The 92,786-nt window shown below is 50.6% G+C and carries 89 protein-coding genes and 2 riboswitches; of the genes, 6 read left to right on the top strand and 83 right to left on the bottom strand.

Annotation, left to right across the window (positions count from 1 at the left end):
- Window positions 1-207: 207 nt before the first annotated feature.
- From AB4Z33_RS11160 to AB4Z33_RS11360, 41 genes are all read right to left on the bottom strand, one after another.
- Window positions 208-1,851, bottom strand: coding sequence for an LPXTG cell wall anchor domain-containing protein (locus AB4Z33_RS11160; RefSeq protein ID WP_442050008.1), 1,644 nt, complete (start codon window positions 1,849-1,851; stop codon window positions 208-210).
- Window positions 1,852-1,918: 67 nt separating this feature from the next.
- Window positions 1,919-2,014, bottom strand: a riboswitch (cyclic di-GMP riboswitch).
- A 284-nt stretch (window positions 2,015-2,298) separates the two neighbouring features.
- Window positions 2,299-3,819, bottom strand: coding sequence for a lysine--tRNA ligase (gene lysS, locus AB4Z33_RS11165; RefSeq protein WP_442050009.1), 1,521 nt, complete (start codon window positions 3,817-3,819; stop codon window positions 2,299-2,301).
- Window positions 3,820-3,908: 89 nt separating this feature from the next.
- Window positions 3,909-4,385 carry a transcription elongation factor GreA gene (greA, locus tag AB4Z33_RS11170; RefSeq protein WP_442050010.1) on the bottom strand — a complete coding sequence of 159 codons (477 nt, stop codon included), beginning with the start codon at window positions 4,383-4,385 and terminating at the stop codon, window positions 3,909-3,911.
- A 342-nt stretch (window positions 4,386-4,727) separates the two neighbouring features.
- Complete coding sequence (dusB, locus tag AB4Z33_RS11175; protein ID WP_442050011.1) at window positions 4,728-5,765, bottom strand: tRNA dihydrouridine synthase DusB; 1,038 nt, start codon at window positions 5,763-5,765, stop codon at window positions 4,728-4,730.
- Window positions 5,766-5,827: 62 nt separating this feature from the next.
- Window positions 5,828-6,040 (bottom strand): helix-turn-helix domain-containing protein, encoded by a 213-nt coding sequence (locus AB4Z33_RS11180; RefSeq protein WP_442050012.1) that lies wholly within the window; start codon window positions 6,038-6,040, stop codon window positions 5,828-5,830.
- The gene (gene folK, locus AB4Z33_RS11185) at window positions 5,992-6,546 is read right to left on the bottom strand and encodes a 2-amino-4-hydroxy-6-hydroxymethyldihydropteridine diphosphokinase (protein ID WP_442050078.1); all 555 of its coding nucleotides are present in this window, start codon (window positions 6,544-6,546) and stop codon (window positions 5,992-5,994) included. The genes AB4Z33_RS11180 and folK overlap by 49 nt, the downstream gene beginning before the upstream one ends.
- Window positions 6,524-6,910 (bottom strand): dihydroneopterin aldolase, encoded by a 387-nt coding sequence (folB, locus tag AB4Z33_RS11190; RefSeq protein ID WP_442050013.1) that lies wholly within the window; start codon window positions 6,908-6,910, stop codon window positions 6,524-6,526. The genes folK and folB overlap by 23 nt, the downstream gene beginning before the upstream one ends.
- 36 nt (window positions 6,911-6,946) lie before the next feature.
- Complete coding sequence (folP, locus tag AB4Z33_RS11195) at window positions 6,947-7,807, bottom strand: dihydropteroate synthase (protein WP_442050014.1); 861 nt, start codon at window positions 7,805-7,807, stop codon at window positions 6,947-6,949.
- Between the two features lie 20 nt (window positions 7,808-7,827).
- Window positions 7,828-8,721 carry an aminodeoxychorismate lyase gene (gene pabC / locus AB4Z33_RS11200; protein ID WP_442050015.1) on the bottom strand — a complete coding sequence of 298 codons (894 nt, stop codon included), beginning with the start codon at window positions 8,719-8,721 and terminating at the stop codon, window positions 7,828-7,830.
- The gene (gene pabA, locus AB4Z33_RS11205) at window positions 8,718-9,299 is read right to left on the bottom strand and encodes an aminodeoxychorismate/anthranilate synthase component II (protein ID WP_442050016.1); all 582 of its coding nucleotides are present in this window, start codon (window positions 9,297-9,299) and stop codon (window positions 8,718-8,720) included. The genes pabC and pabA overlap by 4 nt, the downstream gene beginning before the upstream one ends.
- A gap of 17 nt (window positions 9,300-9,316) precedes the next feature.
- Window positions 9,317-10,891 (bottom strand): anthranilate synthase component I family protein, encoded by a 1,575-nt coding sequence (locus tag AB4Z33_RS11210; RefSeq protein ID WP_442050017.1) that lies wholly within the window; start codon window positions 10,889-10,891, stop codon window positions 9,317-9,319.
- Between the two features lie 161 nt (window positions 10,892-11,052).
- The gene (cysK, locus tag AB4Z33_RS11215) at window positions 11,053-11,991 is read right to left on the bottom strand and encodes a cysteine synthase A (RefSeq protein WP_442050018.1); all 939 of its coding nucleotides are present in this window, start codon (window positions 11,989-11,991) and stop codon (window positions 11,053-11,055) included.
- Between the two features lie 162 nt (window positions 11,992-12,153).
- A complete protein-coding gene (locus tag AB4Z33_RS11220; protein WP_442050019.1) occupies window positions 12,154-13,128 on the bottom strand; it encodes a peptidylprolyl isomerase in 975 nt (324 codons plus the stop codon).
- Window positions 13,129-13,145: 17 nt separating this feature from the next.
- Complete coding sequence (gene hslO, locus AB4Z33_RS11225; RefSeq protein WP_442050079.1) at window positions 13,146-14,051, bottom strand: Hsp33 family molecular chaperone HslO; 906 nt, start codon at window positions 14,049-14,051, stop codon at window positions 13,146-13,148.
- Window positions 14,051-14,824, bottom strand: coding sequence for a type III pantothenate kinase (locus tag AB4Z33_RS11230; protein ID WP_442050020.1), 774 nt, complete (start codon window positions 14,822-14,824; stop codon window positions 14,051-14,053). Before AB4Z33_RS11230 ends, hslO begins: the two co-directional genes overlap by 1 nt.
- Window positions 14,821-15,705: a carboxylating nicotinate-nucleotide diphosphorylase gene (gene nadC / locus AB4Z33_RS11235; protein ID WP_442050021.1), complete on the bottom strand. Its 885-nt coding sequence runs from the start codon at window positions 15,703-15,705 to the stop codon at window positions 14,821-14,823. The genes AB4Z33_RS11230 and nadC overlap by 4 nt, the downstream gene beginning before the upstream one ends.
- Window positions 15,698-17,311 carry an L-aspartate oxidase gene (gene nadB, locus AB4Z33_RS11240; RefSeq protein ID WP_442050022.1) on the bottom strand — a complete coding sequence of 538 codons (1,614 nt, stop codon included), beginning with the start codon at window positions 17,309-17,311 and terminating at the stop codon, window positions 15,698-15,700. Before nadB ends, nadC begins: the two co-directional genes overlap by 8 nt.
- Before the next feature lie 40 nt (window positions 17,312-17,351).
- Window positions 17,352-18,290 (bottom strand): quinolinate synthase NadA, encoded by a 939-nt coding sequence (gene nadA / locus AB4Z33_RS11245; RefSeq protein ID WP_442050023.1) that lies wholly within the window; start codon window positions 18,288-18,290, stop codon window positions 17,352-17,354.
- Window positions 18,291-18,625: 335 nt separating this feature from the next.
- Window positions 18,626-19,588 (bottom strand): ABC transporter permease, encoded by a 963-nt coding sequence (locus AB4Z33_RS11250; RefSeq protein ID WP_442050024.1) that lies wholly within the window; start codon window positions 19,586-19,588, stop codon window positions 18,626-18,628.
- Window position 19,589: 1 nt separating this feature from the next.
- Window positions 19,590-20,672 (bottom strand): ABC transporter permease, encoded by a 1,083-nt coding sequence (locus AB4Z33_RS11255; protein WP_442050025.1) that lies wholly within the window; start codon window positions 20,670-20,672, stop codon window positions 19,590-19,592.
- Window positions 20,673-20,677: 5 nt separating this feature from the next.
- Window positions 20,678-22,222 carry an ABC transporter ATP-binding protein gene (locus tag AB4Z33_RS11260; protein ID WP_442050026.1) on the bottom strand — a complete coding sequence of 515 codons (1,545 nt, stop codon included), beginning with the start codon at window positions 22,220-22,222 and terminating at the stop codon, window positions 20,678-20,680.
- 128 nt (window positions 22,223-22,350) lie between these two features.
- Window positions 22,351-23,421, bottom strand: a complete 1,071-nt coding sequence (locus AB4Z33_RS11265) for a BMP family lipoprotein (protein ID WP_442050027.1) — start codon at window positions 23,419-23,421, stop codon at window positions 22,351-22,353.
- A 475-nt stretch (window positions 23,422-23,896) separates the two neighbouring features.
- On the bottom strand, window positions 23,897-25,909 hold the full coding sequence (ftsH, locus tag AB4Z33_RS11270) for an ATP-dependent zinc metalloprotease FtsH (protein WP_442050028.1): 2,013 nt from the start codon (window positions 25,907-25,909) through the stop codon (window positions 23,897-23,899).
- Window positions 25,910-26,008: 99 nt separating this feature from the next.
- Window positions 26,009-26,548, bottom strand: coding sequence for a hypoxanthine phosphoribosyltransferase (hpt, locus tag AB4Z33_RS11275; RefSeq protein ID WP_442050029.1), 540 nt, complete (start codon window positions 26,546-26,548; stop codon window positions 26,009-26,011).
- Window positions 26,549-26,606: 58 nt separating this feature from the next.
- Window positions 26,607-28,019 (bottom strand): tRNA lysidine(34) synthetase TilS, encoded by a 1,413-nt coding sequence (gene tilS, locus AB4Z33_RS11280; protein WP_442050030.1) that lies wholly within the window; start codon window positions 28,017-28,019, stop codon window positions 26,607-26,609.
- Window positions 28,020-28,066: 47 nt separating this feature from the next.
- Window positions 28,067-28,990, bottom strand: a complete 924-nt coding sequence (locus AB4Z33_RS11285) for a serine/threonine protein kinase (protein WP_442050031.1) — start codon at window positions 28,988-28,990, stop codon at window positions 28,067-28,069.
- Entirely contained in the window at window positions 28,974-29,699 is a 726-nt protein-coding gene (locus tag AB4Z33_RS11290; RefSeq protein WP_442050032.1) for a hypothetical protein, read from the bottom strand. Before AB4Z33_RS11290 ends, AB4Z33_RS11285 begins: the two co-directional genes overlap by 17 nt.
- A 274-nt stretch (window positions 29,700-29,973) precedes the next feature.
- On the bottom strand, window positions 29,974-32,505 hold the full coding sequence (gene spoIIE / locus AB4Z33_RS11295; protein WP_442050033.1) for a stage II sporulation protein E: 2,532 nt from the start codon (window positions 32,503-32,505) through the stop codon (window positions 29,974-29,976).
- A gap of 409 nt (window positions 32,506-32,914) precedes the next feature.
- Window positions 32,915-33,421, bottom strand: coding sequence for a S1 domain-containing RNA-binding protein (locus AB4Z33_RS11300; RefSeq protein WP_442050034.1), 507 nt, complete (start codon window positions 33,419-33,421; stop codon window positions 32,915-32,917).
- Between the two features lie 364 nt (window positions 33,422-33,785).
- Window positions 33,786-34,097: an FtsB family cell division protein gene (locus tag AB4Z33_RS11305; protein WP_337103161.1), complete on the bottom strand. Its 312-nt coding sequence runs from the start codon at window positions 34,095-34,097 to the stop codon at window positions 33,786-33,788.
- Window positions 34,094-34,714 carry a spore cortex biosynthesis protein YabQ gene (gene yabQ / locus AB4Z33_RS11310; protein WP_442050035.1) on the bottom strand — a complete coding sequence of 207 codons (621 nt, stop codon included), beginning with the start codon at window positions 34,712-34,714 and terminating at the stop codon, window positions 34,094-34,096. Before yabQ ends, AB4Z33_RS11305 begins: the two co-directional genes overlap by 4 nt.
- Window positions 34,711-34,995 carry a sporulation protein YabP gene (gene yabP, locus AB4Z33_RS11315; RefSeq protein WP_442050036.1) on the bottom strand — a complete coding sequence of 95 codons (285 nt, stop codon included), beginning with the start codon at window positions 34,993-34,995 and terminating at the stop codon, window positions 34,711-34,713. Before yabP ends, yabQ begins: the two co-directional genes overlap by 4 nt.
- A gap of 53 nt (window positions 34,996-35,048) precedes the next feature.
- Complete coding sequence (locus AB4Z33_RS11320; RefSeq protein WP_442050080.1) at window positions 35,049-35,888, bottom strand: DUF817 domain-containing protein; 840 nt, start codon at window positions 35,886-35,888, stop codon at window positions 35,049-35,051.
- 499 nt (window positions 35,889-36,387) lie between these two features.
- A complete protein-coding gene (locus tag AB4Z33_RS11325; protein ID WP_442050037.1) occupies window positions 36,388-36,672 on the bottom strand; it encodes an RNA-binding S4 domain-containing protein in 285 nt (94 codons plus the stop codon).
- A 4-nt stretch (window positions 36,673-36,676) separates the two neighbouring features.
- The gene (locus tag AB4Z33_RS11330; RefSeq protein WP_307207965.1) at window positions 36,677-36,949 is read right to left on the bottom strand and encodes an HU family DNA-binding protein; all 273 of its coding nucleotides are present in this window, start codon (window positions 36,947-36,949) and stop codon (window positions 36,677-36,679) included.
- Window positions 36,950-37,429: 480 nt separating this feature from the next.
- Window positions 37,430-38,911 (bottom strand): nucleoside triphosphate pyrophosphohydrolase, encoded by a 1,482-nt coding sequence (mazG, locus tag AB4Z33_RS11335; protein WP_442050038.1) that lies wholly within the window; start codon window positions 38,909-38,911, stop codon window positions 37,430-37,432.
- 211 nt (window positions 38,912-39,122) lie between these two features.
- The gene (locus AB4Z33_RS11340; RefSeq protein WP_442050039.1) at window positions 39,123-40,820 is read right to left on the bottom strand and encodes a polysaccharide biosynthesis protein; all 1,698 of its coding nucleotides are present in this window, start codon (window positions 40,818-40,820) and stop codon (window positions 39,123-39,125) included.
- A gap of 563 nt (window positions 40,821-41,383) precedes the next feature.
- Window positions 41,384-41,926 carry a stage V sporulation protein T gene (gene spoVT, locus AB4Z33_RS11345; protein WP_442050040.1) on the bottom strand — a complete coding sequence of 181 codons (543 nt, stop codon included), beginning with the start codon at window positions 41,924-41,926 and terminating at the stop codon, window positions 41,384-41,386.
- A gap of 268 nt (window positions 41,927-42,194) precedes the next feature.
- Window positions 42,195-43,853, bottom strand: a complete 1,659-nt coding sequence (gene cbiQ, locus AB4Z33_RS11350) for a cobalt ECF transporter T component CbiQ (protein ID WP_442050041.1) — start codon at window positions 43,851-43,853, stop codon at window positions 42,195-42,197.
- On the bottom strand, window positions 43,816-44,166 hold the full coding sequence (locus AB4Z33_RS11355; RefSeq protein WP_442050042.1) for a PDGLE domain-containing protein: 351 nt from the start codon (window positions 44,164-44,166) through the stop codon (window positions 43,816-43,818). The genes cbiQ and AB4Z33_RS11355 overlap by 38 nt, the downstream gene beginning before the upstream one ends.
- Window positions 44,163-44,840: an energy-coupling factor ABC transporter permease gene (locus tag AB4Z33_RS11360; RefSeq protein ID WP_442050043.1), complete on the bottom strand. Its 678-nt coding sequence runs from the start codon at window positions 44,838-44,840 to the stop codon at window positions 44,163-44,165. The genes AB4Z33_RS11355 and AB4Z33_RS11360 overlap by 4 nt, the downstream gene beginning before the upstream one ends.
- A 220-nt stretch (window positions 44,841-45,060) precedes the next feature.
- On the opposite strand from AB4Z33_RS11360, the gene AB4Z33_RS11365 reads away from it, so the two are divergent.
- Entirely contained in the window at window positions 45,061-46,437 is a 1,377-nt protein-coding gene (locus AB4Z33_RS11365; protein WP_442050044.1) for a stalk domain-containing protein, read from the top strand.
- 12 nt (window positions 46,438-46,449) lie between these two features.
- The gene (locus AB4Z33_RS11370; RefSeq protein ID WP_442050045.1) at window positions 46,450-47,844 is read left to right on the top strand and encodes a stalk domain-containing protein; all 1,395 of its coding nucleotides are present in this window, start codon (window positions 46,450-46,452) and stop codon (window positions 47,842-47,844) included.
- 71 nt (window positions 47,845-47,915) lie between these two features.
- Here AB4Z33_RS11370 and AB4Z33_RS11375 read toward each other — a convergent pair whose 3' ends face one another.
- From AB4Z33_RS11375 to AB4Z33_RS11415, 9 genes are all read right to left on the bottom strand, one after another.
- Entirely contained in the window at window positions 47,916-50,150 is a 2,235-nt protein-coding gene (locus tag AB4Z33_RS11375; RefSeq protein WP_442050046.1) for a sensor histidine kinase, read from the bottom strand.
- A complete protein-coding gene (locus tag AB4Z33_RS11380) occupies window positions 50,128-50,820 on the bottom strand; it encodes a response regulator transcription factor (RefSeq protein ID WP_442050047.1) in 693 nt (230 codons plus the stop codon). Before AB4Z33_RS11380 ends, AB4Z33_RS11375 begins: the two co-directional genes overlap by 23 nt.
- 166 nt (window positions 50,821-50,986) lie before the next feature.
- The gene (locus tag AB4Z33_RS11385; RefSeq protein WP_442050048.1) at window positions 50,987-52,165 is read right to left on the bottom strand and encodes a response regulator transcription factor; all 1,179 of its coding nucleotides are present in this window, start codon (window positions 52,163-52,165) and stop codon (window positions 50,987-50,989) included.
- Window positions 52,166-52,181: 16 nt separating this feature from the next.
- On the bottom strand, window positions 52,182-54,020 hold the full coding sequence (locus tag AB4Z33_RS11390) for a sensor histidine kinase (RefSeq protein WP_442050049.1): 1,839 nt from the start codon (window positions 54,018-54,020) through the stop codon (window positions 52,182-52,184).
- Window positions 54,021-54,067: 47 nt separating this feature from the next.
- The gene (locus AB4Z33_RS11395; RefSeq protein WP_442050050.1) at window positions 54,068-54,952 is read right to left on the bottom strand and encodes a carbohydrate ABC transporter permease; all 885 of its coding nucleotides are present in this window, start codon (window positions 54,950-54,952) and stop codon (window positions 54,068-54,070) included.
- Window positions 54,953-54,970: 18 nt separating this feature from the next.
- The gene (locus tag AB4Z33_RS11400) at window positions 54,971-55,861 is read right to left on the bottom strand and encodes a carbohydrate ABC transporter permease (protein WP_442050051.1); all 891 of its coding nucleotides are present in this window, start codon (window positions 55,859-55,861) and stop codon (window positions 54,971-54,973) included.
- A gap of 147 nt (window positions 55,862-56,008) precedes the next feature.
- Window positions 56,009-57,346: an extracellular solute-binding protein gene (locus tag AB4Z33_RS11405; protein ID WP_442050052.1), complete on the bottom strand. Its 1,338-nt coding sequence runs from the start codon at window positions 57,344-57,346 to the stop codon at window positions 56,009-56,011.
- Between the two features lie 247 nt (window positions 57,347-57,593).
- On the bottom strand, window positions 57,594-57,797 hold the full coding sequence (locus AB4Z33_RS11410; protein ID WP_442050053.1) for a toxin-antitoxin system HicB family antitoxin: 204 nt from the start codon (window positions 57,795-57,797) through the stop codon (window positions 57,594-57,596).
- 12 nt (window positions 57,798-57,809) lie between these two features.
- Entirely contained in the window at window positions 57,810-58,682 is an 873-nt protein-coding gene (locus AB4Z33_RS11415) for an SPFH domain-containing protein (protein WP_442050054.1), read from the bottom strand.
- A gap of 222 nt (window positions 58,683-58,904) precedes the next feature.
- Between AB4Z33_RS11415 and AB4Z33_RS11420 the strand changes: the two genes are divergently transcribed.
- Window positions 58,905-59,261, top strand: a complete 357-nt coding sequence (locus AB4Z33_RS11420) for a MerR family transcriptional regulator (RefSeq protein WP_442050081.1) — start codon at window positions 58,905-58,907, stop codon at window positions 59,259-59,261.
- A gap of 30 nt (window positions 59,262-59,291) precedes the next feature.
- Window positions 59,292-59,609 carry a thioredoxin family protein gene (locus tag AB4Z33_RS11425; protein ID WP_442050082.1) on the top strand — a complete coding sequence of 106 codons (318 nt, stop codon included), beginning with the start codon at window positions 59,292-59,294 and terminating at the stop codon, window positions 59,607-59,609.
- A gap of 72 nt (window positions 59,610-59,681) precedes the next feature.
- Here the strand turns inward: AB4Z33_RS11425 and urtE are convergent, their stop codons facing one another.
- The 23 genes from urtE to AB4Z33_RS11540 form a co-directional block, all read right to left on the bottom strand.
- Window positions 59,682-60,377, bottom strand: coding sequence for an urea ABC transporter ATP-binding subunit UrtE (gene urtE, locus AB4Z33_RS11430; RefSeq protein ID WP_442050055.1), 696 nt, complete (start codon window positions 60,375-60,377; stop codon window positions 59,682-59,684).
- Entirely contained in the window at window positions 60,355-61,131 is a 777-nt protein-coding gene (gene urtD, locus AB4Z33_RS11435; RefSeq protein ID WP_442050056.1) for an urea ABC transporter ATP-binding protein UrtD, read from the bottom strand. Before urtD ends, urtE begins: the two co-directional genes overlap by 23 nt.
- On the bottom strand, window positions 61,103-62,185 hold the full coding sequence (gene urtC, locus AB4Z33_RS11440) for an urea ABC transporter permease subunit UrtC (RefSeq protein ID WP_442050057.1): 1,083 nt from the start codon (window positions 62,183-62,185) through the stop codon (window positions 61,103-61,105). The genes urtD and urtC overlap by 29 nt, the downstream gene beginning before the upstream one ends.
- 25 nt (window positions 62,186-62,210) lie before the next feature.
- Window positions 62,211-63,116, bottom strand: coding sequence for an urea ABC transporter permease subunit UrtB (gene urtB / locus AB4Z33_RS11445; protein ID WP_442050058.1), 906 nt, complete (start codon window positions 63,114-63,116; stop codon window positions 62,211-62,213).
- Window positions 63,117-63,231: 115 nt separating this feature from the next.
- The gene (urtA, locus tag AB4Z33_RS11450; RefSeq protein ID WP_442050059.1) at window positions 63,232-64,494 is read right to left on the bottom strand and encodes an urea ABC transporter substrate-binding protein; all 1,263 of its coding nucleotides are present in this window, start codon (window positions 64,492-64,494) and stop codon (window positions 63,232-63,234) included.
- 351 nt (window positions 64,495-64,845) lie between these two features.
- A complete protein-coding gene (locus tag AB4Z33_RS11455) occupies window positions 64,846-65,964 on the bottom strand; it encodes a foldase protein PrsA (protein WP_442050060.1) in 1,119 nt (372 codons plus the stop codon).
- Between the two features lie 72 nt (window positions 65,965-66,036).
- Window positions 66,037-69,564 carry a transcription-repair coupling factor gene (gene mfd, locus AB4Z33_RS11460; RefSeq protein ID WP_442050083.1) on the bottom strand — a complete coding sequence of 1,176 codons (3,528 nt, stop codon included), beginning with the start codon at window positions 69,562-69,564 and terminating at the stop codon, window positions 66,037-66,039.
- A gap of 370 nt (window positions 69,565-69,934) precedes the next feature.
- Window positions 69,935-70,165 (bottom strand): anti-sigma-F factor Fin family protein, encoded by a 231-nt coding sequence (locus AB4Z33_RS11465; RefSeq protein WP_337103133.1) that lies wholly within the window; start codon window positions 70,163-70,165, stop codon window positions 69,935-69,937.
- Window positions 70,166-70,230: 65 nt separating this feature from the next.
- Window positions 70,231-70,791, bottom strand: a complete 561-nt coding sequence (gene pth / locus AB4Z33_RS11470; RefSeq protein WP_337103132.1) for an aminoacyl-tRNA hydrolase — start codon at window positions 70,789-70,791, stop codon at window positions 70,231-70,233.
- Window positions 70,792-71,013: 222 nt separating this feature from the next.
- Complete coding sequence (locus tag AB4Z33_RS11475) at window positions 71,014-71,664, bottom strand: 50S ribosomal protein L25/general stress protein Ctc (RefSeq protein ID WP_442050061.1); 651 nt, start codon at window positions 71,662-71,664, stop codon at window positions 71,014-71,016.
- A 230-nt stretch (window positions 71,665-71,894) separates the two neighbouring features.
- Window positions 71,895-73,292, bottom strand: a complete 1,398-nt coding sequence (gene glmU, locus AB4Z33_RS11480) for a bifunctional UDP-N-acetylglucosamine diphosphorylase/glucosamine-1-phosphate N-acetyltransferase GlmU (RefSeq protein WP_442050062.1) — start codon at window positions 73,290-73,292, stop codon at window positions 71,895-71,897.
- Between the two features lie 178 nt (window positions 73,293-73,470).
- A complete protein-coding gene (gene spoVG / locus AB4Z33_RS11485; protein WP_307208009.1) occupies window positions 73,471-73,758 on the bottom strand; it encodes a septation regulator SpoVG in 288 nt (95 codons plus the stop codon).
- Window positions 73,759-73,888: 130 nt separating this feature from the next.
- Window positions 73,889-74,287 carry a RidA family protein gene (locus tag AB4Z33_RS11490; protein ID WP_442050063.1) on the bottom strand — a complete coding sequence of 133 codons (399 nt, stop codon included), beginning with the start codon at window positions 74,285-74,287 and terminating at the stop codon, window positions 73,889-73,891.
- A 19-nt stretch (window positions 74,288-74,306) separates the two neighbouring features.
- Window positions 74,307-75,131, bottom strand: a complete 825-nt coding sequence (gene purR / locus AB4Z33_RS11495) for a pur operon repressor (protein ID WP_337103127.1) — start codon at window positions 75,129-75,131, stop codon at window positions 74,307-74,309.
- Between the two features lie 82 nt (window positions 75,132-75,213).
- Complete coding sequence (gene ispE, locus AB4Z33_RS11500) at window positions 75,214-76,068, bottom strand: 4-(cytidine 5'-diphospho)-2-C-methyl-D-erythritol kinase (protein WP_337103126.1); 855 nt, start codon at window positions 76,066-76,068, stop codon at window positions 75,214-75,216.
- 131 nt (window positions 76,069-76,199) lie between these two features.
- Window positions 76,200-76,385 carry a small, acid-soluble spore protein, alpha/beta type gene (locus AB4Z33_RS11505; RefSeq protein ID WP_442050064.1) on the bottom strand — a complete coding sequence of 62 codons (186 nt, stop codon included), beginning with the start codon at window positions 76,383-76,385 and terminating at the stop codon, window positions 76,200-76,202.
- Between the two features lie 191 nt (window positions 76,386-76,576).
- A complete protein-coding gene (gene veg, locus AB4Z33_RS11510; RefSeq protein ID WP_307208015.1) occupies window positions 76,577-76,858 on the bottom strand; it encodes a biofilm formation stimulator Veg in 282 nt (93 codons plus the stop codon).
- 220 nt (window positions 76,859-77,078) lie between these two features.
- Window positions 77,079-77,963, bottom strand: coding sequence for a sporulation peptidase YabG (gene yabG / locus AB4Z33_RS11515; protein ID WP_442050065.1), 885 nt, complete (start codon window positions 77,961-77,963; stop codon window positions 77,079-77,081).
- A 101-nt stretch (window positions 77,964-78,064) separates the two neighbouring features.
- Window positions 78,065-78,979 carry a 16S rRNA (adenine(1518)-N(6)/adenine(1519)-N(6))-dimethyltransferase RsmA gene (rsmA, locus tag AB4Z33_RS11520; RefSeq protein ID WP_442050066.1) on the bottom strand — a complete coding sequence of 305 codons (915 nt, stop codon included), beginning with the start codon at window positions 78,977-78,979 and terminating at the stop codon, window positions 78,065-78,067.
- Between the two features lie 4 nt (window positions 78,980-78,983).
- Window positions 78,984-79,532, bottom strand: coding sequence for a ribonuclease M5 (rnmV, locus tag AB4Z33_RS11525; protein ID WP_442050084.1), 549 nt, complete (start codon window positions 79,530-79,532; stop codon window positions 78,984-78,986).
- 165 nt (window positions 79,533-79,697) lie between these two features.
- A complete protein-coding gene (locus AB4Z33_RS11530; RefSeq protein WP_442050067.1) occupies window positions 79,698-80,846 on the bottom strand; it encodes a ubiquitin-like domain-containing protein in 1,149 nt (382 codons plus the stop codon).
- A gap of 254 nt (window positions 80,847-81,100) precedes the next feature.
- Window positions 81,101-81,286: riboswitch (cyclic di-AMP (ydaO/yuaA leader) on the bottom strand.
- Between the two features lie 184 nt (window positions 81,287-81,470).
- Window positions 81,471-82,244: a TatD family hydrolase gene (locus AB4Z33_RS11535; protein WP_442050068.1), complete on the bottom strand. Its 774-nt coding sequence runs from the start codon at window positions 82,242-82,244 to the stop codon at window positions 81,471-81,473.
- A gap of 7 nt (window positions 82,245-82,251) precedes the next feature.
- On the bottom strand, window positions 82,252-83,559 hold the full coding sequence (locus AB4Z33_RS11540) for an HD domain-containing protein (RefSeq protein ID WP_442050069.1): 1,308 nt from the start codon (window positions 83,557-83,559) through the stop codon (window positions 82,252-82,254).
- Between the two features lie 274 nt (window positions 83,560-83,833).
- On the opposite strand from AB4Z33_RS11540, the gene AB4Z33_RS11545 reads away from it, so the two are divergent.
- Window positions 83,834-84,088 carry an AbrB/MazE/SpoVT family DNA-binding domain-containing protein gene (locus AB4Z33_RS11545; RefSeq protein ID WP_012772023.1) on the top strand — a complete coding sequence of 85 codons (255 nt, stop codon included), beginning with the start codon at window positions 83,834-83,836 and terminating at the stop codon, window positions 84,086-84,088.
- Window positions 84,089-84,214: 126 nt separating this feature from the next.
- Here the strand turns inward: AB4Z33_RS11545 and rsmI are convergent, their stop codons facing one another.
- The 10 genes from rsmI to AB4Z33_RS11595 form a co-directional block, all read right to left on the bottom strand.
- Window positions 84,215-85,099, bottom strand: coding sequence for a 16S rRNA (cytidine(1402)-2'-O)-methyltransferase (rsmI, locus tag AB4Z33_RS11550; protein ID WP_442050070.1), 885 nt, complete (start codon window positions 85,097-85,099; stop codon window positions 84,215-84,217).
- Window positions 85,096-85,764 (bottom strand): tRNA1(Val) (adenine(37)-N6)-methyltransferase, encoded by a 669-nt coding sequence (locus tag AB4Z33_RS11555; protein WP_442050085.1) that lies wholly within the window; start codon window positions 85,762-85,764, stop codon window positions 85,096-85,098. Before AB4Z33_RS11555 ends, rsmI begins: the two co-directional genes overlap by 4 nt.
- 155 nt (window positions 85,765-85,919) lie before the next feature.
- Window positions 85,920-86,321, bottom strand: coding sequence for an initiation-control protein YabA (locus tag AB4Z33_RS11560; RefSeq protein ID WP_442050071.1), 402 nt, complete (start codon window positions 86,319-86,321; stop codon window positions 85,920-85,922).
- A 50-nt stretch (window positions 86,322-86,371) separates the two neighbouring features.
- On the bottom strand, window positions 86,372-87,175 hold the full coding sequence (locus AB4Z33_RS11565; protein WP_442050072.1) for a PSP1 domain-containing protein: 804 nt from the start codon (window positions 87,173-87,175) through the stop codon (window positions 86,372-86,374).
- Between the two features lie 3 nt (window positions 87,176-87,178).
- Window positions 87,179-88,156, bottom strand: a complete 978-nt coding sequence (holB, locus tag AB4Z33_RS11570) for a DNA polymerase III subunit delta' (RefSeq protein WP_442050073.1) — start codon at window positions 88,154-88,156, stop codon at window positions 87,179-87,181.
- A 20-nt stretch (window positions 88,157-88,176) separates the two neighbouring features.
- The gene (locus tag AB4Z33_RS11575; protein ID WP_442050074.1) at window positions 88,177-88,620 is read right to left on the bottom strand and encodes a YaaR family protein; all 444 of its coding nucleotides are present in this window, start codon (window positions 88,618-88,620) and stop codon (window positions 88,177-88,179) included.
- A gap of 17 nt (window positions 88,621-88,637) precedes the next feature.
- On the bottom strand, window positions 88,638-88,967 hold the full coding sequence (locus AB4Z33_RS11580) for a cyclic-di-AMP receptor (protein WP_337103113.1): 330 nt from the start codon (window positions 88,965-88,967) through the stop codon (window positions 88,638-88,640).
- 55 nt (window positions 88,968-89,022) lie between these two features.
- Window positions 89,023-89,679, bottom strand: a complete 657-nt coding sequence (gene tmk / locus AB4Z33_RS11585) for a dTMP kinase (RefSeq protein ID WP_442050075.1) — start codon at window positions 89,677-89,679, stop codon at window positions 89,023-89,025.
- A gap of 105 nt (window positions 89,680-89,784) precedes the next feature.
- Window positions 89,785-91,317, bottom strand: a complete 1,533-nt coding sequence (locus AB4Z33_RS11590; RefSeq protein WP_442050076.1) for an aminotransferase class I/II-fold pyridoxal phosphate-dependent enzyme — start codon at window positions 91,315-91,317, stop codon at window positions 89,785-89,787.
- A 111-nt stretch (window positions 91,318-91,428) separates the two neighbouring features.
- Window positions 91,429-91,620, bottom strand: a complete 192-nt coding sequence (locus AB4Z33_RS11595) for a sigma factor G inhibitor Gin (RefSeq protein WP_337103110.1) — start codon at window positions 91,618-91,620, stop codon at window positions 91,429-91,431.
- A 232-nt stretch (window positions 91,621-91,852) separates the two neighbouring features.
- On the opposite strand from AB4Z33_RS11595, the gene AB4Z33_RS11600 reads away from it, so the two are divergent.
- Complete coding sequence (locus tag AB4Z33_RS11600; RefSeq protein WP_442050077.1) at window positions 91,853-92,383, top strand: transposase; 531 nt, start codon at window positions 91,853-91,855, stop codon at window positions 92,381-92,383.
- Window positions 92,384-92,786 lie beyond the last annotated feature (403 nt).

The raw sequence follows: 92,786 nt of genomic DNA on the forward strand, positions 1-92,786 counted from the left end.
TCTATAGTCCTATCTATAGTCCTATATTACCATATGATTCTAGTAAATCAATACTATCTAGCAAAAAAATAGATCAAAATTTTACAAAAAGGCGGGGACCGACACTCCAAAACCTCCTCAGTTCCTTTATAAACAAGACCAATCGACAAAAAAACTGCCCCGATTACCGTAAAGGCTATCAGGGCAGTTGCTTAGCAATTCTTAATTCTATGCTTTTGTTGATTTTTTCTTTTTGAACGTAAGCAATCCAATCAACAGCAGGCCAAGACCTGCCATATAAGTAGGCAACGAGCTTGTATCGCCTGTTTTCGGAAGCGTTGCTAATGGAACTTCGTTGTCTGTAACAGATGCTTCGTCTTCTTCTTTAACTGCATCCGTATCAGTGTCAACCGATCCTTGCGGTACCTCGTTGTCACCCTCTTCGACAACTTCCTCTTCACCTGCGTCTACCGATCCTTGAGGCGTATCGTCTTCGTCAACAACAACTTCTGTTTCCGGTGTTGCTGTTGGCTCAACTGTCGGAGTCGGTTCTACCGTTGGTTCCGGTGTCGATTCTGGCGTTTCTACCGGCGTAGGAGCTGGCCTTGGTGTTGTTGTTGGTTGTGTCGTTGGTTCCGTTGTCGGCTCTACCGTTGGTTCCGGTGTCGGAACTGGTGTCGGTTCTGGCTTTACTGTCGGCTCCGGTGTCGGTGCCGGCGTTGGTTCTGGCGTTGCTGTAGGCTCCGGTGTCGGAGTCGGCGTTGGTTCTGGCGTTGCTGTCGGCTCCGGTGTCGGAGTCGGCGTTGGTTCTGGCGTTGCTGTCGGCTCCGGTGTCGGAGTCGGCGTTGGTTCTGGTGTTGCTGTCGGCTCCGGTGTCGGAGTCGCTGTTGGTTCTGGTGTTGCTGCCGGCTCCGGTGTCGGGGTCGCTGTTGGTTCTGGTGTTGCTGTCGGCTCCGGTGTCGGAGTCGCTGTTGGTTCTGGTGTTGCTGTCGGCTCCGGTGTCGGGGTCGCTGTTGGTTCTGGTGTTGCTGTCGGCTCCGGCGTCGGAGTCGGTGTTGGTTCTGGTGTTGCTGTTGGTTCCGGTGTCGGTACAATTACAGTCTTCTTCACGAAAAACTCGATTTCACGGATTTTATCCGTCTGAGCTGTCGAGGAACCGGATTTGGTCCCGCTTGCTCCGTAGGATGTCGTCTCCGTTTTATATTTGTTGCCCGATTTCCAAGTAATCTTTACGCACACGACATCATGTTTCAATAAATCCGTGTCGTTGATTACGTTCCAATTAACAGTCTTCTTGTTGTTCTTTAATTCGCCGCTCACGACTTTTTTGCCGCTAGGTCCTACTTCAAAGCTATTAGAATTACCTACCGTATATTTATAGCTGGCATCGTAGCCTTCCGTGCAGCCTGGAGCCGGCAGTTCCTTGTAGTAAAATTTCACATAGGATATTGTTTGTTCTTTATAATAAGTTACCCATTTCCACTTACCGTTGACTTTTTCGTATTTCTCATAAGCATACTGAGGCGCCTGAAGGCCACTTCCGCTAATAGCACCGCCGTCATACTCATAGGTTTTAGTTGCACCATCCGATAACCCTTCAACTTTCACGCAAGTAATGGCATAACCATCTCCCGCATTCCAGTTCAAATTGGTTTTATCGTAGTCGCGGGAACCGCTAACGACTTGGTCCCCATCATCGGATAGGGAAAAATTATAGTTGTAAAAGAAGACCTCATCCACATAATCGCCGCTGCAATTGCTTGCCGCCCCACCGCCGCTTCCATGGGCAAAAACCGTACCAGCCGTACCGATCGTTAAGATGACGACCAACTTCAACAATAGGGCTGACTTCAACCACTTCTTCTTAATCATAAATACCCTCCCCCATAATATATGACGTCATGGCTTCCGCAAAATAAAAAAGACCGCCATGACAGTTCATGGCGGTCGGACGATCATAGCATCGATAGCTTAACGATGCCTTAGACTCCTGGCTTTGCGTCCCAACCTTTCGGATGGTTTGCGATTTACATGAGATATTGTTGTTTTGTTAGCTTTTTTGCATAAATATGTAACAATTGTGATTCGCAAGTCCTATTCTATTACTGTTACTATGAAGGTGTCAATACTAGATTAGCATTTTGAGAACATAAATTTCACGCCATTAAATGTATGCGTATTCATGCGTTTGTTCGACAAATTTCATCATGATAATTAGTAGAAGAAATAAGAAAAAGCGCGGCCGTCAGACGGTTATTCACCATCAACACGGCCACGCTTCTATAGTTATTTATATCTTGCTTCCATATAGCTCGTCTCTTACTCGCCAGAGCGATGATCTCTCATATGCGGGAACAACAGTACGTCCCGGATCGAAGGCGCATTCGTTAACAGCATAATGAGACGGTCGATGCCGATTCCCAAACCGCCAGTAGGCGGCATGCCGTATTCAAGGGCGCGGATGAAGTCATCATCCATCTCATGCGCTTCGTCGTTGCCGTGCTCTTTCTCTACGAGCTGTGCCTCGAACCGTTCGCGCTGGTCAATCGGATCGTTCAGCTCGGTAAAGGCGTTCGCGTGCTCGCGTGCTACGATGAATAGCTCGAAGCGGTCCGTGAAGCGCGGATCGGCTTCACTCTTCTTCGCCAGCGGCGAGATCGCAACCGGATGTCCGGTAACGAACGTAGGCTGGATGAGCGTATGCTCGCCAAATGTTTCGAAGAACGCGTTCAAGATATGACCAAACGTCATATGCGGCTCAACCGCAACTTTATGCTCTTTAGCAAGGCGATGTGCTTCCTCGTCGGTCATCTCCACGCTGAAGTCGACACCTGTAAGTTCCTTCACGAGATCTACCATCGAGACGCGGCGCCATTGCGGAGTCAAGTCGACTTCTTGGCCTTGGTACATAATCTTCGTTGTGCCAAGCACCTCTTGTGCGATATGCGCAATCAGATTCTCGGTCAGAGCCATAATATCTTTGTAGTCAGCGTAAGCCTCATACAGCTCGATCATTGTGAACTCAGGGTTGTGACGCGTCGAGATACCCTCGTTGCGGTATACGCGGCCGATCTCATATACCTTCTCCAAGCCGCCCACGATAAGACGTTTTAGATGAAGCTCGATCGCAATACGCATATAAAGCTGCATATCTAGCGCATTATGATGAGTGATGAAAGGACGAGCAGCAGCTCCGCCCGCTATCGAGTGCAACGTTGGTGTCTCTACTTCTAAGTAACCTCTCGAATCGAGATAACGGCGCATCGATTGAATGATTTTGGACCGGGTAATAAACGTTTGTTGAACGTCCGGATTCACAATCAGGTCGACATAACGTTGACGATAGCGCAGTTCGACGTCCTTCAGGCCATGGTACTTGTCAGGCAGCGGAAGCAACGACTTCGTCAATACGTCAACATCTTGCGCTTTGACGGAAACTTCGCCTGTATTCGTCTTGAACACGACGCCATGTACGCCGACAATATCACCAATATCAAGCAGATCGAAAGCAGCGAACTTATGCTCTTCGACCGTGTCCTTGCGGACGTAGATTTGAATCTTGCCGCTCAAGTCCTGGATATGCGCGAAGCCTGCCTTGCCCATGCCGCGCTTCTGCATAATACGGCCGGCGATGCTCACTTTAACCGCTTGGCCTTCCAGCTCTTCCTTCGTAGACGCTTCATAGGCTGTTAGTATATCTTTGGCATTATGAGTGCGCTCGAACTTCTTGCCGAATGGGTCAACGCCTAAAGCGCGAAGCTCGTCTAGTTTGTCTCTGCGGATCTGCAGAAGCTCACTAAGCTCCTGCTCCTGTCCCTGCTCGTTATTCTCATGTTCCACTTTCGTTCATCTCCCTGATACGTAAGGGTAACCGATAACGTTCAAAAAGCTTCCGGCAAGGAAGCTTTCTAAACCATTCATCGCAAACCTTATTTTTTGATATCGACAATTTTATATTGAATGATGCCGGCTGGTACGTTCACTTCTACAACGGTGCCTTTTTTCTTGCCTAGAATCGCCTTGCCAACCGGACTTTCATTAGAAATCTTATTTTGGAGCGGATCGGACTCCGCAGTGCCTACAATCGCATATTCCATTGTGTCGCCGAATTCCATATCTTCAACCGTTACAATCGAACCAATGCTCACCGTATCGATATCGATATCATCGTTATTGATGATACGCGCATTACGAAGCATCTTCTCAAGCGTAATAATACGGCCTTCGATAAATGCCTGCTCATTCTTCGCGTCCTCGTATTCGGAGTTCTCGCTAATATCGCCATAACCGATTGCAACCTTGATCCGCTCAGCGACTTCGCGGCGCTTGATCGACTTTAAGGTTTCCAGTTCCTCTTCAAGCTTCTTTAAGCCGTCCTGAGTCAGAATGATTTGCTTATCGTTCATCTTTCCGATTCTCCCGTCGTGTGACTTATTTTCATACCGTGTATGAATTCACTGTTACCTAATATATTACGCTTCATTGCCATCATACCTTGAGTCATTTCACTTTAAAGGAGTCTCTTGAGAGCCTCTTTGGATTATATTGCACGATTATATTTCAAAGTTGCCCCCAATGTCAATCAAAGCCAAACGTCCCATTGAAACCGTTTCACTTAGGCGTGAATCCATACATTCCGCATCATGCCGACATCTGTCGAACTTTGTCGATGCAAGTGCCGCTGCCTCCAAAATGAAGCATGCTCCGACATGGCGCTCCATTAAAAGCAGCGGCAACCGGCGATCCATTTAATGAATGATCTCTTCCGCTGCGGTATGGACGGATGAAGCGCCATTCTGCTCCTGCACGGCCTCTTCCTCCAATGAACGAATATAATTTTCCAAAATCGCCACCATGCGATCGCGGTCCGTTTCTTCCATAATAACGTCCTTCACGCGCGCGCCGCCTGGCAAGCCCTTCAAATACCATGCTAAGTGCTTGCGCATCTCGCGCACGGCTACCGCTTCGTTCTTCAGCGCGATCAGTCGGTCAAGGTGCAAGATCGCGACTTCCATCTTCTCGCGCGGTGCCGGATCGCCCAGAAGCTCGCCCGTTGCCAAGTACTGAATCGTACGATAGAGCATCCATGGGTTGCCCAACGCGCCGCGTCCGATCATAACGCCGTCGACGCCGGTGTGATCCAGCATCCTTCTCGCGTCTTCTGGCGAGAATACGTCGCCATTCCCAATTACGGGAATAGATACCGATTGTTTGACATCCCTTATGATGTCCCAATTCGCCTTGCCCGTATACAGTTGCTCCCGCGTCCGTCCATGTACGCTAACGGCTTTGCCGCCTGCGCGCTCAACCGCACGAGCGTTCTCGATCGCATAAATATGCTCGTCATCCCAGCCGATACGCATCTTCACCGTAACCGGCTTTTTCACTGCGTCTACGACAGCAGATACCATCTCATAGATTTTGTTCGGGTCAAGCAGCCAACGAGCGCCGGCGTCGCATTTCGTTACCTTCGGTACGGGGCATCCCATATTAATGTCTATAATGTCTGCATTCGTCTGCGTATCGACAACCTTCGCCGCCTCGACCAGCGACTCACGGTCGCCGCCGAATATTTGCAAGCTAAGCGGCTTCTCGCGCTCGTCAACGAACAGCATCTCCATCGTTCGTTTATTTCCGTGCAGGATCGCCTTGTCGCTCACCATCTCCGCGCATACAAGTCCCGTTCCGAATTCCTTTGCTATTAAACGAAAAGCAGGGTTGCACACGCCTGCCATCGGCGCCAGCACGACCCTATTCTTCATCTCGATGTCGCCGATTTTCAGCATGCCGTTCCAAACTCCTCATTGATATTATTTGATCCCAAGCGCCCTGTGCCGGACGTCAGGCTTTATTCACGGTTATCCGACATTAATTCCTCATAGTCGATCCCAAGCGTGCTCGCGATATGGTTAAGCAGCTTCGGGTCTGTCTTCCTCGTACCGCGCTCAAGCGAGCCCAATACCGCAACAGATACGCCAAGTACTTTGGCCAGCTCCTGCTGTGTGTAACCCTTCAGCTTCCGAAAGGCTCTGACGCGCTGCGCCAATTGATTGTTTTCCATAACGTGATGCCTTCCTTTCCATCCTGAAGCGCGCTGCCGGCCGCACGTGCAACCTCACTCTGCAGCGTATGCGATACTTCGATAACATCGTTTAACGGCACAAGCACGAATGACCGCTCCATCATGCGCGGATGCGGCAGTGTCAGCTCCTCTTGATCCATTCTGACATTATCGTATAGCAGGAGGTCGAGGTCAATGGTTCTCGGTCCCCAACGTATCTGCCTAACTCGCCCTAGCTGCAGCTCATATTCGAGGAGCTTGCGCAGCAGTTCGATCGGACTGAGCGAAGTGCGGATCGCTATCGCCATGTTCAGAAATGCAGGCTGATCTGTATAGCCGACAGGATCTGTCTCATAGATGCCCGACACACTCCGTACTTCAATGGTTGGTTCATGGTCAATCAGTCCGATAGCCTCCATCAGAAGCTGCTCTCGCTCTCCCATATTCGACCCTAAAGCGACGTACGCTTCGAATGACTGCCCGTTAGGCGGGAATCGCTCTTCCATGTGCATCCCGCTTTCTCCGCATCTCGATCGTTACCCCGTCAAAGTGGATATCGAACGGAGGATGCGGCTTTGTTACTCGAACCGTCACTTCATTTACCATAGTATAAGCTTCCAGAACCCGTGATGCAATGTGACCTGTTAAAGCTTCAATCAGCTTGAAAGGAGGTCCTTCCACGATCTCTTTCGTGAATGCATGGATCTCCGCGTAGTTAATTGTATAGTTCAAATCATCGGTCTCAGCAGCTTGGCCAAGCTCCATATGCAGCACGACATCGACGTAAAATTGCTGCCCCAGCTTATTCTCTTCGGCAAAAACGCCATGATACCCGTAGAAGCGCATCCCTTTAATCGCCATTTGGTCCATTTCCGTCACTCCCCTCACAGGCAAACGTCTTATTTCTTACTTTGTTGTCTTAAATTTCAAAATAGCGTCCGTCATCAAAGCGGTCTGCTTCATCTCGCGAACGTCATGCACCCTTACGATATGACTGCCTTGCGCGATACCAAGCGCGACTGTCGCGGCTGTGCCGAATGCCAACTCTTCCACGGGCAAGCTCAGCGTGTCGCGAATAAACCGTTTGCGCGATGTGCCGAGCAGCACCGGATAGCCCAGCGCCGACAGTTCGGATAAGCGAGCAAGCAGCTCCAAGTTGTTCTCGTACGTTTTGGCGAACCCGATACCGGGATCGAGCCATACCTGAGTCTCCGAAACGCCGGCCGTCTTCGCGATCTCGACACTGCCAAGCAGATCAGCCAGCACATCGGGCACGAAATCGTTGTAGTCCCGCGCATGACGGTTATGGTTAAGAATAACGGGACAGCCGAACTCTGCGGCCACTGCCGCCATCTCGGGGTCACCCTTCAAGGCCCATATATCGTTAATAATGTGAGCGCCCGCTTCGAGCGCCTGACGTGCAGCAGCAGCCTTATACGTGTCTATAGACAGCGGTAAATGCGGAATTTCCTTCCGCACCGCTTCAATAACAGGAATGATGCGCCGCAGCTCCTCATCAAGAGGAACGGGCTCGAAACCCGGACGCGTCGATTCGCCGCCGATATCGAGAATATCCGCCCCATCCTCCACCATAGCAAGCGCGTGGGCTACTGCAGCATCCACCCCCGTATACTTGCCGCCATCAGAGAAGGAGTCAGGCGTCGCATTGAGAATGCCCATAATTAATGTACGTTTGCCAAGCTCCAGCCGAATGCCGCCGTTCAACTCATATAACCAATGTCTATTATGCGTGCTGCTCTTGCTCATGCTGCCACTCTCCTTAACCGTTATTCATTCCCGACAAGTCGCGATGTATCCGCACGATAGAGCGCTAGCAAGCCTCTCGTCAGATCTCCCGCATAACCGTCGCCAACTTGTACAGTCTCGTTCCTGCTCGCAATGTCGGATAGCGTCGTAATCGGTATAAGCTCCTGTATGGAGTTAGTCATCCATATTTCATCAGCCCGTACAAGCTCTTCCCATGTAAAATGTCCTTCATGCACCGCATGCCCCGCTTCCCGTGCAAGCTCGATAACACGCTCGCGCGTTACACCGGGTAAGATGCCCGTATCAATAGCCGGCGTGCACAAAATGCCGTCCTTCACATAGAACAGATTGCTCACAATGCCTTCAGCGATCCAGCCTTCCTTCGTCAGCATAAGCCCCTCGGCTCCTGACGGAGGAGAAGAGGCAAGCAGCTCACGCTTCGCAATAATATTATTCATATAATGGAGAGATTTGAATCTGATGTCGCCTTCCGGCGTGTTCCGCCGCGTCTGCAGCAGCCTCAGCTCTCTTCCATGCATAGGAATCGAATCATTGACCGGCGGCAGCGACTTCACGAGCAGCAGCACGCTCGGCTGCTCGTAATCGCCCGTTGGCAGACCAAGCTCGCCAACACCTGCGCTTACCGTCAGACGGACATAACCGTCCGTCAGGCCGTTCGCAGCCAGCAGCTCCGTCACCTGTTCGCTAATTCCCTTCTCATCGCCGCGATACAGAATGCCTAGCTGTTCGCAGCCAGCCTGCAGCCGCCTTAGATGGCGGTTCAGCAGGTAAGGACGGCCGCCGTAAGTACGGAACGTCTCGAACAGGCCCAAACCGTACAAAAAACCGTGATCGTAGACCGAGATCACGGCTTCGCCTGCTTCCTTAACAGAGCCGTTCAAGCTGACTTTCATCGCGCGGCTCCGGTTTTATTTTGCAAAAAGTTACGAAGCATCGTCAGGCCATGCTCCGTGATGATCGATTCAGGGTGGAATTGAACGCCCTCAATCGCGTATTCCTTATGACGAAGACCCATAATCTCGCCTTCATCCGTTTCAGCCGTAATCTCGAGACAGTCCGGCAGCGTCTCGCGTCGAACGATCAGCGAATGGTAGCGCGTCGCCGTGAACGGGGATGGCATGCCTTCGAAGATCGACTTGCTGTCATGATGAATGAGTGAAGTTTTGCCGTGCATCAGCTTCTCCGCGCGGACAACCTCGCCTCCGAACGCTTGTCCGATCGATTGGTGGCCTAGGCATACGCCGAAGATCGGTATAACGCCTTTGAAATGGTCGATGAGCGAGAGACTGATTCCCGCTTCATTAGGCGAGCAAGGACCTGGCGAAATGAGAATATGGTCGGGCTTCAGCGCTTCAATGCCCGCTAGGTCGATCTCGTCATTTCTTTTGACCACAATCTCTTCGCCAAGCTCTCCCAAATACTGAACGAGATTGTACGTAAAGGAATCGTAATTATCAATTACAAGGATCATCGTCTAAGCTCCCCCTCTTATCCGTTGTTTGCTCCGGCCAACTGTTCGCTATACTGAACGGCCTTCCACAACGCCTTCGCTTTGTTCAGAGATTCATAATATTCGCGTTCCGGATTCGAGTCGATCACGATACCGGCACCTGCCTGTATATGAGCAACGCCATCCTTGATAGCCATCGTTCTAATAATAATATTAAATTCCATATCGCCGTTATAGTCAATCCAGCCGAGCGATCCCGTGTACGGACCTCTGCGTACCGGCTCAAGCTCCTCTATAATTTCCATCGTTCGAATCTTCGGTGCTCCTGTAATCGTGCCTCCCGGGAACGTAGCCGCAATGACGTCATATGCGTCCTTGCCTTCGGCAAGAACCCCTTCGACTTGCGACACGAGGTGCATCACATGCGAGTAATACTCGATGACCATAAGTTCCTTCACTTCAACCGTCCCGTACGTCGATATACGGCCGAGGTCGTTGCGTTCCAGATCGACGAGCATAATATGCTCGGCGCGCTCCTTCTCGTTAGCGACAAGCTCCTCTGCAAGCTGGCGGTCTTCTTCCTCTGTCCGCCCTCTGCGCCTCGTGCCGGCAATCGGCCTCGTTGCCAATCTGCCGTCCTGCAGCTCTACGAGCAGCTCCGGTGAAGCCGACACCAGCTGGAAGTCAGGGCAGCGCAGGAAGCCCATGTATGGCGACGGATTGAACAGTCTGAGCCATTCGTACAGCTCTTCCGGTGACGTATCAATCGCACGGCTTTGACGCTGGGACAGATTTACCTGGAACACATCGCCTTGGCCGATATAATTGCGAATCGCTTCTACGGCGTCCATATACGCCTGCTTCTTGAACGGTGAGCTAATATCGTTCATTTGTTCGATGTCGATATGAAGATGATCCGCTTCCGTCAGCTTAAGGCGCTTCTCCTTGACCGCCTCCGCCTTGCGGCACGCTTTCTCTTCTTCGAACCATGTCAGCCAGTAGTCTGTCATCCCCTCGGCGCGAGACAGCGCACGATCGTAGGCTTCCAGCAGCTCCTCCTCACTGGCGTTCGGATCAATTGGCATATGGACAGCACAATAAACGACAGAGCGCTCATGATCAATAATCCATAGTTCATTCATTCGCATGAACAAGTAATCCGGCAAAGTCAGATCATCGTCCGCAAGCTCCGGCAAACGTTCTATCGAACGTATCACATCATAGCTCCAGTAGCCGACACAGCCGCCGATCCACTTCGGTCCATAAGCTAGACGCGGTCCGACTGCGCCCGCCATCCATTCCCTCATCACTTCAAGCGGCTTGCCATGCCAGTTGCGCCGGCTTTGCTCCTCTAGCGATTCGTAGGTGACGGACTCGGCAGTCAGTCCTTTGCCCCGAATAATGGCATCCGGATGCAAGCCCAAATACGTATACTTGCCATCCTTCCCGCTCTCCAGCACAACGGCATACGGTGATGCGTCCTGCCATGCTTCTTCCCAAGAAGTGACTATGCCGCTATCACGGCTCTGAATCGGCAATTCCTTAAGCAACGGAAGCGTCGTATATTTCCGCTCGGCGTGCCACCGGACCCACTGCTTTCTATCGGTGACCATCACCCTCAACCCCCGTTCATCTGACTTATTTTGCCTAGTATACAGAATAGCGCGGCAAAAGAAAAGGGCGTGGCTTCTTTCTTGAAGGGCCCAGGCAGTAAATGGAGAAAAGCCTCCCACTCCGAGGAATGGAAGGCTTGAATTGCAGCTATCGTTATGGATTAGTTGTCGAAGTTGAAGAGCGGTGTGCTCAGGTAACGTTCACCGTTACTTGGAACAATCGCTACTACGCGTTTGCCTTCGCCAAGTTCTTTGGCAACTTGAAGCGCTGCGAAGATCGCTGCGCCGGAAGAAATACCGCAAAGGATACCTTCTTCTTTCGCTGCGCGACGCGCGTATTCAAAAGCATCTTCGTTCTCAATTGTAATAACGCCGTCATAGATCTCACGGTCCAGGATGTCAGGCACGAAGTTAGCGCCGATACCTTGAATCTTATGAGGACCTGGCTTGCCGCCGGAGAGCAACGGGGAAGCCGCAGGCTCAACCGCGTAAATTTTGATACCGTCGAAATTCTTCTTCAAGATTTCGCCAGCGCCTGTAATCGTACCGCCAGTGCCGATACCAGCGATGAAAGCGTCCAGCTTGCCGTCAAGCGAGTTGATCGCTTCTACGATCTCAGGACCAGTCGTTTCGCGGTGAATCTTCACGTTCGCTTGGTTCTTGAATTGTTGCGGCAGGAAGTACGAAGGGTTCTCTTGCGCAAGCTCTTCCGCTTTGCGAACCGCTCCGTTCATGCCTTCCGATCCTGGCGTCAGAACAAGCTCAGCGCCGTAAGCGCGAAGCAGGTTGCGACGCTCAAGGCTCATCGTCTCAGGCATTACAAGAATAGCCTTGTACCCTTTCGCTGCTGCGACAAGAGCAAGCCCGATGCCTGTGTTGCCGCTTGTTGGTTCAATAATCGTATCGCCAGGCTTAAGTACGCCTTGTGCTTCAGCTACTTCGATCATGCTGATTGCAATACGGTCTTTCACGCTTGCGCCTGGATTCTGGTACTCCAGTTTCACGTAAACTTCTGCGCTGCCTTCAGGTACGAGACGGTTCAAACGGACAAGCGGTGTATCGCCGATTAGATCTGTAACACTATTCACGATTCTAGCCATGGAAATGATTGCCTCCCTATTCCGACTAAATTAGTAGGTTATTAAACTAATTCCATCTTAACAATGTCTTGCATCCGTTGTCAATAGCGACTTTATCTATATTTTGCCTGATTACTCAGCTATATCCTAGCCATCCCATTCATCGTCCTGATAAACGAGTGGCTACTTGTTCTTAACCGCTTTATATTTGACAAGCAGCTTCTCCTCTTGTGCACTCATCGGGCCTGCTAGCTCCAAAGCAAGCTGCTTGCGAACCGTATCCTTCAGCCGGCTTTCGGTCATGGTCGTTGTCATTCTGCGCTCCACAAGCCGAATGATGGCGAAGCCGCCATCCACGGCAATCGGCCCAGCCATCTCGGCAATCTGCAGACGGCTTGCCGTATCCATCATCTCGCTGTCATAGAACGGGTCGTCCGCATCAATAAGCCCGAGATCGCCGCCATCTTCCGCCGTGAACGAATCCATCGAATACGTTCGCGCCATCGTAACGAAATCTTCCCCTTCCGTTAGCCGCTCCAGCACCTCGTTAGCTTGCTGCTCGTTCTCCGTCAGTATCCACTGAAGATGCAATTGCTCTTTGGGGGCGAACTCTTCCTGATGCTCAGAAATATACTGTTCCACCTCGTAATCGGTAACATCGATACTGCGAACAACGATTTTTTCCATTAATAAGCGATATCGAACATCCTCCAGCAGCTGTTCCTGGGTATAGCCTAGCTGCTCTTGCATGACTTCATAAAACTCAGCTTCGCTCTCGTAGCCTTCAGCCATTAGTTCCAGTTCTCTAGTCTGCTCCTGACTCGATACTGTCAAATTCGATTGAGCTGCTTCCAGCTCAATCGCTTTGTGGAGCATCATCGTCCGCAGTACCTCGTCTCCGTACTGCTTTTGCAGCTCRGCTTGCAGCTCGGCCATCGTAATTGGCTCGCCATCAACCGTGGCAACAACTTGCCCCATGTCCGAAGGAGAACTGCCGTCCGCATCGCCCACACCTTCCGACTCTTCATTGCCTTGTGTTCCGTCACCGACTAGCGGCTGCTGCGATGGCCACACTCTGACGACCACAACGACAGCAAGCACAACCATACATACGGCTTGAAGGATGACAACGGCCTTCAGCACCTCGTATTTCTTCATTCCCCTACTGCCTCCGATTAATGGATCGGCTTCGGCTTCGCTTGATCAAGCAGTTCTTCTAGCTTATCCCGTTCGAAGGTATACGCCTCGTTGCAAAAATGGCAAACGACTTCCGCTTTTCCGTCTTCTTCAATAATTTGTTGCAATTCAGTCGCGCCAAGGCTAATCAGGTTCCGTTCCATTCGCTCGCTCGAGCATGGGCAATGGAATTCGATGTCCATCGTATCGTGAATCTTAAGACCATCCTCACCAACAAGTCTGATCAATATGCTCTCCGGCGTCTCGCCTTGTGCAAGCAGCGATGTCAACGCAGGCATCCCCGCAAGCGCCTGCTCCAACCTCGTAATATCAGCATCCGTAATACCCGGCAGAAGCTGAATGATATAGCCGCCTGCTTGAATGACCGAATTATCTTCTTCAACCAACACGCCGAGTCCTACCGCTGTATTCGTCTGTTCGGATACCGCAAAGTAGTAAGTGAAGTCTTCGCCAAGCTCGCCTGATACAATCGGTACGCTTCCAATATAGGACTCTTTCAGCCCCAAATCCTTAGTAACGTAAATAAAACCATTACGTCCTACTGCGCCTGCCACATCCAGCTTTCCGAGCGCGTTGCTCGGAAGCTGCACCTGCGGATTGTCTACATAGCCGCGTACTTGCCCCTTCGCATTAGCATCCACGACGATCTGGCCTACGGGACCGTCGCCTTTCACTTGAATAATCAGCTTCTCTTCGCCTTTCAGCATCGCACCCATCATCGCGCCAGCCGTAAGCGTTCGCCCAAGCGCCGCCGTCGTCGTTGGATACGTTGCATGCCGTCTGCGCAGCTCTTCGACAAGCTGAGTCGTGCGCACTGCGAATACGCGCAGCTTTCCATCCCAAGCCGTTCCGCGCACCAGCACATCCTTCATCAGCTCATTCATCATGATCCCTCCTGATTGCGTTCATATATAATACGCAGCCCTTCAAGCGTCAGAAGCGGATCGACTTCTTCAATCGTCTCCGATTCGGCAGCGATCAGCTCGGCCAAGCCGCCTGTCGCCACAACGCGAGGAGATACGCCGAATTCCTTACGAATGCGATTCACAATTCCGTCTACTTGCCCGGCATAGCCGAAAATAATGCCAGCCTGCATCGACGTCACGGGATTGCGCCCAATAACGCTCTTAGGTCTCACAAGCTCGATCCTCGGCAGCTTAGCAGCGCGCTGGTACAGCGCTTCCGTTGATATCCCGATGCCCGGCACAATCGCGCCACCTAAGTAATTGCCCGCTTCGTCAATATAATCGAACGTCGTCGCCGTTCCGAAGTCCACCACAATAAGCGGCGTGCCATACTTCTCGATGCCCGCTACCGAATTCACGATCCGGTCGGCACCGACCTCCCGCGGATTCTCGTAGCGAATGTTCAGCCCCGTCTTTACTCCAGGCCCGACAACAACTGGCGTCTTGCGCAAATATTTGAGACATAGCTGTTCCAGCGTACGCATCAAAGGCGGAACGACAGACGAGATAATAACTCCGTCCATCTGGTCAAGCTTCACGCCCGCGAACTGAAACAGATTGTGTATGTTAATACCGTACTCATCAACCGTAGCCGATCGGTTCGTGCTGAGCCGCCAATGATGAAGCAGCTCCTTGCCCTTGTATATGCCGAGCACGATATTTGTATTCCCTACATCGATGACGAGAATCAACGCCGCTCGCCGCCCTTCTTCTCATTCAGATCGAGGCTAATATCCAGCGCCTGGAACGAATAAGTCAGTCCGCCAACGGATATCACGTCGACACCGGTGGCTGCAATGCCATGAACGGTAGCCAGCGTAACGCCGCCGGATGCTTCAACGATAACATGCGGTGATGTTGCTTTAATATGGGCAACCGCCTCTGTCATACGCTCGTTCGGCATATTGTCCAGCATAATGATATCCGCGCCGACATCAAGCGCCTCTTGCACCTGTTCCATCGACTCGGTCTCTACTTCAATCTTCATCGTATGCGGAATTTGTCTCCGTGCGGCTTCAACGGCAGCTCGGATGCCTCCTGCGCCCTTGATATGATTGTCTTTAATCATTACCGCGTCATACAGCCCGAAACGATGGTTCGAACCGCCGCCGACCCGAACCGCATACTTCTCCAGCATCCGATGACCCGGCGTCGTCTTGCGCGTATCGACAAGTCTTACCGGCAAGCCGGCAAGCGCCTCAACGAACTTAGCGGTCTTCGTTGCGATGCCCGATAGGCGCTGCATGAGGTTGAGCGCTAGCCTCTCCCCCGTAAGAAGACTGTGCGTGCTGCCCTCGACAATCGCAATAACTTTGCCCTTCTCCACACGCTCGCCATCCGTTGCCATGGCCTGGAACACAAGCGATGGATCAACAACCTCGAATACGAGACGGGCAATGGGTAGACCAGCAATAATGCCGCTCTCCTTCACATGGATTACAGCTTTCGACAACGAGCCGCGCGGGATCGTCGTCTCTGTCGTAATGTCTCCGCTGCCTATATCCTCTGCAAGCCAAGCGCGAATCTGATCGCGCATGATCGCATCATATCCGCCTGTCGTCCACTCATACATCTTCAATACGCTCCTCCGTAATGCCATGTAAACGGTGCAGCACCGTATGCTTGCGCCAATTCTGATCGTCTCGCTGCGGGAAATCCTCACGATAATGCGCTCCGCGGCTCTCTTGCCGCTGCAACGCCGCCTCAGACGTAAGAAGTGCGCAAGTAAGCAGATTCGCGAATTCGTATTCCTCCGCTTTCGTTAGTACCGATTGATAGATCGGAAGCTGACGCTTCAGCTCCTCGATTCCTTTCTCAAGGCCTTTGGCGTTGCGCCGCAAGCCGGCATACCTAACCATAATTTTTTGCAGCTTCAGCCTTTTCTCGACAATCGCCTGTGTCGGCGCGCTTACGCGGCCCGGCTCATTCTCGATTACAGCCACAACGTCGTTCTTCGGCAACTCGTTGATCCGTTTCACAATACGACGGCCGAAGACGATCGCCTCGGACAGCGAATTGCTGGCAAGCCGATTAGCGCCATGAACACCTGTCGAGGATACTTCGCCGCAGGCAAAGAGCCGCTTTATATTTGTTTCCCCATTTAGATCGGTTTTGACTCCGCCCATCATATAATGCATTGCCGGCGCAACCGGAATCCAATCTGACGTCAAGTCGAGACCATACCTCAAACAGTATTCATATATGGTAGGAAAACGATGCTTCACCATTTCTGGCGACTCATGAGTAATATCTATGTAGACAAAAGTCGATTTCGTTTCTTCCATCTCGCTGACGATGGCTCTTGCCACAATATCGCGCGGCGCAAGTTCCAGTTGCTCATGGTAACGTTCCATGAAGCGCTCGCCTTTAATATTACGCAAATAAGCCCCTTCTCCGCGTACCGCTTCCGATATGAGGAAGCGCGGCGCGCCTGGATAACAGAGCGAGGTAGGATGGAATTGAATGAACTCTACATCCTGAATGTAGGCACCGGCGCGATAGGCAATGGCGATACCGTCACCTGTAGCAACTTCCGGATTCGTCGTATACCGATACAATTGGCCTGCTCCGCCCGAGCTGAGAATGACTGCCTTGCCCCGCACGAATACACGCTGTCCGCTAGGCTTCTGTACGATCGCGCCGCAGCATACGCCGTCATGTGTCACAAGGTCGATCACGAAGTGATCGTCCCATACTTCAATCTTCGGATTGTTAACCGCATTGGCCGACAACGCTCTTACAATCTCATAGCCGGTCGCATCCCCATTGGCATGCAAAATACGGCGCTGGCTATGAGCACCTTCCTTCGTGAGCGCGAACTCGCCGTTCTCCACATCGAACTGCGTCCCCATCGAGATGAGACTCTGCACGCCTCGCGGCCCTTCATGGACAAGCGCATTCACCGCTTCTTCGGAGCATAAGCCTGCGCCAGCTATTAACGTATCTTGCAAATGATAGGCAGGCGAATCCTCGTCCGATATAACCGCGGCAATGCCTCCCTGCGCATAGCGGGTATTGCTGTCGAGCAGCGACTTCTTCGTAATCATCAATACCGAGTTGTCCTCGCTAGACCGTATAGCGGTAAAAAGACCGGCAATGCCGGCCCCGATAACGATGACATCCTTATCCACAACAGGCAGCTCGTCCAGCTGCACATCAACCAAGTATCTAGGAATCATGATGACGCTCCTTTGAATTTGAGCATAGGAGTAGCGCATCCTACTTTACAAGTAGCATGCGCTCCAAGGACAAACGGGCTTGATCCGCAATATGCGGCGGTACGTAGATTTGCGGTTGCATCGTCTCAAGCGCTTTGACGAGCTTCTTCAAATTATTAACCTTCATGTTCGGACAAACCAAATATTTCGAAGCAAAGTGGAACGTCTTGCCCGGGCTGTCGAGTCGAAGCTGGTATCCCGTGCCGTCCTCTGTGCCAACGATAAACTCTTGGCAATCTGATTCTTTGCAATATTTAATGATAGCGGTTGTACTTCCAACGAAATCGCCAAGCTCTACCACTTCTGGACGGCATTCCGGATGAACGACGAACTGCGCATTCGGATACTTTGCTTTCATCTCTTCAACATCCTTGACGGTGAGCATGTCATGGGTGTTGCAGTAACCTTCCCAAATGATCATTTTCTTGTCGGTATTCTGTTGCACGTAATGGCCAAGGTTTTTGTCCGGCACCCAGATCACTTCATCGCCCTCTACCGAGTTAACAACCTTCACCGCATTCGCCGATGTACAGCAAATATCCGTCTCTGCCTTAATCTCGGCCGACGAGTTGATGTATGTCACAACCTTCGCGTTCGGATGCTGAGCCTTCAGCTTGCGCAAGCCGTCGACGTTAACCATATCTGCCATTGGGCAGCCGGCGCGTTCGTCCGGAATGATGACCGTCTTGTTAGGAGCAAGAATCTTCGCGCTTTCTCCCATGAAGTGAAYGCCGCAAAATACGATGACTTCTGCATCGGTTTGCGCCGCTTTCTGTGCCAGCAGGAACGAATCGCCGCGGAAATCGGCTACTTCCTGTATTTCATCACGCTGATAGTAATGAGCCAAAATAATGGCGTTACGTTCTTTCTTTAATTGCAACAGCCTCTCCCGCAGTTCCCGGTTTTGTTCCGCCTTGCGTTCCAGCGCTAATGCTTCCACAGTGGATCCTCTCCTCTTATGAGGGATGGGAGTCAACTCCCATTCCGATATGCGGCAAGTGCTACTTTGTGAATTGATGCACATACTCAGAAAGTCGCTTGCCTATAGTTTAAACCAAAAGGGATAAATTCATTTGATTAAGATTTAATTTACACTTGGTAAATGGCTCTGTCAATGCGTAAACGCCTTTTTCTAGAACCATTTTTGAAATTGCTTTGTCGAGTGAGGTTTTCACTTTTGTTCAAGGTACAATTTGCTCTTATAGACCGCCAAAATAAAAAACTGTCTCTAGGTTCATCTAGAGACAGTCTTCAACAAATCGAGGACCGAATTCATTACCGTCTAGCCGGATCGTACGGCTCGCCGAGCGCCGCAGGGGCATTCGAGCGGCCGATGCCGCCAGCGAGAACGATCAGCGTCAGCACGTACGGCAGCATGTAGAAAAATTCAGCCGGAATTTGCTTCGAAAATTCGAATAGCTGGGCAAAGTTGCGCAGCGCTTGCGCAAAACCGAAGAACATCGCCGCTCCCACTACGCCAAGCGGATTCCACTTGCCGAAGATGAGCGCCGCCAAAGCGATAAAGCCTTGTCCGGAAATCGTGTTGTGAGCGAAGCTGCTTGTCGTCGTCAGCGTAATTGTCGCGCCGCCGAGACCGGCTAACGCGCCGCTCAGCATAACGCCGATGTAACGATACTTCGTCACGCTGATGCCTACCGTATCGGCCGAGCTCGGATGCTCGCCAACTGCACGCAGGCGCAGCCCGAACGGCGTGCGGAACAGTACAAAGTAACTGATGCCCGCAAGAATAAGAGCTATATAAGTAGTAGGATATGAATTGAACAATCCGTTGCCGATAATCGGAATGGACGATAACCCTGGTATTGCCCATTTCTCGAAGACGAAGTCGAGCATCGTCGTTTGGCCCGAATCATTGTACAGACTTCTGGTCAAATAGATGGCAAGTCCGAGCGCCAAAATATTAATAACGACGCCGACAACCGTCTGATCCGAGCGAAACGTAATCGTTGCAACTGCGTGCAGGAGCGAGAAGAGCACGCCATATATCGCTGCCGCGGCTAATCCGATCCAAGGAGCCGATTCTTCCAAGCCTGCTTGGATCGCATAATCGGTAACGACTGCCGCTGCGAAGGCGCCGGACACCATAAGACCCTCAAGGCCGATATTAACGACGCCTGACCGTTCGGAGAAAAGACCTCCGAGGGCGGTGAAGATGAGTGCAGTCGAGAACACGAGCGTAATGTTGAGCAGTTGCCCAAGTACTTCAATAACGTTCATCCTACACCGCCTCCTTCCGTTTTTCTGCCCGTTTGCTTAAAAACGGCTTCAAGAAAAACTTCACAATGCCGTGGGAAGCGACGAAGAAAATAACCGACCCGATCACGATCCGCACAATTTCCTGAGGCACTTCAGCGCCAAAATTCATGCCAGCGGAGCCATATGACAAGCCGCCGAACAAGATCGCGCCGAGCAGCACGCCAACCGGCGTATTGCCGCCAAGCAGAGCAACCGCGATGCCGTCGAAGCCATAACCCCATGTTGCGGCCATAACCGTCTGATAACCGAAGACGCCCAATATTTCGAACACGCCGCCAAGTCCCGCGAAGATACCGCTTATGAACATCGACTTGATAAGTGTGGTCTTCACGTTCATGCCGGCATACAGCGCAGCATCTGGATTGTGGCCGACCGCACGAAGCTCGTAGCCCTGCTTCGTCCGCCATAACAGGACATAGAACACAACGACACAAATAATCGCAACTAACGTCCCCCAGTGCATACGGGCATTGCCCATCAGCTCAACGAGCCAATCAATCGACAATCTTGCAGAATCATGCACATTCGGCGTTTTCTGCTGGCCTTGCTGCACAAGGAACTTCRCCACGATAAAGTTCGATAGGAACAAGGCGATCCAGTTCAGCATAATCGAAGATATAACCTCGTTTACGCCGCGCTTTGCTTTCAAGTAACCGACGATGCCTGCCCAGATCCCACCGAACAACGCACCTGTAACAACAGCAAGCGGCGCATGAAGATACCACGGCAACTCCAAACCAACACCGACAAGCGTCGCGCCGGTCATCCCCATCATGAATTGGCCCTCTACACCGATATTAAATAATCCCGTACGGAAGGCAAAAGCAACAGCAAGTCCCGTGAAGATAAGCGGTGTTATCGCACGGATCGCTTCACCTATATCATACGGACTGCCGAATACCATCTTAACGAGAGAGGTGTATGCCAATATCGGATTATAGCCTCCCGCAAGCATAACTAGCGCTCCGCATAATAAGCCAAGTACGATAGCGACAAGCGGGATGCCGATCGATGACTTGACGAAAATCTTTTTGAAAGTATCCACTTGTCCTACCCCCTCTTCTCAAGCCGGCTTTGTTCAGACTGATTGCCGGCCATCATCAGGCCGAGCTGCTGATCGTCGCGGTGCTCTGCGTCTACCTCGCCCATAATCGAGCCTTCATACATCACGGCTATCCGGTCGGATAGCGCGTACAGCTCATCAAGCTCGAAGGAAACGAGCAAAATGGCTTTGCCTTCATTGCGAGCATCTACAAGACGTTTATGGACGTATTCGATTGCACCGATATCAAGACCCCTTGTCGGCTGTACCGCGATAAGCAGATCAGGATCACTGTGCAGCTCCCGAGCAATTATTGCTTTCTGCTGATTGCCGCCTGATAAAGCACGAGCATGCGTATGTATGCCCGATGTACGAACGTCGAATTCATCGACCAGCTTCGTTGCAAGCTTATCCATGGCTCCATAGTCGATGAATATGCCGCGGCCAAACTCCGGTTCGAAATAACTTCCTAATATCATATTTTCACTAAGCGTGAAATCAAGCACGAGTCCGTGCTTATGACGATCCTCCGGAATATGTCCTACTCCTGCAAGCGATACCGTCCGAGGCGACTTATTCGTTAAATCCTGATCATTCAGCTTCACGCTGCCGCCGATTACTTGCCTCATGCCTGTAATGGCGTAAATGAGCTCACTTTGTCCATTTCCGTCAACCCCGGCAATGCCTACTATCTCGCCTGCGCGCACGTTGAAGCTGACACCATTCAACACTTGCTTGCCCTGTTCGCCTTTCATTTGCAGCGAATCAACAGAGAGCACGGTTTTGCCCGGCAAATTTTTTGTCTTCTCCACTTGGAACGACACATCTCTGCCAACCATCAGCTCCGCAAGCTTGCGCTCGTCCGTTTCCAACGTGCTCACCGTCTTCACCACTTTGCCCCGTCGGATAACCGTTACCGTATCGGCAAGCGCCATAACTTCCTTCAGCTTATGCGTAATAATGATAATCGACTTGCCCTCAGCAGCCAAACTGCGTATGATCTCAATCAGTTCTTCGATTTCTTGTACCGTTAGCACAGCCGTTGGCTCATCGAAAATAACGATTTCCGCTCCCCGATATAGCGTCTTCAATATTTCGACCCGCTGCTGCATGCCAACGGTAATATCTTTAATCCGAACTTGCGGATCTACTTTCAAACCATAACGTTCGGATATGTCCCGAACCTTCTCATTCGCCAGCTTATAATTAATGGTCAAGCCTTTCTTCGGTTCATTGCCAAGCACGATGTTCTCCGCTACCGTAAACGGCTGAACAAGCTTAAAATGCTGATGCACCATACCAATGCCAAGCTCAATCGCTTTGGCTGCTCCATCGATAACCGTTTTCTCGCCGTTCACGTAAATCTCGCCTTCATCCGGCTGATACAGCCCAAACAAGATGTTCATGAGTGTTGATTTACCTGCGCCATTCTCGCCTAGCAGCGCATGTATCTCGCCTTTTTTGAGCTCAAAATCGATCGAATCGTTGGCCACTAGCCCAGGAAATCGTTTCGTTATTCCTTTTAACTGTACAGCCGCCAAGTTCCGGTCCATTCCTTCATCATCTCCCCGGTTCATTTCCCGTATTGAGTTCTATTTAACAAAAAGACAAGACCGGCCTAGAAGCCGGTCTTATATTCCTTCGTCTCTCTTGCCATATTATCTTCCTGCGGCCTGGATCTTTATTTGGCAGCCGGATCTACAGGTACTTTAATTTCGCCGTTGATGATTTTTTGTTTGAACTCTTCGACTTGTTTGAGAACAACTTCAGGAACGTTTTTGTTCGTCTCAGGCAAGCCTACGCCATCATCCTTAAGGCCAAGCTCTTGAATTGTGCCGCCAGCAAATTTACCGTCGATCAAATCTTTCGAAATTTTGTATACAGCCGCTTCAACGCCCTTCATCATCGAAGTAAGCGTTACTTCATCGCCGAATTCAAGCGATTGGTCTTTGTCRACGCCGATTACCCATACATCGTCGCCTGCTTTTTTGCGAGCTGTCGCTTCATTGAACACGCCATTACCCGTCGCGCCTGCTGCATGGAAAATAATATCGATGCCTTTGTCGTACATCGTTGCTGCAGCGATCTTGCCAAGATCCGGCTTGCCGAATTCACCCGTGTAGTTCACGTCTACGACGATTTCCGGTTTAACAGCCGCTACGCCTGCTTTGAAGCCGGCTTCGAACTTCTTAATAACCGGAATCTCCATGCCGCCAACGAAACCGATTTTGCCTGTTTTGGTCATCAGACCAGCCACTACACCAACGAGGAACGATCCCTCGTTCTCAGCGAACGTAATGGATGCTACGTTAGGAGCTTCTACAACGCTGTCGATAACAGCCAGATTTGCATCCGGGTTTTCTTTCGCTACCTTAGACAACGCATCATTAAACAGGAAGCCGATACCCCAAGTGAGGTTGTAGCCGTCCTTCACGAACTTGTTCAAGTTCGGCTCCATATCCGCGTCGCCTTTGCTCTCTAAGTATTTAGTCGATGCGCCTGTTTTAGCCGTTAGATCCTCTAATGCTTCCCACGCACTTTGGTTAAATGATTTGTCATGAACGCCGCCAACGTCGGTAACCATACCGATTTTGAAGTCTTTCCCGCTGCCGTCCGATTTCACTTCTTCTTCTTTGGTTCCGCCGTTGTTGCCTCCAGCACCTTCGTTGTTATTGCCTTTCGCTCCGCAAGCCGATAACACAAGCGTTGCGGCAATAATAAGCATAAGCATCAAACTAAACGTTTTCTTCATACTTGTTCTCTCCCTCGCACCTGATTTGGCAATACCTCGCAACCCCGCATACTTCTTTATTCTTGCTGATTTTGGCCGCTATTATTTCATTATAGTTACAAAAAAATAAACGTCAACGATTTAATGTTAGGTTTCTTAACATAAAAATCAAGTAGACGCTTACATGTAACGATAATGTTACATATCGACCGTATGTTGTGATTCTAAGGTGAGGTTCGCTAATCTTTATGCTGAAATCACTTACCCAATTATAGGCTATTCCCGAACATTAATAAAGAAAAATATCGGACAGATCATCTTACGCTATAGTTTAATTGCTTATTTTAACACCCATTTATCCCTATTATTCTTACTTGTTTAATGGAAATAATGTTTATTTTATATCATTGCACCTTTTAAAAAAATAAAACGGCAGATCGGAGTAATTAAACTCCGATCTGCCGTATGAATCAGCATCTGCACTAGACAGCTGCCATTATGAATTGTTCTTATCCGGATCTTCTTCCGGCGTATCTCTCTTCTCAAGAACCGGTGCGTTCGTGTTAGCCGCCTCATCCTCGCGAGTCTGAATGCGAACCTTCACATCGCCAACCGTCTCAATGATCGGAGCAGAAGTTGGTTCTACTGCAACCGAATCAGAAGAAGCGGAGCCTTCGCCCTTAAGAGCGCCCGTCTCGATCAAGGACTTGATTTGATCCATCTCAAGCGTCTCTTCGTTAAGAAGCGTTTGGGCGATCAAATGTACTTCCTTGCTCTTCTCGGACAATAGCTTCTTCGCACGAGTGTAGCACTCGTTCATGATTGTCTGCATCTCTTGGTCGATCTCGTACGCAATCGCATCCGAGTAGTTCTGTTCGTGACCAATATCGCGACCTAGGAATACTTGGCCTTGCGTATTGCCGAATTGCATTGGACCAAGCTTGTCGCTCATACCGTATTCCATAATCATGCTGCGAACAATGCTCGTCGCTTGCTTAAAGTCGCTGTAAGCGCCTGTACCGATCTCGCCGATGAACAATTCCTCGGCTACGCGTCCGCCAAGCAAACCCGTTACTTTATCAAGCAATTCTTGCTTTGTTACAAGCATACGATCTTCCTTCGGAAGCATGATGACGTATCCGCCAGCGCGTCCGCGAGGAATAATCGTTACTTTGTGAACGGTATCGGCATGCTCCAAGAAGAAGCCAATAATCGTATGTCCTGCTTCGTGATAGGCAACGATCCGTTTCTCGCGATCACTGATGACACGGCTTTTCTTCTCCGTACCAACGATGACGCGGTCAATGGCTTCGTCAACCTCATTCATCGCAATATCTTTCTTATTGCGGCGAGCTGCAAGCAGCGCCGCTTCGTTAAGCAGATTCTCCAGGTCCGCGCCTGTGAACCCTGTTGTACGCTTAGCGATAACATCAAGACGAACATCCTTGGACAGCGGCTTGTTGCGGGCATGAACCTTCAGCACCGCTTCTCGTCCTCTCACATCTGGGCGATCAACCGTAATTTGACGGTCAAAGCGTCCTGGACGGAGCAAGGCCGGGTCAAGAATGTCCGGACGGTTCGTTGCAGCAATAATAATGATGCCTTCATTAGCCCCGAAACCATCCATCTCAACGAGCAATTGGTTAAGCGTCTGCTCGCGCTCGTCATGACCGCCGCCAAGACCGGCGCCGCGCTGACGGCCTACCGCATCAATCTCATCGATGAAAATAATACATGGAGCGCTCTTCTTCGCATTCTCGAACAAGTCCCGCACGCGCGATGCGCCGACGCCGACGAACATCTCGACGAAGTCAGAACCGGAAATGCTGAAGAACGGCACGCCTGCTTCGCCTGCAACGGCGCGAGCCAGCAACGTCTTACCTGTACCTGGAGGCCCGTTAAGCAATACGCCCTTCGGAATGCGAGCGCCTACCAGGTTGAACTTACGCGAATCCTTCAAGAAATCAACGACCTCAACGAGCTCTTGCTTCTCCTCGTCGGCACCCGCGACATCCTCGAACGTGATCCGTTTCTTCTCTTCATTGTATAAGCGCGCACGGCTTTTGCCGAAATTCATTACTTTACCGCCGCCGCCCTGTGCCTGATTCATCAGGAAGAAGAACAGGACGAAAATGATGACGAATGGAATGATGGATGTAAGGAATGTAAGCCAAATGCTTGGCTGATCCATTTCCTTGCTCTCCATCTTAAAGCCGTACTTCTCTTGCCATTCTAAAATTTGCTCCTCGGCTCTAACGCTAATTCGGGATACGAATTGGTCGCTTTCGGCCTTCTCTGGCGCTTTAATATATTTACCAGTTACAAAATAAGTCTGGTTCTCGTACTTCAAGCTTAATTCCGCTACATTGCCTGATTCAATAGCAGTGCGGAGCTCATCGTATCTCAAACCAACGGTCGTCTTATTCTGGCTGCTGATAAATTGAAAAATCCCAACGGTCACCAAAAAGATGATTAAATAAAAACCTGTATTACGGATGATCCGATTCATCCCCAACCTCCTCTCAGGCGCTTAAAATATTTTACCATAGCATGACTTTCCATAACAATAGAGGTAGATGGAGAGGGCATGTACGGTTAATCGCGTTGTTTATTTTTCATAAACCTCAGGTTTAAGGACACCGATATACGGAAGATTCCGATATTTCTCAGCGTAATCCAGGCCATACCCGACAACAAATGCATCCGGAAGCGTGAAGCCCTTGTAATCCGCCTCGAGCTCGACCGTTCTGCGTGCCGGCTTGTCAAACAGCGTGACGATCGTAACCGACTTCGCATTGCGTCGCTCAAGCACATCAATCAAGTAGCTTAGCGTCAGACCGCTATCGATAATGTCCTCCACGATCAGAACGTCGCGTCCTTCGACCGATACATCAAGATCTTTAATAATCTTGACGACACCCGACGATTTGGTCGATTGCCCATAGCTCGATACGGCCATGAAGTCAATCTCCAGAGGCACATCAATCTCCTTAACGAGATCCGACATAAAAATAAATGCGCCCTTAAGAACGCAAATAACGAGCGGATTGCGACCCTCGAAATCCCGAGTCAGCGTCTCGCCAAGCTCCTTCACCTTCGCCTGAATTTGTTCTGCATTATAAAGCACTTCCTGAATGTCGTTACGCAAAATACAGATCCCCCTACGCCTTAACTATGTTTATGAGTGTACCAGTGCATCTTATTCGTTAACCGCGAGTTGCCCGAATGTACAGTACGTCTTGCGTGTCAGGCGCCGTTAGCGCGTGAGAGGATCTCCGTATGCCGGGAATCCATAGCAATCGTCCTGCCGCGTCGAACAGCAGCGGATAAAGTTGTCGCTCCGATGGAGCAAGCTTCTCGTCAACGAACATATCTTGCACTTTTTTCGAACCATTTAATCCTAAAACTTGAATTCTGTCACCGGGACGACGGTTGCGCAATGCGAGCGGGTAAGCAAGCTGCGCTAGATCGAAGCAAGCCTCGTACCTCGAAGCCGGCTTGCGGCTATCGATGCCTCGAATACGTTCGAACTGAAAGCGCCAGCCCGTTACCAAGCTCATATCCAACAATGCCGCATTCACTTCAAAGCTGTATTCATCAGCAGCCCCCTCTTGCGACTGCTGCGAAGCCTGGACGAAACGAAGACTATCGTATTCACGAACGCATCGAACCCCAGCTCCCGCATCCATTCGCCAGGTGCTCGGAGCGTGAATCGCCGCGGCAAGCCGCATCGTTTCTACCTGTTCGAAGGATATGTTTTCCGTGTCCGTTGAAAGATACCTTAATATTAGTTTAATCAATCTCCTTTGTAAAGCGACGTGAAAGCCGCGTAAATCGGCACAGCTTACCGCACATTCTCCCTCAGAGCTAGTCACAATCTGCGAAAAAAGCGATGCCGTCTGCTGTTCCATCCATTCGTCCTCCGCTCCTGCCACATCGGCAAGCCGCTGCAGCGACCCAGGAAGCTGTGGATTGAACTGCGTGAGGTAAGGCAAAATATCCAGACGTATTTGATTACGAAAATAAGTGCGTTTGTCGTTGCTGCTGTCTATGCAGTAGGGTATGTCATGCAAGACGCAGTAACGAACAATGTCTGACTTGTTCATACGCAGCATCGGCCGAATAAGTTCCACGTTTTTTTCGCGGCGTTTGGAGACCATTCCGGCTAGTCCGGTGAGCCCCGTTCCGCGCAGCAGGCGCATCAGCACCGTCTCTGCTTGATCATCGGCATGGTGCGCCAGCGCAATGCGCGATGCTCCGAAGCGCTCTGCGGCTTCGTACAGGAATGCGTATCTCCGCTCTCGCGATGCCGCTTGTCCGTTCATTCTCGTTTCTTCTATATAAGCCGGCATATCGAGCGTTATCGCCTCGAACGGCACCCCTAATTGCGCGGCATAGTCGCGAACAATATCATGCTCCCGCTTCGACTCTTCCACGCGAAAGCCATGATTCACATGTGCGACGCTAATGCTTAGCTTGCCAGCCTTCATGAGCATCGACAGCATATGCAGCAGCGCCATCGAATCCGGTCCCCCCGATACGGCAGCTACAATGCGATCTCCATCATTCCATAACTGCCGTTCGGCTGCCGCTCTCTCTAGTTCCTGTTGCAAATTCATAGATAATGCTGCCTCCGTTTCTATCTCCTCGCCTCACGCAGTACGTATCACAGCATGTTGCGAAGCAGCCAATATACCGACGTGACCAGCAAGATGGCCGATGCTGCCGCCAGCCCCTTGAGCCAGCCCGGGGTAGAAGATGTCCGATGAATGTCTCTTCGGTGCATAAGCACGCGCCAAGCTTCGTGACCCTCCTTCGCGTTCATGAACCCGCCGGCAAGCGCCTTGCGGATCCAACCGGCAATCGGCATAAGAGCTGTACTGCCTTCTACGATCTGCTGCAGCTCGGCGGTCGAGCGATTCTGTGGCAGCAGCTCCAGCGTCAACTGATGCAGCTGCTTGGGTTCATGCAACTGAATGCACAGCACTGCAAAGGAGAACAGATCATACCGTTCATCTGCCGATCTGGGGCCGCCGTTCCAGTAACCTCGGTCGTAGATCTCGGTGAATTGACGGACGCTTTTGCCCTTCGCTGTAACTCCGCCGAAATCGACTAGCTCGACATGCCCGTAATCGCCGACAAGCACGTTCTCGACCTTCAGATCGCCGAATACCCAGCCCGCTTCATGCAAATGAGAAAGCTTGCCAAGCAGATTAAGACCAACGAGCGGAAACCATTCCGTTCCTTGCTGCTTGAAGTAGTCGCTGAGCGTCAGCCCTCTCACATAACGCATGATATAGAAAGGATACTCCTTTCCATCCGGACCATACAAGTCGTCCACATCGTACAGAAACGGCTCCAACCCGTTTCGCTTCTGCTTCGCGATGGACTGGAGCACATTAATTTCCGATTGAAGATCGACGGCATCTGCGCCGACCTTCAGCGCATACCACGAACGATCCCGCTGTACGAGATATACTTTGCCGTTAGCCCCCTCGCCAAGCAGCTTCTCCACGCGGTAGCGGCCTTGCTTCCACTTGCCGGTTACGGTCACGCCTCGCCGAAGCTCCCATTTAAACGACGTAGCCACTCATCATCCCATCCGTTTCGTCTCTGCTCTGTTTACCATAATCGCCTTGACGGTAAAAATCAATAACCTGCATGATCGCCGGTCCCGTCGGCGTCGTTCCGCCCATTTGCAACTTCGGAAATATCGCTTGAACGCCGTTCAGATGCGTCGTCCAGCCTAGATCCATCACGCAGTCGTCGCCATGCCGCGATGCTGGAAAATGAAATACCGATATTTCACTCTTGCCCTGCCGCGCCTGCAAGCTGAGCATCAGATCACGAATCGCTTCTTCCACGGCCGCCAGCTTCGGCTTCATGCTGGCACTGGCGTCTATCAGCAGCGCCACCTGAAGTGACGACGTCTCGCCAAGCTCGTCGATGACGCGAACGACCTCGCCGCGCTTCTCCGGCGGCAATGACTCGATCGAACCGTTGCCGAGCACCTGCTTCAATTCCTTCTGTACAGCAAGCTGTATCGTCTGCACGACCGTCTTGCGCGTCATCATCTGCACCGTCTGCGACAGCTGGCGCATATTCACAAGCCGGCTTAAGCCGCCCCCGGCGCGTGCGATCTCATCAATCTCCGAAGCGCCAAGCTCGCCCGCATCGCCTTGATCGAGCACGCCGACCACATTAACCGAAATGCCCTCCGAATGCGCATGCGCAGCCGCCACTACGGGACTGAGGCCTACGTTCGAGCATCCATCCGTTATCAATAAAATTTGCTTCATCCTAATCCCTCCTAAGAATCGCCTTCCTATCAGCTTTTCCTTTTTTGGGAGAGATAAACCGCTAGACTAGCAAAAAGGTTGTTATTCTCTCGAATCTATATGTATATCATCGGCATTATCCTGAATCGGATGAATGAATCCTATAGCCTATCCTGCCTCAGCTTCCTTGTTTCGCTTCTCATCTGCAATGACAACGCCAAAAGCATGATGTCACGGCAACTGGCCTTACAGTCGCTGCGACATCATGCTCTTCGAAATGATTAGCCTGACCTGCTCAGCTCACCGTCCTTGGACGCTCGACCTTCGAGACGCCGGGCCAGCGGAATGACGCCCACTCCGGCATATGCTTGTCGATGCGGGCGACAAGCACCGTCATATCGTCGACGATCTCTCCTTCGTGATAACGAACGACCCTCTCCAGCAACGCATCGGCCATCTCCTGCGGATCATCCGTCTTCAGCTCGCCAATAATCCGCTTCATCCACATCTCCTTGTTGACCGCGTGGCCGGGCGCATCATAGATGCCGTCGCTCATCATCACGAGCGTATCTCCAGGCAACAGCTGCACGGAAATCATATCGACGTCGATATCTTGCAATATTCCGATCGGCAGGTTGTTGGCCGTTATCAGAATAACCTCGTTGCCCCGCCTAATGAAGCTTGGCGTAGATCCGATCTTCATGAATGTCGTCTGCGCCGAATACAGATCGACAATCGCAAGATCCACCGTCGCGAACATCTCGTCCGACGAGCGCAGCAACAGCACCGAATTGACCGACTTCACGGCCAGCTTCTCATCCATGCCAGACTGCAGCAGCTGCTGCAGGATCGACAGCGCCGCGCTGCTCTCCTCGCGGGCTCGCTMGCCATTGCCCATGCCGTCGCTGATCGCCACCGCGAACTTGCCGTTGCCAAGCTCGGTCATCGTGAAGCTGTCTCCCGACAGCCAATCTCCGCCCTTCGCCGCGCCGGCAATGCCCGTCTCTACCTCGTATTGCTTGGCCGAGCCGAACATGACAAGCGTCGGCTCGCCGCTCTTCAGCGGCGGAACTTCCGATTTCACGGCGATATGCTCGCCTAGTATATCGCTAAGCAGCGGCGCAATAATTTTGCGGCATTCATCGAACCCCTTCCCGAACGTGTGGTAGACCTCAATATCTACATTTCCCTCCTCCAGATTCACAATATCAATGCCTTGTATCGATAAACCGAGGCCCTCGACCGCTTCACGAATCTGCTCTTCCTGCAGATGCAGCGTCTGTCCCTCGCGCTTGATTTCCTTCGCCAAGTCTTCCATAACCTGCGACACGCCAACCAATTGATCGGCGACAAGCTGCCGCGAGTCGAATATTTGCTTCTTCCAGTGCATATTATTTTTGTATAGCTCGTACTGCTGCTGCATATCGGAGAGCACGAGCGGCGCCTTGACGCAATGAGCCGTCCATGACTTAGGCATATCCTTAGCGCGCGGAACACGATCTTCTTCCACGACCGTCATCATGTCGGTCATCATTTTATACGTATGAAAATACTTATCCTCCCAGCATGCGTCCCTCCTATGGCAGGACGCGCACGTCTTCTGCGCAACGGCGCCCATAAAGTGATTGATCTCATCATCGCGCTTCACCTCTCTCACGCTTTGGTTCAGTTGACCGAAGCTGCGCGACAGCTGGCGGAATACATCCGAGTATTGCGTTACGCGGTCGGCCGTTACTTCCCGAACCCGTCTCGCATACTCATGCTGCGACTTCGCATGCTCGTTCGTACCCGGCACGTAACGCGAAATGGTGCGGATCATCGCCCGCGGCGTCAGCATCAGCATCGTAGCCGCGGCGACCGATTCCCATGTCGATGACATCACATCGGCCTGGCTGCCCACATAGATCGATAGGATCGACGTTCCGAGCAGCATCCCGAAAGCAGTGGCCATTTTGCCGCCCTCGCGAAGCAAGCCCGCAAGTAAACCCGCAAACGCCAGAAGGCTCATCTGAACGATAGCGCCGTAGTCGGCCAAGCTCAGGATAAGACCCGCCACAACGCCGACGGAAGCGCCAAGCGGAGCGCCGCCTGCCAGCGCGAACAGCAGCAGCATATACCGCGACATGACATGCTCCGCGGACAAGCCGTAGACCATCCACCCGACAGCGCCTGTCATCACCGACGCCAGCAAAATCATCAAACATATAATTTCCTCGTTTTTTAACGAGGCTGATTTCTTCGTCATCGTAAGCACCGGTATCGCCTGAATGAACACGAGCGTAAGCACGAAGCTGAGCGCCGCCTCGACGACCACCATCATGAAGTTGTACCAACTGAGCGAATCGCCTATGAATACGCCGAACAATTGGACAAGCAGCGTCGCCGCGAACACGACGATCGGAGCCGACGACAATTCCGCCCGTTCATACGATTCCAATCCTTTAACAATTAAGAATAAGACCGCAATCTCCATCGCTATCCACATCGGCGCCGGATCGGCTGCGAACCAACTGCCGGCAACGAGCGATATTGCCACCCACAAATAGATATCTCTCCGCAAAAAATAAATGACCGCAAAATACGCTGCCGCGAACGGCATCAAAGACTCCAGAATGACCGCCCTTCCAAGCAGAAACGCCACGCCAACGAGCAGGAATGTCCATTTCTTCGCCAAGAGCACCTGGATGAAATGCCGCGCTGCCGCCCACTCTCTCCCTTTCCGCATCATGACCTGAATCAGATTTGTCCGATTTCCTTTGGGAAGCTGCACCACATTTTCCTTTTCCACTAACTGACACCACCATTCCGAGTTTATTGTGTTTCTCATTATAGGAGGTTGTCCGAGTGAAGTTTGTCAGTTAACGTAACAGGGCAAAAAGTTTTTTCCGACAAAAACAATTGCAAGCGCACTCATTGTCATGACAACTGCAACACCAGCGCCAGCAAGGCTTTGCCATGCTATTGCAGTCTGCCTCTGACAAAATCGGCTCAACAAAAACCGTCGCCAGCTACCTTTCATAACTGTCAAATGGTGGGTGTAACCTGTCGGTATTGATGGAGGATCGGAGAAAAGTTTTTGGACAAGCCGATAAGCGGACGCAATCCGACAACCTTGTCCTCTTCTCTAGAACAAGTACCTACAAAGCGCGCGGATTAGGACGACAGCCTTACCAAAAAAGCAAAAAAGCAGAACCATATCGGTTCTGCTTGTGTGTATGATAGGATAACGATTCAGCTTATACCCGCTTGGCTCCGCGTCCGCCGCGTTTGCCCTCCGTGTTCTTCTTCAAAGAGGAGATGCGTTCTTCGCTGTCTTTCAGGAAGCGCGACATTTTATCCTCGAATGACGGTTTACCGTAAGCCGGTCTGCCAGACGATTGCTTGTTGAAGGGACGTCCGCCTCGGTCTTGTCCTCCACCTCCGCGGTTGAAACGTTCTCCACCACCGCCGCCTGCACCCGGTCCGCCTGTACGCTCACGTTGTGGCGGTGGCTGTTGGCCTTCTGGTCGGTCAATGGCTTGCTTAATGGAAAGCCCGATCTTGCCGTCTTTGTCCACGTTGATCACTTTGACCTTCACAACATCATCGATCTTGAGGTGATCCTTCACGTCCTTGACGTAATTATCAGCGATTTCCGAAATGTGAACGAGACCTGTGACACCTCCCGACAAGTCGACAAATGCCCCGAAATGCGTAATGCCTGTCACTTTTCCTTCTAACTTCGCGCCCACTTCAATTGCCATAAAATAAAATGTTCCTCCCTAAAAGTTTYGCRAAACATAAAGCTGAATTCGATGATAGTCGAATTGGTGTGAAGCAAAACTCGCTTCGAAAGCATAAACCTAAGTTTTGCGAAACATAAAGCTGAATTCGATGATAGTCGAATTGGTGTGAAGCAAAACTCGCTTCGAAAGCATAAACCTAAGTTTTGCGAAACATAAAGCTGAATTCGATGGTAGTCGAATTGGTGTGAAGCAATAAGCATAATATCAATTCCATAAAATATGATTCTTTAGAATCAATTTTATTAGAAAAGTATCGCTACTACCGTGATTATAACCGAACGGAAGAAGTAAGGTCAACAGACGTTCACCCGATTTCGCCGCCCTATCTTACAACCTGTATCTGTGTCTCGCCCTTGTATACCATGCCATGATCCTTGGTTGCAAGCTGCGAAATATATTCTGGATCGTTCAGTCTCTCGATCTCCTGCTTCATTGCTTCGGTATCGGTCTTCGCCGTTTCCAATTGCTGCTGAATAGTCGCCAACCTCGAATTCGTCGCATGCTGCTCCTGCAGCTTGCCAACGAGCGTGTAGGTCGCCCAGCCGATAAAGAGGACTACGAATAACAGCCACATCCTAATCCGGCGCTTCGAGCCAGCATTTGTTGTTTGCTTGTTCACTGCAGCAGTCGTCATGTACGCGGGGGCCTCCTCAACCATTTGCTCCACAATTGGGTAATCGTAAATCCGAGCTTGCTCGCCCGTTCCTGAAGTCGCCATTTGGCTATATAGGGACTGAGCCAGCGCGCCAGCGGGCGCACGGCCGGGCTTGTCATCCAAACAAGCAGCCGCCAAAATGGACGAACCAATTGTAACACAATTTTTAGCAGGAAAATAGTGAGCGCAGACCCAAATCCTAAAATTACCTTAACCAATTTGTAGAGCAAAAGGAGGGGTTTTACAATGATAAAATCCAATAGTTTAAGGATAAATGCAATGATCGCGCGCACTGCGCGAACGAGCCATTTCACAATGGCGATCACGATTTTGCTCAGTAAAAAGTAATATACGATGACGCCGATAGCTAGTCCAATGAATACGTACGCCCGCACCTCGCCATTGTTGCTTGCGTACAGTACCCGAAATACGGCCAGCGCCGCGGCCATCCAATAAACGATGTCGAGCACCGGCAGCCACCAGCGAGGGAACTTCAGCTCGTTCGATACGACGCGATATCCGTCGAAGACGACGCCCATCCCAATCCCCGACAGCAGCATGGCGGCCATCGTCATCCATTGTACGGTTAAGGTCACTTGAACAGCTTGCCGAACAAGCCTTTGGTCTTCGTAGAGGCGTTGCCGTCCAGATAGGCGAGCGAATGGACGAGCCCCTCTATTGCTACAAGGCCTTGCTCAAGGCTTAAATGCTTCATATGCAGGTTCTGTCCCTTGACCGTTAAGAAGCCTAGCTCGGTCTCTAGCAGAAACTCCTCGCTATCGAAGCTCTCTACGTTAATGACGCCGGTCAGCTCCAGCAGCTTGCGGTTTAACATCTTCACTTCCTGACGCTTCTGGCTCTTGTTTTGGTCCACCATAGACTCGTCCTCCGCTAATCGCTATATTTTAAATTCGCCGTTTACGCTTGAGACTAGCTTATGGGCGTGGGACGAGTTTTAGAACTAGCTTTGACATGCTTAAGCTGGGCAACGATAATGACGCTGATGACGATGAGCAGAAACCAGGAGCTGATCTTGCTCACATGGACGAGCGTCCACGCCGTCTGCTGATCGGGGTATGTCCATGCGCCCAGCAGCGTTGATATATTTTCGGCAATCCATATGAACAGCCCGATAAGAGCGAATGACAACACCATCGGCATCCGATAGATTCGTTTATCCACCGTATAGGAAACCGTCGTCCGCCAGAACACTATCAGCAGCGCCCCCGTCAGCAGCCAGCGGAAATCCGGCAAGTAGTGATGCGTGAAGAAGTTAGCGTAGATCGCCGCGCAGAGCGGAAGTGATAAGTAAAACGGAGGCCAGTGCTTCAGCGTCAGATCCATGCGCCTCCATGCCTGACAGAGGTAGCTTGCGACGCTCGCATACATGAAACCCGAATAGAGCGGTACGCCGAACAGCTTCGTCCAACCTTCGTCGGGGTATGACCACGAGCCCATGTGGACTTTATACAGCTCAAGAGCAAGACCGATGAGATGGAACACGCATATGACCTTCAGCTCGTCGATCGTCTCCAACTTCGTAAGCACCATAACCGCTTGCATCAATAGGCAGACGAGCAAAAGGAAGTCGTAGCGAGGTATGTACGGAACATCGACCACCTTGGTGAAGGCCATAGCCGCAAAGATTACGACAGGAAACAAACAGGACAACGCCTCCTGCCAGCCAAAATGTACGAGAAAGCGAAATGCTTTGTTTACCACATCAGAATTTTCAAGTGCTTTACAGCGATAAAGCGTAAAGAAGATCATTCTGATTGGCGATAAAAACTTCCGCTTAAACGCGGTCGCACATCCTCGAAGTTCTACGATAGAAGTTTTTCTCATAGACGCCATTGTTGCTCATCTCCTCCCCATCTAACATGCTTACGCTGTTCCACAAGTAGGGAGTACGATCCGTACGGGAAGAAGTCGCATTTTTTGTGGGAGAGGAGGCTGATTGGCTAGTCGCGACGGGCTAACAGCTTAATTTTAACTTTAATGGCATTTTGGGCAACTAATCGGGGGTAGGGGTTGGCAGATGTCGTTTAGTTCGATTTGGGGACGTTAAATTCGAGTTCTTCGGCTTATTAGGCGTGAAAGTGAAAATTAGTTCGATGAAATGCAGCTATTCACCGCATATTCCGTATTCGCTCTGATTTAGTTCGACAAAATGCCACTACAGAGACTTGGGCGCTTGGAGATATAAAAAAAACCGCCCGGCAAACGTAACGTTTACCAGGCGGTTTCGTGCGCATATGCGCTTATCGTCTTATTTCTCCCACTCAAGAACATTCTCGCGCGGGCGCTGCTCTTCTTTCACCAAAGTGTACAGCTCTCCGGCTTCATCCTTCCGGGTCGATTCCGAGATCCGCTCGACGCGTACCGTCACAATCTTCTGCCCGTACTGGATTTGGAGCTCATCTCCCACCTTAACGGTGCTGCTCGCTTTCGCTTCGCGGCCATTGATCCATACGCGACCCTGCTCGGATACATCCTTCGCAACGGTGCGGCGCTTGATCAATCGGGACACTTTGAGAAACTTATCGAGGCGCATTAGACTACTTGATAGCTTCTTTCAGCTTGTTGCCCGCTTTGAAAGCAGGGATTTTCGCTTCAGCGATCGTGATTGGATCGCCGGTTTGCGGGTTGCGGCCAACGCGGCCGGAACGCTTGCGAGTTTCGAAAGTACCGAAGCCGATCAATTGTACTTTGTCGCCGCCAGCAAGTGCGTCAGTTACTTCGCCAAGAAAGCCGTTAAGTACAGCTTCTACGTCACGTTTAGTCAATCCGCTTTTTTCTGCAATGTTGTTGATCAGGTCTGTTTTGTTCATCATTAAATCCTCCTAATTTCATACCGTTATTTGGGGTCAGCGTTCTGCACGCCGCCATGGTTGGAAATTTTTACTCCACATGCAGAATACATATTCTGCTCGAGAGCAAAAAAATCCTGCCGCTATTTGAAATTTTTTTGTACATAGTGAGGAATAAAGGCGATTTGTGACGAATCGAGCGTAAACGGCAGTGCCCACAATGGGGGCACAAGCTATCGTTTCGCGTAGAATTCTATGGCCATTATAAGAGTGAAACTTATAAAATGCGTAGAATTCAAGCGTAAACGGCTGTGCCGATTTTGGCGGCATATGCTATCGTTTCGCGTAGAATTCTATGGCCATTATAAGAGTTAAACTTATAAGATGCGTAGAATTCAAGCGTAAACGGTTGTGCCGATTTTGGCGGCATAAGCTATCGTTTCGCAAGAAATATAAGCACGGTATAGACACCAAATCTATACTTTCTCTTATATTTGAGAGCTATGATTGGCGCTTTGCCTCTTCCCACCAGCGATCCATTTCTGTTAAATCAGTTTGGTCAAATTGTTTGCCGCTTATACGAAGCTGCTCCTCAATATACGAAAATCTGCTATAAAATTTTTTGTTCGTACGAGAGAGAGCCTCCTCGGGATCGGCATGGATGAATCGCGATGCGTTCACAACGGCGAACAATAGATCGCCGAGTTCCGCAGCCTGCTCCTCCTGCGACTTGTCCGCAATCGCTTCGCGAAGCTCAGCGAGCTCCTCTTCGATCTTGGCAAGCACAGGGCCGAGCTCATCCCAATCAAAACCGACTTTAGCCGCTTTTTTCTGCAGCTTATAAGCCTTCATAAGAGCTGGAAGATCGGACGGAATACCGTCAAGCACCGATTTGCGGCTAGCATCGGTCCCTTTCATCCGCTTCTCTTCAGCCTTCATTTGCTCCCAATTGCCTAGCGCTTCCTCGGCATCGTCCGCGTTCTCGTCGCCGAACACATGCGGATGGCGGAATATGAGCTTCTCGTTCAACGACTGGATCACATCGTAAACGGAGAACGCGCCCATCTCCTCTTCCATCTGGCTATGCAGCATCACTTGGAGAATAACGTCGCCGAATTCCTCCTGCATGCCGTCCGGGTCATCGTTATCGATCGCTTCAAGCGCCTCGTAAAGCTCCTCGATAAAGTTTTTCCGGATCGACTGATGCGTCTGCTCTCTGTCCCATGGACAACCTCCGGGACTGCGAAGAATCGATACGATCTCATGCAGCCGCTCAAACGTGCGATTGCGAAGCGAGGCGTCGTCCGAACGCGGAATCCAGATGAGCGACAGGTTGCCGAAGCCCGGCGTACGGTCAAGCTCATAGAGCGGAACACGAACGATCTGCTGCTGGCCAGATACGCCAAGAGCATGGCCTACGACGACTTCAAAATCGTCGGGATAACGCTCCATTAAGGCAAGCTTCACGTCGGAAGCAGTAAAAGCATCATACACTTGTCCAATAACAGTATGCAACTGCGGCTGCACCATTGACGGCTGCAAATCGGTCGCGTCGAGCAGCGCAAACCCTTCAATCGGGTCGAATCCAAGGCTCACGAATGCTTGGTCGAGGAAGCTCTCGCCTCCTAGAATAAGCAGCTCAACACCTGCTTCCGGACAGTTCTCGCGCAGCAATTGAACGGTACGCTCGGCGACCATTGGATGACCGGGAACGGCGTATACGATCGGTGTTCCCGCACTCGCCTCGCGTATAAGCGTGTCGGCAATGGCCGCGTATACATCCGGGAACGATTCAAGCTGCTCGTAGATGGAGTCGAATGACTCGAACTGGATATTGTTATCGCGAAGCATTGCCATCATCGGGTGCTCAGCGGTACGGACATAGAGGCGCTCCGCTTGCTGCAGCCTGCGGAATGCGCCGAGCGTCAGTTGATCGGGATCTCCCGATCCAAGCCCGATGACCGTAATTGAAGTTGTTGCCATATGTAACAGCCTCCTAAATTCAGTTCGTATTGATGATGCGTATGGTGAAGCGGCAATGATGGTCAACACCCGCTATTGATGGCGGATGTAACTAGTTGTCGCTACGTGTCGGTGATGGTGATCATGATGGTGACGGTGAATAGCGAAAGGTTGTTTCGTTATTTCGGGTGAGACAGATGGGCTAGGCGGAGTGTGCCGCCCCGAAAGGGAGCTAGCGCGCTGGCGGGATCAGCCGCCAGCGCCTCAGCCGGGCGGCCCATTCGCCGCCGCCCGGCAACGCGCGCCATTCGCGCGCGCTAACAGCGCCGCCGCGCAATGCCGCGGCGCTGAAGGCGCAAGCGCCGACGGCTACGCACGTCAGCGCAAGCGCAGCCGCTGCCGCCCGAGGCGGCAGCAAGCCTCCGAGCGCGGCGCCCAGCGCGCGCTCGATCAGCACGAGCGCCGCGGCCATGACCGCGAGCGCGAGCATAAGGGCGGCGGCGGAACGCACGCCGTCCCGTGCCTTTGCTGAGCGCGCCGCCGACACCGGCGCGCTGCCTGCGCTTCCGGCGGCGAACATTCGCCAGCCGATCCGCGCGCCTGCTTGCGCGGCGGCATAGCGCACCGCAGCAGCGCTCAGCAGCGCTGTCGCGCCTAGTGCGGCAATGCCGGCAACTGCCGCACCTTCTGCTCCATAGGCGGGCACAAGCGCCGCATTAAGAACAACCTTGAACAGCGCCGCGGTTAACAGCAGCAGCGCCGGAGCCCGCACAGCGCCAAGACTCTGAAGCACCGGCGCAGCTATCGCATTGACGCTGCCAGCGAGCGCCGTAACACTTACGAGCATGAATATAACCGTTCCTTTCGAATCGGCATACAGCATAACATTAAGCGGCTCTGCCAACAAGACTAGACCAAGGCATGCTGCAGCTCCTATCCCCCAAGCCGCGCGCATGGTTACGGCAAGCTGCTGGCTTAACTGCCCATACGCCCCGCGCATTCTGGCGAGCGCTAAACCCGGCACGATTGCCGCTGCAGCCGCTCCCGCCATCATGACAACAAGCTGGACAAGCGGCTGTGCTCGACTGTAGACGCCGAATACGCTCATCGCTTCCGCCTCGGACATGCCGCTCTCATGCAGCAATCTCGGTACAGTGAACGCGTCCACCACGCCAACCGCCGGCACAACGATCGCGCCTAAAGCCGCAGGCATCGCAACAACGGCCAGCCGCTTCATATCCTTCCACAGAGTTCCACCTTTACGCGGAATACGATCCTTACTCCCATCGCGCCACGCATACAGCGCCAGGAACAGAAGCGCTGCGACGCCTCCAACGGCCGAACCGCTCATCACACCCGCCGCAATATCAGCCTCCCCCCACCCTGCCGTCCAGCTCAGCCATAATACGAATACCATAACGCCAACACGAATAAGCTGCTCAACAAGCTGCGACATCGCCGACAACGACATTCGGCCATATCCTTGAACATAACCTCGCAAAGCTGCAACAACCGGAACGAACAGCAACGCAGTCGATACCGCGCGGATCGCCCTCGCCGTCTCCCTGTCGCCTATCAGCACGGATAGCTCGTCCGCTCCCGCCCATGTCAGACCAAATACGATAATGCCCGTACATCCAAGCAGCAGCATCGCCGCTTGCAAAATCCCCCGTACACCGCCGGAATCCTCGCCTCTGCGAAGCCTCTCTGCAATTAGCAGCGATACAGCCGTAGGCAGACCCGCCGTTGCCAGCACAGCCGCAAGCTGGTAGAACGGATAAACGGCGTTATAAATGCCGAATACCCTATCCCCTGCGATATTTTGCAACGGTATTTTCTGAAATACTCCGATAAGCTTGGATAAAAGGGCCGCCCCGGCCATAAGCATGACGCCGTTCTTCCAAAACCTGCCGGCCGGCTTACGATCCATTGTTCCACGCCCCCGCCTGTCGATCCTGTATAGTTAGTTAAAGCCTATTATACCTCACAAAAGGGGGTTATGAGCAAAGCAACAACGGTCAGCCGAACGTCCTTTTCATGCAATAACAGGAATATCTCCTGTTAAAATCCGGATTTTCTCCCCTCCGATCTACATTAGCTGGAATATATCCTGTTATTTTCTGCAAAATTCGATCCTAAACCGCCACCAAACCCTATTAACTGGACAATTTCCATCTATTCTTTAATTCTTAGCATTTTCTCGATAATAACAGGAGATTTTCCCGTTAAAGCATCGCTTCTATGAACCAGTATCGCTGCAATCACACCAACCCTTTTTCAAAGCTATATAGAAAAAAAAGCCCCCCGGCTCAGATTGCTCTGTTCCGAAGAAGCTGTTCTCTCGCCCGCTTATGTGCTTGTACGCCGCTTTCTTCCTGTATAGCCCCGGGCCACCATTCAGCCAACAAGGCTGACTATGTTCCAACCCTCTGCCTAGCTGTAGAGGAGCTCCTGCTGCTCCATCTGCAACCCGGAAAGGCTGGGCTACTGCTGCTACTGCTCCATCTGTTTTGCTAGGAATCCCGCAGCTGTCTCCGCCATCTTCGTTTCCATATTTGCCATCTTCACAGATTCGTCCTTGCTTAGCAAGACGACCGTGCCGATCGGGTCACCGCCAGCGATGATCGGCGCTGCTACGACGGAGCTATACGTCTCCTGCAAATCCTTCACGACCTCGAATGTGCCTCCGCTCGCTTCAACGAGCGTTTTCCGGTTTTCCATGCAGCTCTCCAGCACCGAGCCGATCTGCTTGTCCAACAGCTCTTTTTTAGACGCGCCGGCCACGGCAATGACCGTGTCTCTGTCGGTAATCATCGTTACATGGTTCGTGCTTTCGAACAACGACTCGGCATACTCCTTCGCGAAGTCGCCAAGCTCGCCAATCGGCGAATACTTCTTCAATATAACTTCTCCATCTCGGTCTACAAATATTTCCAGAGGGTCTCCCTCGCGAATACGCAATGTACGGCGGATCTCCTTCGGAATCACCACACGCCCGAGATCATCGATGCGACGTACAATTCCAGTTGCTTTCATTTCATGTTGCCCCGCTTTCCTAGAGGATTTTGAGTCTACTGGACATCTGCTGCTCGTTTATAACGAAGAGGAAAGATCCTTGAAAGTGATTTTGAATCTGACCATAGTATTCATCGACTCCCATATTCTTATGCACGCCGCTCGGTTGCAGCCAATCGCCCCATATTTCTGCAAAAGGCTCTATTTAAGCCTATTTCCACGGCTTTATTGACCCGATGAAGGTACTGGAAAATCAAGGCTTAGCGCTAGTACAGCCCGCCTAGAGAAGTCACTTCGATTTATCCTGCTGTGAGACCTGCAGATCCCGCTTATCCCCCGCATTATGCTGTACCTGCTGCTCGCTCCTCACCATCAGCTTCCAAATGTGCTGCGCAGCTTCAAGCACCGTCTTCGGCTTCAAGCCGCCTGCGCCCTGAAGCACGCGGAAGGGTCGCGCAAGCCGCGGAAGATGAAGATCGGCTTTCGACAGCAAGCTGTCGTCGAATAGCAGATCGGTCGTCCCTTCGGCCAGCAGTCCGCCGTCCTTAAGCAGCAGCACACGCTGCGCCCATTCCGCGGCAAAATCAACATCATGTGTTGCAACGATAAGCGTGATGCCCGTTTCATGCATCGCCTCAAGCAGCCCCTGAAGGTCGTCCCTGCTCTTCGGATCGAGGAAGGCCATCGGCTCATCGAGCACGATAATGTCCGGCTCCATCGCAAGCACGCCCGCAATTGCCACCCGCCGCTTCTGACCGTAGCTGAGCTCGAACGGCGACCGATGACGATACTCCAGCATATGGACAGCCCCTAGAGCCTTCTCCACGCGATGCCTGATCTGCTCATCCGTCAGCCCCATATTTCCCGGACCGAATGCAACGTCCTCCTCGACGGTAGTCGAGAATATTTGATCGTCAGGGTCCTGGAATACAACGCCAAGCCTGCTTCTAAGCCGCTTTGCTCCGCCTTCGGCCAGCGATTCTCCCAGCAGCCTAACCGATCCCTCGGACGGCTGCTCAAGCCCGCTGAGCAGGGATATGAGCGTTGACTTGCCCGCTCCGTTAGGCCCCATCAAGGCAACCTTATCTCCTTGTTCGATACGGAAGCTGACGTTATGCAGCGCCTCTATAGCGCCATATCGATAGGAAACGCCGAGCACCTCAATAGCCGCCTCCATGTCTCCCCTCTCCAGCATGCCCAATCTTCCCCTTTCGCTTGCATGATGCTTATGAGGCCCGCTGCCGTCATTAGGCCCGTTCGTAATCGGCGCTGCATCATGGCCGGCGAACCCACCGCGCGCCATGATTGAGCGGTATATCCGCTCACTCCGTCCTTGCGAGCGAAGGAAAAGGACGCCGAGCAGCTCTCCGAAACGCTTATATGTTCTACGGCTCCATAACCAGCCGTCAAGCACAAGACCTCGTGAGCGCTGCGCCTTCACCATGCTCTGAGCCTCCGCTTTAAGCAAATAGAAGTAGCGCAGCATCAGACTAATAATTTCGATCAGCACAGCCGGAATGCCGACAGCCCGCAAGCTCTTAATCAATAGAAACTGGGGCGTCGTTGCGCTCAAATACGTAATGAGCAGATTCGCGCACACGATCTTCAATAAAATCAATTCCGCTTGGCGAATGCCTTCCGCGCTCGCTGTCTGACCGAGTAGAGTAAATACCGGCTCTCCAGCCGTATGGAACGGCAGCAGCACGACCGCGCCAAGCCCAAAAGGAATAATGAGCAGCAGCCGCTTCATGATTATCCGAAGCGAAACTCCCGCCCAGAGCAGCCCGAATAGAAAACATCCTGCCGCCCCCAATAGAGCCGCAGGATGTCGCAACAACACAGCTACAACTAATAACCCGAATACCGTCAATAAACGCCGCTTTGCTTGCCTTAGCGTAGATCGTGTTGCCTTAGAGCCGTCCCGCTCCATCTCCATGTGACTGTGCATTCGCTCTCCCCCTCCGTGACGCCAGCCCCTTCATGGAAGCCCACAGTACAACGGCCATAATGCCCGCACCGATCACACCTGCTAAACCAACACGAACCGCCGCCCACGGTACGCCCGCTACCTCGTAATCGGGAATCGGCGCCCATTCATGAACAGCTCCCGCTTGGTCAATGAAGCCATGGTCTTCCGCAACCCGCTCCAGACCGTCCGGATGCGGCGATGCCCAAGGCGACAGCAGCCCAGCTATAACGAGTGTAACGACGAGCAGAACGATCCACTTGCCCTTGCTTCCCGTAATTTGGAATTCGCTCATTGCAATGCCGCTCCCTTCACTTGCACTTTGCTTCGCTCGAGCAAATAGCCTGTCACGAGCGTCGTAATGAGACCTTCTCCGATGCCGATCAGCATATGCCAGCCAACCATCGCTTTCAAGGCTAAGCCAAGCTCGAACGTGCCAGACCAAGCGAGCAGCAGCCCTACCCCTGCCGATGCCGCTACAATAGACAGCCATGAAGCGATGAACGTAATGAATATCCGACCTTTGCCGCCAAAGATCTTCATGCCTGCCTTATATACGCCATAACCGACAAAACAACCGATGAAGCCCGTACACAAAATGTTCGCCCCAAGAACCGTAATGCCTCCGTCTTGGAATACAAGCGCCTGAATAATTAATACAGCGGCCATGACGATCGTCCCGATCCAAGGCCCGAACAAAATACTCGTTAACGCTCCGCCGAGAAAATGCCCCGATGTCGCACCGGCAATCGGGAAATTGATCATTTGCGCCGCGAAAACAAAAGATCCGATCAGCGCCACCATCGGAACCTGCTTGGAAGACGAAACCGCGAGCTTCGTCTTATTCAGACTGTAAGCTACAGCCGCAGCCCCCACCGCTGTCGTCGTGATCCATGCTTTTGCATCCAAAAATCCGTCAGGTATATGCAATTGAAATCCCCTTTCCAGTATCTGCATGTCATCTTTCATGACACCCTTCTTTTGCCTTATTATCAGATAGGCGGATTTTTTCGTCAAGACATATCCAAGTGAGGAAGTGTGAGCCGAAGAGGCCGCATCTATTTCATTTGAAACTGAGGGAGTAGAGGAAAGAAAGTCTGACATTATGAATTAAATTCGCGCATAGCAACTTATTAGGCTAACCTCGCGTCTATACACGTATCCAATTTTGTTAATTTAAGGAGACCCTATGAGAAAATTATACGTACTAATCGCTATCCTTCTTTCCGCCTCCTTGCTCTCAAGCGGGAACAGCACCTTCGTGTATGCCGCGAAGACAACGATGTTCACCGCATTGCCGCTCACTGGCATCATTGATATCGATGACCGAAGCCATGCCGACAACTTCTACGCGCTTCAAAACGACGGAACCATTTGGATTGGAAACGGCAGCAAACCAGCCATAAGAGGCCCGCAAGTTCCCAGCGCTGTTAAAATTTCCGGTCAGCTTATTCTTACCTCAGCCGGCGAAGTATGGACATGGGAGAACGCTGGGGATACCCCGAAGCGTATTGTCGAATTGTCCGGTATAAAAGCTATAAGCTCACGAGATGCCAGCATGGCTATTAACAACAAGGGGCAGGTTTACGTTTGGGGCAATACTTGCCTAACTTCTCTCATAAGACCTGACTTTGAGGATAATCGGGGTCTATGTGCTAACGCCTACCACAACAGCCCGACTCCGGCCGATGATAAGCTGGCGAGCATGCCTAAACTCGCCATTGAGGGAGCGAAAGGGATTAAAGCATCCCTGCAATATATAATGATTCTAATGGCCGACGGCAAAACGGTTAAGGTATACGGCAATACCACAAGTATGAGTTACGGTATGTATGAGCGTGTTTTCGATAAACCRGTCGTCGATTTCGACGGTTACGACAAAGACTATACCGGTTACTCCACCTATATCACCATTCCTAATGACATCTCGAAAAATGCGGGTAACTATGTCCAGGTGAGCCAAGCCTATGGAGGCAGCTATAAGCTTCTAATGCACAAAGACGGTACCGTATGGGGAGATTCGGTCTGGAGTGAAGATCCTACACGGCGCATAGCTCCGCTCAAGGATATCATTAAGGTTGCGGCTGTCGCCTATAACAGCGGTACGGCCTTGGACAAATACGGAAAAGTATGGACATGGGGCACCCGCACCAACATTCCGTACCAAGAAACGTCAGAGAAACTGCTGACTAACGTCAACGCTAAGCCCTCTCAGAAACAGCTGTCCCTACGGATCAACGGCAGGTTCATCGTTTCCGATCCCGGCCCAATCCAAACGAACGGAACGACCTTCGTGCCGATACGCTCTTTATTCGAATCAATTGGCGCGAAGATCGGCTACAACAACAATAACATCACCGTCTCTTACCGTAAGCAACTGCTTGCCTTCAAAGTATACGACACGAAAGCGACCCTCGATGGCAAGAGTGTTGTGATGCCTGCAGCGTCACTTTCCTATCAAGGAAGGACCTACGTGCCTCTCCGCTTCCTAGCGCAAGCGTTCGGCGCTAAAGTAGCATGGGACGATGCAATTGGCGGCGTCTCCGTACAATTTCCCGTTAACTAAAGGAGAGGTACAATGAAGCGTTTAATATCTGCAATAGCTTTCCTTCTAACATTGGCTTTGCTTCCACTAGAGAGTTCGACTGCGGCAGCAAGCGCAAAAACAACGATGATTACCTCATTGCCTCTCACCGGCATCATTGATATCTTTGATCGAGGCAACGCCGACCATTTTTACGCCTTGCATAGCGACGGTACGATTTGGATTGGTAACGGCAGCAAGCCCGCCGTAAGGGGGCCGCAGATTCCAGGAGCTGTTGAAATTTCTGGGAATCTCATTCTAACCTCGGCAGGCGAAGTATGGTCATGGGACGAAGCTGGCGGTACGCCTAAGCGAATTGCCGAATTGTCCGGCATTCGCAGCATAAGCTCCGGAGGCGGATTTACACCTATTAACTTGGCATTGAACGACAAAGGAGAGGTATATGCGTGGGGAAATACTTGCCTAACTTCTCTCATAAGACCCGACTTCCAGGGCAGCGGAGGACTATGTCAATCCGTTTTCCACAGGTGGCCAACTCCGACCGATGACGAGCAGGCGAGCATACCTAAATTCGCTATTGAGGGAGCAAAAGCGATTAAAGCATCCACGCAATATATTCTGATTCTAATGGCTGACGGCAAAACCATTAAGGCATACGGAAACACCGCAAATGTGACTTACAGTATGTATGAATATGTTTCCAATGAACCGATCGTAGACTTTGACGGCTATGACAAAGATTATATGGGCATGTCCACAATGTTTACCGCCATTCCGGATGAATTCAGTAAGTTTAAAGGTAACTATGTCCAGATAAGCCAAGGCTATGGAGGCAGCTATAAGCTTCTATTGCACAAAGACGGTACCGTATGGGGAAATACGATCTGGAATGACGATCCTATTAAGCGCATCACCCCGCTTAAGGACATCATTGAGGTTGCCGCTGTGGCCCTTAACAGCGGTACGGCCTTGGACAAATACGGAAAAGTATGGACATGGGGCGACCGCATCAATATTCCTCTTCTAGATACGACAGAGAAGATACAAACTAAAGTGAATGCGATACCGTTACAAAAGCAAATATCGCTCCGGATCAACGGCAAATTCATCGCATCCGATCCCGGCCCAATCCAGACGAACGGAACGACCTTCGTGCCGATACGCTCTTTATTCGAATCAATTGGCGCGAAGATCGGCTACAACAATGATAACATCACCTTCTCTTACCGTAAGCAACTGCTTGCCTTCAAAGTATACGATACGAAAGCGACCCTCGATGGCAAGAGTGTTGTGATGCCTGCAGCGTCACTTTCCTATCAAGGAAGGACCTACGTGCCTCTCCGCTTCCTAGCGCAAGCGTTCGGCGCTAAGGTGCAATGGAATAACAACATTGACGGCGTTGATGTGCAGTTCCCTGCGGCGGGCTAGCTTATCAATCCAAAAGGCGCGGCTGCGCATGTTTCGCATGAAGCGGAATTTGTGCAGCCGCGCCTCTTTCATTAGCCTTCCAGCTTCAGAATGACAATAACCTTGAACAAGTCTCCGTCTGTCTCGATAACGAGACGGCCCTCATGGAGATCGACGATCGACTTGGCGATCGCCAGACCAAGGCCCGAGCCATCCGTATGCCGGGACGTGTCGCCGCGTTTGAACCGTTCAAGCAGCTCCTCTCCATCCTCGCTATACTCATATTTGGATATATTTTTGAACGTGACATGTACGTGTTGGTCTTCTGTACGCATCGCTATATAGGCTCGCGAATGATCCAATGAGTACTTCACCATATTGCCGATCAAGTTGTCGAACACGCGCCACAGCTTTTGGCCGTCTACCCTCGCATACACCGGCGTTTCAGGCATAGAGATACGGAATTGAACGCTAGAGCCTTCAATAACATCGTTATATTCACCGAGCGCCTGCTGCAATAACTGGACAAGATCGGCCTGTGCAAGCGTTAATTCCACGTTGCCGCTTGCCATCTTCGACACTTCGAACAGATCGTCGATCAGCACCTTCAGCCGCTTCGACTTCTGATCGATGATATCGATATAAGCCAATCTTTCCTCGCTCGATACGTCTTCCGCTTTCAATAGTCCCGTATACGTAATGATCGATGTAAGCGGCGTCCGCAGATCATGGCTTACATTCGTTATTAGCTCTGTCTTAAGCCGCTCGCTCCGCGCCTGTTCATTCTGCAGCGTCCGAACGCCTCGTTTCAATACGTTCATATTGGCAGCCATCGCAGCGAGCATCGATTTCCCGCTTACCGGTAGCTCCTGACCCATGCTGCCGGCTGCCAATTCGTCTGCCGCTCTCGCTACTCGGTTCAGGTAGCCTACTTTCTTCACGAGGACAATAACAACAGGAATTCCTATGAATACAAGCAGAGTCAAATAAACAATTGCCGTCGCGGAATCTAATTTAAAATAGCTGCCATAGAACAGCAAGTTGCTGGCGGCGCCCAAACCAAATACAATCAGCAACAAAACCATGAGCAGCACACCTGTGCTTTTGATGAGAAATGCATCTTTCATACCATTGTATAGGTGTACGAAGTAAGACCTCACATGCTTGCCCGTCCGGTACGACAAGCCTTGCTTCCATTGATGCTTGGCACTCTCTCTATCCAGTCGCTCTGCCGCCAGCAGTTGCGCTTGCATGATTACAGCAGCCCAGCATACGGAGGCAATTATGATTATGACGGTAAGCTTCCTGCCGTAGATCCATGGCTGCTCGAATATCATTTGGAATTGATCCGACACGGTAAGTGGCAGCCCCATTGCGAGTAACCCCGTTGCCAAGAGCAGCAGACCTTTGGCATCGATAGGCAGCTTGCTGTAATAGAGCGCCCAGTTCCCTTGCTCTGCCGGCATTGCCTTCACCTTCTTGAAGTGATAGACACATCCGATAAACGCCGCTAAGCCGAACACGGCATAGAGAAGCAATAGGATTTGCTCCTGTCGATAACGATCTGCTTCGTCAACGATGCGACTCTTATCCGACACCCCTACAATCCCTTCATACGAGTCGAATGGGGGGTGGATCAGATCATGGTTCGAAATCCATTCATGAAAGGGTAGATTAGAAGATACCGTATAGCTGGTCGTGAACTTGTCGTCAGCAATCATCTTGCGGTTAGCTAATTGTTCCTGCAGAATGCCAAGATTCGTAACAACTTTTCCATTCATGCTATTTTTGAAGTAATAATCGAACTGCATCTTGAGGTCGTTATATTCGCCGCGGAAGTTTTCCCGCTCCTCATAATAAATTTCAATCCTTTGTTCCTTTTCTTTCATGAGTACGGTTCTGACATACTCGTCATCCTGGAATACYCTTGTGGCTTCTTTTATTCTCTGATCCCGCTCCGCCGTGTAGAAATCTACCGCTTCTTGATTGCCCGCCGCCAGCGCTTCCTCAATCCGAGGTTCGTATTCGTTCTTGACATTAGCCATCGTATCGGTGAACGAACCAAGCCCATTGCGATACTCGTAAATCTCATCCTCGCTAACCGCAATAGACGCCTTCGCATCCTCGGGCGATACCGCATTCAGCTCGAACAAGTTCAAAAATTGAGCGAAACCGTCCAGTTGGTTTTGAAATTCCGGCGTATRGTAATAATTGCGATGCATATAGTTGTCGCTCAAGGAGATCAATGTCAACGGTCCGCTTAGTCCGACAATGAATAACAGCGCATAGACAAACACGGATAATCTATTTCTCCATTTTGTATCCAATTCCCCACACCACCTTCAAGTATCTCGGATTTTTGGGATCGATTTCGATTTTTTCGCGGATTTTGCGGATATGTACGGCAACCGTGTTCTCAGCATTGTAGCCCTGCTCATTCCATACGCGCTCGTAGATCTCGTTAATGGAGAAGACCCGCCCGGCATTCGTCATAAGCAGCTCCACAATTTTATATTCGATCGGCGTCAGCTTGACCGGCTCACCGTGAACGGTCACTGCCTTAGCCTCCTTATCGAGGCCAAGTCCGTTCAGATCAATCGCCTTGCGTATACCTTCATAAGCTCCTAAGTTCACATATCTGCGCAATAGCGACTTTACGCGGGCTACAAGCTCCATTGGATTAAACGGCTTCGTCACGTAATCATCCGCCCCTACGTGAAGCCCTAATATTTTGTCGACATCCTCGCTCTTAGCGCTCAAGATAAGAATCGGTATATTCTTTTTCTCGCGAATCTTATAGGTAGCAGCTATTCCGTCCAATCTAGGCATCATAATGTCCAAAATAATAAGGTGAACAGGATGCTCATTAATCATATCCAGAGCTTCCATACCGTCCTTCGCCTTGCGTACGAAGACGCCCTCGTTCTTCAAATAAATCTCGATCGCATCGCGGATTTCCTGATCATCGTCTACGACAAGCACAACGTACTGCTCCATGCCCTTCCCCGCTTTCCCGGCAGCTATTCTCTTTCCATATTTTAATAGTAATCGAGATTTCTTAATATCCTTTCACGATAATTATGAAGAACTTCTTAATAAAAAGAAAAACGAGCCTGGGATTTCTTCAACAGCTCGTTTCTTGTTGATTCAACCTAAATACCCGCTACTCCGCCTGCACGGCATCGCTCTTCTGCCTGAACTCCGATGGCGTTTCGCCGTATTTCTTGCGGAATAGCTGGGAGAAGTGTCGAATATCCTGGTATCCAATTCGTTCCGCGACGTCGGCAAGCTTAAGTTTCCGATTAAGCAGCAGCTGCTTCGCCTGCTCCATTCGCAGACCGATGACATATTCCTTAAAGCCCAGGCCCGTCTTCTGCTTGAACAGCTGACTGAAGTAGACCGGATTCAAGTAGACGATAGAAGCCACCTTCTCAAGCGACAGATCGGCATGATAATGGGTGCGTATATATTGTTGGGCGACTTCAATGGCTTGATCGCCGCCGCTCGCATAATGCTCATATACCTGTGTCGAGGAAGCCTGCCTCATCCGGTGCACCTCGGTCGGTATCGCATTCACATCCTCGATCTGCTCCGTATGCATGATCTGGAAAGGGACGCGCAAGTATTTGATGAGGTGTGAGCGCAATTCCTCGAGCAGCGAGGCCAGCGTACGCCCCTCCTCAAGCGTAATGAGACCGAGCAAGCTCTTGTTATCATGAATAGTCACGAAACCCTTACCGTAACGACCGATCAGCTCACTAAGCACATTCTCGATAATGAAATGTTCCAAGTGGACTACCTTCTCGCTATCCATCTTCACCATAATGAGATGAAAGTGAGGATGGCTTTCCATGAACGGGGTTACATCGATACGCCCAATGTCGAGTCCCGACGCCCAGCGCTGGAACACCGCCTCGCGCAAGTAGTTGCGGTTCACTTTCAGAAGCTCGACGTCCAACGTCAATTCCTTCTCGCGCATAATTTCCTCGCCCAGCTTCTCGATCATCTCAATCAATATTTCTTTACCGATTGGCTTGAGTAAATAATTTTTTGCGCCAAGCCGAACCGCTTCCTGGGCATATGCGAATTCAGAATGAGCCGAGATGACGACCCACTTCATATGCGAATAGCTGTCTGCCGTCAGCTTCATCAGCTCCAGCCCCGACATGCCCGGCATCAATATATCGGTTAGCACGACATCGATCCGATCACTGCGCAGCCGCATTACCGCTTCTTCCGGATTGCTCGCCAGAAAAACCGCGTGATCTTTAAAGTGGTTCTCAAGCGTCCGCTTGATCCCCTCCCTGATTACCTTCTCGTCATCTACAATCAAAATATTCATCTTACCATCCTCCTTCCTATAAGACGGGAAGTGGCATAACGATTACAACCGTCGTCCCTTCCTCCTGTACGCTATCAATGCGAAGCCCGTAAGACTCGCCGAACATAATGACCAGCCTATGATGAACGTTGGGAAGACCAATCCCGCGCCTTACAGGCTCGATTCCCGGCTCGCTCTGAGTACTTCTGCTGAATACCGGCTCTTTAATCAATCGTCTAATATGTTCAAGCGTTTCCTCGCTCATGCCTATTCCGTTGTCAGATATAACGATACGCAGCTCTCTAGCTTCCTCATCCGCCTTCGCGTATACCCGCAATATACCCGGCCGACCCTGATCAAGCGGTTCAAGACCGCTCTTCACCGCATTCTCGATAATCGGCTGCAGCGTCATCTTCGGCATCGGAGCGTCGAGCCAGCGATCCTCGACCTCAATCTCCGTCGCTACCCGGCCTTCAAGCCGATTCTCAATAATGGTCATATAATGTCGCATCTGATCAAGCTCCTGCCGCAGCGTCGTCTTGGATGCTTCCTCCCAGTGGCTGCTGTAGCGGAACATTTGCGACAAAGAAAGAATCACGCGTCCAAGACGGTCATTCTCCCGCTCGTCCAGCATCCAGTAAATCATATCAAGCGTGTTATATAGAAAATGCGGGTTCACCTGGGACTGCAGCGCCTGCAGCTCTGCGTTCTTCTCACTAATGGAGGAGAGTGTTATTCGTTCGATCAATTCGTCCATCCGCAGTACCATCCGATTGAAGGACGATACGAGGCTGTTGATCTCCTCGTACGAATTGACGTTCACCGCACCGCGGAAGTTACCCATCTCAACTTGTCTCATCTCACGAATGAGCAGCTTGAGGGGCTTCGCGATATTGCGCGAGATTAAGCTTGCCAGCACTGTAGACAGAACGATGACGGCCGCTATAACGATCAATAAATATAGTCTAGTCTGTGCAAGCTCCGCGCTTATATCCGCTTTCGGAGTTAATCCGAATACGGTCCAATTAGCCATCGCCGCGTTAGCCGATACAATAAGCTGATCCGTTCCGTTGTCGATGACGATTTCGTTTCCGACTGGCCTAGGCAACCCGTTGAAGGACGGATACTGCTTCTGCTTATCATCGTCGGTGGAGATACCTGGATCGGTCGTCGCAATGACACGATTGTCGGGATCTACGATATAAACTCTACTATTGGGGCTGATCGTAACGTTAGACAAGGCCGACATAATCGGCTTCGGATCGGTCTCGATTAGAAGAATGCCGATTGGCTTGTAATTGTTGAAATCATACAGCTGACGACCAAAAACGAATACGGTATCCTGCTGCAAAATGCTATTAATCAACGATCCCTGCGACAACCCGAGCCAAACCATTTTCCCGTTCGATTCGACGAGCTTCCGGTACCAGTCGGTCGAGCTGTAGTTGCGATCGACGATGCCGGCGAATCGGCGTTCATAGCTGTACACCTTGCCGCCCGTCGATATAATATGAATGCCGATAATATCATCCCGCGAGTAATACGCCGCCCCGAGCAAATTCGTAATCGATCGTTCGCTAATGAAGCCGACCGCTTCATCCACTTCCTCGCGATCCTTCTCCATTACGAGCCGCGTCAGCTCGGAGTTGCTGCTCAGCGACTTCGTGACACTGTCATAGCCCTCCAGTAGCAGATCGAACAGTCCAACCGTCTGCGAAATATTTTTCTCGGCAAGATCGCTGATCTTTGAATGAATGATTTGGGTCGTCTTCTGGTAATAGAGCACGCATACGAGAATGAGGAGGGTCATCGTCGATATGAGAAATAACAGAAACAGCCGGCTTCGAATGGAATGCCGGTTCCACCTTCGCAACATGTCCGCTCCCCCTCTCTATTGCTGAAATGACAAAAACGGCGAAGGGATTAACCCTTCACCGCACCTGCTACCATGCCCTTCGTAATCTTATCGGCAAGTAGGAAGTAAATAATGATTACCGGCAACGCGCCGAGTACGAGGAACGCCCCGATGGCACCGTAGTTGACGGAATATTGGCTTACGAAGCTGTTCACCCCGAACGGCAGCGTCTTAAGCGCTTCGGACGAAATGAATGTGGATGCGAGTATATATTCGTTCCAGATGTTGATGAACGTTAAGATACATACGGTCATCATCGGCGGTATCGATACCGGCAGGATGATATTCCAGAATATCCGGAACACGCCCGCTCCGTCCACAACGGCCGATTCCTCGATCTCATGAGGAATGGTTCTCATGAAGCCGCTGAGAATGAACACGGCAATCGGTGTTTGGAATGCGATATACGGCAAAATGATCGATGCGTGCGTATTGAGAATGTGGATGTTCTTGAAAATCAACATCAGCGGGAGCAACGTTGCCTGCATCGGAATCATCATCCCGATCAGGAAGATCAGCATGACCGCCTGCCCGTATTTCCAACGGAAGCGGCTAATTGCGAACGATACGAGCGAGGCTAACAGCAATACCCCGACCATTGTAATCGTCGTAACGAACAAGCTGTTGTACAAATATTTGAAGTAATTGCCCGACTCGACAGCATTGGTGAAGTTGACCCACTGCGGCGATGCCGGAAGAGCGAAGAAGCTGCCCGACAATATTTCTTCATTACTCTTAAGCGAATATATGGCTAGCCAGAGGAGCGGATACAACTGGGTAACGAGCAGAATGCCGAACAAAATATACGATACGATTTTGCCGATACTAAAGCTCCGTTTCCCTCTCACTCTCGCCTGTGGCTTAATTGCGCCGGCCCCGATTGATTGACTCATGGTTGTTCCCTCCTTACGTTACGTGTATTTCCGTTCTACTTTGTTGAAGACGAAGTTGATAATGAACGTTGCGACCAAGCAGACAAGCACGAGGAATGCCGCAATGGCACTTCCGTAACCGTACTTCATCGACAGGAACGACATATTGTACATATGTGTCGAGATGAGGTCGGTCGCATGCGCTGGACCGCCGCCCGTCATAACCATCGTCAAGTCGAACGCTTGTAGGGAACCTATAAATGCAAGAACGATCGATATCTTAAAGATCGGAATATTCATTGGGAAGGTGATGTACCAGTCGGCCTTGAGCCCGTCGGCACCATCGATCTTAGCCGCCTCGTACACATCGGCCGGAATGTTCTGAATACCAGTAAACTGAATGAGCAAGTGGTAGCCGAAGTATTGCCACAGGGCTACGAAATACAAGCTGTACATCGCAATGCTCGGATCTGTAAGCCAAGCTTGCGTCCAAGAGCCTAATCCAACTGCTTCTAGAACCTGATTGAGCATACCGCCCATCGAAGCCGGGTTATAGATGGTTTTCCATAGTTGCCCGATAATAACGACCGACAAAATAATCGGCAGAAAATAACTCGATACGAGGAAATTCGGTTTTTTCACATAACGGTTCAACAAAATAGCAATAAACAGCACGACTGGAATCTCCGCCATAGAGAACACGGCAAACATCAAGGTGCGGCGTACAGACGGCCAGAACACGGCATCGTCAAAAAACATCGTTTTAAAGTTGTCCAAGCCAACGAACGTCGACTCCCCAATACCGTTCCAATCCAGCAACCCGCTGTACATCGATACGATGATGGGTACGAATACAAGCAGTACGTATAGCAGCAAACATGGTAGTACGAACAGCGCAATAGTAAATTTTGAAACCTTCAGTACGTTCATCTCGCGCTCCTCCTTATACAAAATTGCAAAAACAATCAACAGTTTTGGTTCGCTCACTGGCGAAATGTGAACACGATAACGGAGGGGGTCTTAAGCAAGAACCCCTCCGCTCCGCGTTATCTCTACTTTTTTATTTAAAGCTTAGTCTTATTTCTTGTTGCTTTCGTAAGCCGATTGATGCTCTTTGGATACTTTTGCGGACTCGACTTTTTGAACGAACAGGTTTTGGATGCTAGTCAAGTGACCTTGAGCTGTACCAGGGTTCATCGTGTTATCGAACGCAAGGTCTCCGCCTTTAACGTCTTTGAACATGCCCAGAACTTCCATTGCCATATCGGAGTAGCCGGCAGCTTTGAAGTCGCCTTCTACTTTTTGTGCAAGACCTACTGCGCCTTTAACTTCGAAAGCTTCTTTAGGGAAGTTCAGCATGAAGTAGTTCAAGAAATCTTTTGTTTCTTCCAGGTGCTTGCTGTCTGCGGAGATCGCGAACGCGCTGCCTGGTGCAAGCATGAATTCGTTAGGATCGCCTTTGCCGTTTACAGTAGGGAATTTGAAGACGCCCACTTTACCGTTAACGGACGAAGTTTCGATGCCGCCAGTTGCCCAGCTGCCCATGTAGTACATAGCTGCTTTGCCTGTTTTGAACAGGTTCTCGCCGGCATTGTAGTCGAACGATGTTGCGCCTTCTTGGAATGCGCCAGCTTGGATCAAGCTTTGGAATGCTTCAACAGCTTCCGTGAATGCTGGATCTTCGAATGTTTTCTTGCCGTCAATAACTTCTTGCAGGAAGCCAGGGCCGTTCGTGCGAAGCAATACGTTCATGAACAAGAACGAACCTGTCCAAGTGTCTTTCTCACCGATTGCCATTGGCTGAATGCCTTTAGCTTTTAAATCTTTAACGACTTGTACCATTTCTTCGAACGTTGTTGGCACTTTCACGCCAGCTTGGTCGAACAGCTCTTTATTGTAGTACACAAGGCCGATGTTGTTACCGTCCGGCAAAGCGTACAGATTGTCGTCGAACGAGTAGAAATCAAGAATACCTTCTTGGAACGTGTCCTTCAGACCATTCTCCGCTACCATGTCGTTCAGCGGAGCGAACAGCTTCGCATCTACGAAAGGTTGCATTTGTGCAGCAGGGTTAACAACCGTAATGTCTGGAACTTCACGCGAAGCTGCTTGTGTTTTGAGCTTTACTTTTTGTTGGTCCGTATTTAGCGAGTCGAGTTCGATCTTCACGCCCGGATGATCTTTTTCGTATTGAGCTACGATTTTTTTCATCATGCCGTTTTTCGGATCGGTAGGGTCCGGATAAATGTTTTGGAACGTGATTGTGATGTTGTCTTTCTTACCGCCGTTGTCGGTACCACCGTTCGTGCCAGTGTTCGTGCCTTCGTTGTTGCCGTTGTTAGCTCCGCATGCCGCAAGGCTAAGCGCCAGCGTACCTGCCATAGCTACTTTCAATATGCCATTCATTTTGTTCATTTGTGTATCCCCCTTATTTGTGGATGTGTTCATTATGCTCTGATCTGCAACCCCTTACAATGCGCGAACTTAGGATAAGAGGTGTGTTTTCTTTAGGTCGTTTCGTTTTTCCCACATTACATAAATAGTATTGTTGTGAGGCCTATGCAGTATGCGGTAATAATGTAATGCTTCTCCGCTCCAATATTTGAAAATAAAAAAGACAGGTGACCGATTAGGTTTCGGTCACCTGTCTTCTCTTTCAATTTCAAGCTTGATGCTCATCATCTGAATCGCTCGGAGGCATAGGAGGACGTGCTGCCTTCAACCGGCCTGCCTTACCTAACGCCTCGCGCAGCAGAAACTCAATATGGCCGTTCACGCTGCGGAATTCGTCCGCAGCCCATAGCTCAAGCGCGCGATGGAGTTCGGGATCTAATCGGAGCGCGAATGCTTTCTTTTCTTTTCCCATTCGATTAGCCCGTTAGGTGTAGAGCGATCCGGTATTAATAACCGGGGTAGCCGAACGATCCGATACGATCGCTACCATCAGATTGTTGACCATTGCCGCGCGCCGCTCCGTATCAAGCTCGATTCCGTTCTCCTCCAACTGCTTAAGCGCCATATCCACCATACCGACCGCCCCTTCGACGATCTTCTGTCTTGCTGCTACGATAGCCATTGCCTGCTGCCGCTGCAGCATGGCGCTTGCAATCTCAGGCGCATAAGCAAGATGCGTAAGTCTCGTCTCCAGCACTTGTACACCTGCAACAACAAGCCTTGTTTGCAGCTCCTTAAGCAACTYGGCCGCTACTTCATCCGCATTGCCGCGCAGCGTCAATACATCATCCGCTCCGTAAGTGTCATACGGATATTGAGCCGCAATATGCCGCACCGCCGTCTCGCTTTGAATCTCGACGAAACGCTCGTAATTATCGACATCGAACGTTGCGCTCGCCGTATCATGTACTTTGAAGACAACGACTGCGCCAATCTCGACCGGATTGCCTTCGGCATCATTGACCTTCAGCGTCTGGCTATTGAAGTTGCGCACCTTAAGCGACACTTTTCTCTTGTTTGTCAGCGGTGCCACCATCCATAGTCCGCTTTCTACGATTGTTCCCAAGTATGTCCCGAAGAACGTTACGACCTTAGCCTCATTAGGCTGAACAATGCTTAAAGACGTCAAACAGATTATCGCAAAAAAGAAAAGAAATATGCCGATTCCGATCAGCAATGGAGACGGATCGATCTCCGATGCTCCGTTAGCGATCAGAAGAATACCGCCTACCGTCGCAATAATCGCCACCAACAATGCCATATAACCGCTTACGTACCACGCCTTTTTCTCTTTCATAAGCATCACTCCTTATATTGTTTTGATATTTTTATGATATCACTTTTTACAAATAGTTGCAAATGGTTTAGTTGACCAAATTTAGTGATGGCGATAGCCGGTAAAAAATCTATTGACCCTGACATTAATGTCAGCGTTTATACTTACATTAAACCATTCCAAGAGCGAGGCGCATTATATGCCAACTCTGCTTGGAACGTCATACCCCGGGGGCTTTTTATGATGCAAATTGGTCAATTATCGCGCGAGACGGGAGTCAGCATCCGTTCCTTGCGCTACTACGAGCAAAAAGGGCTTATTACGCCTATCCGCCAAACAAACGGCTATCGCGAATATTCGCCGCTTACCGTCCAAACCGTCGAGACGATCAAGCTGTATTTGAATTTGGGCTTGTCGACGGAACAGATCGCCAGCTTCCTTACGTGCGTCCTTCAGAATAAGGAGGCGTTCTGCACACAGGTGATGCCGATCTATCAGCGAAAGCTGGAAGAAATCGAGCGTCAGATTGTTGAGCTTAATCAAATTAAAGCGAATTTGATCGATCGTATCGCTTCGCTTCAGCAGGATACAACACCTTAACCATCTTTTAATGAAAGGAACGTGATTACAATGGGTCTTCTGAATGCCGAGAACGAAGCCGTTCTACGCGCAACCATTAACGAAGGAGTTACTCTTGTTGACTATAACGCACCTTGGTGCCCGCCTTGCAAACCATTGATCCCTATATTGGAGGAGCTAAACGAGGCCTACGCTGATTCCATCCGCATCATTAAAGTAAACTGCGACGATCTACCCGGCGCTGCGTCGGAAGCAGGGGTGATGAGCATGCCGACCGTTATTCTCTACAAAAACGGAGTGCCCATGGAGAAACTGATTGGGCTGCGGCCGAAAGCTGCCTATCAAGCCATTATCGACAAGCATTTATGATCGGCTTCCCTAAAATACACAAAGAGCGCCGCTCCTATCCAAGGAGCGGCGCTCTTCCTATTCCCACAACGATCATACCGTCAAATATTTGCGAACAACCTCGTCATTCAGCGCATCCAGTCCGCCTTCCCAAGCGATAGCGCCCTTCTCCAAAATGTAGAAGTAATCACCGATGCTCTTGACGAACTCCAAGCTCTGCTCCACGAGCAGCACGGCTGTCTTGCCGTCAGACTTGATCGAGCGGATAACGTCGCGAATATCATCGACGATTGACGGCTGAATACCTTCGCAGGGCTCATCAAGCAGAAGCACTTCCGGCTTAGAGGCCAGCGCCCTTGCGAACGCAAGCTGCTGCTGCTGCCCGCCGCTTAGATCACCGCCGCGCCGCGTGTACATCGTTGGCAATACCGGAAATTTCGCAATCGCTTCTTCGGGAATCGCCGTCACCTTCGTCTTCGATGCTTCCAGCCCAAGCAGCAGATTCTCATATACCGAGAGCTGCGCGAATATTTCACGGCCTTGCGGAACGTAGCCAATGCCGCTTTTTGCCCGCTGCCCAGGCGCACGCTTCGTCAGATCCGCTCCATTATAGGCAACAGAGCCGCCGCGCGATTTCAACAGCCCCATAATACTCTTCATTAGTGTCGTCTTACCGACGCCGTTGCGGCCGAGCAGACAAACAACTTGCCCCGGCTTCACCTTAAGCGTCACATTGCGCAAAATAATGCTTTCGCCATAACCCGCCTCAAGCTGTTGAACGGCTAACATCGGCATCCCGCCTTTTCCCTAGATACACTTCCGCTACGCGATCATCGCGCTGTACCTCATCCATCGAACCTTCCTTGAGCAGCCTGCCCTCGTGCATAACCGTCACCTTGCTGGCGAAGTTGCGGACAAACTCCATGTCATGCTCTACAACTACGATTGAACGCATGCGGGCAATCTCATGCAGCAGCTCGCCCGTCTTATCCGTTTCCTTATCGGTCATTCCGGCTACAGGCTCGTCAAGCAGCAAAATCTCCGGCTCTTGGAGCAGCATCATGCCGATCTCCAGCCACTGCTTCTCTCCATGCGACAAGCCGCCTGCACGCCAGGATGCCTTGCTCTGCAGACCGATCATCTCTAATTGATGTTCGATCCGCGACCGCTCGTCATCGCCCATCTTCGCGAACATCGTCGCGAACACAGATCGCCTCTGACGCATCGCAATCTCCAAATTCTCATGCACCGTCATTGAAGGGAAAATCGATGGCGCTTGGAACTTGCGCCCRATGCCGAGCTCGGCAATCTGATGTTCCTTCTTCCGCGTAATATCGATCTTCCCGTCAAACGTCACCTTACCGCTGGAAGGGCGAACTTTACCACATATCACATCCAGCATCGTTGTCTTGCCTGCTCCGTTAGGCCCGATCAAGAAACGAAGCTCTCCTTTCTCCAGCTTGAGATCCATTCCTTGAATCGCCTTGAAGCCGTCAAACTCCACCGTCACATCATCACACTGCAGGATTGCGGACTCCCTCATGCTCCTTCTCCTTCCTTTTGTTGCGGAATTTTATTTGACTGATTAAGCCCGAAATGCCTTTCGGCATAAATACGACGACGACAACGAATAATCCACCCATGAAGAACAGCCAGCCTTCCGGATATGCGGTACTGAATTCGCTTTTCGCCCAGTTCATAACGATAGCTCCAAGCGCAGCGCCGATCAGTGTGCCCCGTCCGCCAATCGCTACCCATAACACCATCTCAATCGACGGTACAATGCCAAGCATGGATGGAGATATAATACCGACATGAAGGATGAACAGCATGCCTGCAATACCCGCGATGCCCGCAGAGATCGTGAAGATAACCATTTGATAAATCGCCGGATTGTAACCGATGAACCGTACGCGGTTCTCACCGTCGCGAATCGCGCGCAGCACCTTGCCGAAGCGGCTGCCGACAATATAACGGCATAGGATGAACACGGCGATCAGCACGGCGGCCGTAATCCAATACAGCATGCGCTTCGTATCCGCAGATCCAAGGGATGCGCCAAGAATCGTCGAATAACCCGTAATCCCGTTCGTCCCCCCTGTGAAGGCTTGTTGCCCGACGAGCAGCGTCGTCGTAATAATAACGAGCGCTTGGGTCAGAATCGTGAAGTACACACCTTTAATCCGATTACGAAATGTAACGTAGCCGAGCACAAGGGCGAGTATCGATGGGATGAGTATGCCCATGGCAACCGCAAATCCGAAGTTCTCGAACGGTTTCCAGAATAACGGCAGCTCCCGAAGTCCGCTCCAGCCCATGAAGTCAGGCGGCTTGCCTCCGCTTGCCTCTAGCTTCAAGTACATGCCCATCGCATAAGCGCCAAGTCCGAAGAAAATGCCGTGTCCGAGACTTAAGATGCCGGTATAGCCCCATATGAGATCAAGGCCGAGCGCCACAATCGCAAAGGCCAGAAATTTCGCCAATAAGTTGAGTCGAAAATCGCTTGCGAACATCGGAGCAGAAAATAATGCCGCCGCCGCTGCTGCGTATCCGACTAATAACCAAATGCGCTGAGGTGTCCATTTTTGCTGCAGCATATGGTTTCCGCCTTTCTATCCGTATTTAATCGAGTGAGCGCGAGCGCATAGCGACGAATCCCATCGGTCTCCATTGCAGGAAAGCTACGATGCAGACGAACACGAGCACTTTGCCAAGCGATGCGTTGGTCCAATATTCGAACAGTGTATTGAACATGCCTATTCCCATTGCGCCGAGCACCGTGCCGACCAGCTTGCCGACGCCGCCAAGGACGACGACCATAAAAGCATCGACGATATAATACGTGCCGAGGGAAGGACCAATCGAACCCATCAGCGTGAGCGCACAGCCTGCAATGCCTGCAATGCCCGATCCGATCGCGAATGTCATCGCATCTACGCGGCGAGTCGATACGCCAAGACAAGCAGCCATATCGCGGTTCTGCATAACCGCTCGCATTCTTCTGCCCTCATGACTGCGATAAATATAGAAATACATGGCGACGAGGCAGGCAATAACGAGCCCAATAATGAACAGCCTTTTGTACGGCAACAGCGTGCCGTCCATAATCTGCAATCCTCCATCGAGCCAGGAAGGGCTCGTTACAGCGACATTCGGCGCGCCGAAGATCGAGCGAGCGAGCTGCTGCAGCACGAGGCCGACACCCCATGTAGCAAGCAAGCTGTCGAGCGGCCTGCCATACAAGAAGCGAATAAGCGACATTTCGAGAATAAGGCCGAAGACGAATGCGATTGCGAAGCTTACCGGAATGGCAAGCACGAAGTACCAATCGAACATCGACGAAGGGAGATATTCCTTGAATAGATTTTGGGTTAAATACGTGGAATAAGCGCCGATCATAATAAGCTCGCCATGCGCCATATTAATGACCTTCATAAGGCCGAACGTAATGGCGAGCCCAAGAGCGACCAGCAGTAGAATCGAGCTGATGCTCAGCCCATTGAATAACTGCAGAAGATACACATCCATAATACCGCCCCTTGGTTGTCATCTTGGTTATTAAAAACAGAGGGGAAGCATTCGAAGCTTCCGAATACTCCCCCGTGTACTGCTGCGTCTAAGCGTAGAAGACGTTACTTATACCCTATTCGGTAGGTTGTATGCTCGCGGCCCAAGCGTATCCTTTCAGGTATGGGTCCGGTTTGACCGCTTCGCCTGAGTTCCACAGCTCCTTGAACTGTCCATCCGACTGAACTTCGCCAATCCGCACCGTTTTGTAAATGTGTTGTGTCTCGCCATCGATCTTCACTTTACCTTCCGGAGCATCCCACTCGAGATCCTTCGCCGCTTCCTTGACCTTGGCTACTTCAGTCGATCCTGCTTTCTCAACCGCTGCTGCCCACAGGTAAACCGCCGTGTATCCCGCTTCGATCGGATCCGCTGTTACGCGCTCGTCGCCGTATTTCTTTTTGTAGTTCTCAACGAACGTTTTGTTCGTTGGCGTATCTGTCGTTTGGTAGTAGTTCCAAGCAGCCAGATGGCCTTCCAGCACATCGACGCCGATACCGCGAATTTCTTCCTCTGCGACCGATACGGACAACGTTGTAATATCCTTCGATGTAATGCCTGCATCCTTAAGCTGCTTGAAGAAAGCTACGTTGCTGTCGCCGTTAAGCGTGTTGTACACGACATCCGGTTTCGCTTCCTTAATCTTGCTGATGATTGTTGCGTAATCCGTATGGCCGAGCGGCGTATACTCTTCGCCTACAAGCTCTCCGCCTTCAGCTTTCAATTGCTCTTTAATAATGAGGTTTGCCGTGCGAGGGAATACGTAATCCGAACCGAGCAAGTAGAACTTCTTGCCGCGATTCTCAAGCAGCCACGATACGGAAGGCACGATCTGCTGGTTCGTCGTCGCCCCTGTATAGAAGATGTTCGGAGAAGCTTCAAGACCTTCATATTGCACCGGATACCAGAGCAGTCCGTTAAGCTCCTCGAATACCGGCTTCATCGCTTTCCGGCTTGCCGATGTCCACCCGCCGAATACGGTTGCTACTTTATCTTCTGAGATGAGCTTGCGGGCTTTCTCTGCAAAGGTCGGCCAATCGGATGCGCCGTCTTCAAGAACGGGAATGATTTTTTTGCCTAGTACCCCGCCTGCTGCATTGATTTCATCGATTGCCATCATTTCTGCGTCGATTACCGAAACTTCGCTTATTGCCATCGTGCCGCTCTGGGAGTGAAGAATACCAACCTTAATGCCGTCCTCTGCCGCCGCTGGAGCATTCGTCCCCTCCGACGATCCTTCATTCGTCGAAGCCGGCTCATTGTTATTGCCGCATCCTGCCAGCACCAACGTCAATGCCACTAATAATAAGCCGAATTGATAAAACAACCTCTTTTTCATCTCTCCACTCCCCAGTTCTCTTTAATTTTTCTCTATTTTCCGAACGTTTCCATGGATTTCATTTCCATCGTTCGCATCCTTATCATAATATGGCCTCAGCTTTCATGTCAATATAGTTTACATTAAAAGTTTTAAATGAGTCCAAGTTACCAAAAATGATGCTTTTTACTAACAAATCGTCGATATTGCGTAACTTTAACTAACATAAATATGACCTTGGTCGTGGTTTTATGATCAAATTCCGAACGATCGTGTATTTGTGAGCGCTCATTCCTATACGGCGACACAAAAAAAGCTGCCCCATGATATGAAATCATGGAACAGCTTTATGTGGCTTATCCTATTGCATTATTATTTCGCTGCTGGAGCTTCGGTTGCTTTCGGAGCATCCGTTGCTGCCGGTGCGTCACTTGCCGCTGGAGCGTCGCTCGTTGCAGGAGCATCGCTTGCTGCAGGCGGTTCAGGAAGAGTTACCTTCACTTCGTAGCCAGGCAATTCATCCGTCATGAACTTGTCCATATGCGCATATGCGACAGCGTTCTTCACGGAGTCCTTCGTTGTTTCGTCCAGTTGGTCGAATGTTTTCACATCGCGTTTCTCAACTTGGATCAGGTGGTAGCCGTATTCAACCTCAACCGGTTCGCCCAGCACGCCAATCTCTTGCTTGAACGCCGCTTCCTTGAACTGCTCTACCCATTTGCCTGCAACCTCGTTCTCATACAGGCCGCCTGTTTGGTTAGAACCTGGATCGTCGGAATATTCCTTCGCAAGCGCAGTCCAATCTCCGCCAGCTTTTAGCTTTTCTTTTACTTCGTTAACGCGTTTAAGAGCTTCTTCCTTCGTGCGAAGCTCTTTCTCCTCGCCAGTCGTCTGATCCTGCGTCGTTGTAGCGACTAGAATGTGGCGAGCACTAATCGTCGTGTAATCAGCCGTATTTGCCTCATACTCGGCTTTCGTCTCTTCGTCCGTTACTTTGGAATTCATATGAGAGACAACGGTAGCCGTCAACATTACGTATGTCGACATATCGTCATCGGAAACTTTTTGCTCTTCGATAGCGGTTTTTAGATCCGGATTATCTTTCAAAGCCGTCTCATAATCCTTCATTTGCGTAGCGACATCTTCGCGAGCCTTCTTAAGCGTGTCTTCGGAAGCTTGCGAAGCAATGATCTTGTACGATACGAATTGCTCAAGCAGCTGCTCCTTGAACGGCTGATATGCATCGATGATCTGAGCGTAGGTAGGCTGCATAATTTTGAACACCGACAAGTAATTGTCGAACTCTTCCGCTGTAACCTTGCCGCCATCCTTATAGGTTGCGACTACGTCACCTTTGCCCGCTCCCTTGAATTCCAAGGTATAATCGTCTTTTTTCTTGCCGCATGCCGCCATGACCGTCGTAGCAAGCACCACTGAAATAACGAGCAGTGCGCTTCTGCGCCATGCCGATTTGCGTGAACTTTGCAACATGTTGAATCCCCTTTCAAATTATGAACTTGTTTGTATTGTATCAGAAAAAGAACTCAAAAAGCGAATTCTCGCCTATGGTGTCACATTCTGCAACTGTGCTTGCGCGCGAAGCACATCCTTGTATGCCTGCAAAAATTGCTCCATCATATGAAGCTTCTGCTCCATCGCGAGGCCTTTGCCCCTCAGCATGACGGTCGGATATTCGTCCTGCTCGCCGCCCTGCTTGAACCGGTTCTCGAACTTGTGACATAACTTGTCGACCTTCGTCCGATCGATGCGCCGCTTCTCGCTCGCAGCGAACCGAAGCGTCAGATCGTCGCCCTTCTGGCTAATTTGCTCAATGCCGTACAAGCCGCCGTATACTTTCAGCCTTGCGACTGCCATTAAGTTCTGAACAGCCTGCGGCAAATCGCCAAAGCGGTCAATAAGCTCGGCATCGAGATCATCCGATTCCTCGAAGGAGCGGATCGTCGCTACCTTCTTGTAAATCTCGATCTTCTGTATGCTGTCGTATATATAATCTGAAGGCAAGTACGCATCGATGCTCACATCGATCAGCGTGCTGACTTGCTTCTCCTCTACGATCTCTACGCCGTCCATCTCCGCCTTGCGCTTGGCAATCTCATCCGCCAGCATTTGCGAATACATATCGAAGCCGACCGATGCAATGAAGCCATGCTGCTCGGCACCGAGCAGATTACCCGCTCCGCGAATCGACAAATCGCGCATTGCGATCTTGAAGCCCGAGCCAAGCTCGGTGAACTCCTTGATGGACTGCAGGCGCTTCTCTGCTACTTCCGTCAGCACCTTATCGCGCTGATACGTAAAGTAGGCGTAAGCGATTCGGTTGGACCGACCTACACGTCCGCGCAGCTGGTACAGCTGTGACAGACCCATTTTGTCCGCATCATGAACGATAAGCGTGTTGACATTCGGAATGTCGACGCCTGTCTCAATGATACTTGTGCTTACCAGCACGTCGGACTCCCCGTCAAGGAAGTCGAGAATCGTCTTCTCCAGCTCCTGCTCAGACATCTGTCCATGGCCGACGGCCACTCTAGCATCCGGCACAAGCGCGTTAATCTGCTCAGCCATCTGATAGATGCCTTGTACACGATTATAGAGATAATAGACTTGCCCGCCGCGCGCAAGCTCGCGCTCGATCGACTCCCGCACAAGGGCAGGGCTGTATTCGACCACATACGTCTGCACCGGAAAACGGTTCTCAGGCGGCGTCTCGATGACCGACAGATCGCGCACCCCAAGCATGGACATATGCAGCGTTCTCGGAATCGGCGTCGCTGTCAGCGTCAGCACGTCCACATTCGTCTTAAGCTTCTTCAGCTTCTCCTTATGGGACACCCCAAAGCGCTGCTCCTCATCGACGATAAGCAAGCCTAGCGATTTGAAGATTACATCTTGCGACAGCAAGCGATGCGTACCGATCACGACATCGACTCGGCCGTCCTTGAGCCCTTTCATCGTGTCGTTCTGCTCCTTGCGGGAACGGAAGCGGCTCATAACCTGTACGTTGATCGGATAGCCGGAGAAGCGCTCCTTGAACGTCTCGTAATGCTGCTGAGCAAGGATCGTCGTAGGAACAAGCACAGCGACTTGCTTGCTGTCCATCGCCGCTTTGAAAGCCGCGCGGATCGCAACCTCCGTCTTGCCATATCCGACATCGCCGCACAGAAGACGGTCCATCGGCTGGTTCTTCTCCATATCCTTCTTAATCTCTTCGATTGCTCGGAGCTGATCGCGTGTCTCATCATAAGGGAACATCGCTTCGAATTCCTGCTGATATGACGTATCTTGTCCGAAGGAATAACCAGGCGCTGCCTGACGCTGCGCATATAGCTTGATCAAATCATCGGCAATATCCTGCACCGATGCTCTGGCCTTATTCTTCGCGCGCGTCCATTCGCTGCCGCCAAGCTTATTAACCTTCGGCTCCCGCTCCTCCGAACCGACATACTTCTGAATCATATCTACTTGCTCAATCGGAACAGACAGCTTATCGCCGCCAGCGTATAGGATATGGAGGTAATCCTTATGGATGCCGGCAATCTCAAGCGTGCCGATGCCAACGTATTTGCCTATCCCGTGATTCTGATGTACGACATAGTCGCCGACCTTAAGCTCCGTATAGCTCTTAATTCGCTCGGCGTTGTCTACCTTCTTGTCAATCCGGCGCGCCTTGCGCTGCTTCTGCGAGAACATCTCGCCCTCTGTAATGACGACCAAATGCGAAGAAGGCAGCTCAAAGCCCGATTGCAGGTTGCCCTCAATGAGCATCGGCGGTTCAATGCTGTAATCCTGAAGCACGCGGCGCATGCGATCCATCCGCTCGGCGCCTCCGGCAAGCATAATAACGTTCGCACCGGTCTTCTTCCAGCGATCCATCTCCGCCTTCAGCACATTCATCTGACCGTGGAAATTCTGCATCGAACGACTCGTCATGTTCAAAATGTTCTGCGGCTGCGTATGCGGAATTTGGCGCAGGAACAGCGATAAGAACAAGGTAGGGAACGGACGGGTATGAAGAATCTCTTCCGTAGCGCGCGCAAGCGAAAGGCCAGGCAACGACTTGCCGTTCTGCAGTAGATGCAGCGACCATTCCGCCTCATCCCGCTCGAGCTGCTTAGCCGTCTCTATTAACCGTGTCGGCTCGTCTAGCAATAGCAGCGTATCGCTTGGCATATAGTCAAGAATCGTCTGACGTTCCGGGTACAATAACGAAATATATTTATAAATTTCAGGGAAATACACATGCTCGCGCAGACGCTCCAGTTCGCCGCCAATCTCTGCACGCAGACGTTCCTTCGCCATACGGTCAGTCATCTTAGCAAGCTGCTGCTCAAGCAGTCCTTGCGCATGGCGCTCCGCCGCTTCCATCCGCTTATCGTCCGCCAATATTTCTTGGCAAGGCGGCACGATAAACGCTTGCAGCCGATCCTGTGAGCGCTGGTCTGCGGGATCGAACGTACGGATCGAATCAATATCGTCTCCGAACCATTCAATTCGGTACGCTTGGGTAGTCGTCAGCGGATAGAAGTCCACAATACCGCCGCGCACACTCATCTCGCCGCGCGACTCTACGCGGTCGGCGCGCACATAACCGAGCGACATCATTTGACGCAGGAACGCCTCAAGAGGAATTGAATCTCCTACTTTAACCTCTATTTGCGCTTCAGCCATCACACTGCTGATCGGCAAGTAGCGGCGAACGCCGGAGAATGGCACGACAACAATCCCGCGATAGCCTTTGGACAGCTTGATCAGCACATCCATGCGCTGCGCCAGCGTCTCGGGACTCGAGATCGCTGCTTCGGCAGCCATAAGCTCATTCGCGGGATATAACAATACTTGTTCTTGCGAAAGACATTCTTGCAGATCCTCCGCAATCTTCTGAGCGGAGAACATATTATGTGTCACGACCAGCATCGGGCGGCCCACATCTTCCTGCAGCGCTGCGATGAGCACCTGACGGGAAGATCCGGCTAGCCCCGAAATCATCTGCTCGCGCATGCCTTTGCGAATACCGGAAATAATTGACTGTACATCCGAATCCGCGGCAAAAGCTTTAATCAGCGCTTTCAACGTTTGCGGCACCCCGTTTCTATACACGATCGGCTGGCCATGAAGCGCTGAGAGGAACGTGATCCGCTCAACCTGCTTCAAACCTCCGATTGCATTAACACAAGCAGACTTGCAAGGTATGAGAGCGATCTATAGTAGAAGACAGCTGCAGCCGTCTCTACAAGCGCTCAACATGAATTCAACCCTAAATGACTTCGCCGTCATATAGGCGGCGAAGTGATTGTCTTGAATATGGAGCATCAACGACGATCGCCATTGACGCCATGACATAAAATATAAGTCTGGTTATAAGACGAAATATATTTCAAAAAAAGCCTTAACCATGGTCAAGGCTCTTGTCCGTCTCATCTACAACCAATCAACCAACCCATTATTGCAGCGGGCTCGTTACGAGAGAAAGCTCCGGGTTAGCATCAAGCGCCTCCCGGCAGTAATCGCATACGACCTTAACGGTTACATCCCCGCTTGGGTCATACGCTATTATATCGCTGCGCTCCTCGGGGGTCAAGAAATGGAAACCGAGCTGCTGCTCCGTTATTTCCGCCGTCGATATGGTGCCGATCGATGTTTTGCAATGCCGGCAAATATAGTTTACAGCCATATGTATGCCTCCTGAAGAGTCGTTATTACCCTTCAGTATGCCCAGCAGGGGCAGATTCTAACAGGCTAGCGGTTAAACTTTGCCATCGTCTCCTCGAAGGGAGCCTTAAGTCCGAACTCAACAGCGTCGCAGGTCTGTTCAATCATCGCTGCCAGCTTATCTTGCTCGCTCTTCGGGAAATTGGACAACACATAATCGGCAATGTTCATGCCTGGCTGCGGACGCGATACACCCATACGGATTCGATTGAATGATTGTGTGCCCAAGTGCTGAATGAGCGACTTAATGCCGTTGTGGCCGCCTGCGCTTCCTTGATAGCGAAGCCTAATCTTGCCTATCTCCGTATCCAGGTCATCATACAGAATCAAACCTTCTGCCGGATCGGCCTTGAAATAGTCGAGGAACCCGCGTACCGACTCCCCTGACAGGTTCATATACGTCATTGGCTTAATAAGTACAACCTTGGTGCCTTGCACGTTACCTTCTCCGATTAACGCCCTGCATTTATTCGTCGTGACTGAGATTCCCCAGCGTCTAGCCAGTTCGTCGATAGCCATGAAACCGACATTATGGCGTGTCCCTTGATATTGCGTTCCGGGATTGCCTAGTCCTACGATCCACTTCATCGTTAGCTGTACTCCTTTTAACGTTATCTATAAGTACTCCCCTATAAACGGCTCTTGCTCTTTTAAACGAATCATAAGTTTATTTTCGACTTTACGCAAGCTATCTTCGACGTATCGGTACCCATTAGCCTTCTAGGGTGCAAAAAACTGCCCTGAGTTTAACTCAGGACAGCCTCTCACATCTCTATATGCCTTGCGCTTCATAGCGAACTTGAAAAAGAATCAGATCGTTTTCAAGTCCTCCAGCTGCGCTTCCTTCGATCTCGATTCCGCCTCGGCCAGCTCGACCGCCGCATCCTCTCTCTCTTCCTCGCTCAGCTCTTTCTGAGGCGCAAGGACGGTCACGACAACCATCTCCGGCTCAGACTTCGCCTCTACGCCTTGCGGAAGCTGCAGATCGCGTACGAGCAAGCTTTCGCCTACGCCAAGCGACGAAATATCAACCGCAATCGCCTCCGGAATATCTCCCGGCAAGCATTGCACCTCTAGCTCATGGAGAATGACTTGCAGGATGCCGCCTTCGCGAACGCCCGTCGAATCGCCCTCCGCTTCAATACGGACATGAGCTCTTACGTTCTCATTCATATTGACCTGATGGAAATCGACGTGAAGCAATTGACGGTTCAGAGAGTCTCTCTGCACTTCGGAGATCATCACGGAATGTTTGCCTTGTGCCCCAATCTCAATTTCCACAACCGCATTCGGATGCGTGCGAAGCAATCCTTGCAGCTCCTTCTCATCGACTGCCACAAGGGCAGATGCGCTCAATTGCTTGCCGTAGACAACGCCCGGGATTTTACCCTGCTGCCGCAGCTCGCGCAACTCGCCTTTCGTGGAAATATTCCTTTGGTCTGCCTTCATTGCTATCGCCATATGGGTATCCTCCTAAAATGGATATTCCATATAGCTTTACCCAATCATGCCGTATATTAATCACTAAGAAGAAACGCTTGACGGCGTCTTTTCTATAGACGTCATCGTTTCGTCGAAACGTATAGAGAAAGTATGAGCAAACTCATATACTTTCCTATACGTCAAGGTGAAACGGCTGTCGCCATCCTTTGACGGCGCAGCGCGTTTCATTCCGGAAGTGAACGAAGCTCTTACTTCTGCGAGCGTTCCTTCTTCGCTTTCGCGCGGGAACGAATCTTCTCCGCATAACCTGCCTTATTCTCCTGGCGCGCTCTTGCGATAGACAGGTCGCCAGCAGGCACGTCATGGGTAATCGTCGAGCCAGCGACGACGTAAGCACCCTCTCCAATCTTCACAGGAGCGATCAGATTCACGTTGCTGCCGACGAACGCATTGTCGGCGATCTCCGTAACCGCCTTGTTGAAGCCGTCATAATTGACCGTAATCGCGCCGCAGCCGATATTAACGTCCTTTCCGACCTTCGCATCGCCAACATAGCTAAGATGCGATACTTTGCTTCCGTCGTCCAGTGTCGCGTTCTTAAGCTCGACGAAGTCGCCGATCTTACAGCCGCGTCCAAGCTTCGAGCCGGGACGCAGGTTCGCATAAGGGCCAACTGTGCTCTCATCGCCTACAACCGAATCGGCAACTACCGAATATTTTACCGTTGCGCCGTTTCCTAGCACACTATTCGTAATGTCTGCCTGCGGTCCAATGACGCAGTCTTCGCCGATAACCGTATTGCCGCGCAGCATCGTACCCGGATACAGAATCGTATCCGCCCCAATCTGAACGCCAGCCTCAATATACGTCGAAGCCGGGTCGATAATCGTTACTCCGCCAATAAGGTGCTCACGATTAATTCGCGAACGCATATAACCTTCAGCCTCGGCAAGTGCCACACGATCGTTCACGCCGATTGCTTCCGCCAAGTCAGCCGTGCAGTAGCCTTGCACCGACTGTCCCGCTTCGCGGAAGATACCGATCACATCAGTCAAATAATATTCGCCTTGCGCGTTGTTGCTCGTTACCTTAGACAGCGCATCGAACAGCTTGCGATTGTCGAAGCAATACGTCCCCGTGTTGATTTCTTTCACTGCCGCTTCAGCCGGCGAACAGTCCTTCTGCTCCACAATGCGCTGTACGGCGCCATCTTCGCCGCGAATAACCCGACCATAGCCTGTCGGGTCTTCGAAGGAAGCCGTAAGCACCGTTGCCGCTGCGCCGGACGACGCATGCAGCTCCAGCATCGCTTCTATCGTAGACGCCTTCACGAGCGGCGTATCGCCGCAGATGACGATCGTCGTGCCTTCTTCGCCGCCAAGCAACGCTTCAGCCTGACGAACCGCATGTCCAGTGCCAAGCTGCTGCTCCTGCAGCACGTATTCAGCCGCATCGCCTAGATACGACTTTACGGTTTCTGCGCCGTGACCAACAATAACAACCGTCCGCTCACAGGAAGCCGCCTTTACTACATCAACGACATGTCCTACCATCGGTTTGCCGCATACCGGATGGAGCACCTTATATAATTTCGATTTCATACGTTTGCCCTGACCAGCAGCAAGCACAATCGCCATAACCTTCAACGTAAATTACCTCCCAAGCCTCATTAACAAACTTCTTTTATGACTATATCCCATTATACGAATGCCGACAACTATCACTCACAATCCGATCCGACAATTAGAACGGCTAGTATACAAAAGAGAAGAGAGCCGTATGGCCCTCTTCTCCAAAAAAAATATTAATTGTGAAGCCCCTTGATTAAGCGCCTTCTTCGATTTCAATAACAACTTCCTCTGCTGCACGCTCGTATTCAGCCAATACGGCAGCTTGGATTTTCTCCCGGGTGGTTGAAGAGATCGGATGAGCGATATCCCGAAACTCTCCGTCCGGAGTACGTTTGCTTGGCATTGCGACGAACATACCATTGTTACCATCAATCACGCGGATATCGTGAACGACGAATTCATTGTCAATGGTAATGGAAGCGATTGCCTTCATACGCCCTTCGGAATTTACACGGCGGAGTCTGACATCAGTAATTTGCACTTGTGTTCACCACCTTTGCCTATCAGAGACTTGGTGTATACTTCCACGTTTTTGTGCAAAATCCTTCTATTTTTTTGGTAAAATCATGCTAATTTAAAAATATTTTTTTGTACATGAATGTTTTTCGTTGTCATTCGACATTTGTCGATGAAATGACTTCGATTTCGACAAGAACATCCTTCGGAAGCCGCGCCACTTCTACGGCCGAACGCGCTGGCTTATGGTCGCCAAAATACGAAGCATAGATGCCGTTGACCGTTGCAAAATCATTCATGTCTTTCATAAATACGGTCGCTTTCACCACATCTTTGAACGTTGCTCCAGCTGCTGCGAGCACCGCCTCAAGATTGCGAAACACTTGATGAGCTTGCTCCTCAATACCGCCTTCGACCAATTGGCCGGATGCGTCGAGAGGAATCTGTCCGGAAGTAAATAATAGTCCCCCTAGCTTGATCGCTTGCGAATAAGGGCCAATCGCCGCAGGAGCTTTATCTGTAGCTACTACTTGCGGTACTTGTTTTGCAGTCACGCTTGTCACAGCCTCTCCGTTATTTGAAATAGTTGCCCGGAAGAACCGTCGTCTGCTTCGTCTTCATGTCCACAGCTGTCAGCTTCGCCAAGGAAACGTAGTCTTCCAATAGCCGTTCCTCCAGCTCAACCTCGCCAGATTCAACGAATACGCCGACACCGGCTACTGTTGCCTTGAACTCGTAGAGCAGATCCATCATTCCTTGGATCGTGCCTCCCGCCTTCATGAAGTCGTCAATAATTAGCACGCGCGATTGCTCCTTGAGCGCTCTGCGGGCAAGCGACATCGTCTGAATACGCTTCGTCGAGCCCGATACGTAGTTAATACTAACGGCAGATCCTTCCGTAACCTTGTTGTCGCGTCTAACGATTACAACCGGAATATTGAGACAGGACGCCGTCGCGTAGGCGAGCGGTATCCCCTTCGTCTCGACCGTCATAATGACATCGATTCTGCGGTCGGCGAACGCTGTTGCGAACATTCTGCCAACGTCAGCCAGCATCTCCGGTTGTCCGAGCATATCCGTCATATACAAATAGCCGCCGGGCAATACCCTCTCGGGCTGTTCCAACTGACGGCAAATACCATTCATAATCGATAAAGCGGTCTCTTCCTTCATCTTGGGCGTATACTTCACGCCGCCCGCAGCCCCGGCATGCGTATGCAGCTCACCGAAACCTTCCTCTTCGAACACTTCTTTAATAATGGCTAAGTCTTCACTTATCGATGACTTCGCCGACTGATAACGATCAGCGAAAGCTGTCAACGAAATTAACGTGTGGGGACGACTTAGCAGGTATTGGGTCATTTCTACCAATCTTGCGCTACGTTTCAATTTCTTCAAACACATCTCCCCCCACTAAATCCGAATAATATAATGTCAATATAACATTTTTATACGGATTTAATCAAGAAGAACGTCAACCCTATGTAAGCATTCTTACCACATAGACTTCTTTGCAAAATCCGCGCAAGCCGTTATAGATACGAGGAAGCTTGGCTTCCTTCGATACGAGTCCGAATACGGTCGGTCCGCTTCCCGACATCAGCACGCCGTCTGCACCAAGACGAATCATGCTTTCTTTAATCTGCTGTACTTCCGGATGAACCTCCAGCGTCACGTCCTCCAGAACGTTGCCAAGCCCTTCGCAGATGTCATTGAATGAGCCTCTCGCAAGCGCATCTCTCATATTCGGAATCGAGGGATGGACCTTCAGCTCATTCGCTCTCAGCCTGCCGTATACATCAGCCGTCGATACGTTAATCGGAGGCTTCGCCAGTACGACCCAGCATTGCGGCGGGTTGTCGATATGCTCGAGCAGTTCGCCTCGTCCGCGGGCTATGGCCGTTCCGCCCGTTACGCAGTAAGGCACGTCCGAGCCGAGCTCTGCACCCAGCTCGCGCAGCTCCTGCTCGGAGATCCCGAGCTTCCATAGCCTGTTCAGGCCGCGCAGCGCAGCGGCTGCGTCACTGCTGCCGCCGGCGAGCCCTGCAGCAACCGGTATTTTCTTATCTAAATGAATATAGACGCCCTTACGCACGTCATAACGGTCTTTAATCAGTCTTGCCGCTTGGAAGGCAAGGTTCTTCTCATCTAGCGGTATATAGCCAACCTGGCTTGATATGATGATCGTATCGCGCGGGAGCTCTTCCATCTCCAGTCGGTCCGCAAGGTCAACCATCGTCATAATCATCTCGACCTCGTGGAAGCCGTCCTCGCGCTTGCGAAGCACGTCGAGCACTAAGTTAATTTTGGCAGAAGCCTTCTCATATATTTTCATAAAGGTGCGTTCTCCGTTCGTTCGTAAGCTTATCCCTCATTATAGCAAACGAACGCAATAAAAGCTAAGCTCTCTAAGCTAGCCATAGACTGGCCGCAGGAGGCTTAGCTTTAACCCAAGCGTAAAGCGAATTATGGCCGATTGGACTTGGCAGCAGCCTGCTCTGCAAGCTGAATGGCCCGCTTGACCATATTGCCCGCATCTTTGGCCTTGATACCTCYCCAGCCTTCCTGCTGCACGGTATCGTAAAAGCCCAAATCCTTCGCCAGCTCATATTTCAGTTCCTCCGACATGACACTTCGTCTTCTGCGGCTCATTCGCTATCCCTCCAAGTTGTGAATATGATGAACTCCAATAACGTCCCGCTTTACGACAGTAGTATGCTTCAAACGATTAAAGCTCATTCGCTACAGGGTGCCTACGCATCGTCCGTAAAAAGCAGCGGGCAAAAAAAAAGACGCAGATGTGATCTGCGTCAGCTAGCCGATTACGGCGTAGGTATATCAATCTATTGTTGAAGATAAGCGATTCGGACTTGACCTAGGCCTTCATCATTGCACACGGTCACTTCAACCGATTCGGTCAGAATATCCGCATAACTGTATGAGACACGCTTGAACGCGTGCTGTTCTTCATCCAGCTTGACAATGAAAACAGAAGGGTAGATTTCTTCTAACGTTCCGGTTCGTTCGATGGTCTTTCGTCGGCCACCGTTAGCTCGAAGACGGATTTTGGAACCAACATGAGCTTCCAAACTGCGTTTTATATCCAATAGCGCATTTTTTGCCATTGTCCACTACCACCTCTTTCCTTGTCCATTATAACCAAAAAAAGAGGGTTTGTCAAACAAAGCAAAATATTATATCAGCCTCATTATTTACTTGTCAACGGTGTTTTCACCCATTTTTTAAAAATCCATGCATAATTTATTTCGTTTTATCCATATTAAGAAGTTGTCGTAAACGCCGCGCATCAGAAATAAGCCTCAAAAATCGCCATGAAGAAAAAAATTATGGGTTCAATGTCGCTCCGACAGAAGTAATCTTGGGCTTCGGCAAGCCAACGCGGAATCGCCCTAATGTCTCAATGCCGCCTACGCCGTCTATGCCGCTAATCGTGCCGTGTATGACATCGGACAGATTAACCGTATCGCGTATCGATGTATAGCTCGCCTTAATCGCGATATAGACCGGGTCGAGCGCATGAATCAATATGCGGCCGGGGGAGCTTGCGAAGTTCGAGCCTGCCTGCAGCAGCGCCTCGAAATGAGATTGGCATGCACCGGCAATAACGACGAGGCCGTCGCGGTTCTTCTCATATTCCCTCGCCACGCGAACAGCATTAACAAAGTTTTGCGAGTTTTTGTAGCTGCCTAGACTATATAGGTCCTCTTGCATCCGATTTTTAAGCACGCCGTCATGGCCGGTTATAACGACGATGTCCGGCTTCACTTGGGGAAGCAGTCGGTACAGCACGTCAGCCATCTGAGATTCATGGACGTGCAGACCATGTGAGGGCACATGCATCGTGTTATAAAGCTGCATGCTCTTCTTCAAGTAGTTGTTGTCCCCATCCAGGTGCAGCACCTTTCCGGGCACTTCGAAGAAGGGCTGGCTCTCCTGCGTTGCAAGCCGGATATTATCGACGGTCCGGGCCGCCTGGCGTTCTCTCTGATTGTGCATGCGCTGCAGCGAATCATTAACTTTGATACGAACTTGCTGAACCGCTCTTGTCGACTCCGGGTCGCGAACGACCGACAGATCGGGAATAGGCGCATCCGCAAGCAATCGGTAGTCCGTGCCTTTCAGGACGGCATGATGTGTTCGAACAGCTTCAACTCGGAACAGCACGTCACCGCCATACGATTTGCGGACGACCAGGTCCCCTTGCTTCATGGGTAAATCACCTCTTCGTCTATCCTATGGGCAGACAGGGCGAATGGTGAGTATTATTATGTGCTGCGGCAGGGCAGATTGGGAGGAGAGCCTTAGATTGCTTAGCCTCTCCAGCCGGCTTCCAGCATCGCGCGGCTAACGCTTGCGAATTCCTCCAAGGACAACGTCTCTCCGCGACGCGTAGGGTTTATTCCAATACCTGTGAGCAGCGCTGTCAGCGCCTCACGGTTGTCCTTGCCAACGAAAGCGGTCAAGTTGTTGAACAGCGTCTTGCGGCGCTGGGCGAAGCTGGCTTGAACGACGCGGAAGAAATGATCCTCATCCGGCACGTCAACAGCCGGCTTGTCGCGCAACGACAGCTTGATGACCGCCGAATCGACGTTCGGTTGCGGAATGAATACCGTATGCGGCACAATGCATACGACCTTCGGCACGCAGTAATATTGCACGGCTACGCTGAGGCTGCCATATTCCTTGCCGCCCGGCTTGGCCGCCATCCGATCGGCGACCTCCTTCTGAATCATAACGACGATATGCTCCAGCGGCAGGCGCTCCTCGAGCAGCTTCATTAAGATCGGCGTTGTCACGTAATAAGGCAGGTTAGCAACGACGCTAACGCCGCTTACATCGCTGAAGCGCTCCTGAAATACTTGCTTTAGGTCCAGCTTCAGCACATCGCCGTGAATAACCTCCGTATTCGTCTCTTCGGACAACACGTCACGCAGAATCGGAATAAGACGGTTGTCGATCTCGACCGCCGTTACAGTGCCCGCAGAAGCGGCTAGCCTTTGCGTGAGCGCTCCGATACCCGGGCCAATCTCTAACGCGCCTTTCGTCTTGTCGAGTTCTGCTGCCTCGACAATCTTATTTAATATATTTTGATCGATCAGGAAGTTCTGGCCTAAGCTCTTCTTGAACGAGAAGCCGTACTTCGCAATAATTTCTTTCGTCCGCTTCGGCGTTGCCACTTCGATAGCCGCTCTGCCTGACGCTGCGGTATTTTCTTGTCCGTTCATATCGCTATCCCTCCAGTTGCTGTTCCATCTCGCGCATAGCTTCGTCGAACTCTGCCTTCGAGATGCGGAAGCTTGTACAACGCTTATAAAATTGCTTGCCGTTCGCATAGCCAATACCAAGCAGCTTGCCTACCAGCAATCTGCGATTAGCCGCATCGGGATGCACGATCAATCCCGCTTCCATTAAGTGTTCCCAGGTCACCTCGCCAGCCGTATCCGTTGTCTCCGTTCGAAGCTCAGAGAGCGCCTGGCGAATAGCTTCGGGGCTTGCGTTCTCAATGCCGATATCGCCCTTGTACAGCGCCTTCTCCTGCGGCAGGAACGCATGTTTGCAGCCGGGCGCATGCCTTGCCACAATCTTACGGATGCGTTCCCCTGCATGATCGGGATCCGTGAATATAATTACGCCGCGGCGTTCATTCGCCAGCGCTATGCGGCGCAGCACCTCATCGCCTATCGCCGAACCGTTCGTCTCGATCGTATCGGCTTCTACTGCGCGCTTCACCGCGACGGTATCATCCTTGCCCTCTACGACAATGATCTCCTTAATCACTAAGATCATTCCCTTCCTCATTTACTTAAATAACTCTGCAACAATTGCTGCCTTATTTGCGTCAATAAAACTACAAAAAGAAGAGGCTTAGCCTCTTCTTATGATGGCATATTTAATTGTACATTACGATAAGATGATGATAAACAGTTAGCTGCCGATAAAGCACTAAGTGGATGACGGTTTGTTCGGTCCAATAACGTACACGGTGTAACCCTTCTTGCGTCCGAACTTCTCCGCAGTCTTCTGACTGCCGAAATACACGTCGATCTTATTGCCCTTTATTGCGCTTCCCGTATCCTCTGCCCGGCGGAATCCGATGCCTTCAATGAATACCCACCAGCCGATCGGGATTACCTTCGGATCAACCGCGATCGTTCTTCCTTCCGTCACTTTCGTTCCGGACGCCGTAATGCCGTATTGAGGGTGGCTTTCGTCCTTGCCCGTCGATTCCACGCCAGCGGAATACGCAGTTAACGTGACGTTCTTCAAGATGCTCTTCGCCTTAAGCGTTACACCGTTCTTCGTCAACGTCTCCACAGTAGGACTACTGTTAGAGAGCACGGTTACCTTCGGCTCAGGCTTCTTCGTACCGACTGCCACGACTTGATCGACAGCAGCGGTCTCGATTACTTTGCTGACCATTTGCTTAGAAACAAGCACGCCATCCTCGTACTGCTTCTGAATATGCTCAACGATAAGGCCTTGCTTACCGGTCTGGATCAGCTTCTCCTTGCCGACCTCCAGCGTCGGATCTTCTTTCTTCACGATAGAGAATGGCATCGCCCGCTCGCTCTCCGATACTTTCGTATCGACGCGTACAACGGTTACCGACATATCCTCTTCGACAGATGAGTTAAGCGACGGTACTACTTTATCATGATTACGAACAGAAATATTTAATTGCTCGATCGCCGCTTGCACAGTTCCTTCTGTCGTGTACACCGTTGATGTCTTGCCATCCGCCGTTACATTGACCGCCACCGCATGATTAATTTCAACGCGATCGCCGTCTTTAATGGCTGCATTCAGAGGCACCGAAACCTTGTCATGCTCGCCAATCGTAATAGCTTGTTCATCCAGTAGGCGTTGCAGGACCCATTGCTTTGTTTCTACAACGGTTTCTTGTCCATTCACTACTACGGAGACGCTTTTGACAGCCGTTCCGTACAACAACACCAGTAACATGAAAGTCATAGCGATTGAGATAATAGCACTGAGTAGTATCAAACGCAAATTTTCATGCTTCCATCGCATTGCGAAAGACATGCTGGATGATCGTTTCCCATGGGTGTCCTTTACCTGGATTGTGCCCATTTCATCGGTCCTCCTTCATAGCCCCGCCGCCAAGTGTTACGCATGATTACAACTGACGCGACTATAGTATATTGGCGTGCGAGCACGCAATCCAGTAATTCTACTTCTTTTCTCGATCCTCTCACCTCCATGACTAACCCTATGACGACGATTTCCCGATTATTCGAAAATAAAAAGAAGCCGTCGACAGAGGATCTGTATCGTGGCTTCTCGGATGTCTACACGAGATATCATAAAAATGGGTGCACGAGGTTGATCGCTCTCTATGAACGCTTACGAGGTTAGCTGACGGATTCGGGCAAGAGAGCTGCCCTATTCGAAATCGCAATGCTCATGGCAATGGCTTCGAAATTCACCCCTGAAAAGATCAAAGCGCGGTCCTTCAAATACCCGCACTTGGGTCCCCCGTTCTCCTTCCGGAGATTAAGCGCAAACTGGAAATCCAATACAAAAAGTAATAACTCTGAAATGAATCATACCTTCACGGGCGGTCTGTTGTAAAGAAGCGATAAAAGACGATTTAAGCGAAAAAGCTGGTTAAAGTCGGAAAAGATTAAAGATTTCCTGAACAAAATCCAGTTTTATCGCCTAAAAGGTCATTGAATCTCTCGTTTCCTACCGTTTTTAAACAATACCAAAACATTTTTTACCGTTTTCGGTCGTAATTTTGGCTATTTCTTCCACGGATTTACCCAATAGCTCGGCAGCAGACTGGGCGACAAGAGAGACGTAAGCGGACTCATTTCGCTTCCCTCGGAACGGGTGAGGGGTCAAATAAGGGGCGTCCGTTTCGATCAATAATCGATCCAATGGAACTTGCTTCAGCACCTCTTTTGGCACGCGTGCATTTTGGAATGTAACCGGTCCCCCGAACGAGATATAGAAGTTCATATCGAGGCAGGCTTTGGCCGTCTCCCAACTGCCGGAATAGCAGTGCATGACGCCTCCAACCTCTGCCGCATTCTCCTCGCGCAAGATCTTAACGATATCCTCATGCGCATCCCTATTGTGGATGACGATCGGCTTCTTCACCTTTCGCGCCAGCCTAATCTGCTCCCGAAATACACGATGCTGCACATCCTTAGGTGAAGTGTCCCAATGGTAATCAAGTCCTATCTCGCCTATTGCGACAACTTTCGGATGCTCGCATAGACGTTCAATCCATTCCAAGTCGTCTGGCGTCATATCGATGCTGTCGACAGGGTGCCAGCCAACCGCTGCGTAGATAAAGTCATAAGCTTCCGCAAGCGCAATCGTTGTCGGGATCGTCTCCCGATTGAAGCCGATATTGAGCAGCAGATCAACGCCCGCTTCTCTCGCTCGCTCAATTACCTCTTTACGGTCCTCGTCGAACTTATGTGAGTCTAGATGGGTATGCGTATCAAATAAATATGTCATGTTGATGTTATACTCCTTCATTAAGCTGAAATAGTTGTTTCAAATGAGGACTAATCTGCGAAATATTCATCCTGAGCGGCTCCTCTGGAAAATACAAATGATACTGTCCCTGATGTAAACCGGTGATCGATCTAACAATGTCGGATTTAGCCGATATTTCACTTATTTCATCCTGATGATCCAACAACAAAATCGGCGCTTTTTCTTTCTTTTCACCCTCTTGTCTGTCGGGACGATACACGTCATACGGCAGATCGAACGGGAAATCCAGCTCCATATGGTACTCCGGAATCATGCCGATTGAGAGGAACAGCAAACGTATTTCTTCTAATAAAGTAGGCTCAGGATCATCGATCGTTATGTACTTGTATAATCGTCGATTCAGGAAGCGGTCGCATAGGTCGGCCAGCAGTGAATCGTCCTCTTCGGCCCATTGCATGAAAGCCGTCTGCGCAAGCGCTTCATCCAGCTTCAAATAATCGCTGACGGCCATCGTATTATCGAGCAGCCGCTTGACCGACTCTGGCATCCATAAGAAGGAATAACCCTTCTCGTACAGCTCTTTCGCCCGGCGGAAAATTTGCCTCAAAATAATTTCCGAGCTCCTCGTAACCGGATGGAAGTAAATCTGCCAATACATCTGGTAACGCGACATCAAATAATGCTCCACCGCATGCATGCCGCTTTCCTTAACCACAATTTGCCCTTTGTAAGGCCGCATCACCCGCAAAATGCGCTCCAAATCAAAATTACCGTAATTTACTCCCGTAAAATAAGCATCTCGGAGCAAATAATCCATCCGGTCCGCATCCATTTGGCTTGATATCAAGCTGACAACGATCGGTTTTGGATATTTTTTCTGAATGACGGCAGCAACGTGGCTCGGAAAATCTTCGGATACGGCCCGCAATACTCGATTGATTTCCGTATCCTCCAAAATAATTTTGCACGTCCATTCCTCATGATCGGTATCGAATACCTCTTCAAGCGAATGGGAGAACGGACCGTGACCGACATCATGAAGCAGCGCCGCGCATAATGATACGAGCCGCTCTTCCTTCGGCCAGTCATGGAAGCTATTGCGCTCGAACTGCGAAATAATTTTTCTCGTAATTTCATATACGCCCAGCGAATGGGAGAAACGGCTGTGCTCTGCGCCATGGAATGTTAAGTAGGACGTCCCTAATTGCCGAATTCGGCGCAAACGTTGAAATTCTTTGGTGTTAATAAGGTCCCAAATCGTTTGGTCTTGTACGTATATATAATGGTGTACGGGATCCTTGAATACCTTCTCTTCCTGAAGCGGCTCTCTCATTTTATGATCATCTCCTTCGTTCATAGTTTCGACACATTATGTCGAATTAATGTCGAATAGTGTCGTTTAATAGTTTCCAAATTGTCGAAGCTGTTGTATTCTATTACAGAGTAGTATGCCCCCATTTCGTAGTCAAATGCCCGTAAATACGGATATTTATAGTAAATTTTTAGGTTGACTATTTTGGGAATCGTTGGTATTATTATAGACATAAACCTAAGAAACATGTCGAACGATGGCGAAACAATTTATCTAAGAGAGGGATTGATAGATCATGATGAAATCAACAGGGATTGTCCGTAAAGTGGACGAATTGGGACGAGTTGTTATTCCGATTGAATTGCGCCGTACGCTAGGAATCGGAGAGAAGGATGCGCTAGAGATTTACGTGGACGGAGAGCGCATCATGTTGAAGAAATACGAGCCTGCATGTATCTTCTGTGGTAATGCAGAGAACGTTTCTTACTTCAAAGGAAAAATAGTTTGCCATATTTGTTTATCAGAAATGCCTTCTCCTGTGACAAAATAAAAAAAATAGGTTATAATCATTTATATCCACATGTTAATTCTAACCTTTTTATACTCCTTGATGCCTTCCTGCGCTAGAACCCGGCCAGGAAGGTCTTTTTTTGTCCACTTATCCACAATCCCGATTCTAGCGATTAACCTCGTTATAGACATCCCGCTTCGGCAAGCCGCGATCGACAGCCGCCCTCTTAATTGCTTCTTTGCGATCCATGTCTCTCTCATAATGCGCAACATGCGCAGCAATATCAAGCTCGGACCACCAAGCACCTTCTGCTTCTTGTTCACTCGCCTCAGATTCGCTTAAACCTGCAATAACGATTACGAATTCACCGAGCGGCGGATGTTCTGCGAACCAAGCTATACATTCGCTCACCGTTCCACGCACTGCTTCTTCATGACGCTTCGTCAATTCGCGAACTAATGCAATCTGGCGATCGCCAAGACTGTCCAATATGACGTCCAGCGTCTTCGTAACGCGATGCGGCGATTCGTAGAGCAGCAGTGTGTCACGCTTTCCGCCCCGCTCCTGCAGCCACTTCGTAAGCGATTTGCGGTCACGCGGGGGAAATCCGGCGAATGTGAAGCTGTCGGTCGGTAGCCCGGACATAATAAGCGCCGAGAGCGCAGCATTAGCGCCAGGAATCGGAATTACCGTTATACCATTATCGATCGCATCGCGTACGAGATCGGCGCCTGGATCGGATATGGCCGGCAGCCCTGCATCGCTGACCAGCGCAATGGACTGTCCATCCTGCAGCAGCCGGATCAATTCCGGTCCGCTCGCGTTTTTGTTATGCTCATGGTAACTTACCGTTCGTGTGCTGATTTCGAAATGCGTTAGAAGCTTTCGCGTCTGCCTCGTATCCTCGGCTGCAATAAGCTGTACTTCCTTCAACGTCCGAATGGCACGATAAGTCATATCCTCCAAGTTGCCGATTGGCGTACCTACGAGATATAAGCTGCCATAAGGCTGTTTGGCGTTGTCCGTGCCAAAGCTCTTCTGTACGTTCATACGATTTGCACCCCGTTCTCATACACCATTATCGGCGGCAGAAGCTTAATATCAGGTTTCCCGTCACGCATTGCTTCTATTAATATCATGTTCGCCTCCGCATTCGCGTGAGGATAGACGAATTGTACCCGTTTCGGCTCCAGCTTCCACTTGCGCATCGTCTCTACGATATCAAGCAGCCTTGAAGGGCGATGTACCATCGCTACCTTGCCCCCAGGGCGCACTAGCCTGGCGCTCGCCTGCATCACATCGTTCAACGTGCAATGAATTTCATGCCTAGCAATCGCATAATGCTCATTCTCGTTCTGATCGCCTGCTGTTACAGGCATGTACGGCGGATTGACCGTAACCGCATCATAGACGCCGTTACCCGCTTCCTTCGCATAAACCCGCAAATCCTGCTCGATGACCTGTATCTGCTCCTGCAGTCCGTTCATCTCGATACTCCGCCTTGCCATATCAGCCAATCGCGGCTGAATTTCGACTGCGTCGATCTGTGCTTTCGTCCGTGTGCTTAGCAGCATCGGAATAACGCCATTGCCTGTACATAGGTCAACAATCTTGCCCCGTTTCGGAATATTGGCGAAGCGTGACAGCAGCACCGCGTCAAGCGAGAAGCTGAACACTTCCCTGCTCTGTATAATTTTTAACCCATTCTCCGTCATTAAATCATCTAGACGCTCATTAGACGCCAAGATTACAGATTCAGACACGTCAATGCCTCTCCTTTATTAACCCTTAAAATTTAAAGTACACATTCTGATGTGGTAATAAAAATGCCGCCCTTTGCGGTAAGGACGGCTTGTCAATACGGATTGCATTATTTATTTAGAAAGGATAGACAAAACAAGCAATCTCCCTCGGTCCGCAAATGCCCGTAATACACATTGCAAATATGGAAGCCCTCATGATACAGCCGCGCTAAATTATCATGGCCTTCTCCTACAGCGTTGCCTGCCGCAATTAGAACATCCTCATGGGCAGTCCGCGACTCGAAGAGTACAGGCTCACGTTCAGCGCCGACAGGCTTCAGCAGCGCTTCTCGCGCTGGCGCAGTTTCGCGCTTGAATACTTTACGGAGCTGGTGGTTCTCCATGCTTAAGCGTTTATTCTCCTCCAGCAGCTCTTTCATCTTCTGCTTCAGATCATTCAGCTCTTCATGGAACTTAGCGAACCTTGTATCCAACTCATCGATCTGTACAATTATATCTTTCTTCTCCAAGTTCCCACCCCAGAGCTTCCAGCATAAGCATCTCTGGCAGCCTATGCCTTCTATTTAATAACGACATCGTCAAATGGCAGTTCCTTCGGCTTGCCCGGTGTATCAAACAAACTTACGAATACACTCTTCGCTTGCGCATTAATGCCTGTTACTTTTCCTTCACCAAGTGAGGTAATGACGATTTTCCCTACCGCCGGCAGTTCCTCACGAACACTCTCGTAATTGTCATGCTCATATTTCAAGCAGCACATGAGGCGACCGCATAACCCGGATATTTTCGTAGGATTGAGCGATAGGTTCTGGTCTTTGGCCATMTTGATGGATACAGGCTCAAAGTCGCCCAGCCAAGAGGAGCAGCATAGAACTCGTCCACACGGACCGATGCCGCCAAGCATCTTCGCTTCGTCGCGGACACCGATTTGTCTAAGCTCGATTCGCGTGCGAAACACGCTTGCGAGATCCTTGACGAGTTCACGGAAGTCCACTCTGCCTTCTGCCGTAAAGTAAAAAATAATTTTGTTGCGATCGAAAGTAAACTCTACGTCAACCAGCTTCATTCTAAGCTGATGGCCTTTGATCTTGTCCAGGCACGTAGTGAATGCATTCTTAGCCGCTGCACGGTTCTCGTCGACGACTTTGGCATCGACATCGTTAGCAACGCGTATCACTTTCTTAAGAGGAAGGACGACATCCGATTCACCAACTTGCTTCTGTCCCACCACCACTTTACCGTATTCGATCCCCCGCGCTGTTTCAACAATAACATGCTGGTCCTTGTTCACGGGATGCTCGACCGGATCAAAGTAATAGATCTTGCCCGCTTTCTTGAAGCGGACACCGACGACATTATACAAGGATTAGCCCTCCTGTAGGTTTACCAATAGTTGCTCAAACGCGAGCTGAGGCGTGACATTCGCTCGTATACGCTTGCTCGCTTCAAGCGTATGCTCAATGCAGGACACCCAGCCTGCAAATGATCGATGAAAAGCATTTTTGCCTATCCAATCCAACTGATCTATAAAAACGATATTTCCTTGCCTTCCGGCTTGGAACTGTATCAAATCTTTAAACCATAATACAAACATCGACAGTAGCAATTGTGTATGCTCTGACAGTTCTGTCTTAAATAACTGTTGCCCAGCAGTGATCATCGCCGTGGTGAATCGGGTTGAACTCTCCTTGCCTAATTGTATCACTAGATTTCTTATTTCTGCAAACTGATTCTGCTGGAGAAATTGTCTAGCGCCGCCCAGTCCAGAGCTCATCTGAACAGCCGTCCGCGCAAGCAGAGCAGGCGCCCCTTCCGCAACTAGCGCTTCCAGCATAGCTTCTGGCGACATAGGGAGAAATGGTACCCACTGCGTCCGTGAGCGAATCGTAGGCAATACCGCTTGTCCATTATCGGTTATTAATATGGCCACAACAGGCGATACCGGCTCTTCAAGAAACTTAAGCAAGCTGTTAGCAGCCGCCTGCGTCATCTTGTCTGCCTGCTCGATCATATAGATCTTCCACTTCGTACCGCTATTCCGATAAGACATATCACGCTGCAGCTCGCGAATCTGATCGATCTTAATGGATTGACCGTCAGGCGCGATCGTAATGAGATCCGTCTGATTGCCATGTTCGAACTTACGGCATTCGAGGCATAGACCACATGCATCATCACCGCCTGCCGTACAGAACAGCGCCTTGGCGAAGGCGCGAGCCATAGCCATTCGTCCCGTACCGGACGGCCCGTGGAACAAATACGCATGCGATATTTTGCCGCTGCCTAGGGCATGCTTTAGAATACGCAGCGCTTTCCATTGGTCGCTCATTTGATCAAGACTCATACTTATTCCTTACCTTTCTATCAGAACAACAGGTTAATCAGCATTCCGCGAATCTCGCCGATCTTACTTAGAAGATCGATTCGTCCTTCCTCGCTTTCGAGCAGCTCCTCTGCCATTGCGATAAGAGACTCATCGATCTCATCGAGAAGCTTATATCGCTTCACGCGTCCTCTGCGATCGAACCCTTTAATTTCTTTCAATACGACTCCGCGTCTGACCGTATCCTCTAGAAACGACTTCACCATCTGGCGGTACAGCTTGAGCTCCCGCACCGTCATTAGCTTTGCAAGACGCTCGCCTTGACGATGAATGTCCTGCAGCTTCTGCTGCATCTGCTCTTGCGTGCGCTGGTCATTCTGCTGCACCATCACATCACCGAAACTCTTCGCCTGCACTGGCTTAGAAGTTTGGTCCGCATTCGTTCTATTCTGTCCGACGGGTCGGAATCCATGATCTATCTTCATCTTTTAATCACGCCCAATCAGAAATGTTCGAACCGCTCGACCGGAATGACGAATACTGCTGCACCGCCAACCTGTACTTCAACAGGGAATGGGATGTAAGAATCTGTTGAGCCGCCCATAGGCGATACCGGCGTAACCAACTGATCGCGCACCTTACAGTTCGATCCGATGACCTGCAGCACCTCATGAACGCGCTCGTCCTCTATACCGATCATGAATGTTGTATTGCCCGCTCTCAAGAATCCACCTGTACTTGCCAGCTTCGTCGCTCTAAAGCCTTCACGAACAAGAGCATTCGACAGTCGATTGCTGTCCTTATCCTGAATAACCGCAATAACTAATTTCATCTTCATTCCCCCTTGATTACTATTAGATTACGTTATTTCATTCTTCTTGATCTTCTTAAAGTTTGACATCGGTTGCAAAAAATCCTTCAAAACGACGATCAACGACTTCCAAAACGTCCATAAACACATTTTCGGGCGTTTGCTCGGCATTCACTCGCACCATACGATCCGGGTACTTCTGCAACAGCTGTATATATCCCTCGCGTACACGTTCATGGAAAGACTGCTTCTCCAGGTCGAGCCGATTCACTTCTCTCTCCGCCGACTGCGCGATCCGTGCTAGACCTACTTCCGGCGAGATATCCATATAAACCGTCAATTGCGGCATCAGCTCTTGAATAGCAAAGAGGTTAATATTCCATACCTCTTCAACTCCCAGTCCCCGTGCGTAGCCTTGATAAGCAAGACTGCTGTCAACAAACCGATCACAGATGACCGCTTTGCCTGCTTCAAGCGCCGGCAGCACCTTTTCCACCAAATGCTGACGCCTTGCAGCCGCGTAAAGCAGTGCCTCCGTTCTTGCATCCATCGCTATGTTGCCCCGGTCCAAAATAACGGTGCGGATCTGCTCGGCTATCGGGATGCCGCCAGGCTCGCGCGTAATGACGACTTCCTTCCCTCTCTGCAGCATCGTATGCGCCAGCCGTTCAATCAGTGTCGTCTTGCCGGCGCCTTCGCCGCCTTCTATTGTAATGAATACACCTTGTTTCAATCTAAGGCTTCTCCTAACCATAAAATAATATTGTCTATCCTAACAGCGGCATATTGTCCGCTTCCTTCCATTCTAACAAAGCGTTCCAGCCAGTACAATGAACAATTACTCATATACGCCTATTGTATTCATAACCGGATCAACCGCACCTTGAAACTTAGCTCCTGCAGTCGCCAACCGCGCTATCTGATCGATCAACGCTCTTGTAAGCTTCTCCCCTGGATATACAACGGGGATGCCTGGAGGATAGGGAATGACCATCTCCGCTGCCCTATAGTTCTCCGCCTCGTTTAACGATATACGTTTCTGTATCGCATGCTTAGGTATTGATCTTGCAAATGAAACCGGTTGTGAGATACGTTCGGCCCAATCTGATGTATGCACCATGCTGTTAGACGGTGTGTCGGGCTTCTTACGAGCTCTATCGTCATCGGGTAAGGTTAACTTGCTCAACATGGCAATCGCTGATATAGCCTCCTTGAGCCTGCTCGTATGCTCAGAAGAGATATGAATACCAAAGATAAGGACTACATGTCTCGGATCAGCCATCTCAGCCCAGCAGCCATGCTGCTCCAATTGCTTCTGCAGCTCGAATCCGGTCAAAGTGCCGCTGCGATCATACATAACGATTCTAAGAGGGTCGCAATAGCTTATTGTAGCGGTGTGAGGATCACTGTCGGTCGATACATCCATTACTTCTAACGGAGAGCCATATTCACTGGCCCAGCTACGGAACGATGCGGCTTGCTCCAGTGCCCCTGCGAATAGAGAGGGACCGAAACGATCAATCATTGCTCGGGAAATATCGAGCGAAGAGAGGATTGGAAACGATGGGCTAGAGCTTTGAATCATCGCCAGCGACTGCCTTAATGCTTGCCTAGGCAACCGTTCCCCCTGTACATGAAGCATCGCCCCCATTGTAAGAGCTGGCAATGTCTTGTGTGTGGATTGTACGACCGCGTCAGCCCCAGCAGCGATCGCAGAAATTGGAAGCTCAGGATGCAATCCATAATGCGCTCCATGAGCTTCATCGACGACTAACAGCTTATCGCAGCGATGTATGGCTTCAGCATAAGCGCTTAGATCTACACCCATCCCGTAATAGTTCGGATTAGTAAGAAACACACCTTTAGCGTCAGGATATTGCTGAAGCGCCCGTTCAACATCCTGGAGAGAAGGGATTACCGCTAGAGCAGAACGCTGCTCATATTGCGGCGTCAGGAAGATCGCTTTTGCTCCAGCAAGCTTCAGCCCATTTATAACAGACTTATGTACATTTCGTTGAACAATGATTTCATCGCCCGGCTCACAAATAGCAAGCAACAGCGCTATATTGCCAGACGTACTGCCGCCTACAAGAAAGAATGTCTCCTCCGAGCCGAAGCAACTCGCAGCAAGCAGCTGCGCTTCTTGAATAGAACCCTCAGGATGATGCAAATCATCGGTAGAGGATAGCTCCGTCACATCGAGCTTCATTATTTCTTGATAATAAGCTATATATGACTCATCATTCTCTTCACTATCATTCACCGCAGATATCGCTTGACCGCCGCGATGTCCGGGAACGTGCAGGCTGACGGGATCTGTATCGGCATGTTTCCTTACATTTTCAAATAAAGGCGCAATAAATGGCTTCATTATAATAAGACTATCCTTTCCTTCAAAGCTGCTCGATTAAATGCTCTATACGCTCTATTGTAGCTTATCGGCACGCAAAAAAAAGAGCAACTCTCTGTAGCAAGAGGCTGCTCATGCATTTTTTTCAATAAAAATTTGCTTCATCTGGTGAATGAAGAAAGGATACTTCGCATCCTTCACATCCGTTCTCACCATCTCGTTCTCGCAGTCGGTACAAATAAATTCGGATACAATTCGAATCCCTTCGCCCTCGGCCTTATGTTGACCGCAAATAATGCAATGAAGATCGCGATTATCATTCATTATAATCCCCGCTTTCTGATGCCTGMCTATATAGCTACTATTATGTCGCATAATCTATCTTTTTATACTTGTTTCATAGCCCATTTCAAATATTTATATATCGTATGCGCCCACTCCGCAGATGGTTCCGCCATTTCAGTCAAAAATGTTTACTGCTCGCTCTCCATATACGTGCACAATAGTCCGATATAATAACGAGAATGTATGATTCGCACCGAAAGGACGTTCGTGAATGCGCCAATCGCTAACCGACCAACGAAACGCTACAATTTATCAGTATATGCTCGTTAAACGCCAGGTTATTCGGCCTGAGCTGATCATGAGCCACCTTCTTATATCGGGCTTATTGCTCGCTTTCCAAATGCTCATGTATCAAATGGACGGGCTTTTCTCATGGCTATTCGGCTTTGCCGTCGTACAAGTCTTGCATATCGTTATTATGCTGCTCACGTTTATTAAAGTAGAGGAAGCTGCCGATCGCAAATGGATCTGGAGAATCAATCCGCCATGGATCGGTTTCAAACCAGCTAGCGATATTACACTGCTCGTCTACCGGCGTGTTCATCGTCAAATGTTCTGGCTTGGCCTCTGCATCATCGGCCTCCTGTATCCGTGGATTAACGAATCGCTAATGATTAGCATCGTATGCTGGCATCTATGGCTTCTCATACCAAGGCTGATGTTATCCTTCGCCCTTCGCAAGCAACGCAAGGACGGCGTTGTAAGGCTCGACTCCAAGGAAGCCTCGTATTATCATCGTTAACTCATTTCATGCCCTGGGGACATCTCGTCCCCTTTCCTGGCTAACGAATCAAGATATCTCTATTCATCGCTTACCTACACAGTTGAGCACTTAACGAATCTAGAGGTATCTATTCTGTAACTTTAAAGCACATTAAGGAACTCAGAAGACCAATAAGGTTATCAGAGTTCTTTACCATGCTCGTATAACCTTATTTAGAACAATTAAGGTTCATAGGATTCGTTAGCATTTGTTTGAATATCAAAAAACCAACCTGCTTCCTCGCCTTTTCATCGATCGAAGGTTCAGTTACTCTCCCAGGCTGGGAGAGGTAAGTCGCCATTTCTGCGCACAACAAAAAACCAACCGCATCTACATGCGGTTGGTTCCTCGTGCTTGGCGACGTCCTACTCTCCCAGGACCC

It is taken from the genome of Paenibacillus sp. 2TAB19 (assembly GCF_052115185.1).
GTDB lineage: Bacteria > Bacillota > Bacilli > Paenibacillales > Paenibacillaceae > Pristimantibacillus.

Coding starts and splice junctions, on each gene's coding strand:
- pth (WP_337103132.1), bottom strand. CDS start 70,791: ATGAAGTGGATCGTAGGACTAGGCAATCCCGGAACGCAATATCAAGGG.
- yabG (WP_442050065.1), bottom strand. CDS start 77,963: ATGAAGCAAGGGGACCTGGTCGTCCGCAAATCGTATGGCGGTGACGTG.
- urtA (WP_442050059.1), bottom strand. CDS start 64,494: ATGAAAAAGAGGTTGTTTTATCAATTCGGCTTATTATTAGTGGCATTG.
- yabP (WP_442050036.1), bottom strand. CDS start 34,995: ATGGTGGACCAAAACAAGAGCCAGAAGCGTCAGGAAGTGAAGATGTTA.
- AB4Z33_RS11400 (WP_442050051.1), bottom strand. CDS start 55,861: ATGAACGTACTGAAGGTTTCAAAATTTACTATTGCGCTGTTCGTACTA.
- urtC (WP_442050057.1), bottom strand. CDS start 62,185: ATGCTGCAGCAAAAATGGACACCTCAGCGCATTTGGTTATTAGTCGGA.
- AB4Z33_RS11355 (WP_442050042.1), bottom strand. CDS start 44,166: ATGAGCGAATTCCAAATTACGGGAAGCAAGGGCAAGTGGATCGTTCTG.
- AB4Z33_RS11300 (WP_442050034.1), bottom strand. CDS start 33,421: ATGGCAATTGAAGTGGGCGCGAAGTTAGAAGGAAAAGTGACAGGCATT.
- hslO (WP_442050079.1), bottom strand. CDS start 14,051: ATGAATGAGCTGATGAAGGATGTGCTGGTGCGCGGAACGGCTTGGGAT.
- AB4Z33_RS11390 (WP_442050049.1), bottom strand. CDS start 54,020: ATGTTGCGAAGGTGGAACCGGCATTCCATTCGAAGCCGGCTGTTTCTG.
- AB4Z33_RS11370 (WP_442050045.1), top strand. CDS start 46,450: ATGAAGCGTTTAATATCTGCAATAGCTTTCCTTCTAACATTGGCTTTG.
- AB4Z33_RS11180 (WP_442050012.1), bottom strand. CDS start 6,040: ATGGAAAACAATCAATTGGCGCAGCGCGTCAGAGCCTTTCGGAAGCTG.
- AB4Z33_RS11530 (WP_442050067.1), bottom strand. CDS start 80,846: ATGGGCACAATCCAGGTAAAGGACACCCATGGGAAACGATCATCCAGC.
- greA (WP_442050010.1), bottom strand. CDS start 4,385: ATGAACGATAAGCAAATCATTCTGACTCAGGACGGCTTAAAGAAGCTT.
- AB4Z33_RS11410 (WP_442050053.1), bottom strand. CDS start 57,797: ATGGGAAAAGAAAAGAAAGCATTCGCGCTCCGATTAGATCCCGAACTC.
- AB4Z33_RS11380 (WP_442050047.1), bottom strand. CDS start 50,820: ATGGAGCAGTACGTTGTGCTTGTCGTAGACGATGATCAGGAAATCCGC.
- pabC (WP_442050015.1), bottom strand. CDS start 8,721: ATGAAAGTCAGCTTGAACGGCTCTGTTAAGGAAGCAGGCGAAGCCGTG.
- AB4Z33_RS11600 (WP_442050077.1), top strand. CDS start 91,853: ATGCGCCAATCGCTAACCGACCAACGAAACGCTACAATTTATCAGTAT.
- AB4Z33_RS11160 (WP_442050008.1), bottom strand. CDS start 1,851: ATGATTAAGAAGAAGTGGTTGAAGTCAGCCCTATTGTTGAAGTTGGTC.
- AB4Z33_RS11420 (WP_442050081.1), top strand. CDS start 58,905: ATGCAAATTGGTCAATTATCGCGCGAGACGGGAGTCAGCATCCGTTCC.
- AB4Z33_RS11320 (WP_442050080.1), bottom strand. CDS start 35,888: ATGATCTTCTTTACGCTTTATCGCTGTAAAGCACTTGAAAATTCTGAT.
- AB4Z33_RS11595 (WP_337103110.1), bottom strand. CDS start 91,620: ATGAATGATAATCGCGATCTTCATTGCATTATTTGCGGTCAACATAAG.
- AB4Z33_RS11360 (WP_442050043.1), bottom strand. CDS start 44,840: ATGAAAGATGACATGCAGATACTGGAAAGGGGATTTCAATTGCATATA.
- AB4Z33_RS11250 (WP_442050024.1), bottom strand. CDS start 19,588: ATGAACGTTATTGAAGTACTTGGGCAACTGCTCAACATTACGCTCGTG.
- cysK (WP_442050018.1), bottom strand. CDS start 11,991: ATGGCTAGAATCGTGAATAGTGTTACAGATCTAATCGGCGATACACCG.
- rsmA (WP_442050066.1), bottom strand. CDS start 78,979: ATGAACGGACAAGAAAATACCGCAGCGTCAGGCAGAGCGGCTATCGAA.
- AB4Z33_RS11465 (WP_337103133.1), bottom strand. CDS start 70,165: ATGGCTGTAAACTATATTTGCCGGCATTGCAAAACATCGATCGGCACC.
- AB4Z33_RS11590 (WP_442050076.1), bottom strand. CDS start 91,317: ATGAAGCCATTTATTGCGCCTTTATTTGAAAATGTAAGGAAACATGCC.
- AB4Z33_RS11385 (WP_442050048.1), bottom strand. CDS start 52,165: ATGAATATTTTGATTGTAGATGACGAGAAGGTAATCAGGGAGGGGATC.
- rsmI (WP_442050070.1), bottom strand. CDS start 85,099: ATGAACGTACAGAAGAGCTTTGGCACGGACAACGCCAAACAGCCTTAT.
- cbiQ (WP_442050041.1), bottom strand. CDS start 43,853: ATGCACAGTCACATGGAGATGGAGCGGGACGGCTCTAAGGCAACACGA.
- dusB (WP_442050011.1), bottom strand. CDS start 5,765: ATGCTGAAAATCGGCGACATCGAGATGAAGAATAGGGTCGTGCTGGCG.
- veg (WP_307208015.1), bottom strand. CDS start 76,858: ATGGCAAAAAATGCGCTATTGGATATAAAACGCAGTTTGGAAGCTCAT.
- spoVT (WP_442050040.1), bottom strand. CDS start 41,926: ATGAAAGCAACTGGAATTGTACGTCGCATCGATGATCTCGGGCGTGTG.
- urtB (WP_442050058.1), bottom strand. CDS start 63,116: ATGGATGTGTATCTTCTGCAGTTATTCAATGGGCTGAGCATCAGCTCG.
- AB4Z33_RS11305 (WP_337103161.1), bottom strand. CDS start 34,097: ATGACGACTGCTGCAGTGAACAAGCAAACAACAAATGCTGGCTCGAAG.
- AB4Z33_RS11475 (WP_442050061.1), bottom strand. CDS start 71,664: ATGGCGATAGCAATGAAGGCAGACCAAAGGAATATTTCCACGAAAGGC.
- AB4Z33_RS11260 (WP_442050026.1), bottom strand. CDS start 22,222: ATGGACCGGAACTTGGCGGCTGTACAGTTAAAAGGAATAACGAAACGA.
- pabA (WP_442050016.1), bottom strand. CDS start 9,299: ATGATCCTTGTAATTGATAATTACGATTCCTTTACGTACAATCTCGTT.
- urtE (WP_442050055.1), bottom strand. CDS start 60,377: ATGTTAGCCGTTCAACAGCTTGAGGCGGGTTATGGCGAAAGCATTATT.
- AB4Z33_RS11210 (WP_442050017.1), bottom strand. CDS start 10,891: ATGGTCACCGATAGAAAGCAGTGGGTCCGGTGGCACGCCGAGCGGAAA.
- AB4Z33_RS11330 (WP_307207965.1), bottom strand. CDS start 36,949: ATGAACAAAACAGACCTGATCAACAACATTGCAGAAAAAAGCGGATTG.
- ispE (WP_337103126.1), bottom strand. CDS start 76,068: ATGAAAATATATGAGAAGGCTTCTGCCAAAATTAACTTAGTGCTCGAC.
- AB4Z33_RS11395 (WP_442050050.1), bottom strand. CDS start 54,952: ATGAGTCAATCAATCGGGGCCGGCGCAATTAAGCCACAGGCGAGAGTG.
- AB4Z33_RS11325 (WP_442050037.1), bottom strand. CDS start 36,672: ATGCGCCTCGATAAGTTTCTCAAAGTGTCCCGATTGATCAAGCGCCGC.
- AB4Z33_RS11545 (WP_012772023.1), top strand. CDS start 83,834: ATGATGAAATCAACAGGGATTGTCCGTAAAGTGGACGAATTGGGACGA.
- tilS (WP_442050030.1), bottom strand. CDS start 28,019: ATGAATTTGCAACAGGAACTAGAGAGAGCGGCAGCCGAACGGCAGTTA.
- mazG (WP_442050038.1), bottom strand. CDS start 38,911: ATGGCAACAACTTCAATTACGGTCATCGGGCTTGGATCGGGAGATCCC.
- nadC (WP_442050021.1), bottom strand. CDS start 15,705: ATGTATGAGTGGACGACAGGCGGATATGATGCGATCATGCGCGATCAG.
- AB4Z33_RS11455 (WP_442050060.1), bottom strand. CDS start 65,964: ATGTTGCAAAGTTCACGCAAATCGGCATGGCGCAGAAGCGCACTGCTC.
- folP (WP_442050014.1), bottom strand. CDS start 7,807: ATGAGCAAGAGCAGCACGCATAATAGACATTGGTTATATGAGTTGAAC.
- AB4Z33_RS11405 (WP_442050052.1), bottom strand. CDS start 57,346: ATGAACAAAATGAATGGCATATTGAAAGTAGCTATGGCAGGTACGCTG.
- folK (WP_442050078.1), bottom strand. CDS start 6,546: ATGGAAGAGCGATTCCCGCCTAACGGGCAGTCATTCGAAGCGTACGTC.
- AB4Z33_RS11580 (WP_337103113.1), bottom strand. CDS start 88,967: ATGAAATTAGTTATTGCGGTTATTCAGGATAAGGACAGCAATCGACTG.
- AB4Z33_RS11535 (WP_442050068.1), bottom strand. CDS start 82,244: ATGACATATTTATTTGATACGCATACCCATCTAGACTCACATAAGTTC.
- folB (WP_442050013.1), bottom strand. CDS start 6,910: ATGGACCAAATGGCGATTAAAGGGATGCGCTTCTACGGGTATCATGGC.
- holB (WP_442050073.1), bottom strand. CDS start 88,156: ATGAGTCTTGATCAAATGAGCGACCAATGGAAAGCGCTGCGTATTCTA.
- AB4Z33_RS11425 (WP_442050082.1), top strand. CDS start 59,292: ATGGGTCTTCTGAATGCCGAGAACGAAGCCGTTCTACGCGCAACCATT.
- AB4Z33_RS11540 (WP_442050069.1), bottom strand. CDS start 83,559: ATGAGAGAGCCGCTTCAGGAAGAGAAGGTATTCAAGGATCCCGTACAC.
- AB4Z33_RS11290 (WP_442050032.1), bottom strand. CDS start 29,699: ATGAAGCAAATTTTATTGATAACGGATGGATGCTCGAACGTAGGCCTC.
- AB4Z33_RS11555 (WP_442050085.1), bottom strand. CDS start 85,764: ATGACGGAGAATGGGTTAAAAATTATACAGAGCAGGGAAGTGTTCAGC.
- ftsH (WP_442050028.1), bottom strand. CDS start 25,909: ATGAATCGGATCATCCGTAATACAGGTTTTTATTTAATCATCTTTTTG.
- AB4Z33_RS11340 (WP_442050039.1), bottom strand. CDS start 40,820: ATGGATCGTAAGCCGGCCGGCAGGTTTTGGAAGAACGGCGTCATGCTT.
- nadB (WP_442050022.1), bottom strand. CDS start 17,311: ATGATTCCTAGATACTTGGTTGATGTGCAGCTGGACGAGCTGCCTGTT.
- AB4Z33_RS11575 (WP_442050074.1), bottom strand. CDS start 88,620: ATGAAGATAGATCATGGATTCCGACCCGTCGGACAGAATAGAACGAAT.